The sequence below is a fragment of the Tautonia marina genome, from assembly GCF_009177065.1.
In the GTDB taxonomy this organism is placed as follows: domain Bacteria; phylum Planctomycetota; class Planctomycetia; order Isosphaerales; family Isosphaeraceae; genus Tautonia; species Tautonia marina.
In genome coordinates, this window is sequence record NZ_WEZF01000015.1 from 56724 (window position 1) to 172066 (window position 115343).

Genomic DNA, 115343 nt, shown 5'->3' on the forward strand with positions numbered 1-115343 from the left:
GCATCGCGATCACCGATGAGCGGGCAGAATACGCCTTGTCCGTGCAGTAAAGGAGGCGCCTGGGTGATCTCGGAGGGCTAGGGCGCAACTTGCGCTCACTCGGAGGCCGGGGAGCCATCGTATCCGCATTCCTGACGAGCCCGACCGGATCTCCATCGGAATCGGTGACTGCCCCTGCCGTTTTTCCCGATCATCTTAGCGTGGGGAATGGCCCTTCGACGTTTCCCGACCCGACCCATCGGATCGCCCCGGACCTCATCCGGCGCGATCGGCCGCTCCCCCCATTCTTTGACAATCCGGGAATGCCGGCACGCAGGCACGCATTTCGCATCGGGGCGACTGGGACCATCTTCTCTCAGCCCGATCGCCCGCCCGCATGACGCTGAACCCGATTCCCCCACCCACCGTCGCGCGAAACAAACCCATTTTCGCCCGCGTCCTTCGGCGCGAAACGAACCCATTGCCCGGCGCCCGATTCCCGAAACCAATCGGACGCCATTGGCGCAACTCCTTTCCCCATCAGCCCGATCACCCGATCCACCCCGTTGCATCGAGGCGCACCAGGGCCCTTTTTCCTCAGCGCACCGAGCCGCGCACGAGGCGACTCAATCCCCTCCCTCCCCCAACTCCCTTCCCCTCATCCGCGTTCCCTCCGTGTTCCCTCCGTGGCCACAGATCCCCGTACGAAACGAACCCAGCCGCCGGCCGGGCTCATTCCCGAAACGAACCGTGGCGAATCGGCACAACTCCTTGACAGGCAATCCTCAACGGCCCCTTCCCCCTGGCGCACCGGAGGCGCACCAAAGGGCGCAACCGAGCGCGCACCGAGGGGGGAAGCGGCTGGGTCAGTCGCCGTGCTTCTCGCGGAGGCGGCCGGAGAGGCGGAGGATCAGATGGGCTCGCTCGAACTGGTCGACCCATTCGGAGGTGACGCAGGCCAGCTCATCGTCGGGAGGAGGGACGAGGCCGGTCGGGCAGCTTGGGCCGAGCTGGTCGGTGGCGAGCTTGCGATAGCGTGACAGGGTCCGGTCGCCGAACCGGGCGACCTCGAAGAAGTCCTCGCTCAGGAAGACGACGGTGGGCACGCGGCGGCCGTCGTTGATCCGAAGCAGGTCGGAGACCTCGGGCAGGGCGTCGCGGTCGAGGTAGCGGATCTCGATCGCCGAGGGGTTGGCCGCGCCGATGTGGTCGAGGATCGGGCACTGATACACGCAGTCGCCGCACCAGGTTCCCGCCAGGCAGAGTACCGGCATCTTCCGGACGAACCCGCCGATCACGCCCTTCTGATCCTCGGTCAAGCCGACCCGGTCATGAATCGCCGCCCACTTCCCCCGTTCCGCCTCCGACCCGTACTTCGCCAGGAACTCCTGATACCCCAACGCCTCGCCGAACACCTTGCCCCAGTCGATCATCACCCTCGTTGTCCTTTCCTCGGTCGTTCATTGATGCCTTGACGCTCTTTGGAAACCCAGACACAACGCAGCAAACGCCGGGCCTCCCGTCGCCTCGGGGAACGGAGCGATGGTAGTCCTTCGGCCTCCCGCTGCCCAGCCCCCCGGCCTCCTGGAAACGCAACGAGACGCCCCCCTGGCGGGAGGATCTCCCGCCGGAGAGGCGTCTCGGTTCTCGACTCCAGGAGCAAGGGGATCAGCTCCCCTCGCCTCGGCTCACGACTGCGGCGAGGCGGCTTGCGGCGAGGCCGACCGGCCCGTCGGCGCGACCGCCTGGGCGCTCGGGGCGACGGTTTCAACCGGCACCATCACCGTCGTCGTCACCGGGATCTCCCGGGTCACCTGGCGCGGGACGCATCGGGTGACGGTCACCGGCACCTGTTCCGGGATCGTCACCGGGACCTGCCGCGTGATCGTCTCCTGCACGGGGACCATCTTGGTTGTGTAGGTCGTCACCGGCACCTGGACGGCCCGGGTCACGGGAACCTGCCGGGTGATCGTCTCGGTGACCATCCGGGTCCGAGTGGTCATGACGGTCACTTGCACCTGTTCCGGGATTGTCACCGGGACCTGTCGGGTGATCGTCTCGGTCACCTGCCGAGGCCGGAGGGTCGGGACGTGGTCGGTCCGGGTTTCCTGGGTCATGGTGACGCGGGTCGTCGGGACGGTCTCAACGATCTGCCGAGGGACCATCCGGGTCACCGGCACCTGAACGTCGCGGACCTCCACCCGAGGCACAGTGCGGGTCACCTGGACGGGGACCTGCTGATGGCGGACCTCCGGCACCTGCACGGTCGTCTGCACCGGAACCGTCTCGCAGCGCTGGCGGGTGACATAAGAGGTTTCCTGGATCTGATGTCGAACCGGATTGGGCACATACACCGACTTGGTCATGTAAGCCGGGGCACACGAACTCCCGCAGCCGCCGCCATGACCGAAGCCCATGCACGAGAGCCCCTTGCCATGATGACCGCCGACCGGAACCGTCACCGTCTGATAGCCCCCCTGGTCGACGCAGACCTCCCGAGTTCGGGTCACCGGCACCTGCTCGGCGACCGTCTGGGTGACGTAGCTCGTCCGGACCTGCGGGACCATCACCGTGTACGGCTGCGACTGCATGACCGTCTCGACCACCCGATCGAGGACCGTGTGCCGCTGCTGAATCGTCTGCTGGGTCGTCACCGGTTCGCAGACCGTTCGGGTCACCTGCTGCGGGACCGTCTCATACTTGGGGATGTTTACCACGTACTGCCGAGGCACCGTGACCGTCTCGTAGATCGTCCGCGTGACCGGGATCTGCTCGGTCTTGTACTCGGTCCGGTACTTCGTCTGGGTCGTCTGCACCGGCACCTGCTCGGTAATGCAGCGCTGGACGGGGACCTGCTGGGTGACGTACTCGGTTCGGTACTCGGTCCGGGTCGTCTGCACCGGCACCTTCTCGGCCACGTACCGCGTGACCGGGACCTGCTCGGTCCGGTACTCGGTGCGATACCTCGTCTGCATGATCGTCTCCGGGACGGTGTCGTAAACCGTCTCGGTGATCGTCTTCATGGTCGTCACGGTCTGGGGAACCATCGTCGGCCCGCAGGGCAGCCCGACCGGCTCGACCGACAGACACGCAAGACTCGGGCTCCCGATCCCGCATCGGAAACAGGCCGACGCCGAATCCGATCCCGCCAGGACCATTGCCGCGGTCGCCGCCAGCAGCAGACCGCCCCGCTTCATCCGCCTCATGACTTCACGCTCCCCAAAGGTGCTTCTCACTTGCCCCATCCCCCAGAGACGACCCGGCACACTCGCTCCCGGCCGCCCAGGCGGCTGTCCTTTCCTGATCGCTGCACCTTTCCGGTTTAGTCCAAATTTCGCGCCAGTTCAAGCGTTGAATTTGGAGTATTTGCGGATTTTGGGGTGATTGTGCGGTTGCTTTTTTCGGGCCAACGCAACTGGCATGAAGGGAACCACGTTCGAGGCTTGCGGTGGTGTCATTGCTGCGGGGCGCAAAAAAAAACGCCCGGTCCCCCCCGAGGGGACCGGGCATAGCCAGGGAGAACGACGCTTGCTCGTGACTTCGTCGGTCTGGATCGAACAGTGGGCCGAAACCCGATTGCCCGAAGGGACGCGGTCAGAGGCGAGCGATTGAGAACCAAAGCACCCAGGATGCCAGATGGGTTCGGCATTTTGGATTTGACGCGATCGAATGAGTTCTATCCGTTTGATGAGAAACAGGTTAAGGTTGATGAAAATTCTGCGGGCATGATCCGTGGATCAGGACCGGTGCCCGATTTGTTGGCGGTCCTGCTTGCCTGGTCGGCAGGGTCCAGGCAAGCGGCCCTCCGATCCGGGTCGATTGCACGGCGGGCGGTTGCTAGAATCGTTGGACAGTTCAGGTGAGGGGCGGAACGCAACAATCACGCAACCGAACGCGGTGAGGGTGGATACGGCCGATGACGACCAAGGTCTTCGTGCTCGGGCTCGACGGGGCGACCTGGGATATTCTCGGGCCGCTGGCCGAGGCCGGCGCGCTGCCGAACCTGGCAAGGTTGCGGCAGAAGGGGGCGTCGGGCACCTTGCGGTCGATCTTCCCCCCGCTCAGCCCGGTTGCCTGGACCGGCGTGATAACCGGCAAGAATCCGGGCAAGCACGGCGTCTTCGAGTTCCTTGAATTCGAGCACAACCCGCTCGGCGGTCGGGTGAACACGTCGCGGTCGATCCGGTCGGAGCTGCTCTGGGAGGTCGCCGGCCGCTTCGGCAAGCGAACGATCGCCGGGGCCGTGCCGATGAGCTACCCCCCCCGGCCCGCTCCCGACGGCTTCTTCCTGGGAGACTTCCTCAGCCCTCCCCAGGCCAAGGATTTTTCCACCGATCCCGCCCTGTTCGCCGAGCTGGAAACGGCCCTCGGCGAGTCGTATCGCCCCTGGGATACCTCGGTTCACGACGGCGGCAATGAGCCTCAGGCGCTCGCCTCGCTGACCGACTTTCTCGACCATCACCTCCGGGCCGTCCGGTTCCTGATGGACGCCCGACCCTGGGACCTGTTCATCTACGACCTGATGGCCACCGACCGCATCCAGCACGAACTCTGGCACGCCTGGGACCCCTCGCACCGCCTGGCCAAGGGGCGCGATCTGGCGAAGGTCCGCGAGGGTTTCATCGCCTTCTGGTTGAAGCTCGACGCGGGGATTGGCGAGATCGAGGCCGCCTTGCCCGAGGATGCGACGTTGGTCCTGATGAGCGACCACGGCTTCGGCCCGGTCGAGCACTTCGTCAACTTCAACGTCTGGCTTTTGGAGAAGGGGTTCATTCAACTGATCGACACCCCTTACGTGAAGCAGAAGCACTGGTGCTACAAGCGTGGGGTGACGCCGGAGTGGATCTATAACATCATGGCCCGCTTCGGCCAGGCGAAGCACCGGGTCAGCCGGTTCGGCGGGAGCCAGGACAACGGGCTCGACCGCCTGGCCGAGTCGGTCTTCCTCTCGCGTCGTCATATCGACTGGTCAAAGACAAAAGCTTACGCTCAGGGGAACTTCGGCCAGATCTTCCTCAATCGCCAGGGCCGCCAGCCGAACGGCTGCGTGGCTGAGGCCGACGTTCGCCCGATCCTCGACGACCTGAAGGCCGAACTGGCCGAGCTGACTCACCCCGAGACGGGCGTCCCCCTGGTCGAGCGCGTTTATGAGGCCGACGAACTCTACAACGGTCCCATGAGCCACCTCGCCCCCGACCTGACCGTCGTTCTGGGCGACTGGCGATACCGAACCATCGGCCTGCACGACTTCACGACCCACAAGGTCATCTCCCCCGCCTTCGGTCCGACCGGCGACCACCGCATGGAAGGGGTCTTCGTCGCCTCCGGCCCCGGCATCCAGCCCGGCGCCATGCTGGACGACTCCGCCACCCTGCTCGACATCGCCCCGACCGTCCTCCACCTGCTCGGCGTCCCGAGCCCCGACGATCTCGACGGCCGCCTCCTCTCCGAGGTTCTCGACCCCTCCTTCCAGCCCGACCGCGCCGCCCAGCTTGCCCCCGCGCCCTCCCCCTCCTCCTCCAACGGCGACGGCTCCCCGCCATCCGGTCTCGACGAGGAAGACGACGAGGCCGTCAAGCAACGCCTGGCCGACCTGGGGTATCTCTGAGCGGCCTCAACCGCCGATCGTTCCGATGGGCTGACAACCCTCACAGGTTCCGGGTACAATTTTTCTCCAATCGTCGCTCCTTTCAGGCAAAGGGGATCGCCCCTCGCGAGAGGAAGGGACGACACCCGCCTCGCTCACAACCCTTGCCTTGAGTGGTCCATCGCGCCCGGGAGCCCATGATTTGATGACGATTCGATCCCAGATGATCCGGTGGGTTTCGGGCCTGATGCTTGTCGGCTCCCTGGCCGTCAACCCGGCCCGGGGGGATGGCTTCGACCAGAACGTCAGGCCGCTCTTGCAGAAGCACTGCCTGAACTGCCACGGAGGAGAGAAACCCAGAGGGGGGATCGACCTGGCGCGGTTCGAGGAGGAGGAGACGCTTCGGGAGGACCCGGAGACCTGGCTCATGGTCGTCGATGCCTTGCTCGAACGCACGATGCCCCCTCCGGGACGCAGGGCTGGGCCGAATGAGGACGATCGGCAGCGGGCGGCGACCTCGATCAAGGCGGTCCTCGACGCCATCGAAGGGGTGGATGATCCCGGCCCAAGCGTCATCCAGCGCCTGACGAGACGCCAGTACAACAACACCATCCGCGACCTGCTCGGCGTCGATTCCGACCCCGCCCGCAACTTCCCGGCCGATGGCGGCGGCGGCGGTGGGTTCGACAACAACGCCTCGACCCTGTTCATCCCGCCGATCCTGATGGAGAAGTACCTCGCCGCGGCCGGTGAGGTGCTCGATCAGGCCGATCCCGATCGCTTCCTCGTCGTTCGGCCCGGAGCTGATCGGACGGCCGAGGAAGCCGCCCGAGCCTCGATCGCCGCCTTCGCGCGCCGGGCCTTCCGCAGGCCGGTCGAGGATCAGGAGGTCGATCGCCTGATGCGGCTCTATCGGCTGGCCGAGGATCGCGGCGACGACTTCGAAGGAGCCGTGCGGCTCGCCCTGCGGGCGGTGCTCGTCTCGCCGAATTTCCTGTATCTGATCGAGCAGGACCGGCCGGAGGCGGATGACCGCTCGTACCGGATCTCCGATCACGAGCTGGCCTGTCGACTCTCGTACTTCCTCTGGGCCTCGATGCCGGATGACGAGCTGTTTGCCCTGGCCAATGCCGGGACCTTGAGCGATCCGGACGTGCTCGATGCGCAGGTCCACCGGATGCTCGCCGACCCGAAGGCCCGAGCGATGGCCGAGGATTTCGCCGGTCAGTGGCTCCGCGTCGGCAACCTGGAGGACCTGGCCGACGTCGATCGCCGGCTGTTCCCCGAGTTCACGGACGAGCTGCGCGAGGCGATGGTCGAGGAGGCGATTGCCTACGTCCACGCCATCTTCCGAGATGATCGGTCGGTGCTGGAACTGATCGACTCCGACTACACCTATCTCAACGAGATGCTGGCCGAGCATTACGGCATCGAGGGGGTTGAAGGATCGGAGTTCCGCCGGGTCGCCCTGGAGGACCGGAACCGTGGAGGAGTGCTCGGCATGGCCTCGGTCCTGACCCTCACGTCGTACCCGAGACGCACCAGCCCGGTCTTGCGGGGCAAGTGGGTGCTGGAGGAACTGCTCGGCACGCCCCCCCCGCCGCCCCCGCCGATGGTCCGGGCCTTGCCGGCCGACGACCGGATTCGAGACGGCTTGACCTTCCGCCAGCGTTTGGAACAGCACCGCGAGGACCCGAACTGCGCCTCGTGTCACGCCAGGCTCGACCCGCTCGGGTTCGGACTGGAGAACTTCGACGTCCTCGGCCGATGGCGAGAGGAGATCAGCGAGGAGCCGGTCGACGCCTCGGGCGTCTTGACCACGGGCGAGGCGTTCACCGGCCCGGCGGCCCTCAAGGCCATCCTCGTCGAGACGAAGCGCGACCTGTTCGTGCGGAACCTCTCGGAGCGGATGCTCAGCTATGCCCTGCGTCGGGGGATTGAGTACTACGACACCCCCGCCGTCAACCGCGTGATCGAGGACCTGGAGGCCGAGGATTACCGAGGATCGGCGTTGATCACCGCGGTTGTCCGTAGCTTCCCCTTCCAGCATCGTCGGAACGAAACCCTGGAGGCCCAGCCATGAGCCGCAAGAACCACCCGATCAGCCGTCGAACCGTCCTTCGAGGGGTGGGAGCGATGGTCGGCCTGCCGTTGCTCGACGCCATGAGGCCCGCCGCTCGGGCCTTCGGCGCCGACGGGAACACCGACGACCGGCCTCCGGTCCGCATGGCCTGCCTGTTCTGGCCGAACGGCTGCAACCCTCACACCTGGACCCCCGAAGGCCACGGCCGAGACTTCACCCTCTCGCCCATCCTTCAGCCGATGGCGCGGCACAAGGACGAGATCCTTGTGCTGACCCACCTGAGCAACCAGGGGACCTTCACCGGCGACGGCCATTACGTGAAGGACGCCGCCTGGCTAACCGGCACGACCATCCATCGGACGACCGGCGCCGACCTGAACTCCGGCGGCATTTCGATTGACCAGCTCGCGGCGCAGCGGATCGGCCTCTTGACCCCCTTGCCGTCCCTGGAACTCGGCGTCGAGCCGGTGACGACCGGCGTCGATACGAACGTCGGCTACACCCGGCTCTACGGCTCGCACATCTCCTGGTCGACCCCCACCACTCCGGTCGCCCGAGAGATCAACCCGCGCCTCGCCTTCGACCGCCTTTTCCGATCCGAGGCCGGCAGCCGAGGGGGGCAGGACGACGACCGGAGCGTGCTGGACCTGGTGGCCGAAGATGCGAAGGCCCTCCGCGACCGGGTTGGCCACGAAGACCGCCGCAAGCTGGACGAGTACCTCGACTCGGTTCGGGCCGTCGAGACCCGGATCGCCTTCGAGGCCAGCGACCGCCGCGCCCGGTATCGCGACGATCCCGAAGCCAGGGCCGACATCGAGGCCCTCGGCGGTCGGGTCGATACCTACAGCCACGACCCCGGCCGCGTCCGAGAGCGGTCGATGGACCACTCCGAGCACGTCTCCTTGATGCTCGAAATCCTCTTGCTCGCCCTGCGGACCGATTCGACGCGGATCGCCACGTTCATGTTCGGCAACTCGGTGAGCAACAAGAACTTCTCGTTCCTCGACGGCGTTTCGGGGGGGCACCACCAACTCTCGCACCACGAGAACGACGAGGCGAAGCTGGCCGAGTACCAGCTCATCACCACCTGGCACATGGAGCAGTGTGCGCGGTTGCTCGACCGGATGCGGGAAATCCCCGAAGGCGAGGGGACCCTGCTCGACAACTCGATGGTCCTGATCGGCTCGGCTCTGCGAGACGGCAACCGCCACGACCCCCACAACCTGCCGACGGTCCTCGCCGGCCGCGCCGGCGGCACCCTGGCGCCCGGCCGTCACCTGATCTACAGCCCCGATACGCCCCTCTGCAACCTGTATGTTTCGATGCTCGACCGCGTCGGCGCTCCGGTCCCCCGGTTCGCCGACAGCACCGGGCCGCTCGAAGGGCTCGATAACCCCGAGTACGACGGGCGCCCCTACGAGGAGACGCAACGCCGAGGACGCCGCGAGCGTTCCTGATCGGCAAGCGATGCGGGGGCAATCGGGGGCATCTGACCAGCCCCCGACCGTCCCCGCTCACGACTCCCTCCGAGCGTTGATTGCCCTGCAGATTCCTTGCCATCTGTTTCAGCCGATTGACAACGGCGAGCAACAGGGTAAACTGGACGTTTTGCCGCATCGTGCCGATCCGGGATACGGTGAATCGTACGCCCGGGGTCCCGATGTGGAATATGGATCATCCCGAGGAGCACGCCCGAAGGGCCGATGTGTCTGTCGGCTTTGAAGGGATCGGGGACGCCCGAGGATCGCCAGGACGACCGAAGACCTATGCCCACGATCAATCAGCTCGTCCGCAAGCCGCGGAAGCAGCAGTACACCAAGACGAAGTCGCCGGTGCTGGACGCCAACCCGTTCAAGCGGGGGGTTTGCCTGCAGGTCAAGACGATGACGCCGAAGAAGCCGAACTCGGCCCTGCGGAAGGTCGCCCGTGTGCGGCTCTCCAACGGCAAGGAGATCACGGCCTACATCGGCGGCGAAGGCCACAACCTGCAAGAGCACTCGATCGTGCTCGTCCGCGGCGGCCGGGTCCGCGACCTGCCGGGCGTGCGGTATCACATCGTCCGCGGTGTGCTCGACTCGCTCGGCGTGGCCGACCGCAAGCAGGCCCGCTCGAAGTACGGCGCCAAGGCCAAGGCCGCTCCGGCTGCCAAGGGCGCCCGCAAGAAGTAATCGCCGGGCCTCGGGCTTCCATCGTTCTCCCATTGCCCTTCCCTGCCCTCCTTCGTGCCTGATCGGGGAGCCAGCCGGGAGACCCTGGAGATCGCCGAAGCCCAGGTCCAACCGACCGGGAGCGATCAGTCGGTCGCTACTGAGGGGTGCTGGCACGCCGGGACGGACCGATGCTCCTCACCGTGCCCGGCCTTGCCCGAGCCATCGCCGACAAGCGGTGAGGGGAAAACGTTTCCCCGATGGTCTCGGCGGCAACCCTCGACCTTCTCGGACCCGTGCCTCGCGGTCCGCTTCGCTCTCCCGGTTGTTTTGACGCGGCTCGACTCCACCCGGACTTTTCTGGCCCCTCGCATTACGGAACCGATCCGACCATGGCCCGCAAGTTCACCGCCAGCAAGGCGCAGCTCCGCCCCGACCCGAGGTTTGGCTCGAAGCTGGCCAGCAAGTTCATCAACTGCCTGATGTACGACGGTAAGAAGAGCGTTGCTCAGCGCGTCTTCTACGATGCCACCGACCTGATCCAGAAGCGCTTGCCGGATATCGATCCCCTGGAAGTCTTCGTCCGGGCGGTCGAGAACGTCATGCCGGTCATCGAGGTCCGCTCGAAGCGCGTCGGCGGTGCCACCTATCAGGTGCCGATGCAGGTCAAGAAGAACCGCCAGCAGACCCTGGCGATTCGCTGGATCCTCATGGCTGCCCGCGAAAAGAAGGGGCGACCGACCCACGTCAAGCTCGCCGACGAGCTGATTGCCGCCTTCAACCGTGAAGGGGCCGCCATGAGCCGTCGCGAAAACGTCCACCGTATGGCCGACGCCAACAAGGCGTTTGCCCACTTCGCCTGGTAATCCCGGGCACGTTCCGATGCGGGCTTCGGGACTCCCTCCTTCCGCCTTTGGTGGGGGAGTCCCTTTATCGGATCTTCGGATGACCGGTCGCCCTTCGAGGGGGTGTCGCGCCGTGACCCTCACGATCCGACCGTTCCATCTCGATGACGCCCCGGCCTTGCTCCGCCTCTTCCGCGACACGATTCGCCGGGTCAACTGCCGCGATTACGCGCCCGAGCAGGTTGAGGCGTGGGCTTCAGACGAGATCGACGAGGCTGCCTGGGCCTCGCGGTTCCTCGGCCGATTCGTGGTGGTTGCCGAGGCGGACGGACAGATCGCCGGCTTTGCGGAGCTGGAACCGAACGGTCATCTCGACCGCGTTTTCGTCTCGGCCGATCATCAAGGGCAAGGGATCGGTCACGCCTTGCTCGACGCGATCGAGGCGGAGGCCAGGCGAGTCGGCCTGCAACAGCTTGATGCCGACGTGAGCCTGACCGCCCTCCCCTTTTTTGAGCGGCGAGGCTTCACCACGCGCTCCCCTCAGGTGGTGACCCTCCGCGGGGTCGAGTTCCGCAATGTGCGGATGATCCGGGCGCTCGATGATTGAGTGTTCGATCCATCGAACCCGACCCGGCACGGCCCGTTTTCCGGGATCGCGAGCAGGGCCGGGCAGGACGCTGACGAATTCCAAGATCAGGAATCGCCGTCGCCTTGGGCGGGATCGTCGCTGAGGCTCGGGGCGTCGAGGCCAGGAGCCTCGTTGCGTTCCTCGCCTTCCTCGGTGTTGGAGTCGGCGTCCTCCGTCGTGGTCTGAACGGGGGTCTCGACCGGATCACTCACGGCGATGACCTGATCGCCGAACCGGATCTGTTCGGCGGCCATGGCCGGTTCACCGTTGAGCAGGGCCGGTCGCACGAGCAGGGAGATGGCGTCGCCTTCCTTCAGCTCCAGACCATTGAGCTTCGACTTCGGCCCAAGGATCACCTCGGTGCGGTTGCCGCCGCGCAGCTCGATCTGGCTGATCAGGTGGTCCTCGTCGTGGCCTCGGAAGGTCACGGTTCGGGTGCTAATGACCTCTCCTCGAACCCGCTTGATCATGCCGTCGTCGGGGCTCTGAACGTCGATCGAATCCTCCCCCTTCGACACGGATCGCGCCATCAAGATCGGTCGATCGTTAATCATGCCGCGATGGCCGATTACCGTGACCTCGTCCCCTTCCCCGATCTCCAGGGCGTGCAAGGCGTCGGCCGGGCCGAAATCGACCTTGGCCGTTCCTTGATCGGTGGCGACTCGGGCGATCCGATGCGGGCTGGCCACGCCCGAGAGTGGGAACTCCCGGATCTCCCGAACGGTGCCGGTCAGTTCGATCGCGTCGGACTGGGGGCGCTGATCGGCCTGCCGAGGGGCAATCATCCCCGTATCCCGGCCACCGTCGCCGATCCGCTGGCGCTGCCGGTTCGCGCTCGCCATGCGAGCTCGGCTCAGGTCGTCGATGTGGAGGGTTTCGACCGCGTCGAAGGTGCCGTCACCGTCCAGATCGACCGCAACGCGGACCCATCCGCTTGGGATCGCAACCCGGGCCGAGCCTGGGGCGGTCACGGTTTCCGAGCGAATTGATTCCGCAAGCTGACGGTCCTCTCGCTCCTGATCGGCGGGTGTCTCTGCGTCGATCGGCGGAGCCGGCTGACCCTCCTGGCCGGGAGCCGGGGCCGGGGGTACGGTGATGGGCCGGGGGGGCGGTGGATCGGGCTGCTGGGCGGTCGCGGTCGGGGGCATCAGCAGGGCAAGCAACGGCGATCCGCCGAGCACGACGGCCAAAAGCCTGGAGCGTCGCATCGTGGGGAGTCTCCTCTGGGGAACGAAAATGGGTGCGAAGCCCCCAGGCGGTTCAATCGCATGAGGACTCCGTTGATTTCAACAACACTGGAAGCGCTGGCTTCGGAGCAAATCCGAGTGGGTCCTGGCGACCGTGGCCGGATCGACGATCCCTCCCGCCCGTTTGCCTCGCGCGAAGGGGAACGGGTGAGGGGCGGGTCGTGGTCATTGGCCCGTCGGTCGATCACGACCGCTCACGGCTGCGGAGTGAGGCTGCCGGGCTCGCGAAGGGAACCGGGCGAGCCGGGCTCGATGGGCGTTGCCGGTCGGTCGAGGCCGCCGGGGGCGTCGAGCGCTTCGGGAGCTTGCTGAGAGGGAGGGAGATCGCCGGCCGCCTCGGGAGCGGGCGACGTGTCGTACCAATCATCGAACTCGGCCGAGTCGCTGTACCAGTCCGCGGTGTAGTACCCTCGGTAGCGCGGGCCGAGACCGTACGTCGGGCTCGGTAATGCCCCCTGTTCGACGAAGTTGTACCGGCCGAGACGGCTGAAAATGGCCGAGTCGCGGTCGATCCGACCGGAACGCGGAACGGTTCCCTGAGAGCCCGAAACGCTCAGCTCGCCGGTCGAGCGGCGCAGGTCAGGGTCGATGTCGGCGTTGGGTTCGGGATCGGTCTGGGGAACCCCCTCGGTGGTGCCGGGGCCGAACTCCTCGCCACTCGGGCCGAAGTCCATGCCGGCCGGTTCTCGATCGCGGGCAGGATAGCCGCCGTGCGTGGGATCGTAGAAGTCTCGCGAGCGGTCGCTGTAGCCCCAGCCGTAATACGGCGAGAAGCTTTGCTGGAAGTAAGGGGAACCGCCCAGCGCCGGCCGGGCTGGAGGGGCGGCGCGTCCGAGTTCTCCGGAGAAGCCGGGGCCCAGGGCTCGTCCACTCGGCGGCAGTTCGATCCCAAGCCCTCGCGGGTCGCCGGTAATTCCGCTTTGCAACGGATCGCGGGCCAGGCCGAGGGCGGTCCCGTCCATCTCCCCTTGCCGACCGATGCGGCTTCGCACGCCGTACCAGTCGCCGGGATCGTACCAGCGCTCGGCGAAGGTGTCGTAGGGGGAGTAATTGCCTCCGGTCGGCAGTCCGGTGACGATCTGGGCGGATGCCGGCACGCTTGCCGCGACGGCGAGGGCCAGCGTCACCCCGCCAACCAGGGCCGAGGTTGTGATGCTGCGTTTCATCGATGTCTCCTCGTGCGGTGATGGAGGCCAACCCATCGCGTTGGGATTGCCGCGGTCGAGATCGTTCGACCGACTCGGTTCCCAGCGCGAGTGGGTTGACTCAGCAGCGGCACCGCCTGCACTTCCCTCGTCGCCAGTCAGCGAGCGAGGAAAGGCAGGGCCGCCGTTCGCCTGCTCAATCGCTGCGAACCGCGCGCCGATCATCGCAGAAAATCGCGAGATTTTGCACGAATGTGGATGGAAGCTTCTGTTCGTGCGATCGCTTCCGAGAAAATCTCCGTGGTCAGATTCGACCGGACGCGGTAGGCTCATGCGCACCATGAATCCGAATTCGATGCCTCCTGCCGATGCTCCCGACGACGGCTCCGACCGGCCGCCTCGATCGCGCTCCGCGACGGACGTCGGCGCCCCGTTCGTCGTCACGGCCGATGCGTCGAACGTCGGCCCGGTGATCGTAGATTTCCCGCGTGCTCGCGGCGTGTCCGCCCCCTCGACGACTCCTCCCCCGCCGTCGAGCCCGCCGACCATCGACGCCCTGCCGCCCTTCGAGCTGCGGGCCTTGCGGATCACCGATGCCGGATGGGGGGCCGGATGGGAGCTGCGCCCGGCCCCTCCCCGTCGTTCCTGGATGGACGGGCATCCGCATGCCTACCACTGTTTGCCTCTGGTGGTGGCCAACCAGTGGGGATGGCAGATTCATTGTCCCGTGGATGTGAGAATCGTCTGGGACGGCTCGCCCGAGCTGGCGGGCCTGGTGGTCGAAGTCGACCCTGAGTACCAGGTGACCGTCAAGAGCCAGTTCGGCCAGGGAATCGTCACGTTTTCGCCTCCGTGGATGTTTCGGACCCCTCCCGGATGGGACCTTTGGGCCAAGGGGCCGGTCAACGCCTGGAAGGCGAATTGCGTGCCCCTGGAAGGGATCATCGAGACATGGTGGCTCCCTTACACGTTTACCTTCAACTGGAAGCTCGTCGAGCCCGGTGAGGTCACGTTTGCGAAGGGAGAAGCCATCGGCCAGATCCTTCCCGTGCCTCATCAGACCTTCGCCGAGGCTCGGGCGATCGAGGAACCACTCAGTGTCGAGCCCGAACTGATGGCGCAGATGGCCTCCTGGCGCGATGAGCGGCAGCGGCGAGCGGGGCAGCGGCATCAAAATCACTTGATGTACCGCAAGGCGCAGGATGTCGATGGCCACCTGGTCCGGGTTCCCGTACCTTCGGTCGGGCCACGACCTCGCCCCACCGCCTCCGACTCTCCCGACGATCCCCAGGCCGGGCGTTGAGGCCGGGCTACAGCCGTCGACCGATCCGGGCAGAGAATCGCTGGCGTTTTGACAGCCTCGGGTCGGCCGGTTAGTCTACTCCCGAAGCGTCTGAATCATGGACAGACGACGCGGGCATCCGTCCCTCGGAGCTGATCCCGGCGGATCGACGAGCTGGCCAGACCGACCAGGCTCTCTTGCGATCGGAGCCGAGGTCCGAGTCCCACGATGCTCGATGTGGTCATCGGGACCTTTTGATTTGCTGGGGCAGGGACTGGCCCGATTCCGACCGAGGGGCCAGAGCCAATGGCGACGACGACCAAAGTTCACGTGACGTGTCCCGGCTGTTCGCGGGTTCTCCGCGTCCATCGCGAACACCTCGGCCGACGGGCGCAATGCAAGTACTGCGACGCCTCCCTGGTGATCGTCGCGGACCCCCCGGCCCCCGACCGCTCCGAAGCGGCCTCGATGGACCCGATTCCCGACGCCGACCGCCTCGCGTCTCCGGCCATTGCATCCGAGACCGGCCCCGCCCCGGATGCCCTGATCGCCGAACGAGACGCCCTGATCGCTGAACGAGACGCCCTGATCGCCGATCGGGACGCCTTGCAGACGCGGCTCGACGCGGTCGAAGCCGACGCCACCACTCAGCGCAACGATCTGATCGCCCGGCACGAGCTTGCCCTTGCCGAGCTTCAATCGGGGATCGAGGCCGATCGGGAGCGGCTCGCCACCGATCATGAGACTCGTTTGCAGGAGGCCGACCGCGTTCGAGATGCCCTGCAAAGCGAGCGAGACGCCCTGCAAAGCGAGCGAGATGCCCTGATCGCCGAACGAGACGCCCTGGTCACCGAGCGAGACGCCTTTCGGAATGAACGGGACTCCCTCCGCAAGCATGCCGATCGTCTTCAGGCCGAATCGACCGAGCTTGCCGAAACCCTCGAGAGGCTTCGCGGTGAGGCCGAGGCCGAGCGGGCTCGCCTGACCGAGCTGCTTGCCGCGACCCGAGCCGAGGCCGAGGCCGAGCGGGCTCGCCTGGTTGCCGAGCATGACACCGCTCGGACCGAGGCCGAGCATCGGCGGACCGAGCTGTCGAAGCAACTCGCCTCCTCCCGCGCCGAGGCCGAGACGATCGGCCGTGACCGAGATGCCCTGCGGACGGAACTGGCAACGGTTGGCGAACAATTGCAGCAGACCGAATCGTCTGTCCAGGACCTGCGCCGTCAGCTTGCCGAAGCTCAGGAGCAGGCCAGGGCCGAGCAGAATCGCTTGACCCTTGAACGGGATGACGCCCTCCGCTCGGGAGCCTCCGCCACCGAGCGCGGCCACGCTCTGGCCAGGCAGCTTGCACAGCTTCAATCCGATCGTGAGGCTCTAGCCAAACGGTTCCAGACGCTTCAGGCCGACCGTGATGCGCTCGCCGAACAGTTCCAGGCGCTTCAGGCCGACCGGGACGCGGTGGCCGCCGATCGAGAAGCGACCCGCAACGAGCTGGCTCAGGCCCGCCGAGAGGCCGAGGAGGCCGCCGCCTCTCACGAGCGTGATCTGGCCGAGGCGACCCGCGCCCTCGAAGCCGAGAACAACCGATCGGAGTCTCTCCGCAGCGAGATTGCGGATCTCACCGAGGCCCGCAACACGCTCCGGGAGGAACTGACTTCGGCTCAGGGACGCATTAAGGCGCTCGACACCCAGCTTGCCGAGGCCCTGACCGCCAGTTTCCAGCTCCGGTCGTTGCTCCGCCGCACCGGCTTGCCGTTCTGATCGAACACCGAGTCGGGGGGTAACGAGACGAGGCTCTCCAGCCCCCCCAACCGGCGTTTCCCTCAGCCGACGATCACCCGGCCGGGGCCGTCGCCGTCGTCGGGTTCTTCGAGGAGGATCCGGCGATCGAGGAACGCGGCGATCGTCCGGATGTTGGTTCGCAGGTGCTCGGTGACTCGGGAGACGGTGTAGAGGCTCCGCCCTTCGGCCAGGGCGAGCGGCAGCAGGAGTTGATCGGCGCTGTGGAAATCGACCGCCCCCTGGCCGGGGGCGTGCAGGTGGTCGAGCAACTCGGCCACGGCCTCGGCGGCGACCTCCTCGGCCGGTTTTCCTCGGGCGCCGAGGCCGACAAACGTGCTCGGCGGCGTCTCGCTGTCGTGCTCGGCCACCAGTGCGATCGCGGCTCCCGGAGCCGGGCCGGACCAGTGGGCCAGGTCGATGGCGATCTCAGTGTCGAGCCCCGCCTCGTTGAGCAAGGCAACGGCGCGGTCTCTCATCCGGTCGGCCACCCGTCGAGCGTCCAGCTTGCAGGCCCCGGCCACCCCCGAGATCCGCACGAGTGCCCCGCGGCGATCGGCGATCAACGGCCGGGGCGTTCCCGGCTCGATCCAGGCGTCGAGCCTTCCGCCGCCTTGCGGGTAAAACCCGGCTTCGGGCATCGCCAGGGCCAGGTCGAGCCCCATCTGTTTGAGGTACGCCCGCCAGGTCCGGTCGAGGAAGGGGAAGGACGGAGCCTTCAGGTTGAACGTGCCGCCGGTCAACGACACCCGGACCCCGCGATCGGCCCGTAAGGCGATCGGCAAGGCCAGTGTTTGCAGGACCAGGCAGGTGGACCCCGCCGTGCCGATGTCGATGTCCAGGTCGGTCGGCTCGAACGGCCGGGGGCGGAAGGTCAGGGCATGCGAGCCGACGGTCGCCCCTTGCACCGTCGCTCCCGAGAGCTTCGCGGCGGCCATCACGGCCGATCGGTGCTGCGGACGCAGGCCGGGTCGGTCTCGATTGGCCCGGATTCGGGAGATCCGGAACGGTCGGCCGGTGAGCATCGCCAGGGTCAGGGCGGTTCGGAGAATCTGGCCCCCCCCTTCCCCATCGGCGCCGTCCAGCTCCACCAGACGGTTCGAGGAGGATCGGATCGGGAAGCTGCAGGCGGGTCCTGGCGATGGGGGCAATCCGTCGTCGTCGTCCATCGGGGCGAACCTCGGAAGCGGGGCCGGGGCCGGTCCGCTCCATCGGTTCGCCGTCAGGCGATGCGGTCCGAAGGAGGGGCCATGACCGGCGTGCGACCGCCAGCGCCGGGCCGGCCCGATCGCCGCGTCGTCATCCCCGGTCGGAGTCGGCGTCCATTCCATTCGATGCGCTCCCTGGTCATCCGGTTCGCAACCTGAGGACCGCGTCTCGGGGATTTCTGGAGGGCATCCCCGGACCGACCCGCTCCGACCCGACCGCTTGGCCGTCACTCCTGGCCAGTCGATCCGCCGGGAGTGACCGGCTCGACACCAAGCTCGCTCGGATCGACACGGCGGAGATTGTTGGGCGGGGTCACGGGCTCGACCCAGGGAATCTCGGTCGCGCCGGCCGAGGTGGCCCAGATGAAAACGACCGTCTGAAGCAGGCGATCGCTCTTGGGCTCGGTCTTGGTAAAGAGGAAGTGCCCCAGGCTCCCCGGCCGATCGGGCCAGCAGCCGAGGATCAAGACCTGCTCGGGCTCAAGTGTGAGCTTGGCCGTCAGGTCCCGAAAGCTTTCTTCGAGCTTCCCCTCGCGCATCACGAACTGCTCGGGCTCGAACGGGCCGAGGTTCTCGGCCGGGGCGTAGCGGAGCTGATCCGAGCCGTGGTGAATCTCGGGGACCACCCGCATCGCCATGCCGCCGTCGGCCTGCGAGGCCGAGACGCGCATCGCTCCCGTCGCCTGCTCGTAGTCTCGCCCGACCGCGCCGTTGCCGAGGCTCAGAAAGAGCGTTTTGTGCTCAACCGCCTGGTCAGGCCCGAGCATGATCGGCGTGGCGTGGCCATCGGGCACGGCCACGATGGTCGGGTCGATCCGCTGGCCGACGGGGGCCTCGGGGCTGAGCATCTCCTCGATCTCGGGAGGAAACACCGTATCGACCACGGCCACCCGCAAGCCGTTGGCTTCGAGCCGTTGCCGCTGCTCGGGGGGGATGATGTGCTCGTCGGCCGCCGTCCAGAGGATTTCGCGCAGTTCCGGGTCGTCGACCGGCCGGGTGGCGATCATCACCTTCAGGGCGATCCGCCGAGGGGCGAGCAGCTCGACCAGTTGCTCGTTGCCCATCCCCCCGGCGCTGACTCCCGATCGATCCGGATCGGCCGGAGGCTTGATCAGGGAACAGCCCACGGCCATCGTGACCGCGGCGACCGTCGAACAGGCCAGGGCCCACAGGTTGCGGTCCATCGGCGGAGTCCTTTCCGCTCGGTGTCTCTGGCAACGCGGATGGGTCGGCCCAATCCGCCACGCTCGGAACGCCCGGTCCGTCCCTGGCGTCTCATGATTGCGGACTCTAGGCAACCTGCCCTGCCCTGTCAATCGCGACCTTCGAGGACCGCCCCCTTCCTCACGGACCCTTCACCGAGGCCGACGGGCAGTAGGTCAGGCCGCCGCTCGGGAAAATCCGAACGCGAGGAGCCGCCGACCCCGACGATGGCATCAGGCGGGCGAGGCGATGCCGGAGTTCGTCCGGATCGGAGAACAGCCGAATTGGCCCAAGCCGGGGGCCGATCCGATCGCGCAAAGGGGGAGCATACACCAGCACGTCTCGATCGACCACCAGCTCCCGGGCCCATCGGACCATGAACGAGGCGGCACTGCCCGAGGCCGCCGTCACGCGATCGGCCATCGCCAGGCCGCGACGCATGACCACGCCACCCGGAGCCCCCGTGGCGGCAATCGCCCGCATGACCGGCATGGGAAAGGAACGGTCAATCTCCGTCGGATCGGTCCAGAACAGGCCGACCAGCGCCCCGCCGCTCCGGCAGGCGGATCGGTGATTGAGCAAGACCTTGAAGCTCTGCATCGGGTCGCCCGGCCACGGAGCGTTGCCGGCGATCACCACGTCGGCTGGTTCGGCGGCCGGGGATCGGTAGCGCCGGGCGGCCTCGGCGGCGAGGTGATCCTGCACGGCGTCGGGGTGCCCGCTCGCCACCCGAAAGACCTGGCCCGGCGGCCCGAGGATATGACTGATCGACACACAGGGGCCGAGCAAGCTCGCCGCCCTTCGGATCGCCCGCCGCATCGGGTTCGCCTCGGCGATCGAGCCGAGCAAGGCCCCGGCGTCTCCTCCCAGGCCGACCCGGTGAATCGCTCCCAGGGTTGAGCGATGGCTCGTTCCCGGGAAGATAAGCTTGTATCCTCCTCCGAACCCTGCCTGGAGATGCGGCAACACTGAACCGATCAAGATTCGGAGATCCGCCTGCGCCACGGGTCGAAAGACCCGGACCGGAATGCCGTCGGCCGTCGTCCCGAGATCCTCGTATTGAGCCAGGTCATCGACCGGAGGACTGAAACACGGGTACGACGCGGCCACCTCGTCGCCGACCCTGCGCCTCATGGCCTCGGCATCGACCGCGTGATGGCGACCGACACCGGCACTGATGCTGATGTCGGATTCGGAGACCCCGCTGGCCCTGAGCCGATCCAGGACGATCGGCAGGGCTTCCCGAACCGGGGTCCAGCGCGAGGGGTCGTCCACGACGATTGCGACGGTGGACCCTGGACCGACCAGGGCCTCGATGGGGTCCATGCCTCCCATCGGAGCATCGAGCGCGGTGGTCAAGGCCGCCTGGTAGTCCGCGATTGACCCGCCGAGCACGGGCTGAATCACCTCCGGCTCGGGCCAGGAGTCCGGGAGCTTCAGTTCCAGCGGCGGCTCGTCTCCCCAGGGAATCGCAACGGCGGACGGCATGGTAGATTGATCCTTCAAGCAATGGGAGGATTCGTGTCTGTTGAGTTCTGCATCTTTGAAGGAAAAGCCAAAGGGCCGTTTGGGTGTCCTGGCGAGGGGTCGAGGTGGTGCCGGAACCAGAGTTCGAGCATGAGCAAGGCCCAGAGGCGGTAGGCGTGGTCGCGTCGGCCGTCGGCGTGCTCGGCGATCATCCGCTCGATCGCCTCGGGGCGGAAAAGGTCGCGGCCGAGGCTGACCGGGTCGAGCAGGACGGCACGAAGTTCGTCGCGGAGGTCGCCGCGGAACCAGCGGTCGATCGGCACGCCGAAACCCATCTTCGAGCGGGTCCGGATCGGTGGGGGAATGAAATCGGCAAACGCTCGCTTGAGAATGACTTTCGATCGCCCTTTGCTGAGCCGGAGCTTGCGATCGAGCGGCAGGGCCAGGGCCAGCTCGACGACCCGGTGATCGAGGAACGGCCCGCGGCATTCGAGCCCGTGGGCCATGCTGGCAATGTCCACTTTTGTGAGCAAGTCCCCAGGCAAGTAGGTAAGAAGGTCGGCAACCATCGCCTGCGTGACCGGATCACGGTCTGAGGCCACGTTGAGCGCCCGGTCGAGGACGAGGGCCGGATCGGCCTCGTCGGGTTCACGATCGGCGGCCTGGGTCAGTTCCTCAAGGAACGGGTCGGCATAGAGGCCGGCCCGGGTCTCCTCATCGAAGCTGGTCATCCAGCGGAGGTATCGAGCCGTCGGGGAAAGGCCGACCGCTTCAAGCCACCGCTTCGCGGCCCGGAGCTTCGTCTTGGCACGGCTTGAGGCCGGGAGGGATCGGGCGACCGGGCCGCCGAGCCATCGGCCGATCCCGCCGGGCACTTTGGCCACGGCTTCGGCCAGGGCGATCCCCCGGTATCGGTCGTAGCCGCCGAACAGCTCGTCGCCGGCGTCTCCGGTCAGGGCGACGGTGACATGCTCGCGGGTCATCCGAGCGACGTGCCAGGTGGGAAGGGCCGAGCTGTCGGCGAACGGCTCGTCGAAGTGCCAGGCCAGGCCAGGGAGGGTTTCCCAGGCCTCGGGCTTGACGACGAAGGCATGATGCTCGGTCCCGAGAAACTCGGCGGCCATCCGGGCATACGAGGTTTCATCAAACGCCGGATCATCAAAGCCGATGGAAAATGTTTTGACGCGATGAGTCGCGTGCCGTTGCATCAGGCCGACGATGATCGTCGAGTCGATGCCACCAGAGAGAAACGCGCCGAGGGGCACATCGGCGGCCATTTGCTCGCGGACGGCGTCGGAAAGGGTGGCGCGGAGGTACTCGGCGTCTTGCTCGACCGGCCGATTGATTTCGAGATTCCAGTCGGGCTCCCAGTAACGGTGCAGCTCCACATGCCCGTCGTGCCAGACGAGGGTGTGGGCCGGGGGGAGCTTGTGAACATCCTGAAGGATCGTCCGAGGATGCGGGATGTATCCATAGGTCAGGTAGCGATCGAGTGAGAGCGGGTCGATCCGTCTTGGCAGATCTGATTCGGGCAGGGTGAGTAGCGCCTTCAATTCGCTGGCAAAGAGGATGCGGTCGGGTGCGACCCGGTAGACGAGGGGTTTCTGGCCGAGGCGGTCGCGGGTCAGGACGAGCCGCTTGCGAGGGGCGTCCCAGACGGCGATGGCGAACATGCCGCGGAGCAATCGGGGGAAGCCGGGGCCTTCGTCTTCATAGAGGTGGCTGATGACCTCGGTGTCACCGGCCGATCGGAGGGTGTGGCCTCGGGCTTCGAGGCGGTTTCGGAGTTCGGGAAAGTTGTAGATTTCTCCATTAAAGGCGACATGGATGGTGCCGTCCTCGTTGCTCATCGGCTGGTGGCCGCCGGGCAGGTCGAGGATGGAGAGGCGGCGGAACCCGAGGGCGGCGTGGGCGTCTCGGAAAAGGCCCAGGTCGTCCGGTCCTCGGTGTTCGAGGCGAGCGATCATCGCGCCGAGCTGCGCATCGGTCGGGCCGGCTCCCGAGGTGGTCCAGGCTGCCCCGCAAATGCCGCACATCGCGTTCACCGATCTTTGGGTAGAATGAACGGGGGTGATGGTTTGTCGCGGTCGCTCGTCGATCGAGGTCGAAACGGAGGATGCCTCATGCCTGGCCCGTTTCCTGGAATGGACCCCTACCTGGAAGAGAAGGCCCTCTGGCCGGGGGTCCATCAGGCGTTCATGACGTTTGTGTGGGGGACGCTCAACGAACTGCTGCCTGAGCGTTACGTGGCCAATCTGAACGAGCGGTTGTACATCGATGAGCCGAATCGGTCGATCATTCCCGATGCCGCGGTTTACGAACGATCATCACCGGGAGGGAGAGGCTGGGGCAACCCCGGGGCGTCGGCGTCGGCCGGGGTGGCGGTGCTGGATGAACCCTGGGTGCTGGAAACGCCGTTGGAGCCGATCCGGGAAGGGTTTGTCGAGATCCTGCCGGCGAGGGAGCCGGATCGGGTGGTGACGGTGATTGAGTTGCTGAGCCCCTCGAACAAGGCGTTGGGGACGACCGGCCGCGAGGCGTATCTGGCCAAGCAGGACGAAGTCCTCAAAAGCCCGGCCCACCTGATCGAGATCGACCTACTCCGGTCGGGAGAGCATACCGTGGCGGCCCCCCGGGATGCGCTGGCTCGCCGAGGGATTTACGACTACCTCGTGAGCCTGAACCGGGCGACGCGCCGGATTCGGTTCGAGGTCTGGGCCAGGACGATCCGAGATCGCCTGCCTCGGATCGCCGTTCCGTTGCTCGATGATGATCCCGACCTGGTGCTTGACCTGCAACCGCTGCTCGATCGCTGTTATGACCTCGGGGCCTATGCCCGCCGGATCGACTACGGGAATGACCCGGTTCCTCCCCTGACCAGGGCCGACGCCGAGTGGGTCGACCTCTTGCTCCGCGAGCGGGGCCTGCGGAAATGAGCGGCGTCCGAGGCCCCGAAGTTTGATCACGATGTCAGAGGGTTACGATGCTCGTGTCAGCCGCCCAGAGACCAGGCGGCGAGCTGGACGGTGCCCTTGATGGTTTTCATCGCTTCGGTGACGGCGCTGTGTTCGAATCCGGAGTGCATCTTGCAGTTCTGACAGCGGCGGTCCTGGCGGCTTTCCCAGTAGGCCCAGTCGGTGGTTTGCCAGAACTCGTTCCAGTCGTCGTAGTATCCCTCGCCTTCGATCAGGTAGCAGGGGGCCTTCCAGCCTTTCGGAGTGTAGTTGACGGTTGACCAGGGGGCACAGGGAAGCTCTCGAAGTCCGGCGGCGAATTCGAGGAAGGCTGGGGTGGCGCTGACCTTGTACTTCTTCGAGAAGGCACGGATGGCCTTGAATTTCTCGTGAATCTGCTCCTTGGTCAGGAAGACGTCGGCGTCGACGCTTTCATATTCGTATCCGGGTGAAATGAGAATGCCCTTGGCTTTGAGTTCATCGACCAGTTTGCACAGTTCCTCGACTTCGGCCACATCGGTTTGCTTGTAGACGGTGGTGTTTAAGTAAAGAGTATACCCCAGATCCTTGCCCTTGCGGATGGCCTCGATTGCGGTGTCGAAGACGCCGGCGCGCTTGGTGATGTAGTCATGAGTTTCGCGCATGCCGTCGAGGTGGATCATCAGGAACAGGTGATCGCTCGGCGGGATGATGCCGTAGAACTTGTCGTGCAGGCGGAGGGCATTGGTGCAGATGATGATGTATTTCTTGCGGGCGATCAGCTCGTCGATCAGCTCTTTGAGTTCGGGGTAGAGGGTCGGCTCGCCGCCGCAGATGTTGACGATCGGGGCGCCGCAGTCGTCGACGGCCTTGAGGCATTGCTCGACGGTCATGCGGTCCTTGAGCTTGCCGGTGTAGCGTTCGGTCGAGCAGCCGATGCAGGCGAGGTTGCAGGTATAAAGCGGTTCGAGCATCAGGACGGTCGGGTAGCGGTCGATCCCGGCGCGTTCCATGCGGTTGCGGTGCTTGGCCTGGGCCAGGGTGAATCCGAAGGGGTATCGCATGAGCCCGCTCGCCTCCTTGCTCGTCTCGTGGGAGTGGCCGGGCCGTGCCGGGGACACGGGAGGCCGGCGCTGTCCTTTAGGGTGCTTTGGTTGGGGTCGATCGGTCGAGGGTCGAGGATCAAGGGCGGCCGAGAGTCGATGGAGTGCCCCCACCTCGGAGTGTAACCCCGGCATCATTTCGCATTAGGCTCGGCAACGCAAGGCCAGCACGTGGTGATTTTTGGGTCGGATCGGCTGGCGAGTGAGCGATCAACGAAGCAGGCCCATGTTGAGGAACGAGGCGAGCATGATCAGGCCGAGCAAGGCGAGGATCAGGGCCAGGGTGGTTCCCATGCCCGAGCCGGGCAGCGTCAGGTCGCCTCGGGTGAGGGCTCGGTGGTAGCGTCGGTAGCGGAAGGTCGAGCCGATGAGAACGCCGATGCCCAGGGCGATCAGGGTGGTTCCCATCCAGAGCGAGGCGCGAGAGCCGTCGGGGTCGGGAGTGACTTCCCCCATCGCAGCCATCTCGCGGAGGAACCAGCCGAAGCGGGCCACCACGAAGCCAAACCCCATTAGCGCCAGGCCGGTCCTCGTCCACGAGAGCAAGGTCCGCTCGGCGGCCAGGAGCACGCGAGGGTCGACGTCTGAAGGGGGCTTCCGGGGGATGGGTTCCTCCATCGCGGGCGAGTCCTTGCGGGGTTGATCCGGGCTGAGAGGCGATGCGGAACTGTGGAACCGAATTATCGGGAGCGAGCCGAGCAGGGGTCAACCCTGAGCGGATCGAGCCGGTCTCAAGCCCTGGTGCGCTGGCCGAACCTCGGCCCGGTGCGCCTGCGAGGAGTGATGAATCTTCTGGGAGCGTCATGAGTTGCGGCGATTCTGACGGTTCGTTTCGGGAATCGCCCCGGCGACCGCCTGGGTTCGTTTCGCGCGGGAGCGTTGGTCGTTGGCCACGGAGGGAACTCGGAGGAGCGGAGGTCCATCGGGAGGGGGTGGAGCCACGCCCTGCGCGGCTCGGTGCGCCGGGGAATCGGGGCCTGGTGCGCTTAACAAGGACGGCATGGAATGGCTGATTTTCGTTTCGGCAAAAGGAGTTGCGTCAACGGTGTCCGGTTCGTTTCGGGAATCGGGCGCCGGGGCGATGGGTTCGTTTCGCGCGGGACGGTTCGGGCGAAATGGGTTTGTTTCGCGCCGAGCAGCGGGGGGCGATGGAGTTGGCGGCGCGCTCGCGGGCCGATCCTGCCAGGGGCGAGACGAGCCCAGGTCGTTCAGTGTAATTGCGTGCGTGCCGGTGTGCATGGAATTGTTCGGGGTGAGGTGATCGGTCGGGAGACTCGGAAGGGGCAGTTTCCACGCCAATATGATCGAAAAAATCGGGAGGGGCAGTCACTGAATCCGGGCAGTGGGACGAGAAGTGGCACCGAGGGGCATGGGGACGGACGTGCAGGCGCCTGGGTGCATCACGCAATGACGCGTGCTAGAATCGGCGAGGCAACGGGGGGAGAACGCCGAGGTCCACGAGCGGGAAACGTGATGGAAACCGAGCGAGCGCAGGCGTTGGCCGAGTTTGTCGGATGGGCCGGCACTCATCTTTCCGGGGATGAGAAGGGGGAGGCGCATTCGTTCCTCGACCGGATGTTCCGCGCCTTCGGTCACGCGGGGGTGCAGGAGGCCGGGGCGACGTTCGAGGCGCGCATTCCGAAGGCCGAGGGCCGGGGCAAGAAGTTCGCCGACCTGCTCTGGGAAGGGCGGGTCCTGATCGAGATGAAGAAGCGGGGGGAGGACCTGCGCAAGCACTTCCGCCAGGCGCTCGATTACTGGACCTGGATCACGCCGAAGCCGCCGTATGTCATCCTCTGCAACTTCGATGAGTTCTGGGTGTATGACTTCATCAACCAGATGGACAGCCCGATCGACACGGTCCGGCTGCCCGACCTGCCCGAGCGCTGGGGGCCGCTGGCGTTCCTGTTCCCGGAGCCCGAGAAGCCGACGTTCGGCAACGACCATATCGCCGTCACCCGCGCGGCGGCCGACCATCTGGTGAAGTGCTTCAACAAGCTCGTCGATCCGAAGCGGGCGTTCGGCCCGGTGCCGAGGGAGAAGGCCCAGCGGTTCATGCTGCAAACCCTGGTCGCGCTGTTCGCCGAGGACATCGGCTTGTTGCCGAAATATCTGGTGGCGCAACTGCTGGAGGATTGCACCTCGCGGCAAGCCAGCTTCGACCTGCTGGGCGGGCTGTTCACGGAGATGAACACGAAGGGCCGGACCGAGGGGGGCCGGTTTTCCGGGGTCGAGTTCTTCAACGGCGGCCTGTTCGCCGAGCCGGCGCGGATTGAGCTGAACCTGGACGAGGTGGACCATCTGCGGACGGCGTCGAAGGACGACTGGTCGAAGGTGCGGCCGGAGATCTTCGGCACCCTGTTCGAGCACTCGATGGACCAGGAGGAGCGGCACGCCTTCGGCGCCCACTTCACCACGCCGGCCGACATCATGAAGATCGTCCGGCCGACGATCGTCGAGCCCTGGCGCGAGCAGATCGAGGGGGCGAAGAATTTGAAGCAACTGGCCGACCTTCGTTACCGGATCTCGACCTACACCGTGCTCGACCCGGCCTGCGGCTCAGGGAACTTTCTCTATATCGCCTACCGCGAGTTGAAGCGGCTGGAGGCCCGGCTGTACGAGCGGATCGCCGAGCTTTCGGGCAAGGCCGACCCGACGCAGCGGATGCTCGGCCTGGTGACGGCGCAGCAGTTCTACGGGCTCGACATCAACCCCTTCGCCGTCGAGCTGGCCAAGGTGACGATGATGATCGCCCGCAAGCTGGCCATCGACGAGCTGCACATCACCGAGGACGCCCTGCCGCTCGATAACCTCGACGCCAACTTCAAGGCGATGGATGCGTTGATTGACCCGAACGGATTGCCCGCCGTTTGGCCGCAGACGGACGTGATTATCGGCAACCCGCCGTTCCTGGGGGCCAAGCGCCTGAAGCCCGAGCGCGGCCCCGACTACGTGAACGCCGTCCGCAAGGCGTATCCCGACGTGCCCGGCATGGCCTATTACTGCGTCTACTGGATTCGCAAGGCCCACGACACCCTGAAGCCCTGCACCCCCGACGACCCCCTGACCGGCCGCGCCGGGCTGGTCGGCACGCAGAACATCCGGAACAACCAATCACGGGTCGGCGGGCTGGATCACGTCGTCAAGGACGGGACAATTATCGAGGCGGTGGAGAATCAGCCGTGGTCGGGCGAGGCGAACGTGCATGTGTCGATTGCGAATTGGGTCAAATCACGCGCCCCACTGTTGTTACCGCCGGAAAGGCAAATTTGGTCCCAAGTTTCAATGAGCCAAAGATTGCCGAATAAGAAATTTGGAAATTCAAAAGCAAATTCTTCTTCAATCGATTATGGACTAAATCCTAGAGCTTGCGATCACATTAACTCGTCATTATCAGATCAAATTGATGTCGCGATCGCAAAAATTCTGAAATGCAATGTAGATCCACAACGATCATTTTCGGGTCAAGTTCCTGGCCACGAAGGATTTGTTCTCACACCCACCGAAGCTAGAGATCTACTGGCGGCCAGGAAGGAAAATCGAAAAGTCATTTGGCCCTTTCTCATAGGTCGCGACATGCTGACCGGCACAGGCCATCCTACCAAGTTTGTAATTGACTTTCAGGATATCGACGTTCTCTCGGCAAGCGCCTATGTGGAGCCATTTACCCATGTTCGCGAACACGTGTTGCCGACTCGGGAACAAAAGGCAGAACAGGGAAAGACCAGTTCTGGACAGCAGCGGTCTCATCACAAGCAATTTTTGAAGTACTGGTGGCGACATTCTTTTGATAGACCAGAAATGATTAGGCTGCTCAGCAGAATGCGGCGTTACATTGCCTGCTCCGATACTACAAAGCGTCCTGTATTCATTTTTGTATCTCCTTCTATTAGGCCAGATCACAAACTCCGAGTGTTTGCATTCGATGACGACTATTCTTTTGGGATCTTGCAGTCCGGAGCACATTGGCTTTGGTTTGTAACAAAGTGTTCCAAGCTCAAGTCAGATTATAATTATACTTCTAGCAGCGTGTATGATCCCTTTCCCTGGCCCCAATCGCCCACCCCCGCGCAGGTGGACGCCGTGGCCGAGGCGGGGCGGGAGGTGCGTCGGGTGCGGGAGGAGGCGTTGAAATCGATCACCGGGGGACTGCGGGCGGTGTACCGGACGCTGGAATTGCCGGGGAAGAACCCGCTGAAGGAGGCGCATGCGAGGCTCGATCGGGCGGTGCTGGACGCCTACGGGTTCGATCCGAAGGGGGATCTGCTGGCGCAGTTGCTCGCGTTGAACCTGGAGGTCGCCCGCCGCGAGCAGGACGGGGAGCCGGTGACAGCCCCCGGCGTGCCGCCCGGCTATCCCGAGCCCGATCGGCTGGTGACGGACGACTGCATCCGGGCGTCGTGAACGGCGTCCCGTCGATCCCTGGATCGGGTGGCCCCGGTTGCTCGCCAACCGGGGTCGCGAAGCGACGAGAGGTCACGGTGAAGGATTCCGACGCCTCTTGCGGCTGCGCCGCCCCGGTTGGCGCGCAACCGGGGCCACCCTTGAATGGAAATGACAGCCTTCGATCGCTCATGTCGGCACGATCCCGGCCACCCCATGACACCGCGTGATTGGCCCCGAACGGAACGCGACGATGGAAGCACTGGGAGCCCTGATCGTCTTCGTCTTCATGGGCCTCATCATGCTGGTCCTCGGCGGGGGATTCCTCTGGACGTTCTGGGTGCTGATCGACGCATTGTCGAAACGTTCGACAGGAGGTGCTTCGTTGGAAAAGAGCGCCGAATTCAAGAAGAACCGCGAGAAACGTGAAGCCCAACTGCGGGAGCTTCAGCAGATGGTCGACGACCTCCGCAAGGCCACCGATCAGATGGCCGAGCGGGTCGAGGCGGCTCGGCGGGCCAATCAGCAGGCCGAACGTCGCGACCGCGACGCCGTGTGCGAGTACGAGGCCGGCCGAGCCTTGCGTCAGGTCGTCTACGATTCCTCCGATTTGCTCGATCGGATTGATCGGGCGTTCGGGACGCTCGACGACATTGACCTTTCGTGAGCCGCACGAAAACGGTTTCCGTTCGATCGTGGAGTTCCGAGCGGGAGACGGAGCGGCCTGGGCAGCGCAGATGCGTTTGCGCGGACTGGACGCGAATCCCGGGGCAATCGTCGGGAGGGAGGGGCAGGCTCAGTTGACGGGGGAGGCCGGGTTGGCCTACGATCACGGCCCGATGCACCGGGAGGTGGCGGCGGAGGCAGGGAGGGGCGATGGCGGCCGAGTCGGCGTCGATGGCGATGGCGTGGGTCTACGACCTGAACAGTTGCCGGGGGCCGACCGGAGTGACCCGGCACGCGCTGGCCCAGTTGGAGCGGTTGATGGCTCGGCCGGAGATTGACTTGACGGTCGTTTCGGGACGAATCGGCGAGCCGGATGGGCTGGCGTTCTGGGAAACCCTGAGCGATCGGGAGCACCCGCCGAGGCGGAGGGAATTACCGATCGGCACGCGAAACGCCCTGCGAGTCTGGCGGTTCGTGCCCTGGCCGCCGCTGGAGGTCTGGACGGGGCGGCTCGACTGGATCTATTGTCCGGCCGAGTATTATGTGCCGACGCATCGGGCGAAGCGGGCGGTGACGAGCCATGATGTCTTGCAGGATGTGCGGTACGGCGGGAACAGTCGGCGCGACCTGCTGGGGCATGCGTTCGGGTCGGCCGATCGGGTCTTGTCGGTCTCGGTGTTCAATACGGAGCAGTTGCTGGAGCGGTTTCCGGAGTGCAAGGGGAAGGTCCGGATCGTGCCGAACGCGGCCGATGACCTGTTCTTTGCTGAGCCGACCGAAGGGGAGCGGGCCCGGGTGCGCGGCGAGGTGGGGTTGAGGCCCGATCAGCCGTTCCTGCTCTCGGTGGCCAACTTCCAGCCGAGGAAGAACCTGCCGAGGCTGGTGCGGGCGACCGGACGCTTGCCGGAGGTGGCGTCGGGGGACCTGGCGTTGGTGCTCGTGGGAGAGGGGGAGCCGGGCCCGGCCGAGGCGATCCGCAAGGAAGTGGCCGCGCTGGGCTCGAAGGCGAAGGTGGTCTTGCCGGGGTATTTGCAGGGAACGACGTTGCGAGCGCTTTATGCCGAGGCCAGGGCGCTGGCGTTCCCATCGACGTGTGAGAGCTTCGGCATTCCGGCGGTCGAGGCGATGGCGCAGGGGTGCCCGGTGGCCCTGGCCGATTCGACCGCCCTGCCCGAAATCGCCGGAGAGGCCGGTTGGTACTTCGATCCCGAGCAGGACGAGGCGATCACCGCCACCCTGCGCCGCGTGCTCGATGACGAGGCCGAGCGGTCGCGACGGGTGGCGATCGGCCGCTCGATTGCCGCCGGCTTCCGCTGGGATCAGGCGCACGAGGCGTTGATGACGGCGTTGCGGGAGGAGTGAGGGAGTTCCAGAGGCGGGAAGAGTCAATGCAGGAGAGCTTGAGCCACGGATAAAACACGGATGAAACACGGATCGGGACAGAGGAGAGAATGAGAAGGGGTGCCCGTGGCGGCGGGCGCTTAAGGGGGGGGCGAAACGGATCGCGCAGGGCGATTGGCGTGGACCGTCGAGGAATGGAGCACCGGGAGGACCGGAGCGAAGGGGGGAGCCTCCCGGTGGTGTCTCGGGCACGCTGCTCAGTCGTTCTTGACCTTCACGTGGAATCCGGCGGCGTTGAGGGCCTCGACGGCGGCGAGGGGGATGACCTTGCCGGAGAGGGTGACGGTGGTGGAGCGGGGCTCGGCCTTGATGGTCTCGATGCCTTCGACCTCGCCGAGGGCTTCCTGGACGGCGACGGCGCAGCCTCGGCAGCAGTTGTGCAGGCCGGTGAGGGTGAGGGTTTCGACCGGCTTGTCGGTGGCCCCGCTGTCGTCCTTGACGATGACGAGGTCGGAGTCGGGCGTGCCGTGGTAGCCGGCGGCGGTGATGGCGTCGAGGGTGCGCTGAAGGGCCTTCACGTCCTTTGAAACCATGACCACGGTGCCGAGGTCTTGATCGCAGGTGACGGTGACGCCCTCGATCGGCTTGGCCGCCTCGTCGACGGCGCGGACACAGGCGCCGCAGCAGAGGTGGACGCCTTCAAGGGTGATCGTCTTTTCCTCGGCCGGGCGGTCGGCGGTGGCCACGGCGGCCGCCGGGACGATGAGGGCGGCCGCGGCGAGCAGGGCGAGGGTGCGGAAGGGGTTCATGGGAGATTTGCCTTGGTTTTGATGAGTGAAGGTGTTGGGCGTTGCGAAGGCCGGGTGAAGGAGGACCCCCTCACCCGGCCTTCGGCCGCCCTCTCCCCGCTCGCGGGGAGAGGTTTGAGGATGCTCGGAATCGCGGCCGTTTCCGTCCCCCTCTCCCCGCTCGCGGGGAGAGGGCTGGGGTGAGGGTTCCGAGTCTGCCCGCGAGCTTGAGAGTCGGGGCTCGATCACGCGATTCCTCGGAGCCATTGTTCAACACACGGGCCGAGGGCTCAAGCCCCAGGAGCGGCCGCTCCCCCCTGCCCTTCGTCGTCGGCTGCCCCGGCAAACAGCTCGGCGACCGGGACGCGGAAGCCGGGGAGGACGAGGCCCTCGGCGGTTTGAGTCTCGGTGAAGGGACGTTCGACCCAGGAGTCTCCGTTGCGGATCAGGACGGTGATCCGGCGCTCGATGGGATCGACGATCCAGTACTCCTGAAGGCCGTAGGCGAGGTATTCCTCGCGCTTGGTGCGGTAATCCCGCTCGCGGGCCTCGGCGCCCGGGGAGACGACCTCGAAAGCGAGGGAGGCGGGTCGTCGGCCGTCGGCTCCCTTCGCGGTCCCCGAGATGACGACGGCGGCGTCGGGGTTGCGACCCGAGACCATCGTCGGCAGCCAGAGGCGGAACTCCGAGGCGCCGCCGTAACGGAGGATGCGGCCGGGGTGCTCCCGGCGGTAGGCCGAGAGGGCGTCGTAGATGTTGCAGACAATGTCGCCGTGATCATCGTTCGGCACCTCGACCACTTCGACGACTCCTCGCGCGAGTTCATAGCGATATCCGGGTGTTTCCTCCGCGTCGAGGAATTCTTCCAGCGTCAGGCGTCGGCCGTGGTCGAGCGGGCCGAGGCGGATCGTTTCGGTGGTCGAGGCCATCAGGGCGATCCTCCGGGGGAAGGGCCGTCGGGGGTGCGAGGACCGTTATTGTACGCGATTGCCGAGGCGCGATCCCAGGCCGAGCCGAAACGGTGGACGATGGGAGGCTGAGCCCGATGGCGAGCGAGGGAGGGAGTTTCGAGTCTTCGAAAAATGGATCAACCACGGGAGGTTCGTCTTCGATTACCCCGGGTGCCCCAGCGTTCGATCGACACACCCACTGAGACTGGAAGCGGTACTACAGGACCCCGTTAAGTCGTTGGAGAGCGGATCGTCGGTCGATCTGCCGCAGGATCAGGAGGCTGAGCACCATCGCGACGAGCCAGCCAGACAGTTCGAAGAGTTCAGACCCGGCGAGGTCCAGGAGCTTCTTGAGGATCGGGTGGGACACCATCAGCGTTGAGGTCCGCACCTGGGATGGATTGGGGAGGATTGCTGAGATGGCCTGGCATGTCCACGCCAGAACCAGCAATAGCCATGAGGCGATCGCAGCGCATTCGGTGACCCGATGCCCCGGTCGAGCCGGTCGGGGCCGGGCGAAGTCCCGGATCGCCGAGACAACGGCGAGGGCATAGAGTTGACCGACTGCCAGTCGGTCGAGGTGGAATCGGGCGGTCCAACCCCCGACCGTCCATCGGGCCCAGTCAGCCACGGCCGGCAAAGGTCCCCAAAGCACCGCGGCAAAGAACACCGCGACTAGCGGCGCTCGCAGATGCGATCGCCTGCGGCCTTCGGATCGTTGCAGGACGATCAGGCACGTGAGGCTGACCACCATGCCCACCGTCGCGGGCGAGAAGGCGGGGAGGATCGCGCCGGCCATCTCGACCCAGCCTCCCGTCACCCGGACCATGGCCCGGCCGACCGCGTCGCCGGCCCTGGCGTTGGCCTCGACTCCGGCGAAGACTGCCAGAGCCACCGCCAGCCACTCCACCCGGCTGGGAGGCGCTCCGCCTCGCAGGCCCCTCCCGATCACCACCAACCCGGCCATCGCTCCGACGAGCGCGAATCGTTCGGCTCGGTACGATGCCCACACGAGGATGTGCGACCATCGGACCGTCCAGGGGAAGCCGGGGAGGCTCGGGGGACCGACCAGCGGAATCTGGACCGCCAGGAGCACGGCGGCGAACAGGACCGCTCCCATGACTTCCGCAATGGAGAATCGGAACGATCGCAAGCGACCTTGATCCCGATCGGAGCCTGCCATCTGGACCGACCTCCTTCAATCGGAGGGAAGCGCTCTCGTGACTGCTCAGACGTGGCCTTTGTCGGGATGCTCAGTCTCTCACATGCTCCCCCACCAATCAACCGCCGAAGGAGCCTCAGTACTGACGACCGCAGGGTATCCTCCTCGTGCCCGTCGTCGGCCGGCAGGGCGAGCAGCTCCGCCGCGGCGACGCGGAAGCCGGGCAGGATGAGCCCCTCGGCGGTTTGGGTGTCTGAGTGTTGGAGGGTGCGTCCCCGAGAGGCACCGTCTTCGGTCCAAGGCGGTTGAAGCGTCCCGGGGGGACGCACCCTTCACGATTCCGAAGGCAGACGGAACGGAAACGGCCCGCCCGGCTCAACGAGAGGTTGAGCCGGGCGGGCCGTGTGGGGTTGGTCAGGGGGCCGGAGCCGGCTCGGTTAGTCGGCCGAGGGGGCGGGGGTCTCGTCGCGGTAGCGGGCGAAGCTGGGGCCTTTTTCGGCGAGGGCTTCGAGGGCCTCGGGGCGGATGCGGACCTCGGCCTCCTGGTGGGCCTTGAAGCCGGTGCCGGCGGGGACGAGGTGGCCGAGGATGACGTTCTCCTTCAGGCCGACGAGGTAGTCGACCTTGCCGGCCAGGGCGGCCTCGGTGAGGACCTTGGTCGTCTCCTGGAAGCTGGCGGCGGAGATGAAGCTCTCGGACTGCACGGCGGCCTTGGTGATGCCGAGGAGCTGGGTGCTGGCGGCGGCGGGCTTGGGGCGGACCCACTCGGCCTTGGTGCCGCCGTTCTCCTCGACGCGGTTGTTCTCGACCTCGAAGGTGTCGCGGGGGACGATGTCGCCGGAGCGGAAGTCGGTGTCGCCGGGGTCCTTGACCTTGACGCAGCCGAGCAGTTCCTGGTTGGTCCGGCGGAATTCGAACTTGTCGACGATTGAGCCAGGAAGAAGGTTCGTGTCGCCGACGGACTCGATCTTCACCTTGCGGAGCATCTGGGAGACGGTGATCTCCAGGTGCTTGTCGTCGATCTCGACGCGCTGGGCACGGTAGACGTTCTGAATCTCGCGGAGCAGGTAGCGCTGAACGGCTTCCTCGCCGGAAATCCGGAGGATGTCGTGCGGGACGAGCGGGCCTTCGACGAGCGGCTCACCGGCACGGACGCGGCTGCCGGTGTGGACCTTCATGTACTTCCCGTGCGGCACCTGGTGCTCGCGCTCGACGCCCGACTCGTTGCGGACGATGACGATGCGCTTGCCTCGGCGCTTCTCTTCGAGGATCTCGACCTTGCCGTCGACCTCGGCGATGACGGCCGGCTCCTTGGGCCGACGGGCCTCGAACAGCTCGGTGATCCGGGGGAGACCGCCGGTGATGTCCATCGTGCGGCGGGCTTCGCGGGGGGTCTTGGCCAGGACGGTGCCGGCCTTGATGAGCTGGCCTTCCTGGACCTCGATCCCGGCCCGCTCGGGGATGTAGTAGAAGTCGAGGATCTTGCCTTCGCCGTCTTCGAGGATGATCTGCGGGTGCAGGTCCCCCTTGTGCTCCATGATGGCCGAGCGGTTGTGGCCGGTGCGGGGGTCCTGCTCGATGCGGAGGGTTTCGCCCTCGATGATGTCCTCGAAGCGGACCTTACCGCCGACCTCGGCGAGGATGGGGATGTTGTGCGGGTCCCACTCGCAGAGGGTGGAGCCTCGGGTGACTTCCTGGCCGTCCTCGACCTTCATGATCGAGCCGTCGGGCACGTCGTACTTCTCGAGTTCGCGGCCCTTGGGGTCGAGGATCTGGATCTCGCCGTTGCGGGCCAGGGCGATCTGGTCCCCTTCGTCGTTGATGACGACGTTGATGCCGACGAGCTTGATGATGCCGTCGCGCTTGGCCTTGAGTTCCTTTTCCTCGATACCGGTGGTGGCGGTACCACCGATGTGGAAGGTCCGCATGGTGAGCTGGGTGCCCGGCTCGCCGATCGACTGGGCGGCGATGATGCCGACGGCCATCCCCTGCTCGACCAGTCGGCCGGTGGCCAGGTCCATGCCGTAGCAGTTCTGGCAGACGCCGAGGGGAGCCTCGCAGGTGAGCGGCGAGCGGACCTGGATCTTCTCGACCTGCATCTCTTCGAGCTTCTTGGCCGCCGCGACGGTGATCATCTCGTTTTCGCGGACGACGACCTCGTCGGTGATCGGGTTGACGATGTTCACCCGGCTGACGCGGCCGCGGACCATCTGGCTGATGGCGACTTCGACCTTCTCGGAGCTGCCCTTGTAGACGGTCCCCTTGGTGATGCCCTGGGTGGTGCCGCAGTCTCGCATGGTGATGACGACGTTCTGGGCGACGTCGGCGAGCTTTCGGGTGAGGTAGCCCGAGTCGGCGGTCTTCAGGGCGGTGTCGGCCAGACCCTTTCGGGCACCGTGGGTGGAGGAGAAGTACTCCAGCACCGACAAGCCTTCACGGAAGTTGGCCTTGATCGGGGTTTCGATGATCTTGCCGGAGGGTTTGGCCATGAGGCCTCGCATGCCGGCGAGCTGTCGAATCTGCTCGACGCCACCGCGGGCGCCGGAGTCGGCCATCAGGTAAATCGGGTTGAGGTAGACCTCGCCGCCTCGGACGTCGCTCTTGAGGTCGGCCATCATCTGCTGGGTGATGAGCTCTCGGGCGTGGGTCCAGGCGTCGAGCACCTTGTTGTAGCGTTCGAGCTCGGTGATGATGCCGCGCTGGTAGAGCTTGTTGTTCTTGACGACTTCCTTCTCGGCGTCGTCGAGAATCTTCTGCTTGTTGTCGGGGGTCTTCAGGTCGTCGGTGGCGAAGGAGAGGCCCGAGCGGGTGGACTCTCGGAAGCCGATGTCCTTCATGTTGTCGAGCAGGTGGATCGTCTCACGACGGCCGAGCAGCAGGTAGCAGTCGGCGATGATCATTTGCAGCTGCTTCTGCCCGAGTGCCATGTTGTAGTAAGGCATTCGGGGGGGAAGCGTGTCGTTGAAGATCACGCGGCCGACGGTGGTGTTGATCACCATGCCGGGGGTGAACTCTTTTTCGCCGTCGCCGCGGAGGGATTTGTGGGCGGGCAGGCGGAGTTTGATCATGGCGTGCTTGCCGACCTTCTTCTGGCTGAAGGCCTGGAAGACTTCCATGGGAGAGGCGAAGACGCCGAACTCGCGGCCGTCTTCCTTGCGGTACTCGCCGTGCTCGCCGGGGCGCTGCACGGTCAGGTAGTAGCAGCCCATGACGATGTCTTGCGACGGGCTGATGATCGGGCTGCCGTTGGCCGGGCTGAAGATGTTGTTGGTGGACATCATCAGGGTCATGGCCTCGACCTGCGCCTCGATCGAGAGGGGCAGGTGAACGGCCATCTGGTCGCCGTCGAAGTCGGCGTTGAAGCCTCGGCAGACGAGCGGGTGGATGCGGATGGCGTTGCCTTCCACAAGGACCGGCTCAAAGGCCTGGATCCCCATGCGGTGCAGGGTCGGGGCGCGATTGAGCAGGACCGGGTGGTTCTGGATCACCTCTTCGAGGATGTCCCAGACCTCCTCGGTGCGGCGTTCGAGCATCTTCTTGGCCGACTTGATGGTGTCGGCATGCCCGAGTTCCTTGAGGCGTCGGATGATGAACGGCTGGAACAGCTCCAGGGCGATCTTCTTCGGCAGGCCGCACTGGTGCAGCTTCAGCTCGGGGCCGACGACGATGACGGAGCGGGCCGAGTAGTCGACGCGCTTGCCGAGCAGGTTCTCGCGGAAGCGCCCTTGCTTGCCCTTGATCATGTCGGTGAGCGACTTGAGGGGGCGGTTCGACGAGCCGAGCACCGGGCGCTTGCAGCGGTTGTTGTCGAAGAGGGCGTCGACGGCCTGCTGGAGCATCCGCTTCTCGTTGCGGATGATGACCTCGGGCGCATTCAGGTCGACCAGCTTCTTGAGCCGGTTGTTGCGGTTGATGATGCGGCGGTAGAGGTCGTTCAGGTCGCTGGTGGCGAAGTTGCCGCTATCGAGCAAGACCAACGGGCGCAGGTCGGGCGGGATGACGGGGATGGCTTCGAGGACCATCCACTCGGCCCGGTTGTCGGAGTCTCGAAGGCTCTCGACGACCTTCAGGCGCTTGGTGATGTCCTTGATCTTCTGGCGGCTGTTGGTCTCGGTCAGTTCCTGCCGGAGTTGCTTCGAGAGTTCGACGAGGTCGAGCCGCAAGAGGAGCTTGCGGATGGCCTCGGCCCCCATGTCGGCCTCGAAGGTGTCGCCGTAGTCGGCGCGGTACTTCCGGAACTCCTCCTCGGTCAGGAGCTGGCGTTCCTTCAAGGGGGTGTCGCCGGGGTCGACGACGACGTAGTCCTGGAAGTAGATGATGCGTTCGAGGCTGGTGGTTCGCATGTCAAGGAGCGTGCCCAGACGGCTGGGCATGGCCTTGAAGAACCAGATGTGGACGACCGGCGCGGCCAGCTCGATGTGTCCCATGCGCTTGCGGCGGACGCGGGAGTGCGTGACCTTCACGCCGCAGCGGTCGCAGATCATCCCCTTGTACTTCATGCCCCGGTACTTGCCGCAGGCGCATTCCCAGTCCTTTTCGGGGCCGAAGATGCGCTCGCAGAAGAGGCCGTCTTTCTCGGGGCGGTAGGTCCGGTAGTTGATCGTTTCGGGCTTCTTGACCTCACCGAACGACCAGCTTCGGATGTCGTAGGGGGAGGCGAGGCCAATCTTGACGGCCCCATAGTCGTTGATACGATCGTAGGCACTCTCGCCCATGCTCACGGGAATCGCTCCTCTGCACGCCTGGCGGGTGCAATCGCGGGTGGGGTGTCACGCTGCGATCCGGGAAAGGTCGTCGCCTTCGGTTTGCGTGCCGCTGGGTTGGAAAACCGAGCGGCCATCGGCGTGCGCTTGGCCGGCCGATGCTCAACGGGCCGAGGGTGGTGGCGTTCCTTGTCCCGGTCGCGGTCGATCAGGTCAGGTCAACTGTGCTGTGTGTGGCCGAAGGTCGGCGGGGGCGGTGGACCGTCTCGCTCAACGGGGCATGGCAGGGAGCCCGAACAGCGGGACGGCACCGTGAGGCCGACCATGAGGGATTGGTTCGATCCGGTGTTCAAGGTCCGATCGGGTCAAGGGTGAGGCCGTCCATCGTGGGGTTCGGGAATGCCTCGGAGTCGGTTCGGGCTTGAGGACGGAGCCATCGGGCACGCTTGCAAACGACAACCAGGCCGTCATCCCGCTCTTTGGTTCAGGCCAAAGGGACGGGCGCGGCCTTGGGGCCGATATAGACCGCCGCACGGGCCTGGCATCCGCGCCGGGTGGGGAGGATCTTCGAAGGCGGTTGGGATCATCGGCGACGGATGATGGTGGCGTTGCTGCATCGGCGCGCAAGGGGCCGAGGCTCGTCGGCGGGCGACGTCCTCGGCACAATCGATCGGAAATCGTCTGGGCACTGGCGGCTCCGGCGGTCCTGCCCTTGGAGTCGGCATTCGGGTATTCTAGTCCAGCTCTTCAGAAATTCCAAGCGAAATTCTCTTGACAGCTCTGATTTCTTCGACGAGCAGCTTGCAGGGGGCATGCTTCGGACGTTCAGGTGGTTGTGAAGCCCTCGAACGTGTAGTGGAACAGGGAGATGTCCTTATGGTAGGCCTGGGCGACGATCTGTTTCATGTCCTCGGTGTAGACGTCTCGATAGTCGTGGGCTCGTGACGAGGGGTTCAAGTGGGCCAGCGGCTCGCCGGTGCCGATTCGGGCCCGGATGGTCTCGTAATCGTCGGCGATCGTCTCGAACCGGCCGATGAAGTCGACCCGGGGGGTATCGCCCTGGATCCGGAGGAAGCGGTACTGCGGGATCAGGTGCGTGTAACTGGATTCGAGGTCGACGCGGGGCAGCCACTCATGGACGAAGGTGGGGAAGTCGGCCACCCGGGCCAGGTGCTGTTCGGCCCACTGCCGATCGGCCTGGTTGCGTCCCCCGGCCTTGAGGTAGGAAAAGGCGCTGTAGAGCCGGTCCCAGGGATTGCGGACGAAGGTGAATTTGAAGGCGGCGTTCAGTTCCTCGGCGCTGTAGATCAGGCTGTATTGCCGCAAGGTCATGTGCCAGCCTCCCTCGCAGCCGAACAGGCTTTTGACAATGGAGGTTCCGGCGGCCTTGGGAATATGCACGAAGATGGCGTGATGGCGGTCGAGGGGTTCCAGGCCGACGCCGTTCTGGCCTTGCTGGCGAAGCGAGCATCGCTTGCGGTACTGGGTTGGTGACGAGAGTTTCGAGAGGGATCGTCGGAGGTCGTGCGGCAAGGCCCAGTAGGCGGAACTCAGGAGTTGGGTCATCGAGCGTTCTCGGCCGGAGGGAATCAAGCAGCCTGTCGAGGAGGAGAGGAGCGTGTCGTCGATGGCGAGGGAGCGCCGAGACGTATCGTACGGAGGCGATTACGGTTGGCGCGACCGGGTGTGACCGGGAAGGGGGAGCGGCTCAGCGAGGTTGGCCGCTCTGCGACCGTCGGCGCACCGATCGAGCCATGTCGGCCAGATCGCGGAGGACGGGGATGCGGTCGAAGAATTTTGCGGACGCGATGTCGCTGCGAGAGCTGCGCTGCACGCCGAGTTCGGGCACGGCGATCAGGGTGGTCACGTCGGGATTCTGGCGGCGGAAGGTGTTGAACCCGCCGTCGATCTGCATGGGGCCGCCTTCGGGGTGGCCGGGGGGCCGCTGCCGGATCTGATCGAGACACTCGGCGAGTCGAGCGATGGTCTCGCGATTGATCCCGTAGAAGTGGGTTTGATCGATCCGCCCGCGCCAGGGGATGAACGTGGCGCCCTCGGCGGGCTCGGGTTCGGTGGGGGATTCGAAGAGTTTGTGACCCAGGTAGACGAGTTCAAACGGGGTGGATCGGAACCGATCGACCACGAGCGATTGATCGCGGAGAAACCGCGAGGTGAACGACAGGTCGTCCTCGATCACGAGCAGGTTGGCGAGGCGATCGTCTCGGGCCTGGGAAAGCAGCGTGAGGTGGCTGAGGAAACAGCCTCGGGCCCCGATACTGGGGAAGCCGCCGGCGTCGTCGGGACGGATGGCGTCGAAGAATTCCACCCGACCCGGTTGCAGCGGCATTCCGGCGTGTTGGAGTTGCTTGACCATGTCTCGCCGTCGGTCCGTTCGAGACGGGAGACTGACGATGAGGATCCGTTCAAACAGGTCGGCAAGTGACATGGGGGCGGTTCGGCTCCTCGATGGGCGGGGCCGCGTCGAAAGGGTCCGACGGCAGGCACCGTCGGACCCTCGCAGGCGGGGGTCAGATCCGCTTCTTTTCGAGCTGCATGTTCAAGCCTAGGCCGCGGATCTCGTTGGTGAGCACGTCGAAGCTGGCGGGGGTGCCGGCTTCGAGGGTGTTCTCGCCCTTGACCATTGATTCGTAAATCTTGGTCCGGCCTTCGACGTCGTCGGACTTGACGGTCAAGAGCTCCTGGAGGATGTAGGCGGCGCCGTAGGCTTCCAGGGCCCAGACTTCCATCTCGCCGAAGCGCTGGCCGCCGAAGCGGGCCTTACCACCGAGCGGCTGCTGGGTGATGAGGCTGTAGGGGCCGGTGGCTCGGGCGTGGATCTTGTCGTCGACGAGGTGGTGGAGCTTGAGCATGTACAGATAGCCGACGGTGACGCGCTGGTCGAACGCCTCGCCGGTACGGCCGTCGTAGAGAATGGCCTTGCCGTTCTCGGGCAGGCCGGCATCGAGCAGGCACTGCCGGATGGTCGATTCGTCGGCGCCGTCGAAGACGGGGCAGACGGCCTGGAAACCGAGCTTGCTGGCGGCCCAGCCGAGGTGGGTTTCCAGAATCTGACCGACGTTCATACGGCTGGGAACGCCGAGCGGGTTGAGCAGGATGTCGACCGCCGTGCCGTCGGCCAGGAAGGGCATGTCCTCGACCGGGAGGATCTTGGCGATGACGCCCTTGTTGCCGTGACGGCCGGCCATCTTGTCGCCGACGGAGATGACCCGCTTGGTGGCGACGTAGACCTTGACCATCTGGAGGACGCCGGACGGCAGCTCGTCGCCGCGCTTCATGCTATTGAGCTTGCGTTCCTTTTCGTCGCGGAGGGCCTCGATCTTCGGCTGGTGGAGGCGGAAGATCTTGCGGACTTCGCGGGCGACGTCGGGGCTGCGGAGGTCGAGCTTCTCGATGTTCAGCCGCTGGCTTTCCTCATCGAGCTTGATGGGGTCTTTTTCGCGGCCGAGGGGTTTGCCGGTCTCGGGGTCGGGGATCGGGCCGCCGATGGCCTCTTCCATGGCCGAGATCATGGCCTTGTATTCGTCGGCGATCCGCTGACCCTCGATCGTCTCGACGTCTTTCAGCTCTTTCTCGAAGGCCTTGCGCTCGTCTTCGGAAAGGCTCATCCGGCGGCTGAACCGCTGGGTGCTGATGACAATGCCTTCGACGCCCGAGGGGACGTCGAGCGAGTCGTTCTTCACGTCTTCGCCGGCGCGGCCGAAGATGGCGTGGAGGAGTTTTTCCTCGGGGGTCAGTTCGCTCTTGGACTTCGGCGCGACCTTGCCGACGAGGATGTCGCCCGGCTTGACGTAGGTGCCGATCCGGACGATGCCGTTGTCGTCGAGGTTGCGGAGGGCCTTCTCGGAGACGTTCGGGATGTCTCGGGTGAACTCCTCGCGGCCGAGCTTCGTCTCGCGGATCTCGATCTCGAACTCCTCGATATGGATCGACGTGTAGACGTCGTCCTTCACGAGACGTTCGGAGATGATGATCGCGTCTTCGAAGTTGTAGCCATCCCAGGACATGAAGCCGACGAGGACGTTGCGGCCCAGGGCCAGCTCGCCGAGGTACGTGGCGGCGCCGTCGGCCAGAACGGTGCCGGGCTTGACCTTCTGGCCGACCTCGACGATCGGCTTCTGGTTCAGGCAGGTTCGTTCGTTGAGGCCGACGTACTTGCGGAGCTTGTAGACGTGGGTGTCGTCGATGACGACCTTGGTGGCGTCGACGAAGGTGACGGTCCCTTCCTGCTCGGCCTTGATGAGCATGCCAGAGTTCTGGGCGACGGCGTGTTCGAGGCCGGTGGCGACGATCGGCGGCTCGGCGACGAGCAAGGGGACGGCCTGCCGCTGCATGTTCGAGCCCATGAGGGCCCGGTTGGCATCGTCGTGTTCGAGGAACGGGATGAGGCCGGCCGAGACGCCGACCATCTGCTTCGGGCTGATGTCGACGTACTGGACCGTCTCGGGCTTGACCACGACGAAGTCGCCCTGGAAGCGAGAGATGACGTTGCCTTCGAGGCGGCCCTCGGCGTCGGTTCCGGCGTCGGACGGGGCGATGTAGACTTCCGACTCCTCGTCGGCCCGCATCAGGACGACGTCCTTGGTGCGTCGGCCGTCGTCGATCTTCAGGTAGGGGCTGACGAGGAAGCCGTACTCATCGACGCCGCCGAAGATGCCGAGCGAGCTGATCAGGCCGATGTTCGTGCCTTCAGGGGTCTCGATCGGGCAGATCCGGCCGTAGTGCGAGATGTGAACGTCTCGAACCTCGAAGCCGGCCCGCTTGCGGTTCAGGCCGCCGGGGCCGAGGGCCGAAAGGCGGCGTTCGTGGGTGAGCTGGGCCAGGGGGTTGGTCTGGTCGACGACCTGCGACAGCTCGCCCCGGCCGAAGAAGTACTCAATGGCCGCGCTGATCGACTTCGGGTTGATCAAGGAGCGAGGGGTCATGTCCTCAGCATCCTTGAGGTTCATGCGTTCCTGGACCGTGCGGCGGAGCTTGAGGAACCCCTTGCGCAGCTCGTCGGAGGCAAGTTCGTCGATGGTCCGAAGGCGGCGGTTGCCGAGGTGGTCGATGTCGTCGACGTGCCCCTTGCCCTTGCGGAGGTTGAGGATGTAGCGGATCGAGTTCAGGTAGTCGGCCGCGTCGAGGATCATCCGATCCTCGGGGACGTCCTGGTTGAACTTGCGGTTGATCCGGAAGCGGCCGACCTTGCCGAGGCGGTAGCGGTTGGTGTCGAAGAACTTCTCGTTGAACAGCTCTCGGGCCTTTTCGAGCTGCGGCGGGTTGCCCGGCCGGAGCCGCTGATAGATGCGCAGAAGGGCCGACTCGTGGTCGGTGGTCGGGTCTTCCTGGAGCGACTGGAGGATGAGCGGGTCGCGGGCGTCCTTGAGGACCTCAATGTCGCCAAGCTCGTTGTCGACGAGGATCTGGGCGAGAGCCTTGGAGATGGTCGAGCCGCTATCGGCGAGGACCTCACCGGTGGTCGGATCGACGATGTCACCGCAGGCGATCCGGCCTTCAAGGGCCTGGGCGGCGGTCTTGTCGGTGGTCGAGATCGTTTCGGATTCGTAGAAGGCCGAGAGGATGGCCTCGTCGGACGAGAAGCGGGGGTCCATGGCCCGCAGGAGGGTCATGGCCGAGAACTTGCCGGACTGGTCGATCCGGACGCCGAGGGTGTCTTTCTTGGTGACCTGAAGCTCGATCCAGCTCCCGCGCTCGGGGATGATGCGGCAGGCGTGCAGGCGCTTCTCGCTGGCCTCGATCTCGACGACGAAGTCGACGCCGGGAGAGCGGTGCAGCTGGCTGACCACGACGCGCTCGGCGCCGTTGATGATGAACTCGCCGCCGCCGATCATGATCGGCATGTCGCCGAGGTAGACCGACTCCTCGACGGCGGTTTCCCCCTTGTTCAGACGGAGCCAGACGTGCAGGGGGCGGCCGAAGGTCAGGCGGAGCTGTCGGCACTCGTCGGGGTCGTAGCGGGGCTTGCCGAGGTCGTAGCGGATGTATTCGAGCTTGAGCTGCTTGTCGTAGCTTTCGATGGGGAAGATTTCACGGAAGACGCCTTCGAGGCCCGAGTCGGTTCGCTTGTCGGCGGCAGTGTCGGCCTGGAGGAAGCGGGCGTAGCTGACCGTCTGGATCTGGGTCAGATCGGGGATGGGGTATTCGTCCTCGATCCGGCCGAAATTCTTGGGAGGCAGTGGGGTGATCCGCTGGGCACTGCTGGCGTAGGGCATCGGGTCGCGCTCCTCGAGGGGAGATGAAGGGCGGGCGCGGTCGCGGGCGACTCGGCGTCGGGTCGGCCGTTCCGGGCTCGGTCGGGGCCGCGGTCACGCAGAAGGCGTTGGCGAGCTCGGCGGGCCCTGGGTCCGGGCCTTTGGGGCGGGGACACGGGCGAGTTTCGGCTCGGGAAAAGGGGCCTGAGGGAGTCGACATCCTGGCGGCTCCGGAGCGAGGTCCCGGCGCGCCGGCCGGCCCCGGTCGGTCGGAGCGACGCCCGGAGTTGCCGGAAGGGCGTCGCCCGGTCGGACCGGGGCGGGTCAGGAGAGACAGAGGGTTTGAACCTGGGGTGGGCTTGCCGATCGGGCCTCGATGGGAAGGCGTTCGGGGCGACGATCGGCCGCCGAGGGAGGCGACGGGCCCCGGGGGTGCCGGGGCCGGCGTCGGCCGGGGTCACTTGATGCTGACGGTGCCGCCAGCGTCTTCGAGTTCCTTCTTGAGCTTCTCGGCGTCTTCCTTGGAGATGCCGGTCTTGATCGGCTTCGGGGCGCCGTCGACCAGTTCCTTGGCTTCCTTGAGGCCCAGGGCGGTGGCGGCGCGGACGACCTTGATGACCTGGATCTTCTGGGCGCCGGCGTTTTCCAGGACGACGTCGAACTCGGTCTTCTCGGCGGCGGCGGGGCCGGCCTCGGCGGCGGCGGCCGGGGCGGCGGCGACGGCCGCAGCGGCGGCCTTGATGCCGTGGACCTCTTCGAGGTAGTCACCCAGGGCCTTGGCTTCAAGGACGGTCAGCTTGACGATCTCTTCGCCGAGGTTCTTGATGTTGTCGGCGAATTCGCGGGCGGGGGCATCGGCAGTGGCCATCGTTCGGCGATCCTTTCGTTCGGAGCGATCCGGTTGGTGCCTGGCTCGGCGGGTCTCGTCGCCGGTCGGGCGGGATCGGTCGGAATTCAGATGAGATGAAGGAGGGTGGAGCTGGGCGGTCGGTTCGCCTGGCTCCGGTCAACGCAACGAATCAGGTCGGAAGCGACGGCGGGGGGCCGTCGAGGGGATGGATCGAGGTCAGCCTTCGGCAGGGGCTTCGGCGTCGGCCGGGGCATCGCCCGAACCTTCGGCGTCGGCGATGGCCTTGAGCTGTCCGGCGAGGCCGGCGGCCGGGGCATTGGCCAGGCTGACGACGCGCTGAACGGGGGCGAGGGCGAGGGCCACGGCCCGTCCGATCAGTTCTTCGCGGCTCGGCAGCTTGGTAATGTCGGCGACCTGGTCGGGCGAGATGATCACGCCGTCGACGGCACCGCCCTTGATCTTCGGCTTCTCGAGTTTCTTGACCTGGGCCGAGATCTCCTTGGCCAGTTCGGCGACCCCTTCCCCGCCCCAGGCGGCCACGCTGGGGCCGCTGAGGTACTGGCGAAGGCCGCCGAGGCCGAGCTCGTCGAAGATTCGACCGGCCAGGGTGTTCTTGAGCACCTTGATGCGGATCGACTTCTTGCGAAGGTCGTTCCGGAGCTGGGTTTCGCTGATGGCGTCCAGGCCGCCGAGGTCCAGCAGCAGGACCGATCGCGTCCCGTCAAGGTCGCGACGGAGCTGGTCCATCATCAGCTCTTTGACGTACTTGCTCATCGCTTTGGTCGTCGGCCGGGGGCCGCCTCCTGGTGGGTGCCGGCTCGGGTTATGCGACGACCCGGATACCCGGGCTCATCGTGGCCGAGATGGTGACCGACCGGATGTACTGGCCCTTGGCGGCGGCCGGTTTGAGAGTCTTCAGGTGGGTCAGGAACGCCTGGATGTTTTCGATCAGCCGCTGATCGTCGAAGCTCAGCTTGCCGACCGGAGCGGCCACGTTACCGCCCTTGTCGTTGCGAAACTCGATCTTCCCGGCCTTGAACTCGCGGACGGCCGAGGCAATGTCGGTCGTCACGGTGCCGGAGCGGGGCGAGGGCATCATGCCCCGGGGGCCGAGCACGCGGCCCAGCGGGCCGACGATTCCCATGACGTCGGGCGTGGCCAGAGCCACGTCGAAGTCCATGACCCCGTTCTTGATCTGCTGGGCCAGGTCGTCGGCTCCGACGATGTCGGCGCCGGCTTCCCGGGCTTTCTCGGCGTTGTCACCCTGGGCGAAAACGGCCACCCGCACGCTCTTGCCAATGCCGTGAGGCAAGGCGACCGAGCCGCGGACGTTCTGGTCGCTTTGGCGGGGGTCGATCCCCAGGTTGGTCGAGACCTCGACCGACTGGTCGAACTTCGTGGTGCCGAACGTCTTCAGCGCCTGGACGGCCTCTTCCAGCGAGATCGGCCCCGAGGGGGTTTGCTGCAAGAGGGCGCGGAAGCGCTTCGAATGCTTGGGCACTGTCGCTCTCCGTAAGGTTCGGAAAAGCTGCCGCCCCACGGTCGTCATCGGTCCGGTGGACGGACGACGCCGGGACACCCGTGGCCCTCCGAGGGCCGTCTCCGGCGGGCGGTCGCGCCGGAAGCGGGTGGGCCGAGCACTCCATCGGGCAAGTGGTCGGCCGGTGGTTCCTTCGCACGATCAGGCCGGCCTGGGGGCCGTTTGCCTTGAGGGCCGATGCCACGGGTTGCGGGACTCGGCGGCGGGAGGTTCCGTGTTCGAGGGAGGAGGATCGATCAGTCCTTGACCTCGACCCCCATGCTGCGGGCCGTGCCGGCAATGAGCCGCATGGCATGGTCGATGTCTCGGGCGTTCATGTCTTGGAACTTCGTCTCGGCGATCTTCCGGACCTGATCGGCAGAGACGCTGCCGACCTTGGTCTTGTGGGGCTCGGCCGAGCCGGAGGCGATGCCGGCAGCCTGCTTGAGCAGGACGGCGGCGGGTGGACTCTTGGTGATGAAGTCGAAGGATCGGTCGTTGTAAACGGTGATCTCGACGGGGATGGTGGTCCCCTTCATCTCCTTGGTGCGGTCGTTGAACTGGGTGACGAATTGCCCGATGTTCACGCCGTGCTGACCGAGGGCCGGGCCGACTGGGGGGGCCGGGGTGGCCTGCCCACCGGGGCATTGGAGCTTGATTTTCGCTGTGACTGTCTTCGCCATCGCTCTCTCCGGGGCAGTAGGCAGTAGACGGTAGGCGGTAGGCAGGGAAGAAAAGGGACGGGGGATCCCAGATCGGCGGCATAAGTCTTCACTGCCTACTGCCTACTGCCGGCTGCCTACTCCCAAACACTCAGACTCGTTCGACTTGCCAGTATTCCAGGTCCACGGGGGTGGGCCGGTTGAAGATGATGAGCATCACCTTGACCAGGCCGCGGGCCTCGATGACCTCCTCGACCGTTCCCTCGAAGTTTTCGAAGGGGCCCTCCTTGATCTTCACGCGGTCGCCGCGTTCGAGGTCGATCTTGGGAATGGCCTTGGTTTCGCCGGGTTCCTCGGGCTTGAGGATCTTGTCGATCTCGGTCTGGCTCATCGGCGTCGGGGTGCCGTGGGCGCCGACGAAGTCGCCGACGCCGGGAGTCTCCCGGACCACGAACCAGGTTTTCTCGTTGAGCTCCATGTGGACCATGATGTAGCCCGGGTAGCTCTTGCGCTCGACGGTGCGTTTCTTGTTGTTGCGGATCTCGGTGACTTTTTCCTTCGGAACGACGATCTGACCGAAGTAGTGTCCGAGGTCCTGAATCTTGACCCGGCGTTCGAGGGCATCACGGATCGTGTCTTCGCGGCCGCTCTGAACCTTCAGGACGTACCAGACCAGTTCGGGAGGCGGTTCGTCATCGTCGTCACCACCCTCGTACGGTGCCTCGTCCTCCACGGCATGGCTTTCAACCACAGCGGAGGCAGGTTGTTCGTCGGGCTGGTCCGCTTCGGCTTCAGGAAAGACCTCGTCGGTGGCCTCGGAAGCGTCGGACGGTTCGGGAGTCTCACCGGTCGGGGTGCCGCCGTCGGGCGCGGACTCCTCGACTTCGAAGAGGTTCGATGGGCCGACGACCGACCCGGACTCCGGATCGGTCGGCTCCGACGGCGGGCCTGACTCGGGCTCGAGAGGCGGCTCGTCGTATTCGTCGGGCGTCGTACTCATCCGGCAGTCGGGGGTGGGAGTTCGGTTCGGAGCGAGTGGAGCAAGCCATCAGGGCAAGAGGTCGAGCGGCGCGTCGGCCTCTCGGGGGACAACGTCAACCGGCCGAGCCGATCGCCTGGCCGGTTCCGGCCGAGACATCGAGCACGCCGATCTGGTTGAGCAAAATCATCCAGACGTTGTCGATCGCGAACAGGTAGAAGGAGATGACCAGCACCGTCACCAGGACGACGCCGGTGGCCCGCTTCAGATCGCTTCGGCTGATCCAGGAAACCTTGTTCATCTCCGCCTGGGTGGCGATGAGGAAGTCGGCGAACGGCGGGTAGTGGACCAACCGGAAGCTCAGCCAGGCAAACGCCGCGGCCAGGACGCCACAAATGCCGAACTGAACGTAGATCTCGGTGCCGTCGAGGGTCACAAATAGTCGCGTGACGCCAATGAGCAGGATGGCGGCCATGGCGATGCCGGTCCAGAGCCGGGCATGCCAGCCCTGCATCGGCTTGTAGAGCGCGGAACTCAACAGGGTGGCGACAAACTGGTTCTTGCCACTGCGACGGGCTGCCTTGTCCGCGGGCTTCGACGCGCGGGACTCGGTTGCATCATCCTTCACCTTGCCCATTCGCCCGACCCTCCCAAGGACGCCATCACGCCGCTCATGAATTGACTGCAGTCAGACCGATTCTGTGGTGTTCGCAACGGTGTACTTCTCCTCCGGCATGGTGACGGGCCTGTGACCCAATCCGGCCACCGACTCATCAACTCGCCCCATGAACCCCATCGGATGAGACTCCGAGAAGGTCCGGGCCTGTCCGGAGGAAAAGAACGATACGAAGCACGAGCGGAGGGAATCGAACCCCCAACCCCCGGTTTTGGAGACCGGTGCTCTACCAGTTGAGCTACGCTCGTACGAAACGCCGGGGCGAGGGGTCAGATCGTCCCGGGGAGGTCCTGGTCCAGCGGGGCAAACCCACTGTCCCTGATCCATCGGACATCCCGGCCGACGCGGATCGCCTGGAAGGGCGAGGCGTCGGCCGGGATGATGGAGTTCGTCAAGGGATCGCGGAACCCGAAGGTTCTGCGTTCGAAGGGCGTCACTCGATGATCTTGGTGACGACACCGGCACCGACGGTCTTGCCACCTTCGCGGATGGCGAAGCGGAGGTTTTCCTCCATGGCGATCGGTGCGATCAGCTCGACGGTCATCTTGATGTTGTCGCCCGGCATGCACATTTCGGCCTCGCTGCCGTCCTCGGACAGCAGGTTGACGATGGTGCCGGTGACGTCGGTGGTCCGGAAGTAGAACTGCGGCCGGTAGTTCTTGAAGAACGGGGTGTGACGGCCACCTTCGTCCTTCGAGAGCACGTAGACCTCAGCCTCGAACTTCGTGTGCGGGGTGATCGAGCCGGGCTTGCAGATGACCTGGCCGCGTTCGAGCTGTTCCTTCTCGATGCCTCGCACGAGCAAGCCGACGTTGTCGCCGGCCCGGCCTTCGTCGAGGGTCTTCTGGAACATCTCGACGCCGGTGACGGTCGTGTCCATGTTGGCGCCGAAGCCAATGATCTGGACCTTGTCACCGACCTTGACGATGCCGCGGTCGATCTTGCCGGTGCCGACGGTGCCACGTCCCTTGATGGAGAAGACGTCTTCGACGGGCATCAGGAACGGCTTGTCGACGTCTCGAACCGGCTCGGGGATGTAGCTGTCCATCGCCGCGACCAGCTCGAGGATCGGCTTGGCGGCGGTATCGTCGGACGGGTTGTCGTACGCCGGCTTGGCCGATCCGCGAATGATCGGGATCTCATCGCCGGGGAACTTGTAGTGGGTCAGAAGGTCGCGCAGCTCGAACTCGACGAGTTCCAGCAGTTCCTCGTCGTCGACCAGGTCGACCTTGTTGAGGAAGACGACCAGAGCGGGCACGCCGACCTGACGAGCGAGCAGGATGTGCTCACGGGTCTGAGGCATCGGGCCGTCGGCGGCGGAGACCACCAGAATCGCGCCGTCCATCTGGGCGGCACCGGTGATCATGTTCTTGATGTAGTCGGCGTGGCCCGGGCAGTCGATGTGGGCGTAGTGCCGGGTTTCGCTCTCGTACTCGACGTGAGAAACGGCAATGGTGACCGTCTTGCTGGCGTCGCGGACGGTGCCACCCTTGGCGATGTCGGCATAGGACTTAGACTGCGCACCACCACGGGCGCCGAGGACAGCCAAGAGGGCGGCCGTCAACGTGGTCTTGCCGTGGTCAATGTGCCCAATGGTGCCGACGTTGACGTGCGGCTTCGTGCGAACAAAGGTTTCCTTGGCCATCGGTGCTTCCCGTCGTCTCCTGGTTCTGGAAAGCGAGGTGGGGGGTATCAGCCCGTCGCCCCGCGAGGTCCGGCGGTGGTCGGCCGCGTCCCGAACCGGGGTCGGGTTCCGCCGGGCGTCGGACGGCGCGGTCCTAAAAGGATCGATTCGCCGACCAAACGGACGGGAACCGATCCGGGTCATCACGCTTCGTACAGGGAAAGCTGCCGGTGGGATTCGAACCCACGACCTCGTCCTTACCAAGGACGCGCTCTACCGACTGAGCCACGGCAGCAAGAAGGTGTCTTGACGGGAGTCCTCTCGCGTCAAGGCGTTCGGAGTGAGTGTCTCGTGAGCAAACCTCGTCTTCGATCGGTTCGATCGTGGTTCGGGGTCAAGGACCAAGGGGGAAGTCTTCGCCACCGTTCTCGCAGAATCAATGGTCGATTCGAAGGGGTGGGTCAGCGTCTCGGGGGCTGATTCCACTCGGGCTGAGGCTCTGGCGGTGGCTGGCAAATTGGGAGAGCGGGTGATGGGAATCGAACCCACACCGCCTGCTTGGAAGGCAGGGGCTCTACCATTGAGCTACACCCGCATTGGTGCCAGGAGGCGCTGGAGCGTCAGCAAATCGAATCGAGCAGGCAACTGCGGTGGTGGGGCGAATCCTCCTTCGATCAATCCTGTTCGGCAATTCGTCCGAGGGTTGAAACTCTGGCCACGCAGGCGGGCTTGATTGAGCCTCAAACGTCGGAGTGGGTGGTGCAGGATTCGAACCTGCGAAGGCTGTGCCACCAGATTTACAGTCTGGCCCCTTTGACCGCTAGGGTAACCACCCGTGTCTTCCTGTCACCCTCTGCACACGGTGCGAGTGTTCCAGGGTTTCAACCGTCACCGAATCGCCGCGACGTGATCCGACAGAGCTGGCGGTGAGACTCGAACTCACAACCTACGGTTTACAAGACCGTTGCTCTGCCAGTTGAGCTACGCCAGCGAAATTCCGGGCAGCGGAAAAGTCAGAATTTACCGTGACTTCAGGTCGATTGCAAGCGGTTTTCTCCGTCAAATCGTTGGAATCGTTCGGCGGAGCGGCGAAACGCCCTTGGAATCACGATGAACGTCATGGTAACGCGCTCGAGCCGGGGGGGGCAAGGGGACCGCACGTTCTTTTGCGGTCGAGCCTGGGTGAGGGGTCAGACACGGGACCTCACCCGGGAGTTCGGAGTCTTCGGAGTCGCTTTTCTGGCTACCTTTCCCCAACGAACACCGCCGGAAACGAGCGAGCGTTTCCGGCGGGTGGAGGGGGCCAGTTGGACGCGAGGGGGATGGGTCAGAACATGGGCAGTTCCATGCGCTCCTCGACGGCGATCCGGCGGAGCTTTTCCTGGGCCCTCGACTCGATCTGGCGGACGCGCTCCTTGGTGATCCCCAGCTCCTTGCCGAGCTGTTCGAGGGTCATCTCACGGGAGCCGTCGAGGCCGTAGCGGGAGATCATGATCCGCCGTTCGCGGTCGTCGAGGCGGCCGAGCATCCCCTGGACGGCCTCGACGTTGCGGCGGTGGGCGACCTCATACTCGTGCTCGTCGATCCGGCCGTCGGCGGCCGATTCGAACATCTCCTCGTGGCCGGTGACGAAGCGGTCGCGGCGGTAGTTCTCCTCGGGAATCGTGCGGGCGAAGTTCTTCATGATCGCCCAGCTCGCGTAGGTGGAGAACTTGTTGCCGCGGGCGTAGTCGAACTTCTCGACGGCGCGGATCAGGGACATGTTGCCGTCGGAGACTAGCTCGAAGAAGTTGTTGCTGGGGCCGACGTGCCGCTTGGCGATCGAGACGACCAGGCGGAGGTTGGCCCGGATGATCTGGTTCTTGACGGCCAGGGCCTCGTCTTGCAGGCGGTCGATCTCGTCAAGCTCGGCGGTCTTGGCCTTGTGCGGGTCGAGCTTCTCGCGGCGCAGGTACGCCTTGTACTTCAGGAAGTTCATCTTCCGGAAGAGGTGGGCTTCCTGTTCGCGAGAGAGCAAGGGAACCTCGTAGAGGCTGGCCAGGTATGGTGGCAAGCCCTTGGGGGCCTTGACCTTGCGAGGGGCCTTGCCGTCGGCCGGCACGGGCATCTCGGCGAGGATCTCGGCGGCGGCCTTCGGGTCGTCGAAGCTCTCGTTGTGCATGTACTCGAGCTTCGTTTCGAGCAGGCGTTCGGCACGCAGCTCGTTGAGGACCCGATAGATGCTCGACCGGGTCCGGCCGTATTGCTTGGCCAGGACCTCGACGGAGGTTCCGGTGCGGAACTTCCGGTAGATCTGGGCCCGGGCTTCGGGATCGAGCGGGCCGGTCGAGCCGGGGAAGATCGCTCGGTCCGGATGCTCCCGATCGTAGGTCTTCAACGTCATGCGAATGGTCTCAGGAGAGCGGGACATCTTACGGGCAATCCTCCGGGCGATCTCGGCAAGGCTGGCCTGCCGGACCGCAGCCATGCGGCGGGCGCGTCGAATGATCTCGTCGCGCTCCGCGTCGGACAACTGGCTAAAACGAGTCCCGCGATCGACCTGTTCGCGGTGCTCCGACACGAATCGATCCAAGCTGGATTCCAGGAAACCGACTTTGATTCGACCGTCGACCCGGAAGTGCCGGGCCACGAGACCCTGGCGTCGCCAGCGATTGACGGTCCGGGTCGAAACCTGATAGCGCCGGCTTACGTCTTCGACCGTCAAGACCGGCTCAGTGGCCTCGTCGACCGGCTGGCCGACGGTGCGCGACAGGTCTTCGACGTATAGCCGAAGATCATGTCGGACATCACGACCGCTGATCGTCAGCAACGAGGAAGAATCGGCCCGGTAGCCGGTGATTCGGTAGCAGAGAAATTCGAAGGGATAGACTTTGCCGCCTTCGATTTCGGCCAGAAGTCGCTCGGCGCGGTCCAGTTGTTCCAGCCGACGCTCTCGGGTGGCCGAGCGCGTTTGCTGTTCCATCAACTGTCGCAGTGCTGGGTGGCGATAGGACTGGCTCATCCCTGCTTCGCTCCCGGGCTCAAAAGCGATCCCGGCTGAGGACTGATCTCACCTTGATGCAGACGACTGTAATAGCTCGGACGCTTTCGGCCGTGACGAAGGTTCCGTCTGTTCATCTTTTCGTCGAAACCCGTCATTGAGTTCGGCCCTTCAACTCGGATTCTTCCCAAAGAACCCTACGTTCTGTCTCTCTCAAGAGAGCGTTGGGAGGAGCGAAGTTCGCCCGAGAACCTTCGTGTCAAGGCTGAATTCACCACAACCAACGCCCCGCAAACGATGTACCCCTCGCGGAGAGGGAACGGTTGTTGTTGAGGGTGTATGGCTTAAGTTCTGATTTTTCATGGGTTTGTGTCGTTGGTTTTGCTCGTGTCGAGTGCTGCGCGGGCAACTTCGCGGAGCAGCAGGACACAAAGGGGATGTCGATTTGACATCTTCCGCCGCGCGTTTCTCAGACGCATCATGCTTCGAGGACTAGAAGCGCCCGGCACATACCTATTCGTGGCTCATGCGGGTTTGCGGCAAAAATCCGGAAAATTTTCGGGAAACGACGGTCGCACGGTCGAAATTCGAAGACAGGAGGGAACGTCGATCAGTTTCGGCGCGACGGGTGCACCGTTTTCGGACAGTTTCTGGTGGGATGGGTATTCGGGGGACGGAATTCCCTCCATCGGTTCTGGAGCGGGGGCTTCGAGTCCCGACCGGCACCTTTGGAAGCGGGAGGAGTGTGATCGGGATGCGAAGCAGGCTCCGACTCGGTGGGATCTCGGTGGTCGTTCTGGCGCTGGTGACGTTCTGGCCCGTTGCGGTTCAGGCGGCCGAGGATCAGCCGGGGCCGGTCGCGCTGGTCGAGCGCCTGAACCCGGGGGATCGGCTCCGCGTGCGGGCCTCGCTGGAAGCTGAGGGACGCTACTTGCCCGGAGAGGCAACCGAGGACACCCCCGTTGCCCCGATCGAGCTGACGGTTTCGACCCGGATCGAGTCCGTCGATCAGGTGCTTGCGGTCGATACCGAGGGACAGCCGACGCGCCTTTGGCGGCAGGCCGAGCAGGCAAGCGTGGCCATTGGTGGGCCGGAGCCGATCCGACCGCAAACGATCACTTTGCGGCCCGAGGTTTCCTCGTTGATCGTCGAGCGACCGACCGAACCGGACGGCCGGGTGGTCGTCGCCAGTCCACAGGGACCGTTGACGCGGGCCGAGCTGGATCTGGTGCAGATGCCGGCCGATCCGATCGACGTGCTCGCCCTGCTGCCCGAAGATGGGGCCGAGGTGGCTCCCGGGGCTCGCTGGGCCGTGCCCGACGGGGTCGCTCGGTCGATCAGTGGCTACGATGCCCTGGCGTCGAACACGGTCGAGGCGACGCTCCGATCGGTGGATGAGGAGTCGGCCGAGGTCGATCTGGCCGGATCGATTGCCGGGGCAGTCCTGGGAGGAGAGGGAGAGATGACGATCACCGGCTCGCTGCGCTTCGATCGCCGGGCCGGTCGGATTGCCCTGGTGACGATCGAACGGGACGAACGCCGCAAGCCGGGGCCGGTCGAGGCGGGCCTGGAGTTCCGCAGCACGATTCGGATCGAGCGGAGCAAGGCGGCCGATGAGGCGAGCGAAACCCCCGCGCCGAAGGTCCCCGATCGGCTGCCCGACGACTGGCTTTTGCTCACGTACTCGGCCCCCGATGGGCGTTATACGCTTCAGCACGACCGAGCCTGGCATGTGTTCTCGGAGGACGAGCAGCAGGTCGTCTTGCGGCGGGTCGAGGCGGGCACGGTGGTCGTGCAGGCGAATCTTGTGGCCGGGCCGACCGTCGAGCCGGGAGCGCAACCCAAGGCCGAGCGGTTTCGGGACGACGTGAAGAAGGCGCTCGGCGATCGGTTCGACCGGATGATCGACGCGGGAGCCGTGGCCGCTCCCGAAGGAGAGTTTCGCTATCGGCTGGCGCTGGCCGGTCGGCAGGGAGAGGAGCCGATCGTCTGGTATTATTACCTGGTGTCCGACTCAAAGGGTCGTCAGGTCGTGGCAATCTTCACGCTTCGGGCCTCGCAGGTCGAGCGATTCGGCCGACGCGATCAACGGATGATCGGCTCGTTGCGCTGGTTGCCGGAGGTTCGTTGATGAAGGGGCCGAGCGGTGGAGCCTTGTCGGGACCGATCGGTCGAATCCGCCATTGGTTTCCGATCTGCAGATGGCCTCTGCTCAATTTTGATCATAAATGGTTGGCACGCGTGTTTCACGAATCTGGCCCTTGGTCGGTAAGATGGTGTTCGTCGGGGGATTGAAAAGGCGGATTGGATGGCGAGGGGCGTTGGCTCATCGCCCGCCTTGATCCAGCCTTTTGCGTCGATCCCGGATCGTCGGGGGTCGCCAGATCGGGAACCGGCTCGGACCCGGACCGGAGGAGAGCGGACATGAGGAGCAGGACGACCATGCCGGCGCGAGGCCGACGAACCGGACAACTGTTTGGGATCCTGGGCCTGGCCCTGGCCTTCGGGCTGTCGCCGGCGATGGCGATGGCCTGGCAAGAAGGAGCGTCGCGCCCGGCGCCTCCGATCGGGGCGACACGACCCGCTCCGGGCCTCGACAGCGGTCAACCGGCGTCTTCTCCGCCCGGCTTTGAGACTCGCCCGGCTCCCGGAGTGGGCGAACCTGGCCGAGACACCGGACGGCGCTATCGGTTCATCGAAGCCTACGCCCCGCCCGATGCCAACGACAGCGGGATCGGCCCCTATCAGGTCGCCTTCGTCGAGAACCTCGATCGGTCGTTCGAGCAGCCGGGGCAGGCTCCCGAACGCACGCAACTGGTTTCTCGGGTCATTGTGGTCGAACGGCCGGCGCAGGTCGGAGGCATTGAAAATCGCACCGTCTCGGCCCTGGTTCGCTCGTACCAGACGGTGCAGTTGACGCGAGACGGCGTGCCCGACACGTCAACCACGGGGCCGGTGGGGCTGGCCGGTCAGACCTTCTGGCTCCAGGATGAGGGCCGGCCGGTGCCGACGATCCTGACCTTGCCGGGCTCGTCGCGGTTGAATCAGGAGCAGTTTGGCTTCGCGGCCTACCAGCAGATCGACATGCCGAAGCTGGCGGGCCTGCTCTCGACCCTTCACCAGGGGGTCGGGGATCGCTGGAACGTTCCCCGAGATGCCGCCGAGGCCCTGCTGGGCGACACCATCATCGACGGCTCGCTGGAGGCGACGTTTGAGGAGCTGATCCCCCCGACCGCAACCGACCAGAACACTCGGGCCGTGATCCGGGTCAGTGGCCGGGTGCAACTGGTCAGCGCCATGACCGCCGTGAATGCCCAGCTCGAATTTGCCTTCATCGACCCGGAAACCACCCTGGATGCACCGCAAGGGGGCCAGCAGCTCAATACGCTCGAACCTCGGATGCTGGATGTTCAAGGGTCGATCAATCGGCTCTTGCTCGCGCAACGGGACGTGGTCGAATTCCCGGACGAGACCGGACGCATCGGCATGCGGGCGACCCAGCTTCGCGAGCTGAACCTGGAACGTCGGCGCACCGTGCCGGCCGAGCTGATCCCCCCGCTTCCGAACCCGGCTCCCGAACCGACCCGGCAGAATTCCTGGGTCGTCTTCCGAGACCCCGAGAACCGATTCCAGTTCGAGCATCCGCAGGATTACCGTCCTGCCCCGGCCGACCAGGAAGCGGGCGAGGACGTTGTCTTGCAGCGCGTGCGGATTGACGGGGTGCCGGATCACATGACGTTCGTGTTTCACCCCCGAGGCGAGGTGCCCCCCGAGCTTCGCCCCGATCCGTTCGTGCAACGGATGATCGAGGGCTGGCGATCGGTTCCCCCGCCCGGTGTGACCGTCGGCCAGGGGTCCGAGGGCTGGCTGCCCGAACCGGAGTGGGGAGGCAAACGGGTTTACCGGCTGGAACTGCCGCTGACCTATGTGCCTGAAGCCTTTGCCGTGCAGGACGCCGGCCGAGCCTACTCCTCGGCCTATCTGGTGCAATTGCCCAACGGTGCGGCCCTGGAACTGATGAGCCTGACCGAAGGGGTTCCCGCCGAGTTCCGCGAACAGGTTGAGGAGGTCCTCCGGTCGTTCCAGGTCGATCCCCCTGCCCCACGGGCGTCCGCTCCGGCTCCAAGACCGAGCCCAACCCCAATTCCGGCCCCGGCCCCGGCTCCAGCTTCGGCTCCCGAAACGGAGGTGCCCCCGGTTGAGTCGGAGCCCGACGTCCCCGCAGTCGAGCCCAGTGAGACGCCGTCGCCGGCTCCGGCCCCCGAGTCTGATGCCTCGCGCCCGCCTCCGCCGCCGATCGATTGATCCGATCGGGCCGACGAAACGCCATGCAATCACCAATCGTGGGCCTGAAGCCGGACCGGAGTTCAACCGGCTCCGGCTTCGGGACCGTTGGGAGCGATCCGGGCCAACTCGACCGCCACCCGAGCCGCAAGCGAGGCGTTGGCCACAATCAGAGCGGCGTTGGCCGATTGGCTCATGCCACCGGTTCCTTCATGAATGCGAGCAAGGAGAAACGGGGTAAGCCGCTTGCCGCTGATGCCAAGACGATCAGCCTGGTTCAGGGCGTCGTCGAGCGCGGCATTCATCAATGCTTCGTCCGGGGCTTCTGATTCGGGAACCTGTTGGGTAAGAACCACCGCGCAGGGCAGGCCGAACTGCCGGTGTACGGCGACGAGCCGGGCCGCCTCGACCGGATCGTTGACCCGATGCTCCAGGGGCAGGCCGGTGGTTCGGCTTGTGAAAGCGGGCAACGCGTCGGTCTGATAGCCGATGATCGGCACCCCTCGGGTTTCCAGAGCTTCGAGGGTGGCGGGCAGATCGAGGACCGTCTTGGCCCCGGAGCAGACGACCAGCGAACCATCAGCCCGAGCCAGTTCGTCGAGATCCATCGACACGTCGAAACTTTCGGCCGCGTTCCGGTGTACTCCTCCAAGGCCCCCCGTCGCGAACACGCCGATGCCCGCCGATCGGGCGATCCAGAGCGTGGCCGAGACGGTGGTTGCCGCGCTCTGGCCCCGGGCAAGGACCGGGCTCAGGTCGCGTCGGCCAGCCTTCAGCACGTCGTTCGCCTGGGCCAGGTGTGTCAGTTCGGTGTCACTCAGCCCGATCCGGACCCTCCCGTTCAGTACGGCGATCGTCGCCGGAACGGCTCCGGCCTCTCGAACGGCCTGCTCCGATCGTCTGGCGGTTTCCAGGTTCGTCGGCCAGGGAAGGCCGTGAGCAATCAGGGTCGATTCCAGCGCCACCACGGGCTGGCCGCGCTGCAAGGCGTGGGCGATGTCGAGGGCGATCGCCTCTGTGAATGCATTCATTGGTTGGCTCGCATAACTTCATGCAGTCATTGGAAATCGGAGGTTTTCGCGAAAAAACTTCCAGGCGATTTTGGGGGTGATTCCGTAGGATAGAAGACAGTTCCTCTCGGCGAGATGGGGTTGAGTCGAGGCAGCTTTCCGAGAGACGAACCCCTTTTTGTTGGTGTGGAATGGATTCTGCATCATGGACTCATCCGAATCATGAGTGGAACGGACCAGACGCGTGAGTGCAGTACCCCGAACCATGCCGGAGCGATCCACCAGTTTCCGAGTGGTGCTTGAGATCGTCGAGGGGCCCCGAGCGGGCCGGTCGTTCGTGGTCGAGCGCGCCGAACCGTTCGTGGTGGGCCGTTCACTTCTGGTTGACGGTTCGGTCCCTGAAGATAGTTCGCTCTCGCGCGATCACTTCGAGTTGCGAGTGACCAGCGGAGGCGACCTGACGCTCCGCGACCTGCGCAGCACCAACGGCACGTTTGTCAACGATCGGCCGGTGGAGCGGTCGCGCCTGGTTCATGGCGACCGGATCATGGCCGGAGAAACGGTCTTTCGGGTCCAGATTGAGGCCTCGGGCGGCATGCCGGGCCTGCTTCGGCCCGACGAGGTGGGCACGGCCGAGCACGATCGGCCTCCGGTCTCGTTCGCCCCGATCGTCTGCGGCGGTTGTGGGATTTCGGCCCCTCAGGGCACCCTTGTTGCTCAGGATGAACAAGAGGGACGCGGGCCGGAGTCGGTCTACTGGCTTTGCGACAACTGCCGGGCCGAGATGGCGATGACCCCCCAGCCCGTGCCGCACTACAAGACCCTCCGCGAGCTGGGACGGGGGGCGATGGGGGTCGTCTATCTCGCCCAGCACTCCCGGACCGGGCGCAAGGTCGCCCTGAAGCTGATCGTGCCCGAGTCGGCCGCTGCCCGATCGGCCATCGACCGCTTCCTCCGCGAAATGACGGTCATCAGCAAGCTGAAGCATCCGAACATCGTCGAGTGGCTCGAACAGGGAACTTCCGGCGGTCGCTTCTGGTTCGCCATGGAGTATGTTGACGGCAGCAATCTTGAGGCCGTTGCCCGAGCCGCCCAGGGCCAGTACCCGATCGACCAGGGCTGCCGGATGGCCGCTCAGATTCTCAAGGGACTCGATCACGCCCATCGCCAAGGCTTCGTCCATCGGGACATCAAGCCGGAAAACATTCTCATCGGTCGCACACCAAGCGGCTTGCTCTCGGTCAAGATTTCCGATTTCGGCCTGGCCAAAAGTTACCGGAGCATCGGCCTGTCGGGCCTGACCTTCTCCGGAGAAATGCGTGGGACGATTCCCTTCATGCCCCCCGAGCAGATGCTCGACTTCAAGACCGTCAAGCCGTCGGGCGACATCTACGCCACGACCGCGACGCTCTATTTCCTGCTCACCGGCCAGTTTATCCATGATCATGTGGGCGAAGGGATCGACGTGGTGCAACTGGTCCTGGAACAGGCCCCCATCCCCATCCGCGAGCGACGCCCCGAGATTCCTCCTCAGCTCGCCGCCGTGATCGACCGCGGCCTGTCCCGAGACCCCGCCGACCGCTTCCCCAGCGCCTCGGCCCTTCGCCAGGCGCTTCGGCCCTTCTGCTGAGCCTGCTCGACGCTGGGGGACGGCGGAGAGATTCCCTCCGTTAGCGGGTTCCCGCCGACGCCTCGTCAAGGACAAGTTGGATGTCGGCTACGACCGATTCGGGATCGAGGAACTGAAGATTGTAAATTTCTCGTTGCCGACCGTTGGGATCGACCAGAAAGATCCGCGACGGATGGTCGAGCGTGCCGCTCGGGCCGATCCGAGCCCACATATCCCAGGCGGCGATCACCTCGGCCACTGGCTTCGGGTCGCCCGTCAGGAAATGCCATCCTGAAGGATCGGCGCCGAAAATCTCGGCGTATCGGCTGAGAATCTCCGGCCGATCCGTTTTCGGATCGAGCGAGATGGACACCAGGGCGACACGGTCGCCCCAGAGCCCGCGGCGCTTCAGTTCCTCCTGCACGCGGTACATCGTATGCGTGGTGGCCGGGCACGACCCGTTGCAGGTCGTGTAGACAAAGCTCACCAGGGCGGCCTTGCCCTGCGATTGCAGGTCGGCCAGGCGAAACGGTTGCTCGGTGCGCGCATCGACCAGCACCGTCTCCGGCGCCGGACCGATGTCCGCCAGCCGGGAATCGTCTTCGATCGCCGCCAAGGCGCCGAACCAGGCGACCCAGGAGCCCATCGCGAGCCAGATGCCATGAAGAATCATTTGTGGTTGCTCCTCGTGCGGTCGATGTCGCGCGTGGTGATTGAGTCGGTGTTCGACGTGGGGTGATATGGGATCAGTTGATCAGCATGTCGTGACCACGGGCCGCGCCCGTCGGGAATTTGGTCAGATCAACATCGAAGAACGGATCGACCTTCATGCCGTCCGGTCCGATCCGGACGAGCCGGATGCAGAAGTTTTCCGAGCGGTCGAGGGTTGAGAGCAAGGAGTTGGTCACATACATGCGCTTGCCGTCGCCGGTCAGGTGCATCATGTTCGGCTGCACGCAGGGAACCACTGTGCTGGTCAGCACGAGGTTTTCGGGATCCGACACGTCCCACTGCTGGATCTCGTCGCCGCCGAAGCATGAGACGTAGAGGAAGCGATCGTCGGGGCTCTGCCTCAGGTCGGCGGGTAAAGCGGCCGTGTCGGCCACTTTCTTCGTCTCGTAGGTGCCGTCGCCACGCCCCTTGAACAGATAGATCGAGTTATCGAGCGCACAGTTCGTGAACCCATAATCATTTTCAGGTTTGAGCGACCAGCGGACCTCCAGCGGAGCAAGCCCGGCCTCCATGACCTGAAGCGGTTTCCGCTCCTTGAAGTCCCAGACAATCAACTCGTTGCCGAAGTCGTTCAGGCTCATCTCGGGGAACGGCTTCCCATAATTGCGCAACGGCGTGAAGGCGCTCGAAACCATGCGGTTAAACTCGGTTTTGACGGCCACATCGTAGCCGTACGGCGATTCCTCGGGCTGGTCGATTCGGCGGATAAAGCGGCCGTCGTTGGTGAATTCGGCCATCCCGGCCGGAAGTCCGCCATCGGCCGCGCCGAGGAAGGTCAAGAGCATCCGGCCCGGAAGGGCGTAATAGGTATGCGGCCCCGACAGCCCCGTCTGTTCCGTGACGTCCTCCAGGACGGTTTCGATCCGAGGGGCGGCCGGGTCGGTCGCCACGTCGATGATCCAGATCCGGCTCGAAAAGAGCCCCCCGGCCCAGATGCGCGTCCGGTCGTCGGTGAACCCCCAGTGGTGCGTCTCGTTCCCCTTCGAGCCGAGATCAAGCTGATGGATGATCGTGCCGTAACTCGGGCTGGCTGGGTTGACATCCACGGTGATGACAAAATCATTGTCCTTTGCATCGGCATCGACGCAGAAGACATACAGGTATGCTTCCGGCCGATCGAGTCGCGTCACGTAGGGAGACAGGCACGTCTCGGCGCAGGCGACCGAGGCGATCAGCACGATCGCCAGCGTTCGGACCACCTGCACGCAGGGGAGAGGGAGACGAGATCGCATGAGCGCAATCCTCCTTGGCAAGACCGTGATGAAACGGCCATTGCGGTTCGAGATGGGTCAGGATTTCGGGCCGACTTGCTCGGACGGGACAATGGCGATCGAATCGAGCCATCGGCGGAAGGACTCGGCCTCTCCGCCGCGCAGGATGGTCGCTTTTTCGGTACTGAAAAAGATCTCAACGTCAATGCCCGTATCACGAACTTCTGTGACCATCTCCAGATTCAAATAACTTCCGCCGATTTTGACCAGAGTCATCGCAGTCTCTCCGATCGAAGTTCACGACTGCTCCCCGACTCGATTCCGGCGCGGCCCGTCCGGTCGGAGGGTCGAGGGAGCAACCTCTCACGTTACCAGAATCACCCGATCAAAGGGATCGCCCTGGCCCCGTCGGCGGCCTGGCAAACATGAACCTCGGCGATCGTACCGGTGCGTCGGGCGTAGGCCTCGCGCACCGAGGCGGCGAAGGCGTCGGCCTGGTCAGACCGAACCAGATTGACCGTGCAACCGGCCCAGCCCGCCCCGCAGAGCTTACCGCCCAGGAATCCGGGCGCAGCCTCGGCCAATTCGATCAACGTGTTCAAAGCAGGCGAGCTGTTTTCGAAGTCGTCTCGGCTTGATGCGTGCGAGGCCGACATCAGGCGGCCCAACGTCGTCAGATCGCCACGCCGCAGGGCCTCGGCCCCTTGCCGCACTCGGTCGTTCTCGGTCAAGACGTGCCGCGCGCGACGGTAGCCGACCGGGTCGAGCCGATCACGATAGGCGTTCAAATCCGCAAGGGTGATGTCCCGAAGCGACGCGACCGGCGGAGGCTCCTGAGGGGGATCGGAGCGTGAGGATGCCGGCGGATGTTCGCGGAAGTACCGGACAATCCGATCACATTCCTCCCGGCGCTGGTTGTACATCCCGTCGGCCAGACGTCGTGAGGTCTTCGTGTCGCAAACGACGATCGCAGGCGAGGGATCGCCGAGCGAAAGCCGCTCGAACTCAAGCGAGAAACAATCGAGCATCAAGGCATGATCGCGCTTGCCCAGCAGGGTGCAAACGAAGTCGAGCAGGCCCGAGGCGACCCCAACGGTCTGGTTCTCGGCCTCGCGGAGGGTCTGGGCCAGAGCCATCCGAGCCTGGTCGTCGAGCGCGTCGGCGGTCCCCCCCTGCCCCTCGGGAAACACTCCGGCGTCGAGCAAAAACAGGGCGAACGCTCCCTCCAGGCTTGCCGAACTGGAGAGGCCCGCGCCGAGCGGAACATCGCCGGCAATGGTGGCCTCGAAGGCCGATTGCAGCGGCCCGATTCGATCGGTGAACGCCTTGACGACCCCTCGCAGGTACCGTCCCCAGGCCCCTGGCGGGTCATTCACCTCCTCATGGAGCGGCAGACCATACAAATCATCGAATGCCTCGGAGTAAATCCAGGATTCTTCTCCCCGGGTCGGCCGGCCGGTCACGACGGTCGAGCGGTCGATCGCCGCGGCCAAAACCAGGCCGTTGTTGTGGTCGGTGTGATTGCCCAGCAGTTCGACGCGTCCCGGAGCCATGCCGAGGTGTGTCGGCTCGGCGCCGAAGCGCTCTCGGAAGGCGGCCCGAGCACGATCGATCGAAGTAGATGCGGTCATCATCGGGAGTCCTCCGGGGAATCGCGTGAGTCAATCGTCATCCGTCGGGAACAGCTCGGTCACGGTCACGGAGAAGCCCGTCACGACCTCGCCGCCGTCGAGGGTTTCCGTTTCACTCAGCAAAACGGATTGCTCGGCGGTCGGCCCGGGATGGACCCGGACGGTTCGGCGGGTCGGATCGACCATCCAGACCAGGCGAACCCCAGCTTCAAAGTATTCGCGGATCTTGCGCTCCATCTCAGCTCGGGATTTGTCCTTGCTCAGGACCTCGACCGCCAGGTTGGGCACGAGGCTCGGGATCGGCTCGTCCGGAAGCTTGCCGCCGGGAAATCGGTTGCGAGCGACAAACGCCACGTCCGGAATCCGCACGAGTTGGGGCATGAGCCTCATGATTCCATCCGCCCCCGAGACGTAGCCCAGGCGGTGAGCCAGCACATGGTTGTTCAGGAGCGTGAGGATCAGCCCTGCGATCAGCGATTCCCGGTAGCCCCTCGCCTTCTCCACCAGCACGCCCTCGATCAGCTCACACGCCAGGTTCTCGCGATCGAGGAGGCGGAGCAGGTCTTCCTCCGTGGCCGATCCCGGCAAAGGGCGGAAGCGGACGCGGGAGGCCGGAATGTCTCCCAGGAGGTGGAGTAGCTCGGCAATGGTCGCCGGAGGATCGGTGGCGATGGTGGAGGGGGCGGTCGATGTGGCCACGAGCGAGGCTCCCTCGGGAACGGGGGACCGATCATCGTCTTGTTCTGATTGTACGATGACCTCATCGGCGTTGCCCAGCGCCTCCGGTTTGGTCGCCCAGGCTGGTGCCGGTCTTCCGACGTTCGGATCTCGGACCCCGCGTTGCCGGGACTCCGATCCTGACGCGCTGCAACCGCGCCTGGTACAATAAGCCGTCCTAATTCATCGACGGAAAAGCGGATCTTGAAATTGGTGCGCGGTCGAGACACGATCTGATCCGACCGCCACGAACGCACGAAGGAGCGCGCTACGATGGCGACCTCAGGAAACCCGATCCGGCGGATTGCGATCTCGACTGGAGGAGGCGACGCACCGGGCCTGAACGCGGTGATTCGAGCGGCGGTCGTTTCGGCCTTGAATCGCGGGTGGGAGTGTGTCGGGATTCGGGACGGGTACGACGGCGTCTTGACCCCCGAGCGGTTCCCTGAAGGTGGCCTCATTCCGTTGACGGCCGATCGAGTGCGCGGCATCACCCACCTCGGCGGCACGATTCTGGGGACCACGAACAAGAATAGCCCTCTGGCGTTCCCGACTCCGCAACCCGATGGATCGGTCGTCCCGGTTGATCGCACCGCCGAGCTGGCCGAGCGGATCGGCGAGAATGTCGATGCGCTCATCGCCATCGGTGGTGACGGCTCGATGGAGATTGCCCACGCCCTGAGCCGGCACGGTCTTCGCGTGGTCGGCGTGCCGAAGACGATCGACAACGACCTCGATGGCACGGTCCTGACGTTCGGCTTTTTGACCGCCGTGGCCTTTGCCACCGAATGCCTGGACCGCCTGCACTCGACGGCCGAGGCCCACGATCGGGTCATGGTGGTCGAGGTGATGGGCCGTTACGCGGGATGGATTGCCATGAGCGCGGGCATCGCCGCCACCGCCGACGCGATCTTGATTCCCGAGATTCCTTTCGACCTGACGTCGGTGGCTCGGAAAATCGCCGAACGCGATCGAATCGGCCGGCGCTTCTCGATCGTGGTGGTGGCCGAAGGAGCCTATCCGAAGGGAGGCGAGCACTCACTCGTCCCCGGTGAACCCGGTCGGATTGAGCGGCTGGGAGGGATCGGCGAGAAGGTGGCCGAAGGACTACGAGCCACGACCGGCAAGGACGTCCGGACCGTCGTCCTCGGCCACCTGCTCCGCGGCGGCACTCCGGTCCCCATGGACCGCCTGCTGGCGCTCCGCTTCGGCGCGGCGGCTGTCCGAACCCTGGCGGAGAACCATTGCGGCGTGATGGTCGCCCTCGACCCACCGGAGGTCAAGTACGTTCCGCTCGATGTCGCCACCCGCCGGATGAAGGCGGTTCCCCTGGACTGCGACACGATCCAGACTGGCCGCGACATGGGCATCAGCTTCGGCGACTGACCCGACTCAACCCCTTGTGCCTTGCGTCACGCCTCGCGCAAGGGGTTCGTTCCGCGTCAGAATTTTGATCGGCACCGGCCCCGGCGAGAGCCCTCTGGGTCAAGGGCTCTCGCCGGTTACCGGACTGCGCTACCGAGGCTGCAAAGCGAAGCAAACTCACAGATGCTCGACACTCATGCATTCTCGCACACGGTACGGCGTGACTCGCGACAACCATCGTTCGCGAGCCTCTCGCATTGTGTCAGGTGGCTGTCGGTGTCGTCAACATGAAAGACCTCAACACATCGAATTTTCATTATGCTTAATCGGGCGAGGTGATTCGAAGCTTGCCATGTCTGGCGGGAATGATTCGGGTGTGATTGGGTGTGTGCTTGATTGTCATCTGTGGGCGGGCGGGCAGGTGATGGCCGGTCAGGAGGGGGACGGAACGAGCCGCCCCCGCGTCCTCGATCGATGGAGCGAGGGAAGACGCGGGGGCGTTGAGCGAGCGGATGATGCTGAGCCCAGAGGCCGGGTCAGGCGACGGCGGAGGCCGTGGCGGCCTGTTTCAGGGCTGCGGCCTTGTCGGTCTTTTCCCAGGTGAACTCGGGCTCGGAGCGGCCGAAGTGGCCACCGGCGGCGGTCTTGCGGAAGATCGGCCGACGCAGTTCGAGGTGGGCGATGATGCCCGACGGGGTCAGCGGGAAGTGCTCTCGGATCAGGGCCTCGATCTGATCGTGCGGGATCGTTCCGGTGCCGAACGTATCGACGTGGATGCTTACCGGGGCGCTCACGCCGATCGCGTAGGCGAGCTGGACCTCGCATTTCTTGGCCAGCCCGGCGGCCACCACATTTTTCGCGGCGTAGCGGGCCATGTAGGCGGCCGAGCGGTCCACCTTGGTCGAGTCCTTGCCGCTGAACGCCCCGCCGCCGTGTCGGCCGGCGCCGCCGTAGGTATCGACGATGATCTTCCGGCCGGTCAGGCCGGCGTCGCCGTGCGGGCCGCCGACGATGAACTGGCCGGTCGGGTTGATGTGGTAGGTGATCTCTCCCTTGACCATGTCCTTCGGCAGGACCGGCTCGATGATCTCCTTGATGACCGTCTCGCGGATCTGCTGCTGGGTGACGCCGGGGTCGTGCTGGGTGGAGACGACCACGGTGTCGATCCGGACCGGGCGGCCGTCGTCGTATTCGACCGTGACCTGGCTCTTGTTGTCGGGCCGAAGCCAGGGGATCGTGCCGTTCTGCCGCAGCTCGGTCAGGCGGTTGAGAATGCGGTGGGCCAGGGCGATCGGCAGGGGCATCAGCTCGGGGGTCTCGTCGCAGGCGTAGCCGAACATCAAGCCCTGGTCGCCGGCGCCGATCTCCTTGCCTTTGGCGGAATCTTCGTTGACCCCCATGGCGATGTCGGGCGACTGCTTGCCCAGGGCGACCATCACGCCGCAGGTGTCGGCGTCGAAGCCCATGGCGCTGGAGGTGTAGCCGATCTCTCGGACGACCTGCCGGACGACCCCGGGGTAGTCCACGACGGCCGTGGTCGTGATCTCGCCGGCCAGGACGACCAGGCCGGTCGTCACCAGGGTCTCGCAGGCGACCCGGGCGTTGGGGTCTTGCTCGAGGATCGCGTCGAGGATGCCGTCGGAAATCTGGTCGGCCATCTTGTCGGGATGGCCCATCGAGACAGATTCGCTGGTAAACAGGTAGCGATTATTTTGGGACACGGGCAGACCTCTCCTGCGGTCGAGTGACGGGGCCGGGGGACCGGATCACACCTCCAACGGGGCCATCAGGCAAGCGTCCCCCCTTCGGGAGCTGGAAACTCCGTTTCGAGGGGCGAGTCTATCAAGGCCCCCGCCGCGCTGTAAAGCCAAGCCAGCCTTGAGCGTCGGCCCAGTGCCACGAAACCGGGCAAGATTCTGGTCGATTTTCTCTGGACATTCTCGGTACGTCCGTTCATACTTCGGCCGTCTTCTTCTGTTCGTGTGTCCAGTATAGGCCGCGAAGGGGAGGACCACGGTCGAAACCTAACGAGCGGAGGACCAGCCTGTGCGACAAAAGACGCGAAGCCTTCCCTTCCTGGCGGTATGGGTGGTGGTGGTGGTTCCGGCGTTCGCACACGCTCAGGAGGACTTTGAAGCCATGCTTCCTCAACCGACGGCTGAACATCGACACTTGATCGGGGAGGTCGGCACCTGGGACGCGACGATTACCTCGTTCATGAACGGTCCCGGCCAGCCTCCGACGGTGTCCAAGGGGGTCGAGACGAACCGGATGATGGGCGACTTCTGGCTCCTTAGCGAGTTCGAAGGGGACTTCGGCGGCATGCCCTTCCGGGGGCACAGCCAGATCGGCTTCGATCCGAAGGCCGGCCACTACGTCATGAGCTGGGTCGACACGATGAACCCGAAGCTCTCGACCCAGACCGGCACTTACGACCCGGATTCGAAGACTTACACCTTCGAGGGCAAGGCCTTCGACCCGATGCTCGACAAGGAGGTGGATCAGAAGACCGTCAGCGTCTTGACCGACGCCGACCACAAGGTCTTCACCCTCTTCATGAAGGCCCCCGAATACGGCGACGACTGGGTCGAGTTCATGAAAATCGAGTACACCCGACGCAAGAACTGACCGGGGCCAAGAACCGGGGCACCAAGCCCGAGCCGGTTGGGATCGCTCTGCGGAAGCCGGGCGATCCTCTTCGATCGAGGGTCGATCACGGTTCGATGCGAATTGCCAAAGAACGGAGGAACCTGGACGGCGGAGGCTTCGAAGCTTCGGCTCACCCGGTGCCGGGGGAGGCATCGCGCTGGCGGTCGCGGCGATACCAGGTCCAGAGCAGGCGGAGGGTGGTGGCGTCGAGCATGGCCTGGGAGGTCGGATAGGTACTCGGCTCAGCCTCTGGGGAGGGTCGGCCGAGCAGGGCGAGGGTCGAGTCGGTGATGGTGGCGGTGTCGGCCCGGGCGACCAGCTCGGCGAGGAAGATCGGGAAGTTCTCGACGGCGGAGGGGAGCAGGCGGTCGCCGAGGTCGCTGTAATTCATCTGGTCGGCGACGATTCGGAAGGCGATTTGGGGGTCGGTGCGGACCAGGTGCAGCTCGGTGACGGGGTCGCGGGGGACTCGCTTCGAACGCCGGGTGCGGGGGGGCTTCGGGCCTCGGAGGATCATGGCGTTGAGGCCCGAGGCGACGGCGTTGGCCCAGCCGATTCCCTGGGGGTCGCGGAACTCGTCGTCGGCGGCGATCCGACCACCGTGGACCAGCTCCAGCTTCGACCAGGGGACGTAGTGGGCCGGCTCTCCTCGAAGTCCGCTGATGCTCAGCCCTTCGGGTTGAATGGCCGCGCGGTGGACCGATCGGGCGGGGACGAGCTTGGGCACGGTGTCGACGCGGCGGGCCTCGGCGGCGATCCCCTGGTCGTACAGGGCGTCGAGCAGTTCGCGGACCTCTCCTTCGGCCAGGGGCCAGGGGAGGATGCCGGGGGCGCGCTTGACCCACTGCATCGCCTCGGTCGGGTGCAGGCCCATGACCCCCCGGAATAGGTCGCGCAGGGCGTCCGGGTTCTCAGGAGCGTCGAAGAGGATCAGGCGGTAATCGGTTTCAGGCATGAGTGTTCGATCGCCTGGGCGATCCCCCGATCAGCGTGCGGGTCGATATGGAATTGAGCTTACGTCCTCGATGGTCCGACGGCCAGTGGTCACGGCTCCGCGAGGCGGTGGGCCAGCACCTCGACGCGAGGAGTCTGAGGGGGTAAAGTCCCGAATCAAGGACGGCTCGCGTGGAAGGGGCCATCGAGACGAGACGATCTGCCAGGACGGTACGCGGCGAGCTGGGGCGAAACCAGAGCAGAAGGCTGGGCAACTCATGGTGATGGCGATCTCTGCTTGGATCAAGCGAATCCTGGGCTCGCTGGGGCCGGGGCTGATTATTGCGTCGGTCTGTCTCGGTCCGGGCAGCGTGACGACGGCCTCGAAGATCGGGGCCGAATATGGGTATGCCTTGATCTGGGTGGTCGTGCTGGCGGCGGCGGCCATGATGATGTACACGGTCATGGGGGCCCGCTTCGGGGCGACGCAGGTTCGGTCGTTCTTGCAGGCGGTGGCCGATCGCTACGGGCGATGGTTCGCAGTCCTGATCGGCCTGGCGGCCTTCCTGATGTCGGCCAGCTTCCAGTTCGGCAACAACCTCGGGGTGACGACCGCGACGGCCAGCGTGACGGACAACTGGGCCTCGCGGAACCTCTCGGCCTTGCTCGGCCGGTCGGTGGCCGAGGAGCAGGTCTGGCCGTTCGTCTTCACCGGCACAGCGATCCTGATGGTCGCCTTCACGAAGAACCTCTATCGGCTGATTGAGCGGGTGATGATCGTGCTGGTGCTGATCATGATCGTCGCCTTCTTCACGAACCTGGTGGTGGCCCGGCCGAACCTGGCCGAGGCGGCCGCGGGGCTCGTCCCCCAGTTGCCGAAGGGAGACGGCACGATCACGGTGATGGCGGCGATGGTGGGGACGACGTTTGTCTTGCATGCCTGCCTCTATCAGTCGTACCTGGTGCAGTCGAAGGGGTGGCGGTTGCCGGACGTTCGCAAGAGCCTGATCGACTCGGTGGTGGGGATTGGCTTGCTGTCGACGATCAGCATCCTGATCATCCTGACCTCGGCGGCGGCCTTGCGGCCTCGGGGAATCGTGATCCAGGACGCGGCCGAGATGGCCCTGCAACTGGAGGCGACCTTCGGGCCGATGGCGAAGTTCATCTTCTGCCTCGGGTTCTGGGCGGCGGCCTTCTCGTCGATTCCGGTCAACGCCCTGGTGGGCGGGGGCCTGCTGGCCGACGGCCTGGGCCTCGGCTCTCGGATGGACCAGCCGTGGCCGAGGCGGTTCGCGCTGGGGATCATGGTCATCGGCATGCTCATCGCCACGATGCCGCAGGAGAACCGGGCCAATGCCCTGGTGATCGCCCAGGCGGCGACGATGCTGGCAGTGCCGGCGGTCGGGATCGGCATGTTCCTGATTCTCAACGATCGGTCGATCATGGGGCGGTTTGCGAACTCGTGGCGTCAGAACATTTTGGCGGGCTTCGGCTTGCTGCTGGTGCTGGTCCTCTCGGTGGCGACCTACGGGCGGTTGATCGATCAGATCGGCAAGGTTCGGGAGCAGTGGCGAACGGAGCCGGCGGCGGTCGAAGCGCCGGTCGAGGTCGAACCGGCCAAGGAATCGGACTAGGCGCGGGGGCCGGTTCCTGGCAGCATCCGCCGATCCCCTCTGGAGGAGGCGGCGTTCGACCGCCCGACGCTTCGTCGATGTCCGTTGAAGTCTGAAATCACCGACCCTCGCCGATCGAGGCGGGTCGTTGGGGGGCGAGTCTCCATGCAGCGGTGCCCGATCCGTCTTGGCGTGGCGGTCGTCTGCCTTGTGCTGGCCACGAGTGCCTCGGGGTGCAACGCCCTCGGTCTCGGCAAGAACAAGGATGGCCAAGCCGACCAGCCGACATTCTACGACGAGTTCTTCAGCGGTCAGGACGAGGCCGACGCGATCGCCTCCTCCAAGGAGCCCGACCCGGCGGCCCCGGCTCGGATGCACCGGCGGAACCGCTTGCCCGGCGGCCTGAGTTCCGAGGCTCGGGAGATCGAGCGAGGGTCGTTCAACATCTACTGAGCCGGGGTGGTGGGACTCCGGAGCGTGCGGTCGAGGGGCCTTCGGGAGCGTGCCGGGATGTTCCGACTTCGCCTCCCGAGGTGGCTCCGGAGTGGCCGGGAAACCGACCGGCCCTGGAACCAGTGGTTCGGCGACCGGGGGGAGCGGGCCGCGTCGAGGTACTTGCGCCGCAAGGGGATGCGGATTCTCTGCCGGAGCTACCGGACTCCGCGGGGCGAGATTGATCTGGTGGCCCGCGAGGGAGACACGCTCGTCTTCGTCGAGGTGAAGACCCGTCGCCAAGGGCAACCCGCCGAGGCCGTGACGCTGGAGAAGCAGCGCCGGATCACCCGAGCCTCGCTCCAGTTCCTCAAGTGGCATGGCCTGCTCGATGCGGCGAGGCCGGTCCCGTGCCGGTTCGACATCGTGGCGATCGTCTGGCCCGACGGCCTTGGCCGACCGACCATCGAGCACTTCCCCGACGCCTTCGACGCCGCCGGGCCGAAGGGGCAGTTCTTCGTGTAGTGCGCCCGTGCCTGCGCTCTTGGTGCGCCTGAAGTGAATGGCGAAATTACTTGCTCAGTCATGGTTTGCGTCGTTTCTTGTGATTCGTTTCGGGAGTTCGTCGGGCGCGACTGGTGAGGCGGTCTGCAAAGGGGTGGCGAACCGTTCGAGGCGGGGCAACGAGACGAGATGCGGGGCTCGGTGCGCTGGGCGATGCGCGGTTGGTGCGCTTGGTGGCTTTGGTGTAACATCTTGTCAAAGAAATGGTTCGGGCGTTATTGGGTGTTCGTTTCGGGAAACGCGATGGTTGCGAGTGGTCGATGTCTCTGGGAGCTTGCGGACGGATTGGACGGAGGAGGAAGGGGTGGAGTTCGTCGGGTTCGGGGGACACTGACACTATCGGGGAACAGGGGCGGTTCAGTCACTTTTGACGGGGGCGAATTTGGGAATGGGAGGCAGGGTCGCTGGTTTCTGGTTCGGGGGGGCGGAGGGACGTACAATCGGCCTCGGTCGGTCGATCGGTCAACGCGGATCGGGGCACGAGAAGGCCCGGATCGGACGGCCGAGCGATCGAAGTGAAGTGGGGCGGGTCTGACTGAGGATCGGCCCCGAGGAGCTTTCCCTGCGATGACGCAACGTCACGCAACACACGGTCGGGAGACGACAATGATGCGCAACTCGATGATTCGTCCGGTGCTGGCCGCCCTCGCCGGGGCCCTGGTGATGGCCGCAGTCCTGTCAGTGACCGGGCAATCGGAGGCCGAGCCGGTCGCCGCGGTCGCCGCCGCGCCGCTGGCCCACATGGTCTTTTTCACGTTGGCGAACAAGTCGGAGGCGAACGCCCAGAAGCTGGTCGATGCCTGCCATCAGTACCTCGACGGCCACGAGGGGACCGTCTATTTCTCCGCCGGCACCCGCGCCGAGGAGTTCGATCGGGAGGTGAACGTCACCGATTTTGACGTGGCCCTGCACCTGGTCTTCGAAGACAAGGCCGCGCACGACACCTACCAGGATCACCCGCGCCACCTGGAATTCATCGAGAAGAACAAGGACCTGTGGTCGACCGTCCGGGTGTTTGACTCGTACGTGGCCGGATCGTCGGGCCGCTGAGCGTTGATGCCGGATCAGGCAAGCAAGGGGCGGTCGCGGCGGGGTACGCCGGGCCGCTCATTGATTTGATGATGTGTGTGGATGTGATTGTGTTTTGCGAGGATGGGGGGTGGATGCCCTGCCTGGTGCGGTGCTTGCGCGGAATGGGAGGGTCGGCCTCTCGGCTAAATCGGGGGCCGGGGCCCCCTCACCCAGCCTTCGGCCACCCGCTCCCCCGCGTGGCGGGAGAGCGGGTGTTGGAGGTGGGCCGTCGGCGAGCCGAGCTTTGCACAAGGGACGAGGACGTTACAGGTTCAGGTGCCCGGATCGAGCGAACAAAAGATCGACGCCGAGGGGGCTGGGGCCGCCGGCGCGCCGGGCGGCGAGGGAGGTGCCAGGGGCGGGAAGGGTGATGAGCTGGGTGAAGTTCGTCCCCGCGAAGCCGCTGCCGGCGAGGAAGGCGGAGGGGATGCCGGGTCCGGGCCGTGATTGCAGGCCCCCAGGAGCGCGGCCGACCAGCGTGAGCAGGAGGGATTGGCCGGGAGCGACCGGGGCGCTTGGGGTGATCGAGAGCATCCGGGCCACCTCGTCATAGGAGACGGAGGCGATCGGGATAGGAGCGGCGCCGGTGGTGGTGGGCACGAGGGAGAAGTTGGCCAGGTTGAGGGTCCGGGCGGCATCGCGGCTGAGGTAGCCGTTGATCCGAACGTCGATCCGGGTCAAGGCGCCCGTGGTGGGATTGATGATGGGTGTGACCCGTTCGACGAATGGGCCGGAGGCGATGGACCGGGTGCGGGTCTGGGCGGTGAGGTTGCCTCGGATGTCGTTGGTGGGGGTGATCGTGTTCGCGCCCTCGACCACCTGATTGAGGAACAGGCCCGAGCCGAGGCCGTTCGGGTCGGCGAAGCCGTTGCCGACGGTGCCGATCGCGCCGTTGATGTCGGGGCCGATTCGGTTCCCGGTCACAAGGTTGTTGATGGCATTGAATGCGGTGATGTTCAGACCGACCTGGGAATTCCCGCTAATCAGGTTGTCGGCAATGGTGTTGCCGGGGGCGTCGCTGAGGAAGATGCCCTGGAAATTCGGCAGGCGGGCGGTGCCGGCGGCGTTGGTTCCCACGCGGTTGCCGGCCACGATGTTGCCCGTGCTGACCGAGCCGACGGCCGGAGGGTAAGGGACGATCTGCGGGCCGGTGGGGGTGACGACGGTGACGGCGTTGACCGTGTCGGCGTTGAGGATCTGGAGGCCGACCTCGCGGTTGCCCGAGAGCAGGTTCCCGCCTCCGTTCGGGTCGGAGAACGAGCCGAGGCCGATCTGGTTGCCGGAGGCGCCGTAGAGGAAGATTCCCTGGCGGTTGCCGATCGCAGTGGTGCCGGTGGCGTCGGTGCCGATGAAGTTCCCGGCGACGAGGTTGCCGGAGGTCGGGGCGCGGGGCTCGTCGAAGGCGATGCTCGTGAGGCGGAGGCCGACTTCGAGGTTGCCGGAGATCAGGTTGCGTGCCGCCGGGCCGGTGCCGCCGATGATGTTGTTCGAGGTGTTCATGAGGATGACGCCGTCGCTGTTGGGCACGGCGGCCGATCCATCGCGGTTGGTGCCGATCCGGTTCCCTTGCAGCACGTTGCCGGCGGCCTGGCCTCGGATGTAGACGCCGATCCGGTTGCCGGAGATGACGTTCCCCTGGCCGACTCCGGTGCCGCCGATGGTGGTGTTCGAGGCGCCGTCGGCAATGACGATGCCGTCGTTGCGGGGGTCGAACGTCAGGCGGTCGCTCGCGCCGGGGGTGCCGTCGTCGGGGGTGGTGGGCAGCCCCGTTTGCACGTTGCCGGCGCGGGGGTCGAGCGATCGGGAGCCGGTGCGGTCGGTGCCGATGAAGCTGCCGGAGACGCGGTTGCCGGAGCTGCCGGGGCCGTCGATCCGGAGGTTCCCCCGGCCATCGACCACGCCGTTGGCGGCAATCACGGAGTTGAGCACCGTGTTGCCGGGAGCGTTCAGGAGCAAGACGCCGACCAGACGATTGCCGAGCGCGGCCTCTCCACCGGCGTTGGTGCCGATGAAGCTGTCGGCAATCACGTTGCCGGTGCCACCGACCAGGGCGACCCCGAAGCCGCGGTTGCCGGAGACGACGTTGCCTTGCAGGGCCATGTTCGACGGGCCGGCGACGATCACACCGCTGCCCTGGTTGGAGAGGGCGGCCGAGCCGTCGCGGTTGGTGCCGATGAAGTTGCCGATCAGGACCGTGTTCGACCCCTGGGAAATGGCCATCACCCCGTTGCCGAGATTGCCTGAGATGACGTTTCGTTCCAGGCGGTTCGACGCGGCATTGTCGAGGAAGACGCCGTCGCGCTGGTTGGCGATGGCGAACTGACCGGTGCGGTCGGTGCCGATGAGGTTGTCGATCAGGGTGTTGCCGTCGGAGCCGTCGCGCAGTTCGACGCCGAACAGGCGGTTCCCGGACAGCACGTTGGCCGACAGGGTATTGTTCCGGGCGCTGAGGACCATCACGCCGTGGAGGTTGTTCGGCCGGGCGGCGGTGCCCTGGCGGTTGGTGCCGATGAGGTTGCTTGTCAAGAAGTTCCCGGAGGTTCCGGCGAGGGCGACGCCGAAGCCGCGGTTGCCGCTGATGGCGTTGGAGTCGAGCGAGGTGGTGTTGGCGTTGACGATGAGGACGCCGCTGAGGTTCGGCCGGGCAAGGGAGCCGGTCGGGCCGGCGAGACCGATGAGGTTCCCGGACAGGGTGTTCCCATTCGCGCCGTTGAGGACGACGACGCCGTCGTTGCGATTGCCGGAGATGACGTTGCCGGCCAGAACGTTGTCGGGGGCGGCGTCGAGCAAGACGCCTCGGGTGTTGCCGAGGCCGTCGAGGCCGGTTTCATCGGTGCCGATGAGGTTGCCGTCGATCAGGTTCCCCGAAGCGGCGGCGCCGATGACCTGGAGGCCGTCTCCGGAGTGCCCGGCGATGAGGTTTCCGTCCTCGACCCGGTTGTTCGGGGCGTTGAGGATCACCAGGCCGACCTGCTGTGTGCCGAGGCCAGCCGTGCCGGCGAGGTTGGTGCCGATGAGATTACCGGAGACGACGTTTTCCGAGGCCGAGCCGCCGGCGATTGTCAGGCCGAAGACGCCGTTGCCGGAGATCAGGTTCGACCGGCCGCCGATGGTGTTGCGGGGCGAGTCGGAAATGCGAACGCCGGTCCCGGCATTGCCTCGCGCCGCCGTACCGCCGACATTGGCGCCGATGACATTGCCCGAGACGAGGTTCTCGAACGCTCCGGCGGCCAGAACGACCCCGTCTCCTCGGTTGCCGGAAATCAGGTTGCCGGAGCCAGTCACGTCTCCGCCGACGCGGTTGGCCGAGGCGCCGTTGAGGATCGTCACGCCGTTGGCGGCATTGCCGAGGGGGGCGTCTCCGGTGGCGTCGAGGCCAATGACGTTACCGGCGATCTGGTTGTTCGAGGCCCCCGAGCCTTGCAGCAGGATGCCCGACCCGCCGTTGCCGGAGATGATGTTGCCGTCGGCCGGTTGCACCCCACCGATGGCGTTGTTGCCGGCGTTGACCAGCAGGATGCCGTGGCCGGCGTTGCCTCGGTTGTTCAGTCCGAGGTCGTCGGTGCCGATCCGGCTCAACTGGATCACGTTGTTCGAGGCACCGGGACCGATCAGGGCGATGCCGGAGCCGCCGTTGCTGGAGACGACGTTGCTGGCCAGGGTGTTGGCCGAGGCCCCCTCGACCCGGACCCCGTCGCCAGCGTTGGGCACGGAGGTCGCCCCGACGGGGCCGAGGCCGATGAAGTTGCCGGTCACGAGAGTGTCGGTGGTGCCGTTGCCGGTCAGGTGAACGCCGTGGCCGAGGTTGCCGGAAATCACGTTCCCCGCGCCGATGGTGTTGCCTGGCGCGTTGCTCAGGAGCACCCCAACGGCGTTGCCGATCGGCGAGAGGCCGGAGACGTTGGTGCCGATGAAGTTGCCGAGGGCGGTGTTCTCCGAAACCGCCTCGCCCTGGAGCAAGAGGCCCGGCCCGGTGTTGCCGGAGAGGAGATTGCCGCGTCTCAGCCCGGCGGTCGTGGCGTTGGCCCCGCCGATGGTGTTGCCGGTGATGAGGCCGGCGGAATCGGAGTCGCCAATCAGGGCGATGCCCGCCCCGCCGTTGCCGATGGGCAGCGATCCCGAGGGGTTCGTGCCGACGAAGTTCCCGGAGATGACGTTCGAGGCACTGGCGGCGTTGTTGCCACCGGGTTCGTTGAGCAGCGTTGTCAGGCGGATGCCGTCGCCGCCGTTGCCCGAAACGAGATTGCCCGAGCGGAGCGTTCCGGGACTGATGCTGACGTTTTCACCGCCGATGGTGTTGTTCGACGCCCCTTCGAGCAGGATGCCGTGCCTCGTGTTGCCGATCGGGCTCGATCCGTTGGCGTTCGTGCCGATGAAGTTGCCGAGGATCGCGTTGTTCGAGGTTGGCCCGCCGTAGAGCAGGATGCCATTGTGGCCGTTGCCGGAGATGAGGTTCCCCGCGGTGCGGACCCCACTCGCCGCATTCACGCCGCCGATCGTGTTGGAGACAGCGCCAAGAAACTGAGGGGTTCCGCCGACATTGACCAGCCCGGCATTGAGCCGAACGCCGTTCTCGGTGTTCGGCACGGCGGATGAGCCGTTGGCGTTGGTGCCGATCAGGTTCCCCTGGACGACGTTCCCGGAGGAGGCACGCTCCAGTTCGATGCCGTCGCTACCGTTGCCGGAAATCAGGTTGCCGGCCCCGGCCGCCGCGCCGCCGATCGTGTTGTTGAGGCCGCCGTTGACCTCGATGCCGTCTTCCTGGTTCGGAATCGCGGCCGTGCCCAGGGCGTTGGTGCCGATCCGGTTCCCCTGGATGGTGTTGTTCGCCGCGCCGGCGTTGGCGAGCAAGATGCCGTCTCCCCGGTTGCCGGAGATGAGGTTCCCCAGGCCGGGGCCGGTGCCGCCGATGGTGTTGAAGGTGGCGTTGTTGATTTCGATGCCGGTATCGATGTTCTCCAGCGCGATCGTGCCGGTGACATCGACGCCGACGAAGTTTCCGGCGACGAGGTTGCCGGTGGTGCCCGGTCCCTGAATGCGGATGCCGTCGCCGCCGTTGTGGGCGATCAGGTTGCCGGCCGAGAGGACAAAGGGGGTGGTGTTCGCGCCGCCGATGGTGTTGTTGACCGAAGCCTGGTGGAGCCGGACGCCGAGGAACTCGTTGCGTAAGGGGTTGACGCCGTCGACGGCCGTGCCGATGCGGTTGGCGGCGATCAGGTTGGCATTGCCCGAGCGGACCTCGACGCCGTTGATGCCGTTGCCGGAGATCAGGTTGCCGAGGTTCGCCGTCAGGCCACCGAGGGTGTGGCCCGAGCCGCCGACAATCTGGACGCCGTGGCCATCGACCCCGAGGTTTTCGTCGCGCATGGCGACCAGGCCCGAGCGGTCGGTGCCGATGAAATTCCCTTGCACGACGACGTTCTGGACCGCGTCGAGCAGAATGTTGTCGGTGTCGTTGCCGGCAATGACGTTGCCGATGGTGCCAAGCACGAAGGGAGCCGAGAGCGGGCCGCCGATTCGGGCATTGCTCGCGCCGTTGGTCACGGCGACGCCGCCGCCGAGGTTCGGTTCGGCCGTGGTTCCGGAGGCATCGACGCCGATGTGGTTCCCCTGAAGGATCGCCCCCGACGCGGCCGCGCCGGTGATCAGGACGCCCGGGCCTCGGCTGCCGACGATCGCAAAGGACTGGATCGTGACATTCGGGCCGGTGATTCGGATCGTGTTGTTGGCCACGCGGTCGCCGTCGATGGTGAGCACCGGCACGTCGGAGAAGCCGTCGCCCGTGGTGCCGTCGAGGACCACGGGCACGGTCAGATCGGGCAAGCTGCCGACCAGCGTGATCGACCCACTCAGGCCGTTGAAGACAATCCGGTCGTCGTCGCCAAAGAGACCGGTGGTGTTGGCGAGGATGTCGGGGTTGGCCGTGCCCCCGGCGTTGATGGCCTCGATGGCCGATCGCAAGGTGACCTCGCCGGGGATGGGGGCGAGCGCATCGGTCAAGGTCGTGACCTGGATCGTCGCCAGCAGGGCGCGCCGCTCCATCGGCTCGACGGCCAACGGCATTCCCCGTGCTCCCCGACGACGGAACGATGCCCGAACCACTCGACGACCCTGTCGACTCATCGCTGTTTCCTCAATCGTTGCAACCGTTCCGTTCGCCGGAGTCCCCCCTGTCGTTGGCGTGCCGAGGACAGGGCTCTGCCCTCGATCGGCCGGCCTTCGGGGATCGGTGTCGCTCCACGCTAGCAGGCAAGCACGCACGAACGCAAGAAGCATCGTCTCGTGCCCCGGTGTTGGAGGCGCGGGCGACAGTCTCTCACGTCCGAATCACTTTCGCAAGTGCCCCAGGTTACCGGAAGAAGGGCGAATCAGGGGGGCTGGTTCAGATGGAGGATTGGGGAGGGAGTGAGGAGATGGCGTTGCGCCAGACGGCCGGGACGGCGTCCCAGGCACGTGCGTAGGTGGGATCGAGAGGAACGGGGACGTAGATGGCATCGGAGAGGAACAGGGGCATTTCGGGCAAGGGGCGACCGACTGCGACGGGTTCGAGGAAGACCTCGCCGACGGGTCCGCCGATGTACGAGACGCAGGCGAGGGGCTCGTCGGCGGTCAGGGGGAAGTCGCCTGGGCTGCCTTCCTCCCAGATCACCTGATGGATGCCGTGCGGGTCGCGGGGGCCGGGTGGGAAGAGATCGACGATGAGGAGGTGAATGCCCGCGTGGAGCGCGTCTCGGACCTTGCGGACGAAGGCGTCGATGGCGTATCGGCTACTCTTGTTCCCCGGCGAGACCAGCTCGACCATGGCCACGACGCGATGATCGCTCGAATGGCGGACGACCACCGCCTTGGCTTTCCGGGCGAGGAGGTCATCTTCTCGACCGGCATGGAAGCGGACCCGAGGCGGCCGGGTGGCCAGGGCCAATCCCCCTTCCTGGCCCGGCTCAGGGAGCGGAGCCCGAGGAGCGGGACGTTCCAGCGTGAGGACGTCGGGACCCATGCCCCCGGCGATCTGCTCGGCCATGGCGTAGTAGCCGTCGGGCAGGAGCCCGTCATTCAAGGCTCGCTTGATCGTCGAGATCCACTCGTGGTGGAAGTCGTGGAAGGTCCCCGCCGGGACGCGGGTCCAGTCGTGGATCGGCATGGCGGAAGGGTCCTGAATCGGGAAGGGAGGGTGAGGCGCGATCACCCCCCCTGAGGATACCCGATCGATCAGCGATCAGTCATCGCTGTCATCTTCCTCGTCGTCGTCGTCGTCGTCGTCGTCGTCGTCGTCGTCATCCTCGAACTCGACGTGGATGAGCTTGCGGCCCTTCAGGCCGGTGCCGTGAGCGCCGGCGAGGTGGGCGGGATAGGGGGTGTCGGCCCCCTTGGCGTAGTGCCAGAGGATGCGGTTAAGGGTGTCCTCGTCGGCGCGGTCGAAGATGGAGAAGTCCTGGGCGAGACTGGCCTCGGCCCAGACGCGCTGTCCGGGAGGGAGCTGGCTGACGGGCTTGTTCAGCTCGTCGAGCGGGATGGTGACCGGAAGCGCGGTGAACGGGGTGAGGTCGGGTTCATCGGTGAAGCACTCGGTCATCAGGGGGGACATGGCGTCCATCTGATTCATGGGAGGCAGGCCGAGGATGCGCTCCATGGTGTGCAGGACGGAGGTCTGGTTGTAGAACTCGCTGACGACGGCCCCTCGCTTCGTGTAGGGGGAGGCGACGAGGCAGATCGAGCGGTGGCCGTCGATGTGATCGAAGCCGTTTTGCGGGTCGTCTTCGATGACGAAAACGCAGGTCTTCGGCCAGAATCGGCTGGTACTGAGCCCCTCGACGATCCGGCCGAGCGCCAGGTCGTTGTCGGCCATGTGGGCGTTCGGGGTGGGCATGCCGGGAGAGGTACCCGAGCCGTGATCCTGGGGCAAGAAGATCATCACGAAGTTGGGGAAGTCGCCGGTTTCCTCGAATTCGGCCAGCTCCTTGAGGAACCGGTCGGCGCGGAGGACCTCGGGGATCTTCATGTTCCAGCCGGGGAAGTCGGGGCTGGAGTAGCGGCGGAGGGTGTCGATGCCGATGTTCTGGGTGAACGAGATCTCATTCGTGCCGTTGAGGAAGTCTTCATAAATCTGCACGAAGGAGGCATCGGCCGGGACGGGCTCGGCGTAGTCCATCTCTCCGTAGTTGCGGAAGGTGAGGCCGTGCAGCAGGACGTTATCCCAGATGAACCCGGTGGAGGCGTAGGTCAGGGGGTCGTCGCCGAAGGTGTAGCTGCGGGTGAAGCCGCCGAAGGCTTTTTCGAGGTGGTCGGTCACGTACCCCTCGGTCGACCAGGAGTGGCCGTCGGCCGAGAGGACGCCGTTGCAGTAGAAGTTGTCGAGCAGGACGAACTGTTCGGCCAGGGCGTGGTGATTGGGCGTGACCTCGCGGCCGAAGATGCAGAGGTTCGGGTCTCCCTCGCCCTGGGGCAAGTCTCCGAAGACCTGATCATACGTGCGATTTTCCTTGATGATGTAGACGACGTGCTCGAAGACCGAGGGCTCTCCCAGGCGTTCGGGGACCGGACGGGGGGCGATGTCGGCCCGGACCTGCTCGCGTTCCCAGGAGCGGAGGACCTGAGGAACCCGGGCGTCTTCGAGGACCTGGGCGGTCCACTCGGCCAGGGTGTCGGCGTCGACCGGTTCGACCTTCTGCACGGTGCCGAGGTAGGCGTAGACCGATCGGCCCTTGGCCGGGTCTTCCGGCTCGCTTCGGGAGCCGAGCCCCTTGATGTTGGCAATGAACAGGTCGCCCTCGGGGCCGACGGCCAGGCCGCCGGGATACCAGGCCGCCGGAATGAAGCCGAGGACCTCGCCGTCCGTCCGATCGTCGTTCAGGGAAACGACGGCCACGGCGTTGTTGCCGCCGTTGGCGACGTAGAGCGTCTGGCCGTCGTTCGAGAGGGCCAGGGCATTCGAGGCGCTGCCGAAGGGCAAGGTGGGGTCGGGACGGACGAGGATCTCGACCACCTCGGAGAAGTCGCCGTTGCTGATGTTGAGAACGCCGACGGTGTCGGAGTTGGCGTTGGCGACGTAGAGGCGGCCGGCCCGAGGGTCGAGGACCAGGTCGCTCGGGTGCAGGCCGGTGGCGACCTCGACGGTCATGGCTCCTTGCTCCAGATCGACCTTGCCCACGGTCCCGCTCTTGGCAACGCCGCGATCGTCGACGAGGACGGGGGTGCCGGCCGACGGGGCGGTCTGCTCGCCGTCGAGGGGGCGACGGCCTCCCCAGTTGGAGACATAAAGAACCGTACCGTTCGGATCAAGTTCCACGCCGAACGGCGCGACTCCGACGGGAATTTCGCGGACAAGCTCGCCGGTGGTCAGATCGACCTGGCCGATCGTGTTGTTGCGCGAGAGGGCGACGTAGGCGATGGTTTCGTCGGCGTTCAGGGCGATCCCGCAGGCGTGCGAAGGGCCTTCTCCATTGGGACCGGGCAGGTCGTAGGTCCGCGTCCAGGCGAAGGAGCCGTCGTCGGCCAGGGTGGCTTCGTACAGATGGCTTTGGGCCGAGGTGGCCCAGAAGCGTCGGCCGTCCTGGGAAACGACGATGCCGTGCATCGACCCGCCACCGTCGGGGAAGGCAAGGCGCTGGGTGATCTCCCAGGTCTGTGCGTCGATGACGAGGATGCCGCGGTTGTCCTTGGCCACGACGCGAGCGCCGTCGGGCGAAACGGCCAGATCGACCGGCCGACCGGGATACTCGACCGAGGCTCCGACGGGCCGAATCCGCTGCTGGGTCGTCACCACGGTTGCGCCGGAGGCGTCGTTTTGCCCAACTCTCGGGATCGCTTCCTGAGCGTTTGACCAGGAGGGGGGAAGAAGACAGGCTGCCAGGAAGACCAGGCCAATCGGTGGACGTGGACGCGACACGAGCAATCCTCTCGGAGGGAAGACGTTGAGGTCGAGGCGGGCGACTTCGAACCCGCCCCGAGTGCGTCCCCAGACCATTGGACCACGGGTTGAGGGGACGCCGGGGCTCATTGTGCCATGCAAGGAAGCGAATTGCTCTGGAATTCTTCCCGGGTCATGACGCTGGCGCGGGGAGCCGATCCGCGCCCGTCTCGCTCGGTTCCCGATGCGGGAAGGTCGGCCCTGGGCGTCTGACCGACGCAATCGTCACGCGTTGGGCCGCTCGAAGCGAACCGAAGCGAGCGCCGGGTGCTACGCTTGCAGCGGAAACATCGGGGCGAGTTGGTCCCCGCAGTCCGATTCGATGGGCCTTGCCGTGTGAGGAGGGACGGCGAGCACCGCTCAACGCAGCCGATTTGGTTGGGGAGCCTCTTGAAATGATGCGACGATCCCCCCTGCTCCGCCGGGCGATTGGGTTGGCCGGGATGGTGGTGCTGCTGTCGACGGCCGGAGCCTTCGGGCAATCGTCGCCCAGCGCGCGGTTCCGCGACGGATTTTTTGGGCCGTTTGACGGCTACGGGGCGATCTGGGCCTATCCGTCCGATTTCAGCAACGGCCCGTCACCCTATTACTCGCCGATCTTTAACTCGATGGCCGCCAGCCGTCCGTCGCCGACCCTGGAACCGAGCCCGTATTACCGATCGCCGTTGGATCTGCTTCGGTTCAATCGTCCTGAATCGCCCAGGTTGCTTGGTCGGATCTTCCGCAAGCGGTGATCGGCCAGGATAGGCTGGAATCGCTCGTCCAGAGGGGGGCCGTTGACCGATCGAGAGGGAGGACGTACTGTTCTGCGTCGGTCTGTGAGGGCCTGGGCGATCGCGCCGCGCCCGGACCGAGGGCTCGTAGGAGGATTGCCCGCACCATGGCCACGATGATCGACCATGCCCCGTTGCGCAACGGAACGCTTGGTTCCTATCACTTCCGGGACCGAGAGTTAACCGTGACCCGAGGGGAGCCCCTGCCCCTGGGGGCTCACCGCACGCAGGGCGGTGTCAATTTTGTGTTGATTTGCCGGCATGCGTCCTCGGTTAACCTGGTGCTTTGCGAGATCTGCAACGGCGCGATTGTGGCGGAAATTCCGCTCGACCCGAGGCTGAATCGGACGGGAGATCACTGGCACGTTCGGGTTGAGGGGCTCGACGGCGACTTTTGCTACGGCTACCGGGTCGATGGTCCCAAGGGGGGCCCGCACCGCTACGACCCGTCGAAGATCCTGATCGACCCGGCCTGCCGGGCGCTTTCGTGCGGCACTCCCTGGGGCCAGACCGGCACGATGCCGAGGCTGAGCCTGACGATGCCGACGGACTACGACCGGATCAACGACCTGCACCCGCGGGTTCCGCTCGAAGACTCAATCCTGTACGAGCTGCACGTGCGAGGATTCACGGCGAACCCGAATTCGGGGGTCCGCCACCCCGGCACCTTCGCCGGCCTGGTCGAGAAGATCGACTATCTGAAAGACCTGGGGATCACGGGCATCGAACTGTTGCCGATCGACGAGTTTGACGAGAACGATTGCCCCTTCGTCAATCCGTACACCGGCAAGCGGAACCGGAATTTCTGGGGCTACAACCCCATTGCCTATGCCGCGCCGAAGGCGGCGTATTCCAGCAACCCCGAGCGGACCGCCCCCTGGGAAGAATTCCGCCGGATGGTCCGCTCGTTTCACGACGCGGGGCTTGAGGTGGTGCTCGACGTGGTCTTCAACCACACGGCCGAGGGGGGCGAAGGGGGCCCGACGTACAGTTTCCGCGGCCTGGATAACGAGCTGTACTATCTGGTCGATGAGCATGGGCGTTATCTGAACTTCACGGGTTGCGGCAACACGGTCAACAGTAATCATCCGGTGGTGCGCAACCTGATTCTCGCCTGCCTGCGGAATCTGGTGGCCGAGTCGCACGTGGACGGCTTCCGGTTCGACCTGGCGTCGGTCCTCGGGCGGGACAAGAAGGGGCATGTGCTGGTCGAGCCTCCGGTGGTGGAGATGATCAGCGAGGACCCGTTGCTCCGCGACTCGAAGCTGATCGCCGAGCCGTGGGACGCGGCCGGTCTGTATCAGGTCGGCAGCTTCCCGGGAGGGGCTCGGTGGTCTGAGTGGAACGGCCACTATCGAGACGATGTGCGGCGGTTCTGGAAAGGGGACTGCGGCCAGGTCAATCTGCTTGCGACCCGGCTCTGCGGCAGTCAGGACCTGTACGCCGATCGAGGCCCCTTGCACTCGATCAACCTGATTACCTGCCACGACGGATTCACGCTGCACGACCTCGTCTCGTACAACCAGAAGCACAACCTGGCCAACGGCGAGGACAACCGCGACGGCCACAACGACAACGCCTCATGGAACTGCGGTGCCGAGGGGCCGACGGAGGACCCGGCCGTCTTGTCGCTCCGGGCCCGCCAGGCCCGCAACCTAATTGCTACTCTGATGGTCAGTCAGGGGGTTCCGATGATCCTGGGAGGGGATGAAATGCTCCGCACCCAGGGGGGGAACAACAATGCCTGGTGCCAGGACAACGAGACAAGCTGGGTCGACTGGTCGTTGCTGGAGGAACACGCCGACTTCCATCGGTTCGTCAAGCAGATGATTGCCTTGCGGAAGCGGCACCCGGCGTTGCGGCGTCGGACGTTTTTGAAGCGGGCGGCCGGGTTCCCGCCCGATATCGTCTGGCACGGCGTCCGGCCTGGCGAGCCGGATTTCGGCTACGACAGTCACACGCTTGCCCTGGCCCTCGACGGCCGTCGCTGCGATCGACCGGGCGTGATCGACCGCGATATTTATATCGCCTTCAACGCCTACTGGCAGCCGTTGTCGTTTACGATTCCGGCGTCTCCCTCGGGGCGGCCCTGGCGGCGCACGGTGGATACCTCGCTCCCCTCGCCGGATGACGCGGTCGGCCTGGATGAAGGGCCGATCGTGCCGATCATGAAGCCGTACCGCGTGACGGGTCGGTCGATGCTGATCCTCGTCTCGGAGGAGTGAGCGGTCCGGAGGGCTCCGGACACCATGTTTTGCCGGAGCGGTCCCCGCGTGCCTGGCGGGTCCCGCTCCTCCCCGTTCGTCTCCCCGGTCCCGTACGGGGGAGAGGAATCCCTCGATTTTGGTTGCACGCGGTCATCATTCCGGGCCGACGTCCTGCCCCAGGTCCTCGGGCGCAGAGACTGCGAGAACCTGGGGCCGAACCACGGCCCCGAGTTGGCCGAGATGGACCCTTTGCAACCGTTCGAGGGTATCCCGCCTCCCGAATCCATGTCGGTGCCCCTGCCTGATTTGTGGTGAGTGCCTGGCCGCAGGCCGGCTGGGGGGACTCTCCGTGAGGACTCACCGTACCTTGCTCGGGGGACGCGTCAGGGGAGTGCGGCAATTACTCAGCGAGCGATGCGTGAAGCGACAGGATTCTTTTCGTAATCACTTGACACTCGATATCTGATCGCTTATCCCGGATGAGGGGTAGAGTCTCGAAATCAGGAAATGCAATTCCCAAATCCTGATACGGGACGGGCCGACGAGTGGCCAACGCAATCGCGGATGGGGTTTCCCATGGCCTGGAGGAGAATCGCGTGAACGGCGGCGCCTCGGCCCTCTCAGGGAGGGGGCATCAGGGTCGTTGCGTTTTTCCTCCGACTTGTTGGTGCTTCTGGTGAAGCAGGGCCCTTCTTTTTCTCATCCTGCTGTTCTCTTGGAGGCACGTTCGTTATGAGAGCAAAAGCTCGCGGTTTCACGCTGATCGAATTGCTGGTTGTGATCGCCATCATCGGTGTCCTGATCGCCTTGCTGCTGCCGGCCGTGCAGGCGGCTCGCGAGGCCGCTCGTCGGGCGCAGTGCACGAACAACCTGAAGCAGATGGGTCTGTCGATCCACAATTATCATTCGGTGAACAACTCAATGCCGCCGCTGTTCGGCAACTTCGGGACTGCCCCGAATGGCCCGAGCGAGCCGGGCGGCCCCTGGCCGCTGGGCTGGGCCGTGGCGATTCTGCCCTTCATGGAGCAGCAGGCGCTGTTCAATGCGGCCAACCACTCCTTCGGCGCCTTCGGCGTGGCGAACGTCGGGACGCTGTCGGCTGTTCGCGTCGACACGTACGTCTGCCCGTCGGAGAGCCTTCGGAACGGCCCCTGGATCGCGAATACCTTTATGAGCTACCACGCCAACATCGGCGGCCCCTCCGCGATGTCGGCCTGGGCCGGCGCGGTCGTGCCGTTCCGCAGCAATCCGGGGGATTTTCCCGGCTACACCAACGCCGTGCAGACGGCGAACCTGAGCGTCTTCGGGTTCGAGGGGGTCACCGACGGCACCAGCAACACCGCGGCCTTCAGTGAGAAGCTGATCGGCCTGGCCGGATACGTCGGTGGTGCCGTGCCGGGCTCGGCCAACGCCAAGCGGGTGTCGTACCAGACCAGCGTGAGCCAGGGCTGGGACGCGACCGACGGCGTTGCGCAAGCCCAGGCGTTCTTCAACGCGTGCCGGAGCATTCCGTCAACGACGGCCCCCACCAACCCGACCCAGTGGTCCGGGGCGACCTGGGCCGGCAGCCACGCCGGGACGTTGCACTTCAACGCCTACAACCACGTGATGCCGCCGAACGGCCTGTCGTGCGTCGCCTCCAACTCGTGGGGAGGCCCTCCCGGCGGGTTCAACGACGCGATCACGGCCACGAGCAACCACTCCGGCGGGGTCAACGTCTGCATGATGGACGGCTCGGTCCGGTTCGTGAAGGACACCGTCAGCACGCCGGTCTGGTGGGCCATCGGCACCCGGAACCAGGGCGAGATCATCAGCTCCGACCAGTTCTGAGCTGAGCGGCCTCCGGCGCCGCAAGGCTCCGAGAGATCATCGTGCCGGGGTGCCCGGATGGACCGGGCACCCCGGCGCTTCCGAACCCTGATCGCTTCACATCGTCACAAAGATTGGGAGATCGTTGCATGTTCCGTTTGCGCCACGTTTTCGCCGCCGCCTTTGTGGGAGCTTGCCTGGTTGGTTGCGGCCAAGATCAGCCGAACGAACCCACCGCGGCTGAAGATATCGACGAAGAATTCATCCAGAACTCGGCGGAAATGATGCAGAAGGCCAACACCGGCATGGACCCCAAGGCCGCACGCTAAGGGTGGTCAGATCGGGGCCGGCCTTCGAAGGCCCCGGGTCGAGCCGCCTGGGAACCTGGAGCGCCGGCCCGCCTTGCGACGAGGTGCGTTGATGAGCGGACGGTTCGTCCAACTCTTCTGGCTCGTCTTGCTGGGCGTGCTGGCCTTCGGAGTTTTCTGGCACATCTCGGAATGGCGGCATGCCCGGGGCCTTCAGCGCGTCCGGGAACAGATGGCCGTCTACCGCTTCGCCGAGGCTCGGGAGTGGCTTGCCGACCTGCCTTCCTGGCGATCGGGGAGGCCCGAGGAGGCATACCGGCTGGGCGTCTGCGAGCACGCGGGGGGTGACATTCCCGCGGCGCTGGCGGCCTGGTCCCGTATTGAGCCCGACTCGGAATGGGGGATCCAGGCCGGCCTGGCACGGGCCCGGACCCTTGTCGGCGACCTCGGCCGGTTCAGCGACGCTGAGGAAATCTTCGTCGAGCTGATGGACGCCCTGCCGTCGGGCCCCAGTCCGCAGCGCGACGAGGTGCGGGCCTCGCTCGCCGAACTCTGGTTCTGGCAAGGTCGCCGTGACGAGGTCAGCCGCCTGCTCGAGTCGACCTGGAAGGCCACCACCGACCCGATCGGCGTGCTGCGGGACCGCTGGCGGGCCGAAACCGCGACGACCATGGTGGAGATGATCCGCGCCGACGTCGAGCAGGCGGCGCGCAAGGCCCCCGACGACGACCGGGTCTGGCTCGCCCAGGCCAGCCTGGCCTTCCAGGCTGCCCGTTACGACGAGGCCCGCCAGTGGCTCGACCGCTGCCTTGAGCGACGTCCCGAGGACCCGGCGGTCTGGATGGCCCGGCTGGCGCTGGCTCGCGAGATCGAGGACCTCGACGAGGTCCAACGCGCCATGGAGGCCCTGCCCGCCGACCGCCTGACAGCCGCCGAGCGGCTCTCGCTGTTCGCCTGGCTGGCCCGTCGCCGGGGCGACACCGCCGCCGAGCAGGACGCCCTGGAGCGGCTGCTCACCCTCCCCCCAGCCGACCCGAGGACGCTCGATCGCCTGGCAACGCTCGCCTCGGAGGCCGGCGACCTGGACGCCGCCGCCGAGTATCGCCGCCGCAAGGCCGAGCTCGACGTGGCCAAGGACCGCTACCGCTTCCTGATGGACGAAGAGATCGTCCCGGATCGCTACACCGAACTGGCCGAACTGGCCGATCTCCTCGGCCGCCGGTTCGAGGCCATCGCCTGGTGGACGCTCCGTTTCTCCTCCATGCCGACCGACGACACAGCCCGGGCCGCCCTGAACCGGCTCCGGGCGCTCCCCGAGCCCGACCCGCCCGCCCCCGGCGTGACGCTTGCCGCGGCCCTGGCCGAGGATCAATCCCTGTCCGATGCGCCGGCAATCGCTTCCCAGGCTGCTCGGCCCGGCGAACCCGTCGTGCCGTCGTTCCAGGACATCGCCGCCGAGTCCGGGCTGACGTTCGTCTTCGACAACGGCCGCTCGCCCGAGCGCCAGATGCCCGAGACGACCGCCGGCGGTATCGGCTTGCTCGACTACGACGGCGACGGCTGGATGGATGTCTATGTCGTGCAAGGTGGCCCCTTCCCGCCGGACCCGACACGCCCCTCGGAGGAGAGCGACCGGCTGTTCCGCAATCGCGGCGACGGCACGTTCGAGGATGTCTCCGAGGCCTCCGGCATCACCCAATTGACCCCCGACTATGGGCACGGGGTGACCGTCGGCGACATCGACAACGACGGCCACCCTGACCTGTTCCTGACCCGCTGGCGTGCGTATCAGTTGCTGCGGAACAAGGGCGACGGCACGTTCGAGGATGTCACCGCCGCCTGGGGCCTGGACGGCGACCGCGATTGGCCCACCTCGGCCGCCTTCGCCGACCTGGACAACGACGGCCGCCTCGACCTCTACGTCTGCCATTACCTGGTGTGGGACGTCGAGGACCCGAAGCTGTGCCGGCGGGTGACGGTCTCCGATGCCTCGGAGCTGAGCGACCCGGACCAGTTGTACAACTACTGCTCGCCCCGGCTCTTCCCTGCCCTGCAAGACCACGTGTTTCGCAACGATGGCGAGCGATTTGTCGACGTGACCGAGCAGGCCGGCATCGTCGATCCCGAGGGCCGCGGTCTGGGAGTGGTCGCCGCCGATGTCGACGGCGACGGCCTGGTCGATCTGTACGTGGCCAACGACACCACCGCCGATTACCTCTGGCGCAACCTCGGCGATTTCCGGTTCGAGGACGTGGCCTTCGCCAGCGGCGTCGCCTGCAACGCCGACGGCGCCTTCCAGGCCGGCATGGGGACCGCGTGCGGCGATGTCGACGGCGACGGCCTTCCCGATTTGCTGGTCACGAACTTCTACGGCGAGGGCACGACCTTCTTCAAGAACCTCGGCGGCGGCATGTTCGGCGACACCAGCGCGTCGATCGGCCTGACGGCCGCGAGCCGCTACCTGCTCGGGTTCGGGATCGCCCTGCTCGACGCCAACAACGACGGCGCCATCGACATCGCCACGGCCAACGGCCACGTCAACGACGACCGGCCCGACTATCCGTACGACATGCCCGCCACGCTCTTGCTCGGCAATGCCCAGGGACGTTTGGTCGACGTGACGCAGGAGGTTGGTCCGTCCTGGGCCAAGCCCCGCGTCTCCCGGGGCCTTGCCGCTGGCGACCTCGACAATGATGGCCGGGTTGACGCCGTGCTGCTCCCCCAGATGAGCCCGATGGCCTACCTGCACAATCGCACTGAGGCCGGCGGCCACTTCGTGACCTTCCAGCTCGTCGGCACGCAATCGAACCGCGACGGCATCGGGGCGGTCGTCACCGTCGAGGCGGGAGGGAAGCGCCAGCGGGCCTGGCGCGTGGGGGGCGGCAGCTTCCAGTCATCCTCTGACCCTCGGCTCCGCTTCGGTCTGGGCGAGTGGACGCAACTGGAGCGCGTCGAAGTCCGCTGGCCTTCGGGCCAGATTGATCGGTTTACATCCGTGGCCGCTGACCAGGCCTATCAGCTCCGCGAAGGAGCAGCCGAACTGACCCCCCTCGATGCGGGATGGTCCCAGCACAACGAACCCATGACAGGGACCGGAACCGGGATTGACCATGACCATGACAACGCCGCCGAATGATCCGCACTCCCCCACCCCTTCCGAGACTCCTGGCTCCGGTGCGCCCCCGTCGGCGCCGGATTCCGGGGACCGTCGCGCCGGAGGCGGCCCCGCCCTCCTGCCGCTCTGGGCGTTGCTCGCCGCCCTGGCCGCCGGGGCCGCGTCCTGGGCGCTGGGCGAGACGAAGCTCGTCCAGGTCCCGGCCAGGGAGGTCCCCATGGAGACGATGGGGGTCGAGCATATGGGGACGACGGCCCAGACCGAACAGCGGGCCGTGCTTGAGACCGCGATGCGTGCCTACGGCGTGACCGGCGCCCTGCTCGGCCTGATGCTCGGGCTGGCCGGGGGCCTTGCCCGCGCGTCTCGCCACGATGTCCTGCGGTCGGCGATCGTCGGCCTGGTCGTCGGAGCCGTGGCAGGAGCCCTGGCCTCGCTGGCCGCGGTCCCTGCCTTCTTTCATTTCCGAGATTCCATCACGATCGATGATTTGCTGCTTTCCTGGATGATGCATGGCCTGATCTGGGGTGCCATCGGCAGCGCCGGCGGGTTGGCACTGGCGATCGGCTCGGGAGGAGGGGGGCCTCGGATCGCCCGGGGCGTGGCGGGCGGGCTGATGGGCGCGTTGATTGGTGCCCTCATCCTGGAATTTGTCGGCGCCGTTTTGTTCGCGAATGATGAGACGGGCGAACCCCTGGCGGCAAGTGCGCAAGCACGCCTGATGCTGCTGCTTTTCGGTGTGAGCATCACCGCGCTGGTTGCGGCCGTAAGAATCCAGGCCACCGGAGCAGCAACGCGGAAGCCAGCAGCCCACTGAATCGGCCCAGGATCCTGTTCATGAGTGCATCGACTGCCACTGGGAACGGCCCAGGACCAGACGACAGTGCGAGGCACACCGAGGCAGATTCCGCGTGCATTCGCCCGCCAGGCGCCTCCCTCCGCCCGCAGCCGACCGGATGCGGGCGGGATGAGCCTGTGAAGGGGCTGGCAATTCCCTGCGTGGATTGCATGGACATCCCTCCTGGCTCCTGCTAAGGTGAAGTTCTGCCAAAGTTGAGCGATGGTTGAACAAGTTCGAGGCTCCATCGACTCAAGCAAGAGGGGTGATTTGTGTTGAGCTCGCATGATTCTGGACTGCGATTCCCTGCGCCTTGCTCGGGACCGAACCGACGAGAGGCGTTGCGTGCGGGGGCGTTGACGCTGGGGGGGCTGTCGCTCCCGGCATTGTTCCAGGCCCGATCGGCGTCGGCCACGGCGGCGGCATCGCCCGTGCGGACGACCTCGGGGCGGGCGAAGGCGTGCATCCTGGTCTTCGCCTGGGGAGGCCCAAGCCAGCTCGAGACGCTGGATCTGAAGCCCGACGCTCCCGACGAAATCCGGGGCGAGTTCCGACCGATCGCCACCTCGGTGCCGGGCATCCAGATCAGCGAGCACTTCCCGATGCTCGCCGAGCGGATGGACAAACTGGCGATCATCCGCTCGATGACGCACGACGACCCGGCGCACCTGTCGAGCGTGCATCACCAGCAGACCGGGCACCTGGCCCCCCGGCCGAAGTCGGACGCCGATGGCCCGTCGCCGGGCGACTGGCCGCATCTGGGATCGCTGGTCGCCCGGGTGCAGCCGAGGGCGGGGGCCTTGCCGGCGTCGGTCATCATGCCCTGGACGGTTGCGCATCCGGCGGCTCCGGGCGGCAAGGCCCCCGGCCAGCACGGCGGCTGGCTCGGCAAGGCATATGATCCGTTCCTCCTGCCCGGCGACCCGAATGCCGAGGGGTTCCGCGTCGAGGGGCTCGATCTGCCTGAGGGACTGGCGCCGGATCGCGTTCGGTCGCGACGGGACCTGCTTTCGAGCATCGATCGAGGGGCCGTCGAGCCTCCCTCGTGGACCAAAACGCAGGCCAGGGCGTTCGACGCTCTGCTCTCGGCCGAGGCCCGGGGCGCCTTCCAGATCGACCGCGAAGACCCGATCACCCGAGACCGCTACGGCCGGCACATTCACGGCCAGTGCCTGTTGATGGCCCGTCGGCTGGTCGAGGCCGGTGTCCCCCTGGTGACGGTCAACTGGCACGACGACCGGCAAAACTACTGGGATACGCACGTCGACAACTTCAACCACCTGAAGAACCGCCTGATGCCCCCGACCGATCGCGGCCTGTCGGCCCTGCTCGATGATCTGGCCGCGCGGGGGTTGCTCGACGAAACCCTGGTGGTCTGGGTCGGCGAGTTCGGCCGCAACCCCCGGATCACCCGGACCAACGCCGGCCGAGAGCACTGGCCCCGCTGCTATTCCGCCCTTTTGGCCGGTGGCGGCGTGAACGGCGGGATGGTGCACGGCTCGTCCGACCGCTGGGCCGCCTATCCCGCCTCCGACCCGGTCAGCCCCACCGACCTCGCCGCGACGATCCTCCATGCCCTCGGCATCGACCCGAGCACCGAGGTGATCGACCCCGTCGGCCGCCCCCTGGCCATCAATCGAGGAACTCCTGTGACGGACATCCTGGCATGAGATGATTTGGTTGAGGCCGATTGCCGCCAGGTGTTGGGTTCTGGCATGGGGTTTGCCCTGGTTTGTTCCCTCGTAAGGCGATGCGATTCACTCGTGAGCGGGTGAAGCATCTTGAAACGAGGTACAAACTTCGATATCGACGAGGGCATTCTGCCATGACTCTGCTCAAGTGGGCCCTGGTGGCGCTGGTTGTCGCCGTGATCGCCGGAATTTTTGGCTTCACTGGGGTGGCCGAAGGGGCCGCGACTGTCGCTAAAGTTCTGGTAGGGATCTTCCTGGTTCTTGCATTGATTCTGGGAGTCCTGGGCGTCACGGTGTACAAAAAAGTGACCTGACCTGAGCGGGCACCGGCCCGGCGAGTGATCGAATCGAACTGACGCGGGCCTGGATTCCGGCGCGAACTGATGGGGCCGGAATCGAGGTCCGATTCACACCTGGGGGGTTCCCGACCATGCGACCGCGACGACCTCGACCGTGCTCCAGAGGATCATCGGTGGCGAGCGGAGTGGACCGTCGGGCCTTCCTGGCGGCTTCGGCGGCGGGTGCAACCCTGATCGGCGGGAGTGCCGGTCCCATGGCGTCTGGGGCGTTGGCGTCGGGCCCTGGGCCGAAGATCTTGGCCGACGGGCACCGCTTCCCCGGGGCCTATCCAGGGCGGGTCGTGGAGGTGAAGAACCCGGCCGCGGTGATCGACGGCGAACCGGTGCTCGACGCCGTTCGGGTGATGATGGCCAAAGGCATGACCGGCCTGACGGGCATTGAGGAGCCGGTGGAAGCCTGGCGGTCGATGTTCGAGCCGGGCGACGTGGTCGGCATCAAGGTCAACCCGGTGGGCCAGCCGCACGCGATCAGCAATCACGCGACAGTGCACGCGATCGTCGAAGGCTTGGAATCGGCCGGCATCCCCCGGCGCGACATCGTGATCTTCGACCGCTACAAGGATCAGTTCATCCAGGCCGGCTACCTGGAGAACCTGCCCGACGGCTGCCAGTGGGACTGGGCCGTCGACTCGTACGACGAGGCGCAGCTCGACATCGCTCGATACGACCCGGACGTCTTCGCCACGCTCGACATCGTGCACGCCCAGCCCGGCATTCACGATCCGAAGGATGATCGCACGCGACGATCGCATGTGTCCAAGGTTGTGTCGAGAAAAATCAACAAGCTGATTTGCATTCCGGTGCTGAAAGATCACGGCTCGGGGGGCGTGACGCTGGCGCTCAAGAACATGAGCCACGGCCTGGTGAACAACGTCTCCCGGAGCCACGGCACCCACGACACGAACACCTGTAACCTGTTCATCCCGGCGATCTGCTCGTTGCCGGTGATTCAGGAAAAGAGTGTCTTGCAGATTCTGGACGGTTTGAACGCCGTCTATCACCGAGGTCCAGGCGCCGTCAAGCGTTACGTCTGGTCGTATGGTGCCCTGTTCTTCGCGACCGATCCGGTGGCGATGGACCGGGTCTGCTGGGAAATTGTCGACGCCAAGCGCGTGGCCGAGGGGATGCCCCCGGTCGCCGAGACGGGCCGGGCGGGTAAGGATCCGACCGGCACCGAGGCGTTCGACTATCGCCAGCCGCAGCACATTGCCGGGGCCGGCGCGCTGGGGCTGGGCGTTTTTGCACGGGACGCCATTGACCACCGTGCCTATAATCTCGTTGGATCATGAGAAGAATCGACCATTTGGTTGCTTCTCAACTGGAGGAAGTGTTCGTGCGAAGCTTGAGGATGTTCCTGACTGCTCTGGTCCTTGCGGGGGCTTCCCTCGCGTCGGGTGTTGGTTGCTCCGGCGGAGGAACGCAGATTCCTCTGGCCGACGTGCCGCCCACCCCGCCCCCGGCGGACCCCACCCAGGTCCCGGCGAATGCTCCGCCTCCGGGGGCACGCAGCCCGGATGTCTTGCCTGATTAACGTCCCTACCGGGTCGCGCTGACGTTGACCATCTCTGGACACGGGCAACGTGACCTGCTGATTGAATCACCGCCTTGCTGACACTGCCTTGCGGACCCGCCCCCGGCATCCCTTCCGCCGGGCCGACTCTGGGATTCGTCTCCGAGTCGGCGTTTCCGCAGTCCTGAATTGCTTCCGCCCGGGTCGTGCACGGGTGTTTTCAACGAGGTTCTCGGGTCACCTTGCGCCCAGGATCCCCGTACAGAAAACCCCCGAGGGTTCATCGTCCCTTCTTTTCGGCTTTATTCTCGAAACTCGAGGACTCCGCATGATTTCTGCTTCGAACCGACCGCTGAGCCATCGGCTTCGCGGTTTCACGCTGATCGAACTGCTGGTCGTTATCGCCATTATCGGTGTTCTGATCGCCTTGCTGCTCCCGGCCGTTCAGGCGGCCCGCGAAGCGGCTCGTCGGGCTCAGTGCTCGAACAACATGAAGCAGATCGGTCTGGCGCTTCATAACTATCACAGCACGCACAACGTCTTCCCGATGGGAAGCGCTCAGACCACCGTTCCCGGTGGTGCGTTGGGTGCCCGCAACGGCTGGGGCAACTGGAGCGCCCAGTCGATGCTGCTGGCCTTCCTGGAACAGCAGCCGGTGTACAACTCCATCAACTTCGGCATCCCCAACGCCAGCAATACGGGCGAGGGGCAGGAGATGAACACCACGGCTGTGACCACGCAGATCAGCGCCTTCCAGTGCCCGTCGGCGCCCCGATACCCGGGCACCTGGCACGGCCGTCCGTCGGCCCACACCAACTACTTCGCCTCGCTCGGCGCGAGCATGAACATGATGGCCTACAACAACAACTCGCGGCCGAACGGCCTGTTCGAGGTGGGTGGTACGGCCTACGGCGAGCGCGACATCCTCGACGGCACCTCCAACACGGTGGCCTTCGGTGAGTGGCGGACCGGCGACGGCAACGCCACGAAGTTCTCGGTTCCGCAGGACATCGTTGTCTACAACACCTTCCCGGCGGGTGCCGCGAACTGGAACGATCCTCGCCTGAACATGCCGTTCGGCGGTGGCTCGTTGAACCAGTGGCTCACCGGATGCGCGGGCGTGGCTCAGGCCTCGTTGCCGAACCCGCCGGCCGATCACCGCAGCTTCCTCGGTCAGATGTGGGCCCAGGGCCTCATCTCGCGGACGCTCGGCAACATGCTCGTGCCGCCCAACTCGAACTTCCCCAACTGCGCCCACGTGCTCTGGGGTGGTGACAGCGACGGCACCTACGGCAACTTCAGCGCCCACAGCTACCATCCGGGTGGTGCGAACATGCTGTTTGGCGACGGTTCGGTCCGCTTCATCAAGGACACGACCAACCAGATCGTGATCTGGAGCATCGGCACCCGAGACGGTGGCGAGGTCGTTTCGGCCGACCAGCTCTGATCGCCCCGCTCGGCTCAATCGGTAGACGTTCGGCACGGTTGCGTGATCGTTGGTCTGCCGGTTCCTGAGCGTTTAAGCATCCTTTGAACCGAGGCCAGTCCTGGCGACACATCGCGTAGGACCGGCCTCGGTTTATTTTGCGCCGCGTGTGATCGTTGCGTCAGGGTTGCGGTCGATCGAGGAGCCTGAGCGCAACGATTCCGACAAGACAGCCGCTCAGCTCGGCGGCGAGCAAGCCGAAGAAGAGGGCGTCCGAAACGCCATCGACGACGATGCCGAAGATTCGGCCAAACGCTGCGCCGCCGAGCGCCGTCGCCTGGACAAACAGCCCTGGCCCGAACCATTGCGGTCGCGAGGCTGACACGGCGAAGAAGAGGGCCATGCCCAGTTCCAAGCCTCCGTAAAAGGCCCGGATCTCGGCACGCGCGACCGGGCGGGTCAGCTCGACGCCGAGCCCCGTGATCCCCTCGGGCTGGAGCAGGAGCCAGAGGCCGAAGCCGCCGAAGGCGATCGCGGTCAGCACGAGCGAGATCCGAGCGAGCTGCATTTGGGAATGCCCTCCTGTCGTATCGGGGCCGCTTTGCGGGCCACTTCGAATCCGAAGGTCTGCATAGCGGAACCTGCGCGTGCTTCCAGCCTCACGTGATGCGTCGTCCTGTGTCCTGGGTGTGTCCTGGGTGGCCCCGATTGCTCGTCAATCGGGGGCGCGGAGCGATGAGAGACCTCGGTGCGGCCTCCCGTGGCCTCGTGCGGCTGCGCCGCCCCGGTTGGCGAGCAACCGGAGCTACCCCAAACGCATCATTCCGTGGCGGAACGCGGACGACGAAACGGCTCCCAGGCATCGAGACGAGGGCTCCCGATCGCCCACTACGGATCGGCACGATCCCGGCCAACCGGGGCAAGGTGCTCGCCAGGAAGACGGCCTCAGCTCGTGATCCCCTTGGTCAGGTGCATGAAGGCGGTTTCGAGGTTGATCTCGTCTTCGCGGAAGAGGGTCAGCTCGAAGCCGTTCTCAATCAGGCGCTGGGCGAGGAAGCCGTAGGTGATGACCTCGGGTTTCATCTTCACGACGAGGAAGGTGTGGTCGTTCAGGTCGGTCTTCTGATCGACCGACTCGATTTCGGGCTGCTTTTCGAGGAAGTCGGCGGCGTCGATCATGCGGTCCGTCACGGTGATGTTCAGCACGATGTCGGTGCGGACCTGCTTCATCACGTCGGAAACGGCGCCGTTGACGAGCAACTGCCCCTGCTCGATGATGCCGATCTTGTTGCAGATGTCGGCCAGCTCGGGAAGGATGTGGCTGGAGACGAGGATCGTCTTGCCCATCGCCCGCAGTTCCTTGAGCAGGGCCCGAATCTCGATCCGGGCGCGGGGGTCGAGCCCTGAGGCGGGCTCGTCGAGCAGGAGCACCTGCGGGTCGTGCAGCAGGACGCGGGCTAGGCCGAGGCGCTGAGTCATGCCTCGGGAGAGGCTGGTGACGAGGGCGTCGCGCTTGTACGTCAGGTCGACCAGTTCGAGCACCTCCTCGCAGATCTTCTTGCGGGCCGGGCCGGAGATCCGGTAGGCGGCGGCGAAGAATTCGAGGTACTCGATGACCTTCATGTCGTCGTAAACGCCGAAGAAGTCGGGCATGTAGCCGATGGCGCGGCGGATCTCCTTGGCGCCGTTGTAAATCGAATGGCCGCAGACGTACGCCTCGCCCCAGGTCGGGTTGAGCAACGTGGCGAGGATGCGCATGGTCGTGGTCTTGCCCGCGCCGTTCGGGCCGATGAACCCGTAAACATCCCCCTGGTTAAGGGTCAGGTTCAGGCGATTCAGGGCGTAGAGGTCGCCGTACATCTTGGTCAGGTCGCGGGTTTCGATCATCGGCGGGGCCTCTCAGACGAGGTGGGGCGTTGAATTGAGGGCGTCTTAGAAGAATCAAAAGGGTGATGAGACCGAGGGCGGAGGTGTCTGGGGCCGAGTGCGGAGCCTTGGCGACTGCGGACAGGATGACCCAGTCACCTCTTCCCATCAACTGCGGCGGACCATTAGTCGGCCATTGGGGTTGGTAGCAGGACGCGGAGGACGGTCGAGCGTTCCTGGGTGGTTGTGGTCGGTTGTTCGCCGTCGAGCAACAGCGCCGAGGAGGGGCCTTCGAGTTCGGCCAGCAGGATGGGGCGGCGGAGGTCGAGCTGGGCCGACAGGTCGAGTTGGCCGAGCACCAGGTTCGATTTCTGCCCGCGCTGGCGACGGCCGGATCGGGCGAAGCTAAGCGACCGGATCAGGTCGCCCCGGGACACCGAGACCGTGGCGTTGGGGTCGTAGGTATAAATCTGGTTGAAGCTTCGGGCGATCTGGTCGAGGTATCCGGTCAGGTTCCGGTTGCTGGCCGAGGCGATCCGGACGGTCTCGCCGGGGGCGATCGGCTGGTCGAACAGGTAGACGTCGCCGGCGTAGGCGATGAGCACCTGATTCATCGTCCGGCCGAGGCGGTTGGTGATCGTGCCGTCGAGGCGATTCCCCCCCAGGTCGGTCAGCTCGGCGTCGAGGGCCGGGGGCATGTCGTCGAACCAGGTGCCCATGAGGGCGCGGGTTGTCCAGATGGGCACGCGGACCCCGGTGAGCGTTGACGGCGGGGTGCTGGACCTCGGGTCGTTCGGTGACTGGTAGGCATACCCCGCGCTGGTCAGGGCCATGCCGCCGTTGTTGCCCATGCCGCCGAAGCTGCGTTCGGCGGTGCCGAACCAGGTGGTAATGACCTCATCGACCTGGCTGGGGGGCAAGGGTTCGGCCGCTTCGGGAGCGTCGGTGTCGAGTGGCAGGGGGAGGACGGTCACATCGTAATCACGGTTTTGCGGGCTGAAGATGGTGGCGAAGCTGGTCCCTCGGGCAAGGTAGCGATCACCATCGCCGAAGCCCTGGTCAATGTCGACCACATCGACCCGGTTGATCCGCAGGTCGGTCCCCTTGACCGCGTAGGCCGTGGCGTAGGCAATCAGGCTGACGACGACCACGATGGCCGGGAAGGTGATCCAGGTCAGCTCCATCCGCTTTAACACACGTTTCAGGAAGAAGTAATCGCCAGGTCCGATGAGCAGGATGTACAGGAAGACGAACCCCGCGACCCAGCCGAACGGGACAAGCCGGACCCCCTGGAACTGTTCGAGCGAGCGGTGCAGGTAGCTCGACAGGTCGCGGACCTCGCCCGTGTAGAAGGCGCTTGAGGTGCTGGTGTCGCTCGTCGTTGCCTCTCGGCCGCCGAGGTCGAGGACGCGAGACCAGAAGGCGTTGCGGTCTCGCCAATCGGCAAAGGGGCGTTCGTCGACACTCAGCCCGATGACGGTCACGCGTCCCAGGCCATAGGGGCCTCGGACGATGACCGGGCCGCCGACGGATCGATCGACCAGGAGAACGCGAGCCCCTCGGCCGGGCACCGGCTCGAACGAGGTGACCGAGACGAGGTTGCCGGGCGTGGTGATCGGTGAGATCGAGCCGACGAAGGATTCGATCGTGCCCAGGTCGCCCGTTTCGGTCCGCTCGGCGGGCAAGGCGGGCAGTACGTCAGCGAGGACGCTGTCGGGATCGGACACGAGTTGCCACTGGGCGAACCCACCGGCCAGGACCAGATGGCCGCCGTTGCGGACCCACTGCAAGAGGGGCTGGCTGCGGAAATCTTGCAGGTTTTCGAGTGTGCCGGGATCGTTGAGGTCGAGAATCAGGGCCTCGACCGCGTCGTAGCCGTACCAGCGGTCGGGAATGCCCTCGGGGACTCGGAGTCGAGAGACGACCAGCCGAGCGTCCTGCAAGGGGTCGGTCGAGCGGAACTCGGACATGCTCGGCAGCAGATCAACGCCGCCCGGATTGCCGATTACGGCCAGGACGATTTGCTCGGGGTCGAGCCAGGAAACGTTGTCTTCAGTCTCAAGGGCGCGAAGTCGCCCCGACTCATCGAAGACCTCGACCCGGAACGTGGTGGCGGTATCGCCGGGGCGAACGTAGGTGGAGAATGAAGCGAGCGATCGGGCCGGAACGTCGACCCGACGACGGACGATCGTGGGCACGCCGCCGTCGTCGGGCACGATGACCCGAAGCTCTCCGGCGAACCGCTCCGGGCCACCTTGAAGATCGACCCGAACGGGGGTCCAGGTGCCGATCTTGTACGACTGATCGGCCCGATCTTCGGCCAGACCGACGCGAATGTTCTCGATCGTGACGACCGGCTCGGACTGCCGAGCGACGGCCAACCCGCCCCCTCGTTCCAGCCCGGCAACTGCGATGAGCGCAAGCATGGCCGCCAGGATCGGGCGGTGGACTCGGAACGATGACCTCATGGTGCCTCTCCGCGATCGCTGCATGTCACCTGGGGCGGGTTCGGGCGGATCTGGTGATGGGAGGAGATGGGATGCCGTTCGGCCGATGCTCGCTCGCATCGCGTTGACGCCGATCGATCGCGGCCCCATCGCGTGAGGGAACCGGGCCGGGCTCGCAGAGGCATCGTCGAGGATAGAGAGCATTCCGGACGCCGAGATGAACCAGATCGGATCGAAGAATTTTCGAACGGGGCGAATTCCCCAGGGGCGATTCGAGGCGATGCGATGCAAGTCAGGACGGCGGCTCAGGGCTTTTCCGACGGGTCGCAGCGGCAAGGGTCGTCGCCGCATCCGGGGCAGCCCTGGCCGTATTTCCGTCGAACCGCCGCGTCGAGGTCGATCCCTCGAAGATTGGCCAGGGTCGCCAGCCAGGCGAGCACGTCGGCCATCTCCAAAGCGAGATCGTCGTCGCTGCCGCTACGAAGCGCCTCGGCCAGCTCGCCAAACTCGGCGGTCAGCCAGAGGAAGGTCGCGGCGTCACCGCGCGCGGCGTCCTTGGCTCCGTAGAGCGAGGCGATCCGACGCTGCAACGCGCCGAGCGTCATCCCTCCGGCGGAAGATTCGCTCATCACAGCACAATGTTAAAGGGCGAGTCCGAGAATTGCCAGTCCCGGGCCGACCTTTGCCAAGGTCGGCCCGGGGGAGCGCTGTCCCGTCGGAGATCAAGGGATCTCATTGCCGACGACCAGGAAGCGGTCGGCCGGGAACGGGTTCTCGACCGAGAATCGGCTGGTGCCGACAAAATCACCCAGGTCGAGGAAGGGCGCGGCCAGGGTCCGGTTGATCCGGAAGATGCTGCCGACATCGACCAGCACGCCGCCGTCGATTCGGGCCCCCTGCCCTCCCAGGCCGGTGCCCGAGGCCGGCTGCGCGATCAGGCCGAGGTCGCGACCGATCTGGACGCTCGCGCCGTCGGTCATCGTCAGATAGCCGCCGACGTTCAGGACGTTCAGATCGAGGCCGGTGCGGATGCCGGTGTCCGGCCCCGCCAGGTGGGCGCTGCGAAGAATTTCGAGCTGGTTCAAGGTGCCAGCGACGTTGATCGCCGCGCCCGGCTCCATTTCGGCCAGGGCGATCCGATCGACGGTCGCATCGCCGCGCACGATCATCGGGCCGCTGAGCTTGGCCGTGTTGTAGCCGAAGATGCCGTTGATCGGGCCGTAGACGTCGAGCAGGCCGACGTTCAACATCCCATCGCCAAACGCCTTGAACGGCCCGAAGGTGTGGGCTCCCCGAGGCACCCGGACCCGCGTCAGGGGAACGATGTCGAGTTGGCTCAGCGTGTTGGTGCCACGCACGACCAGACCGATCCGGCCGTCGGGCAACGAGGTCGAGGTGATGGCCCCCTCGCCGGTTAGCTGAACGCGGTAGCGCTCGCCGTCGGTGTCAGTGACGGTCACCGCGCTGCCGGCGGCGGTCACGAACCGCTGAACATTGCCGCGGGTGCCGATGCCCAGTTGCTGCGCGAGCAAGGCCCGCTGTTGCAGAAAGCGGGCGCCCGGGGTCAGGGTGGACATGAGTTGTCGTGATTCAAGGGCATCGCCGATGGCCGGTCGGTAAGACCGTCGAGCCGGCCGACCCGTCCTGTCTCGCTTGCTCATCATCCCGATTCCTCCGTGAAATGGTCGGGTGCGTGCTCGCAGCCTCCGGCCTGGCTCGTCGATGAGGATGACGCGCCGACTCCGAAGGTCCACACGTCCTCCAAGATCGGCACGCCCTGGCCGGCCGATCGGGCCGGATCGGCACGGGTTTGGCCCGGCGATCGGCCTGTGATGGTCTTGCCGGTCCTGGTGTCGGACGGGCAGTCGCTGGGGGCGGGACGTGGCTCGCAGATCGGATCGATTGGAATGAAGCAAGGGCCTGTGTCGATAGAAGGGGTGTTCCGGTGTGGGTGGCGGGTGTTTGCCATCGAAGAGAAGGGGTTGAGGCATGCTTCGATGGCGATTCAGGCTGATGGCGAAAAGGATGGCCCTGGGGATCATTTTGATCGTTCCCAGAGGACCGGGCATTCGGGCGGCTCAGGATGGGCTTCCGCTTGCCGAGCCGCAGTCGATCGGTTCGCCGGTTGCACCGTCGAGTCAGGCGTCGCTGGGATCGTCGGGCAACGAACCCCCCCCTGCCTCGCCACCCGAGGTCGAGGCGATTCTTGATCGTCGCGCCGCCCGACAACAGGCGTGCGAGCATGCCGATTGGCCCCGATGGTGCCGCTACTGTGCCCAGGCCAGGGCGGGACTGGAGCTTGCCCCGAAGACGCTCCGGCCGTTCTCGACCGAGCTTGGCCTCTTCGCCCTGGGGCAGCCGTACCAGTACGTGCCTCCGCAGTATCCGTGGACGCTCGTCGTGCCTCCCTTTCCCAAGGGGCGGAAGCCCGGAGCGCCCCCAGCCCCGGTGAGTCCCTGGGGGATGCCCCACTACAACGATAACTTTCGCCATCTCGACGATCCCGAGAACCGGCTCGTCGATCCGTTCGACGTCTTCAAACGGATTCCCGCCGCGGATGGGGCAATCGTTTCGGACTTCGGTGGCGAGTTCCGCTGGCAGGGACGGATCGAGGACAACCGCCGCCTGATCGGCGAGCAAAACAACCACAGCCTCTTTCGAGAGCGGCTTTATCTCGACACCTGGTACTGGAACCGCTTTCGGACCTTCGTGGAGGTGTTCTGGGCCGACTCGACCCCTCAGTCGGTGCAACCGGTCTTCCTTGACCTGAATCACGGCGACCTGCTCAACGCCTTCGGTGAGTTTCGGTTTTACGATCAGGACCAGCGGACATTCTCCGCGCGGTTCGGCGATCGTCAGCAACTGCTGTTCGGCAATCAGCGGCTTGTCTCGCCGCTCGACTGGGCCAACTCACCCCGAACGTTCAAAAACGTGGCCAACGGCCTCTGGCGCAGTCCGAACTGGAATCTCGACCTGTTCTGGTCTCGGCCGAACATCATTCTTGCCAATCAGTTCGACGAGCCGAACAACGCGCAGCAATTCTTTGGAACCTACCTGACCTACAAGGGCCGCGAGAATCGCCTGTACGATTTCTATTACCTTGGGTTCCTTCAAGAGAACCAACCTGGTGTCGTCTTCAATGGCGAGCGCGGCAACCTGGCGATTCACACGCTCGGCACGCGCTGGCAAGGGGAATGGGAGGACTGGCTCTGGGAGGGGGAGGCCTCGTATCAGTTCGGCTTCCATCAGGGCTTGCCCCGTAATGCCGGGGCGGTGTCGGCCGGATTCGGGCGGAAGTTCCCCCGCTTGCCGTTCAATCCGCTGTTCATGGCTTATTTTGATTATGCCTCGGGCAATCGCCGGCCGGGGGCGGGGAACTTCGCCACGTTCAACCAGCTCTTCCCGTTTGGGCACAAGTACCTGGGCCTGATGGACATTGTGGGTCGGCAGAACCTGATTGCCCCTCACGCCTACCTGCGGCTCAATTTCGGATCACGGACCAATCTGGTCTTCTGGTACAACAACTTTCACCTGGCCTCGGCCCGAGCGCCCCTGTTCAACGCGGCAGGCGCGCCGATTCGGTTCGACCCATCGGGCGCGGCCGGTCGCTTCGTGGGCAATGAACTGGACATTGTGTTGACGACGTATCTGAACCCGCACGCCGATTTTCAGTTCGGCGTTTCCAAGTTCTTCTCCGGAACGTTCATCGAGCGGACGGACCCTGACCCGGCCGCCCGCGGCGACGGCTTCTTCTTCTACACCCAGTTCACCTACCGGTTCTGAGTGGTGGAGTGAGCGTCAGGCCAGATCGCCCGACGCTCACAGAACGCCGCCTGGGCCGGCTTACTTCGGTTCCGCGACGGTCGCCCCCGCAGGCTCGCCGCCGTTTTCGGCGGCCTCAGCTTCGGGGCCGTTGCCTGCCGCCGCAAGTGCCTGTTCGCGCTTGGCCTTCAGGGCGTCGGGGTCTTTGGGTTCGAGACCGAGCGCGACCTCGAACTCGCGGGCGGCCTCGGCATGGCGGCCGAGCCCGGTGTAGGCATCGCCCAGAACCGAGTGCGCGGTCACGTCGTTGACATCAATGTAAAGGCATTCCTCGGCCCATCGAACGGCCTGCTCGAAGTCCTCGCGGGCCAGGTGGCGCTCGGCCAAAACCTTCCGGACGGACAGATCGTCCGGGTCGTTTTCGGCCAGGCGGGCGAGGTCGCCGAGGAAGGCGTCCACATCTCCCTGGCGCAGATGCACGCGGGCCAGACCTGCGAGCCACTTCGAGTTCAAGGGGTCGTCGCGGCGCGCCAGCTCGTAAAGCCGGGCGGCTTCCTCAAGATCGCCGTCCTTCATGGTCAGTTCGGCCAGCAGGTCCACCACGCGCTCGTTCGGCCGGTCCTCATCGACGGCGGGGCGGAGCAGTTCGAGGGCCTTCGCCTCGTCGCCGATGAGCATCATCACGCGGGCCATGACGTAAGAGGCGAGCGGCTGATGCGGTTCGAGTTCGAGCGCCTTCTCGGCAAAGGGGCGGGCGCTCTTGTAGTCTCGGCGGGCGAAGTATTCGTAGGCAACCTTGGCGTTCAGCTCGGCGTTGTCGGGTTCCTTGCGGGTGTCGAGCAGGAGGCGGGAGAAGGAGACCGATTCCTCGTCCTCAACCCGGGTCCGGATGGTTTCAACCACGGCGTCGAGGTGGGCAAGATACCCTTCCTCGAACTCCTCGACCGGCACGCCGAAGGTCGATTCGACGGCCTCCTGCGTCGTCATGCCACGGCGGTAGGCTTCCAGCAGGTCAGCCAGCGCGCCCTCTCCGAAGCGTTCCACCATGTACCGGGCGTAAAGCTGGGCCTGGCAGTAGGCCAGTTGCCGCTCGTCGGGCTCTTTCGGTCGGATGAAGCCGAGGTTGATCGTCTCCAGATTCAACAGGTTCCGCTTCGGCACGCGATCGACGAGTAGCTTGTTCCAGGCCTGCGGCCGAGGCCCCCCCTCGCTTTCGACGGCCAGGGCCTCGGTGTACCAGTGGGGGATATTGAAGTTCGTTTGTTGCAAGGTGATCACGTGAGCGACTTCATGCGTGAGCACCCGAGCCCAGTTGAACGCCTGCCGCGTGGCCGCCGGACTGGCCAGCGCGACCACCTTACCGGTGCAGGCACCAACGGTCGGAATGAACGGCAAGGCGGTGGTGCGGCCGCTGAACTTCTCGTGATCCTTCATGATCTGGATTGAGGTCTTCCCCGGCGGTTCGAAGCCGAAGCGCTCGACCAGTTCGGGGTGCACCTTCTCCAGGTAATCGGCCATGTAGCGACCAAGCAGCAGATCCTGCGTCGGGTCCACCAGCACGATGTAATGGTCGGTCTCGATCGCCTCGTACGAGGCCATGTGATCGAGCACTTTCATCATGTTGTCGGCCCGGATATTGAACGGATCGGCGTCGAAGGCCACGTCGAACAGGGCCCGGGCCTCGGGTTCGCGGCCGATCTGCATGTAGAGCATTCCCAGGCCGACCTTCGGACCGGCGGCTTCGGGATCGGCGTTGATCGCTTCGAGAAAGGCCCGTTCGGCCGGATGATACTTGCGACGGTCGGCCAGGCGATCTCCCAGGGCTTCGTAGAAGACCACCGGCCGGGGGGTATCGCGCAACGCCGCGGCCTCGGCCGCCGCCGCGCCGATCGGCTGCACGAGCAACTGATACGACGCCGCGAGGCGGGCCAATGCGTCCTGATCGCGAGGGTTCAGGGCCACCGCCTTCTTCGACGCCTCCAGCGCGTCGGTGAACCGCTCGTCCGACAGATTCAGGTCGGCCAGCAAGACCAGGGCGGGAGCATACGACGGGTTGATCTCCAGCGCGGCCTCGGCCTTCGATCGGCCGTCGCTCAGGGCATAATTGTCGAGGTCGATCCGGCCAAGCGTCACCAAAACCTCGGCGGCGCTGGGGTTGATCAGCAGGGCGCGGTTCAGCTCTCGGCGGGCGTTGCCTTGCTGGTAGCCGTCGAAGAACAGTTCCCCTTGCAACCAGGCGGCCTGCCAGGCGCGGGGATCAACTCTCAGCGCGCCTTCATACAGTTCGTTGATCACATCGTTGAGCGATTGCGCCAGGTCTTCGCCTCGGGCTGTGGCCCGATAGTAGCGCTGGGCGGCCTGGCCGATCAGGATGAGCGCGTCGGGATCGCGGCGGGCTTCCTTGTTGCGGGCGTTGAAGTCTCGAATGAACCAGCGATAGGCTTCGATCGCTTCCTTTGATTCTCCCCGGGCATCGTGCAAGAGGGCCGCGACCCATCGGGCGCGTCGGCAGAGGGTGTCGGCCTCGAGCGCCTGGGCGACGAGGTCGTCGGCGGTGTCCCACTGACCCCTTGAGAACTGCAGATCGGCGAGCAGGCCGAGAAGTTCGGGATCGGGTTCGTCGGCTCCGGCCAGTGCGTCGAGGGTTGCGATCGCCTCGTCGATGCGTCCCATGCTGCGAAGGCATTCGGCCTTCTGTCGGGCGATTCGGGCGACCTCGCTCGGGTCGGCCGGTTCGAGGGCTTCGAGCCGCTCCAGGGCACGCGCATAGCGGCCGGTTTGCCAGTCGCGCCGGGCTTCTTCCAACTCGTCGGCCCGAATGGAGGTCCCGCCGAGGAAGATCCCGCTACCCACTCCGATGATGAGGAACACGAAGATCCGAAGCCGCATGGTCGCCCTCTCCGTGGGTGCTCGTCCGCGATGTGATACGTTCCGCGTCGGCCAGGGTCGCAGTACCGGCCGCGCATCTCGACCTTTCCACCTTACCACCGTCGGCTCGGTTCGTACCAGGGGCTCTGCATTGGGAACGCTGGGCCGCCGGAGTGCTCAGGAGCGTGGCACACCGTGCGAGCGGCCAGTACGACGGGCGAGGTAGTCGAGCAAGATTCGCTCGGGGGCCTCAGTGGTCGGGGCGTGCTGGTAGTCGGCCCCCATGCCGAGCAGACGCTCGCGGAGCAACCGGCAGTGCGTCTGAAACCGCTCCAGGTAGGTCGCCCGCAGGGCCGACGGGTCGACCCGCATGGCCCGGCCGCTCGCTTCCAGGTCCTGGAATCGGACGGGGCCGGCGAAGTCGAACGATTCTTCCTCCGGCGCGAGGATGTGAAAGAACAAGACCTCGTGATGCCGGTGCCGGAGATGCCGGAGCGACTGGCAGAGCGCATCAAGGTCATCCAGCCCATCGGAGAAGATCACGATGAGCCCTCGCCGTCGAATCCGCTCGGCCAAGGCGTGCAAGACGCGGTGCAACGGGGCTTCTCCGCCTGGCCTGGCCTGCTCCATCGCCCGGCAAAGGACCGAGAAGTGACCGGGAGCCGACCGCGCCGGAATCATCGACCGCACCTCGCCATCGAACGTCACCAGCCCCACCGCATCGCGCTGGCGAATCATCAAGTAGGCAAGCGACGCCGCCAGCCGTCTCGCGTGTTCCAGTTTCGAGATCGTGCGTCCGGCGAAGGCCATGCTTCCCGAGGTATCGAGAACAAGATACGCCTTGAGATTTGTTTCTTCTTCATATTCACGGACGTAGTAGCGATCTGTCTTCCCGAATGCCCGCCAGTCGATGTGCCGGATCTCATCGCCGGGACCATACGGCCGATGCTCGGCGAACTCGACCGAAAACCCCTTGAACGGGCTCCGGTGCAAGCCGCTCACGACCCCCTCAACGACTAGCTTTGCCAGCAGTTCCAGCCGTCCGAACCGCGCCAGCGCTTCGGGGTCGAGGTCGGCCGTCGGGTCGGGAGGCGTGTTCGGAGGCATGGGGTGATCCGTTGGAGGCTGAAACAGGAACCAGAGTCGCAAGTACGATCATCGCGATCCCGCCAGCCGATCGGCCGCGGTGGCGACGGGGTTGGGCACGTCGTCGAGAAGCTGGGCGATGACGCGGTCGGAGTCGATTCCTTCGGCCTCGGCGTGGAAGGTGGTGACGATCCGGTGTCGCAGCACCGGGCGAGCGACGGCGTTCACATCGTCAATCCCGGCGGCGAACCGACCATGCAGGACGGCTCGGGCCTTGGCACAGAGGATGAGCGCCTGCCCGGCCCGGGGACCGGCTCCCCATGACACATTCGTGCGAACAAAGGCCGTGGCCTCGGGCTGGTCGGGCCGGCTCGCGCGGACGAGGTCGCGGGCGTAGCGGAAGACGTGATCGGGCACGGGTACCCGTCGCACCAGGCGCTGAAGGGTCAGAATGGTGTCGGCCGTGAGGAAGGCTTCGGGGGCGGGGCTGGGCTCTCCGGTCGTGCGGCGGAGAATTTCCAGCTCCTCGTCGGGCGTCGGATACGGCACGCGGACGTTGAGCATGAAGCGGTCGAGCTGGGCTTCGGGCAAGGGATACGTCCCCTCCTGCTCGATCGGGTTCTGCGTGGCGAGGACGAAGAACGGATCAGGCAGGTCGAACGTCTGCCCCCCGGCCGAAACGTGGCGTTCCTGCATCGCTTCGAGCAAGGCGGCCTGCGTTTTCGGAGGCGTACGGTTGACCTCGTCGGCCAGGACGACATTGGCGAACAGCGGGCCCTGAATGAACACGAAGCGGCGGCGGCCGGTCTCGGGATCATCCTGAAGAATGTCCGTTCCGGTGATGTCCGAGGGCATCATGTCCGGCGTGAACTGAATCCGACGGAAGCTCAGGTGAAGGATCTGCGCCACTGTCCCCACGAGCAGCGTTTTGGCCAGGCCCGGCACGCCGACGAGCAACACATGCCCCCGGGCGAACAGGCTGATGAGCAACTGCTCGACCACCTCATCCTGGCCGATGATCACCTTGGCAATCTCGGATCGCATGGTCCGATACGACTCGGCCAGGTCGGCCAGCGCGGCCAGGTCGTCGGGCTTTGCGGGAGAAGGGGCGGGCTCGGGCTCGGTCATCACGGTCGGGTCCTTCGTTCGGATCGCCGCTCGGGCGGCACTTCGGCTGAGCCTGGCGGGAGAATCGCACCAGCGTCCCAGCCCCCGGCGTACGCGTCAAGGCAGGGCTCTACCCCGGCCTCCCCATGAACTCGCCTTCCCGGCAATGCGGTGTCAGGCGGTTGCCGAAACAGCCGAACGTTCCAGCAGGTGCAGGAACAGGACATCGGCTGGCAGGCTCGATTGGGCCAGCTCGACCAGATGCTCATGGTGCGTGAAGAACAGGATCTGAGTCCGACGCGACAGCTCGGCCAGGGCGCGCAGGGCGGCGGCCGATCGCTCGTCATCGAAATTCAAAAGAATGTCGTCGGCAATCAGGGGGATCGGCTCGTGGCGGTCGAGCCAGCCTTCCAGGCTCGCCAGGCGAAGGGCCAGATAAAGCTGATCGCAACTGCCGTCGCTCATCGCTTCGACCCCGACGCGCTGACCGTTCCGCACGCCGAGCAACACGGGGCGTCCGTGGTCGTCCTCGTCGAAGTCGAGCCCCTGGAACGAGCCGGAGGTCAGCTCGGCGAACAGCTCGCCGGCGCGGCGGATGACCGGCCCCTGGTGCTCCTCGCGGAACTGTTCGATGCCGCGGTGGAGCAGTTCGGTGGCGATCCTGAGCGCGGCGTAATCCTCGACCTTCGACCGCAACTCGGCCAGCAGCGACTGCGTCCGCTCGGCGGCCAGGGCCGCGTCGTCTCCCCCCTGTTGCGATCGGAGCCACTCCCGCTCGCCGCCGATCGTCTGGTCGAGGCGTGATCGTTCTTGCTCAATCTCATCAATTTCCGTGTCGAGTTCCTGAAGAAGCAGGTCGATTTCATCGGCATCGACGGATTTTGCCTCGGCGATGAACTCCTCCAGCGAGGCCCCCGCGCTGAGGTCGCGGATCTGGTCCTCCACGCGCCTCAGTTCGCTTTCGACCCTCGACCGATCGGCGGCCCTGGCCTCGGCCTCGGGCAGCTCGTCGGCCGAGTCGCAGCGGGCTTCCTGGCAGAGGGTGTCGAGCCTCGCCTGCTCCTGGAGAATCGTTTGCTCGGCCGCTCGGAGCTTCGCAACGGCCGATTCGCAGTTCTGCCGGGTCGTCTCTCGATGCTTGCGGAGGTCCCGCGCCTCGCCGAGCCGGCGATACAGCTCGGCCACGGCCGTCTCGACCGGCCGCTCGACCAGATCAGGGGCGATGGCTCGGCAAACCTCGGCGACATCGTGGGCGAATTCCCTCGCGTCGCGGTCGATGCCGTCGATTCGAGCCTTGAACCCTCGGGCCTTGTCCAGGTGGGCGAACAGCTTGTCGATCCGATCGAGAAACTGATCGGCCTGCGCCGGGGTGTCCTCGGGTTCGAGGCCGATCCGGGCCATCAACGGCTCCCATCGAGCGTGCCACTGCTCGCGATGGCGGGTCGATTCGAGGAGCCTTCGCTCGGCCTCGTCGCGCTCGCGGCGGGCGTGCTGAAGATTCTTCCTCGTCTCCTCGCGGCGGGTCCGGCGTTCCTCAACCTCGGCGATTACGGCCTCGGCCCGCTCCAGCCGATCGGCGAGCGATTCGGTGGCGATCCCCTTCGATTCCGAGCCGTCCGGTAAGGCCGAGGCGATCGCGTCTCGGGACTCGGCGATGGTGCGTTGAAGCGATTCGATCTGCTCGTCCTGAAGCCGAAGCGCCTCAACCGCCTCCACAATCGCCTCGCGGCGGCGGAGCCAGGCTCGCAGTTCCTCCGGACCAAGTCGATCCGGAAGCCCGAGCGTGCGGAGCCGATCGGCCCAAGAGTGCCGGAGCTGCTCCACGGCGTCGGCCACCTGTTGCTTCGCGTGCTGGAGATCGGCCCGGCGGCTGTTGAGCTTCTCGCGGTGGGCGAGGTGATTGGCGAGCGTTGCGGCTCGATCGGCCTCGCGGCGGAGGCGGTCGGCCTGTTCATCGGCGCGCAACAGGCTGCGCTCGAAGGCTCCGTCGAGCGATCCCCCCGGCGCGAACTCGGCGATAAAAGCGACGGTCTCGTCTGTCGGCGCGGCCTGGTCGAGCCACGAGCGCCGGACAAGCTGCCAGCCCTCATCGCGTCGAGTTCGGGAGGCGGCCAGATCGGCCTCGGTCGGCATGTCATGTTCGAGCGTCAAGGTGCGAATCTGAACCTCGACCGCGTCGAGATCCGCCGTCACGGTCGCCAGGTCCCGTTCAAGCTGGTTCATGCGTTGCGTGTGATCGGTGACCGCCTGCGATGCCTCGGCAATCGTTTCGTCGAGCGGAGGCCGGAGCTGGACCAGTTCCTCAAGCGAGCCATCCCAGTGCGGCAGTCCTTGACGCGCCCGCTGCAAGGCTCGTTGTTCCTGCTCGCGAGCCGATTGAAAGGTCCGCAACTCCTCCTCGGGATCACCGAGCTTCCGGCAACGCTGAACCACCCGTCGCAGGGGTTTGATGTCCGGCTCGGGACCGATCGCGTCGAGTTCTTCGGTCAGTTCCTCCAGGCGGGCCACCTGCGCCTCGAACGCCTGGCGGTGACGGTCGAGACTGGTTTCGATCGACGCGTGCTCGCGTCCGAGCCCCCGGATCAGATCGGGCTCGTCTCCCCGGAGTCGAAGGGCCGCGGCCTGCTCTAAATCCCGAGGCTTGCCTAGCTCGACCAGCAGGTTGCGGGCGTAATGCTCGTCGCTGGTTTGCTGGGCTCGGATCCCTGGTCGATGCTCCTGAGCGAGCAGATGGGCTCCGAGCCGCTGGTAGAGCGACTCGATGCACTCGCCTTGCGCGAGCAATTCGTCGGGCACGGCGATCGTTTCGAGCGCGGCGGCCAGCGCGTCGCGATCCATCTTGGCCTGTTCGGCCAGGGCGAGAGCCCGGGTCAGGGATTCGCGGGCCGATCGGTGGCGATCGGCGAAGTCTTCGGGAAGCGGGACGACGTCGGCCAGCTCCTCGAACCGGGTCAGGAATTCGTCTCGTTCGGCGATCGGCTTCTTGGCGCTCTGAATGCGCAGCAGGCGGTTGCGGGCTCGGGAGCGATCCTGGCGGGTGAGGTCGAATTCCTCTTTCGCGTGCAAGGCGTCGCGGAGCGCCTCATGATGACGGGTCCACTCGTCGCTCGGAAGCTGAGACTCCTGAACCTGCTTGCGCAAGGCCGCCAGTTCCGAGAGCAACCGGTTGATCTCAGGATTCTGACCTCGGGGCTTGAACAGATCATCCAGTTCTTTTTGAAGGGTGCCGGTCGCCGCTTTCAGACCGGTCAGGCCCGATCCGGCGGCGAACAAGAGCTGGCCGACCTGGCCCTTCCCTTCCAGAATCGCCTTGCCCCCCTCGACGAGCCGATGGTGGTCGATCCCGAAGAGCGCCCGGAAGGTGTCCTCATCGACCCCGCCGAGGAACCGATCGAGCGTTTCGGGCTCGATCGGCGTGGCAGAGTCATCCAGAGCGGTCAACGCATTCTTGTTCTTTTTCCGCCGCTGGAAGGCGAGCACGTTGCCGGCCCGATTTTCAATCTCGGCCCCAAGGCACATCTGATTGTGCTCATGAAGGAAGTTGTCGTTTGATCGGAGCGGGATGCCATAAAAGAGGTTGTGGATGGCACGCAGGGTCGAGCTTTTCCCGGCCTCGTTCGGTCCGTGAATCAGGTGCAAGCCGAACGACCCAGCCGAGAGGTCGAGCGACAGATCGGTGAACGGCCCGAAGGCCAGCAGGTCGAGGCGTCGAAGTCTCATGAGCGCGGTTCGCTTGCGGATCGGAGCCGATGCAGGAGAAGAGGGCCGGCGCGGTCGAGCATCTCCCGGAGCCAGTCGGGGTCATCGAGGCTCAAGGGGTCGTCGCCGGTCGTGAATTCCGAAGGGAGTTTGCGGCGCAGGTCCGCCAGCCGATCGCCGAGGTCGCGGAGCTTCTGCTCGTCGGTGCGGTACGAATCGACCAGGCTCATCAACGCGTCGATCGGGCCGTCGCCGTCCCGTTCCGAAGCCCGCAGCCGGGGCCGGGTCGAAAGCTTGACCCGCTCGATCCAGAGCCGATCGCCGTCGATCGAGAGCCCCTCGGCCCGAATCTCGTTGATCCATCGGGCGCTGTCGGCCACGAACGCTTCGTGCCATCGCGTCGCCCCCAGCACCCGGACCCGCACGGCCAGCAGGCGGTCGGGATCGTCTTCCTCGTCGAGCAGGCGGCGCAGCCCCTGATCGACCAGACCGATCAAATCGCTCGGCCGTTCCAGGTTCGAGGCGTCGAGGTCGCAGACCTCCCAGCGCATTACGTCGAGCCGGTGAAACGTCGATCGCGGTTCCTGGCCCGGTTCGAGATCGACGATCAGGCATC

General features: G+C 65.6%; 81 protein-coding genes and 5 tRNA genes (2 of these 86 cut by a window edge). 34 read left to right on the top strand and 52 right to left on the bottom strand.

The genetic code is table 11. From position 1 onward, the window contains the following. Positions 1–50 carry the end of a hypothetical protein gene (locus GA615_RS18005; protein ID WP_152052707.1) on the top strand. Its footprint begins 1219 nt before the window's first position, so 50 of the gene's 1269 nt are visible here — the last part of the coding sequence; the start codon falls outside the window, past its left edge; its stop codon occupies positions 48–50. Between the two features lie 795 nt (positions 51–845). Here the strand turns inward: GA615_RS18005 and GA615_RS18010 are convergent. Further along, the gene (locus GA615_RS18010; RefSeq protein ID WP_235905539.1) at positions 846–1412 is read right to left on the bottom strand and encodes a thioredoxin family protein; all 567 of its coding nucleotides are present in this window, start codon (positions 1410–1412) and stop codon (positions 846–848) included. A 255-nt stretch (positions 1413–1667) separates the two neighbouring features. Then, positions 1668–3185, bottom strand: a complete 1518-nt coding sequence (locus GA615_RS18015; RefSeq protein ID WP_152052708.1) for a hypothetical protein — start codon at positions 3183–3185, stop codon at positions 1668–1670. 214 nt (positions 3186–3399) lie between these two features. Here GA615_RS18015 and GA615_RS27565 point away from each other — a divergent pair, with 214 nt between their 5' ends. The 7 genes from GA615_RS27565 to GA615_RS18045 all read left to right on the top strand — a co-directional run bounded on the left by GA615_RS27565 (position 3400) and on the right by GA615_RS18045 (position 11248). After that, positions 3400–3591 carry a hypothetical protein gene (locus tag GA615_RS27565; protein ID WP_161602408.1) on the top strand — a complete coding sequence of 64 codons (192 nt, stop codon included), beginning with the start codon at positions 3400–3402 and terminating at the stop codon, positions 3589–3591. 304 nt (positions 3592–3895) lie between these two features. Beyond that, entirely contained in the window at positions 3896–5587 is a 1692-nt protein-coding gene (locus GA615_RS18020; protein ID WP_152052709.1) for an alkaline phosphatase family protein, read from the top strand. Between the two features lie 184 nt (positions 5588–5771). Continuing rightward, positions 5772–7649, top strand: a complete 1878-nt coding sequence (locus tag GA615_RS18025; RefSeq protein WP_152052710.1) for a DUF1592 domain-containing protein — start codon at positions 5772–5774, stop codon at positions 7647–7649. Next, positions 7646–9106 (top strand): DUF1552 domain-containing protein, encoded by a 1461-nt coding sequence (locus GA615_RS18030; protein WP_152052711.1) that lies wholly within the window; start codon positions 7646–7648, stop codon positions 9104–9106. Before GA615_RS18025 ends, GA615_RS18030 begins: the two co-directional genes overlap by 4 nt. 309 nt (positions 9107–9415) lie before the next feature. Then, positions 9416–9817 carry a 30S ribosomal protein S12 gene (gene rpsL / locus GA615_RS18035; RefSeq protein ID WP_152052712.1) on the top strand — a complete coding sequence of 134 codons (402 nt, stop codon included), beginning with the start codon at positions 9416–9418 and terminating at the stop codon, positions 9815–9817. Between the two features lie 371 nt (positions 9818–10188). After that, the gene (gene rpsG / locus GA615_RS18040; protein ID WP_152052713.1) at positions 10189–10662 is read left to right on the top strand and encodes a 30S ribosomal protein S7; all 474 of its coding nucleotides are present in this window, start codon (positions 10189–10191) and stop codon (positions 10660–10662) included. Between the two features lie 112 nt (positions 10663–10774). Continuing rightward, on the top strand, positions 10775–11248 hold the full coding sequence (locus GA615_RS18045) for a GNAT family N-acetyltransferase (protein ID WP_201750229.1): 474 nt from the start codon (positions 10775–10777) through the stop codon (positions 11246–11248). An 86-nt stretch (positions 11249–11334) separates the two neighbouring features. Here the strand turns inward: GA615_RS18045 and GA615_RS18050 are convergent, their stop codons facing one another. Next, on the bottom strand, positions 11335–12477 hold the full coding sequence (locus tag GA615_RS18050; RefSeq protein ID WP_152052715.1) for a hypothetical protein: 1143 nt from the start codon (positions 12475–12477) through the stop codon (positions 11335–11337). A gap of 233 nt (positions 12478–12710) precedes the next feature. Beyond that, a complete protein-coding gene (locus GA615_RS18055) occupies positions 12711–13682 on the bottom strand; it encodes a hypothetical protein (RefSeq protein WP_152052716.1) in 972 nt (323 codons plus the stop codon). Between the two features lie 310 nt (positions 13683–13992). On the opposite strand from GA615_RS18055, the gene GA615_RS18060 reads away from it, so the two are divergent. Beyond that, complete coding sequence (locus tag GA615_RS18060) at positions 13993–14964, top strand: DUF6065 family protein (protein ID WP_152052717.1); 972 nt, start codon at positions 13993–13995, stop codon at positions 14962–14964. Positions 14965–15249: 285 nt separating this feature from the next. Continuing rightward, positions 15250–16704 carry a hypothetical protein gene (locus tag GA615_RS18065; RefSeq protein WP_152052718.1) on the top strand — a complete coding sequence of 485 codons (1455 nt, stop codon included), beginning with the start codon at positions 15250–15252 and terminating at the stop codon, positions 16702–16704. A 62-nt stretch (positions 16705–16766) separates the two neighbouring features. On the opposite strand, the gene rtcA is transcribed toward GA615_RS18065, so the two are convergent. The 4 genes from rtcA to asnB form a co-directional block, all read right to left on the bottom strand. Further along, the gene (gene rtcA, locus GA615_RS18070) at positions 16767–18053 is read right to left on the bottom strand and encodes an RNA 3'-terminal phosphate cyclase (RefSeq protein WP_152052719.1); all 1287 of its coding nucleotides are present in this window, start codon (positions 18051–18053) and stop codon (positions 16767–16769) included. A 104-nt stretch (positions 18054–18157) separates the two neighbouring features. Continuing rightward, positions 18158–19114 carry a hypothetical protein gene (locus GA615_RS18075; protein ID WP_152052720.1) on the bottom strand — a complete coding sequence of 319 codons (957 nt, stop codon included), beginning with the start codon at positions 19112–19114 and terminating at the stop codon, positions 18158–18160. Positions 19115–19274: 160 nt separating this feature from the next. Continuing rightward, positions 19275–20621, bottom strand: coding sequence for a lactate racemase domain-containing protein (locus GA615_RS18080; RefSeq protein ID WP_152052721.1), 1347 nt, complete (start codon positions 20619–20621; stop codon positions 19275–19277). 14 nt (positions 20622–20635) lie between these two features. Further along, the gene (gene asnB, locus GA615_RS18085; protein WP_152052722.1) at positions 20636–22636 is read right to left on the bottom strand and encodes an asparagine synthase (glutamine-hydrolyzing); all 2001 of its coding nucleotides are present in this window, start codon (positions 22634–22636) and stop codon (positions 20636–20638) included. An 87-nt stretch (positions 22637–22723) separates the two neighbouring features. Here asnB and GA615_RS18090 point away from each other — a divergent pair, with 87 nt between their 5' ends. Then, positions 22724–23536 (top strand): DUF4058 family protein, encoded by an 813-nt coding sequence (locus GA615_RS18090; RefSeq protein ID WP_152052723.1) that lies wholly within the window; start codon positions 22724–22726, stop codon positions 23534–23536. 56 nt (positions 23537–23592) lie between these two features. Here GA615_RS18090 and hpnH read toward each other — a convergent pair whose 3' ends face one another. Together hpnH and GA615_RS18100 are read right to left on the bottom strand one after the other, a co-directional pair. Continuing rightward, on the bottom strand, positions 23593–24597 hold the full coding sequence (gene hpnH / locus GA615_RS18095; protein WP_152052724.1) for an adenosyl-hopene transferase HpnH: 1005 nt from the start codon (positions 24595–24597) through the stop codon (positions 23593–23595). A gap of 249 nt (positions 24598–24846) precedes the next feature. Beyond that, complete coding sequence (locus GA615_RS18100) at positions 24847–25254, bottom strand: YidH family protein (protein ID WP_152052725.1); 408 nt, start codon at positions 25252–25254, stop codon at positions 24847–24849. An 855-nt stretch (positions 25255–26109) separates the two neighbouring features. Here GA615_RS18100 and GA615_RS18105 point away from each other — a divergent pair. The 3 genes from GA615_RS18105 to GA615_RS18115 all read left to right on the top strand — a co-directional run bounded on the left by GA615_RS18105 (position 26110) and on the right by GA615_RS18115 (position 31047). Continuing rightward, positions 26110–29040 carry a DNA methyltransferase gene (locus GA615_RS18105; protein ID WP_152052799.1) on the top strand — a complete coding sequence of 977 codons (2931 nt, stop codon included), beginning with the start codon at positions 26110–26112 and terminating at the stop codon, positions 29038–29040. Between the two features lie 232 nt (positions 29041–29272). Beyond that, entirely contained in the window at positions 29273–29686 is a 414-nt protein-coding gene (locus GA615_RS18110) for a hypothetical protein (RefSeq protein WP_152052726.1), read from the top strand. Between the two features lie 209 nt (positions 29687–29895). Further along, on the top strand, positions 29896–31047 hold the full coding sequence (locus GA615_RS18115) for a glycosyltransferase family 4 protein (RefSeq protein WP_152052727.1): 1152 nt from the start codon (positions 29896–29898) through the stop codon (positions 31045–31047). 236 nt (positions 31048–31283) lie between these two features. Here GA615_RS18115 and GA615_RS18120 read toward each other — a convergent pair whose 3' ends face one another. From GA615_RS18120 to GA615_RS18215, 21 genes are all read right to left on the bottom strand, one after another. Beyond that, the gene (locus GA615_RS18120; protein ID WP_161602409.1) at positions 31284–31835 is read right to left on the bottom strand and encodes a heavy-metal-associated domain-containing protein; all 552 of its coding nucleotides are present in this window, start codon (positions 31833–31835) and stop codon (positions 31284–31286) included. 269 nt (positions 31836–32104) lie between these two features. Continuing rightward, the gene (locus tag GA615_RS18125; RefSeq protein ID WP_152052729.1) at positions 32105–32743 is read right to left on the bottom strand and encodes a Uma2 family endonuclease; all 639 of its coding nucleotides are present in this window, start codon (positions 32741–32743) and stop codon (positions 32105–32107) included. 238 nt (positions 32744–32981) lie between these two features. Further along, positions 32982–33947 carry a hypothetical protein gene (locus GA615_RS18130; protein WP_152052730.1) on the bottom strand — a complete coding sequence of 322 codons (966 nt, stop codon included), beginning with the start codon at positions 33945–33947 and terminating at the stop codon, positions 32982–32984. A gap of 416 nt (positions 33948–34363) precedes the next feature. Further along, positions 34364–38647, bottom strand: coding sequence for a DNA-directed RNA polymerase subunit beta' (rpoC, locus tag GA615_RS18135; protein ID WP_152052731.1), 4284 nt, complete (start codon positions 38645–38647; stop codon positions 34364–34366). 807 nt (positions 38648–39454) lie between these two features. Beyond that, positions 39455–40195, bottom strand: coding sequence for a sulfotransferase family 2 domain-containing protein (locus tag GA615_RS18140; RefSeq protein ID WP_152052732.1), 741 nt, complete (start codon positions 40193–40195; stop codon positions 39455–39457). A 142-nt stretch (positions 40196–40337) separates the two neighbouring features. Further along, a complete protein-coding gene (locus tag GA615_RS18145; RefSeq protein WP_152052733.1) occupies positions 40338–41075 on the bottom strand; it encodes a glycosyltransferase family 25 protein in 738 nt (245 codons plus the stop codon). A gap of 82 nt (positions 41076–41157) precedes the next feature. Further along, positions 41158–44862, bottom strand: a complete 3705-nt coding sequence (gene rpoB, locus GA615_RS18150) for a DNA-directed RNA polymerase subunit beta (protein WP_152052734.1) — start codon at positions 44860–44862, stop codon at positions 41158–41160. Between the two features lie 436 nt (positions 44863–45298). After that, positions 45299–45709, bottom strand: coding sequence for a 50S ribosomal protein L7/L12 (gene rplL, locus GA615_RS18155; protein WP_152052735.1), 411 nt, complete (start codon positions 45707–45709; stop codon positions 45299–45301). Positions 45710–45907: 198 nt separating this feature from the next. Next, positions 45908–46465 (bottom strand): 50S ribosomal protein L10, encoded by a 558-nt coding sequence (gene rplJ, locus GA615_RS18160; protein WP_152052736.1) that lies wholly within the window; start codon positions 46463–46465, stop codon positions 45908–45910. Positions 46466–46514: 49 nt separating this feature from the next. Then, positions 46515–47192 (bottom strand): 50S ribosomal protein L1, encoded by a 678-nt coding sequence (rplA, locus tag GA615_RS18165; protein WP_152052737.1) that lies wholly within the window; start codon positions 47190–47192, stop codon positions 46515–46517. 275 nt (positions 47193–47467) lie between these two features. After that, positions 47468–47893 (bottom strand): 50S ribosomal protein L11, encoded by a 426-nt coding sequence (gene rplK / locus GA615_RS18170; RefSeq protein ID WP_152052738.1) that lies wholly within the window; start codon positions 47891–47893, stop codon positions 47468–47470. A gap of 130 nt (positions 47894–48023) precedes the next feature. Next, entirely contained in the window at positions 48024–48872 is an 849-nt protein-coding gene (nusG, locus tag GA615_RS18175) for a transcription termination/antitermination protein NusG (RefSeq protein ID WP_152052739.1), read from the bottom strand. 94 nt (positions 48873–48966) lie between these two features. After that, positions 48967–49488 carry a preprotein translocase subunit SecE gene (gene secE / locus GA615_RS18180; RefSeq protein ID WP_152052740.1) on the bottom strand — a complete coding sequence of 174 codons (522 nt, stop codon included), beginning with the start codon at positions 49486–49488 and terminating at the stop codon, positions 48967–48969. Positions 49489–49702: 214 nt separating this feature from the next. Then, a tRNA-Trp gene (locus GA615_RS18185) sits at positions 49703–49775 on the bottom strand. 21 nt (positions 49776–49796) lie between these two features. Beyond that, entirely contained in the window at positions 49797–49964 is a 168-nt protein-coding gene (locus GA615_RS27570) for a hypothetical protein (RefSeq protein ID WP_161602410.1), read from the bottom strand. Continuing rightward, entirely contained in the window at positions 49961–51172 is a 1212-nt protein-coding gene (gene tuf, locus GA615_RS18190) for an elongation factor Tu (RefSeq protein ID WP_152052741.1), read from the bottom strand. Before tuf ends, GA615_RS27570 begins: the two co-directional genes overlap by 4 nt. A gap of 201 nt (positions 51173–51373) precedes the next feature. Next, a tRNA-Thr gene (locus GA615_RS18195) sits at positions 51374–51446 on the bottom strand. 229 nt (positions 51447–51675) lie between these two features. Beyond that, positions 51676–51746 (bottom strand) — tRNA-Gly (locus tag GA615_RS18200). 158 nt (positions 51747–51904) lie between these two features. Beyond that, positions 51905–51986: transfer RNA gene (locus tag GA615_RS18205), tRNA-Tyr, on the bottom strand. Positions 51987–52069: 83 nt separating this feature from the next. Further along, positions 52070–52142: transfer RNA gene (locus GA615_RS18210), tRNA-Thr, on the bottom strand. 336 nt (positions 52143–52478) lie between these two features. Further along, positions 52479–54152, bottom strand: a complete 1674-nt coding sequence (locus GA615_RS18215) for a sigma-70 family RNA polymerase sigma factor (protein ID WP_152052742.1) — start codon at positions 54150–54152, stop codon at positions 52479–52481. A 733-nt stretch (positions 54153–54885) separates the two neighbouring features. On the opposite strand from GA615_RS18215, the gene GA615_RS18220 reads away from it, so the two are divergent. Beyond that, positions 54886–56262, top strand: a complete 1377-nt coding sequence (locus GA615_RS18220; RefSeq protein ID WP_152052743.1) for a hypothetical protein — start codon at positions 54886–54888, stop codon at positions 56260–56262. Between the two features lie 293 nt (positions 56263–56555). Continuing rightward, a complete protein-coding gene (locus GA615_RS18225; RefSeq protein WP_152052744.1) occupies positions 56556–58436 on the top strand; it encodes a hypothetical protein in 1881 nt (626 codons plus the stop codon). Between the two features lie 62 nt (positions 58437–58498). Here GA615_RS18225 and GA615_RS18230 read toward each other — a convergent pair whose 3' ends face one another. Then, a complete protein-coding gene (locus tag GA615_RS18230) occupies positions 58499–59446 on the bottom strand; it encodes a pseudouridine-5'-phosphate glycosidase (protein ID WP_152052745.1) in 948 nt (315 codons plus the stop codon). Positions 59447–59669: 223 nt separating this feature from the next. Between GA615_RS18230 and GA615_RS18235 the strand changes: the two genes are divergently transcribed. After that, on the top strand, positions 59670–61055 hold the full coding sequence (locus GA615_RS18235) for a protein kinase domain-containing protein (RefSeq protein WP_235905530.1): 1386 nt from the start codon (positions 59670–59672) through the stop codon (positions 61053–61055). A gap of 40 nt (positions 61056–61095) precedes the next feature. On the opposite strand, the gene GA615_RS18240 is transcribed toward GA615_RS18235, so the two are convergent. The 5 genes from GA615_RS18240 to GA615_RS18260 form a co-directional block, all read right to left on the bottom strand. Continuing rightward, entirely contained in the window at positions 61096–61707 is a 612-nt protein-coding gene (locus GA615_RS18240) for an SCO family protein (protein ID WP_152052746.1), read from the bottom strand. A gap of 73 nt (positions 61708–61780) precedes the next feature. After that, entirely contained in the window at positions 61781–62998 is a 1218-nt protein-coding gene (locus GA615_RS18245; RefSeq protein ID WP_152052747.1) for a selenium-binding protein SBP56-related protein, read from the bottom strand. A gap of 57 nt (positions 62999–63055) precedes the next feature. Next, positions 63056–63253 carry a hypothetical protein gene (locus GA615_RS18250; RefSeq protein WP_152052748.1) on the bottom strand — a complete coding sequence of 66 codons (198 nt, stop codon included), beginning with the start codon at positions 63251–63253 and terminating at the stop codon, positions 63056–63058. A 101-nt stretch (positions 63254–63354) separates the two neighbouring features. Continuing rightward, entirely contained in the window at positions 63355–64611 is a 1257-nt protein-coding gene (gene galK, locus GA615_RS18255) for a galactokinase (RefSeq protein WP_235905531.1), read from the bottom strand. 27 nt (positions 64612–64638) lie between these two features. Next, a complete protein-coding gene (locus GA615_RS18260) occupies positions 64639–65307 on the bottom strand; it encodes a Uma2 family endonuclease (protein WP_235905532.1) in 669 nt (222 codons plus the stop codon). A 291-nt stretch (positions 65308–65598) separates the two neighbouring features. Between GA615_RS18260 and GA615_RS18265 the strand changes: the two genes are divergently transcribed. Then, positions 65599–66711, top strand: a complete 1113-nt coding sequence (locus GA615_RS18265) for a 6-phosphofructokinase (protein ID WP_152052749.1) — start codon at positions 65599–65601, stop codon at positions 66709–66711. 515 nt (positions 66712–67226) lie between these two features. On the opposite strand, the gene metK is transcribed toward GA615_RS18265, so the two are convergent. Next, positions 67227–68366 (bottom strand): methionine adenosyltransferase, encoded by a 1140-nt coding sequence (metK, locus tag GA615_RS18270; RefSeq protein ID WP_235905540.1) that lies wholly within the window; start codon positions 68364–68366, stop codon positions 67227–67229. 370 nt (positions 68367–68736) lie between these two features. Here metK and GA615_RS18275 point away from each other — a divergent pair, with 370 nt between their 5' ends. Then, entirely contained in the window at positions 68737–69318 is a 582-nt protein-coding gene (locus GA615_RS18275) for a DUF1579 domain-containing protein (RefSeq protein WP_152052751.1), read from the top strand. 151 nt (positions 69319–69469) lie between these two features. On the opposite strand, the gene GA615_RS18280 is transcribed toward GA615_RS18275, so the two are convergent. Next, complete coding sequence (locus tag GA615_RS18280; RefSeq protein WP_152052752.1) at positions 69470–70294, bottom strand: hypothetical protein; 825 nt, start codon at positions 70292–70294, stop codon at positions 69470–69472. Positions 70295–70556: 262 nt separating this feature from the next. Here GA615_RS18280 and GA615_RS18285 point away from each other — a divergent pair, with 262 nt between their 5' ends. The 4 genes from GA615_RS18285 (at position 70557) to GA615_RS18300 (ending at position 73931) form a co-directional block, all read left to right on the top strand. Beyond that, the gene (locus tag GA615_RS18285; protein ID WP_161602411.1) at positions 70557–71906 is read left to right on the top strand and encodes an Nramp family divalent metal transporter; all 1350 of its coding nucleotides are present in this window, start codon (positions 70557–70559) and stop codon (positions 71904–71906) included. 144 nt (positions 71907–72050) lie between these two features. Beyond that, complete coding sequence (locus tag GA615_RS18290; protein ID WP_152052754.1) at positions 72051–72338, top strand: hypothetical protein; 288 nt, start codon at positions 72051–72053, stop codon at positions 72336–72338. 57 nt (positions 72339–72395) lie between these two features. Beyond that, positions 72396–72842: a YraN family protein gene (locus GA615_RS18295; protein WP_152052755.1), complete on the top strand. Its 447-nt coding sequence runs from the start codon at positions 72396–72398 to the stop codon at positions 72840–72842. Between the two features lie 645 nt (positions 72843–73487). Continuing rightward, complete coding sequence (locus GA615_RS18300) at positions 73488–73931, top strand: Dabb family protein (protein ID WP_235905533.1); 444 nt, start codon at positions 73488–73490, stop codon at positions 73929–73931. A gap of 285 nt (positions 73932–74216) precedes the next feature. Here the strand turns inward: GA615_RS18300 and GA615_RS18305 are convergent, their stop codons facing one another. The 3 genes from GA615_RS18305 to GA615_RS18315 all read right to left on the bottom strand — a co-directional run bounded on the left by GA615_RS18305 (position 74217) and on the right by GA615_RS18315 (position 83838). Next, positions 74217–80015 (bottom strand): beta strand repeat-containing protein, encoded by a 5799-nt coding sequence (locus GA615_RS18305; RefSeq protein ID WP_161602412.1) that lies wholly within the window; start codon positions 80013–80015, stop codon positions 74217–74219. A 319-nt stretch (positions 80016–80334) separates the two neighbouring features. After that, entirely contained in the window at positions 80335–81093 is a 759-nt protein-coding gene (locus GA615_RS18310) for a DUF4058 family protein (protein WP_152052757.1), read from the bottom strand. A 75-nt stretch (positions 81094–81168) separates the two neighbouring features. Further along, a complete protein-coding gene (locus GA615_RS18315) occupies positions 81169–83838 on the bottom strand; it encodes a bifunctional YncE family protein/alkaline phosphatase family protein (RefSeq protein ID WP_235905534.1) in 2670 nt (889 codons plus the stop codon). Between the two features lie 416 nt (positions 83839–84254). Here GA615_RS18315 and GA615_RS18320 point away from each other — a divergent pair, with 416 nt between their 5' ends. The 10 genes from GA615_RS18320 to GA615_RS18365 all read left to right on the top strand — a co-directional run bounded on the left by GA615_RS18320 (position 84255) and on the right by GA615_RS18365 (position 97913). After that, complete coding sequence (locus GA615_RS18320; protein WP_152052759.1) at positions 84255–84593, top strand: hypothetical protein; 339 nt, start codon at positions 84255–84257, stop codon at positions 84591–84593. Between the two features lie 146 nt (positions 84594–84739). Next, entirely contained in the window at positions 84740–86857 is a 2118-nt protein-coding gene (locus tag GA615_RS18325) for a glycogen debranching protein (RefSeq protein WP_235905535.1), read from the top strand. 714 nt (positions 86858–87571) lie between these two features. After that, the gene (locus tag GA615_RS18330; protein WP_152052760.1) at positions 87572–88669 is read left to right on the top strand and encodes a DUF1559 family PulG-like putative transporter; all 1098 of its coding nucleotides are present in this window, start codon (positions 87572–87574) and stop codon (positions 88667–88669) included. A gap of 128 nt (positions 88670–88797) precedes the next feature. Then, positions 88798–88977: a hypothetical protein gene (locus tag GA615_RS18335; RefSeq protein WP_152052761.1), complete on the top strand. Its 180-nt coding sequence runs from the start codon at positions 88798–88800 to the stop codon at positions 88975–88977. 91 nt (positions 88978–89068) lie between these two features. Beyond that, the gene (locus GA615_RS18340; protein WP_152052762.1) at positions 89069–92092 is read left to right on the top strand and encodes an FG-GAP-like repeat-containing protein; all 3024 of its coding nucleotides are present in this window, start codon (positions 89069–89071) and stop codon (positions 92090–92092) included. Then, a complete protein-coding gene (locus GA615_RS18345; RefSeq protein ID WP_152052763.1) occupies positions 92067–92885 on the top strand; it encodes a hypothetical protein in 819 nt (272 codons plus the stop codon). The genes GA615_RS18340 and GA615_RS18345 overlap by 26 nt, the downstream gene beginning before the upstream one ends. Before the next feature lie 362 nt (positions 92886–93247). Further along, entirely contained in the window at positions 93248–94576 is a 1329-nt protein-coding gene (locus tag GA615_RS18350) for a DUF1501 domain-containing protein (RefSeq protein ID WP_235905536.1), read from the top strand. A 161-nt stretch (positions 94577–94737) separates the two neighbouring features. Beyond that, a complete protein-coding gene (locus GA615_RS18355; RefSeq protein ID WP_201750236.1) occupies positions 94738–94911 on the top strand; it encodes a DUF1328 domain-containing protein in 174 nt (57 codons plus the stop codon). A 158-nt stretch (positions 94912–95069) separates the two neighbouring features. Next, positions 95070–96245 (top strand): DUF362 domain-containing protein, encoded by a 1176-nt coding sequence (locus GA615_RS18360; RefSeq protein WP_152052766.1) that lies wholly within the window; start codon positions 95070–95072, stop codon positions 96243–96245. A 549-nt stretch (positions 96246–96794) separates the two neighbouring features. Beyond that, a complete protein-coding gene (locus GA615_RS18365; RefSeq protein WP_152052767.1) occupies positions 96795–97913 on the top strand; it encodes a DUF1559 domain-containing protein in 1119 nt (372 codons plus the stop codon). A gap of 160 nt (positions 97914–98073) precedes the next feature. Here GA615_RS18365 and GA615_RS18370 read toward each other — a convergent pair whose 3' ends face one another. The 5 genes from GA615_RS18370 to GA615_RS18390 form a co-directional block, all read right to left on the bottom strand. After that, positions 98074–98460 (bottom strand): DUF4345 domain-containing protein, encoded by a 387-nt coding sequence (locus GA615_RS18370; RefSeq protein WP_152052768.1) that lies wholly within the window; start codon positions 98458–98460, stop codon positions 98074–98076. A gap of 377 nt (positions 98461–98837) precedes the next feature. Next, positions 98838–99779, bottom strand: a complete 942-nt coding sequence (locus GA615_RS18375) for an ABC transporter ATP-binding protein (RefSeq protein ID WP_152052769.1) — start codon at positions 99777–99779, stop codon at positions 98838–98840. A gap of 164 nt (positions 99780–99943) precedes the next feature. Continuing rightward, positions 99944–102226 (bottom strand): hypothetical protein, encoded by a 2283-nt coding sequence (locus GA615_RS18380; protein ID WP_152052770.1) that lies wholly within the window; start codon positions 102224–102226, stop codon positions 99944–99946. A 284-nt stretch (positions 102227–102510) separates the two neighbouring features. Further along, on the bottom strand, positions 102511–102834 hold the full coding sequence (locus GA615_RS18385) for a MazG nucleotide pyrophosphohydrolase domain-containing protein (protein WP_152052771.1): 324 nt from the start codon (positions 102832–102834) through the stop codon (positions 102511–102513). A 93-nt stretch (positions 102835–102927) separates the two neighbouring features. Then, complete coding sequence (locus GA615_RS18390) at positions 102928–103869, bottom strand: hypothetical protein (protein WP_152052772.1); 942 nt, start codon at positions 103867–103869, stop codon at positions 102928–102930. Positions 103870–104218: 349 nt separating this feature from the next. Here GA615_RS18390 and GA615_RS18395 point away from each other — a divergent pair, with 349 nt between their 5' ends. After that, positions 104219–105988 carry an alginate export family protein gene (locus tag GA615_RS18395; protein WP_161602413.1) on the top strand — a complete coding sequence of 590 codons (1770 nt, stop codon included), beginning with the start codon at positions 104219–104221 and terminating at the stop codon, positions 105986–105988. A 60-nt stretch (positions 105989–106048) separates the two neighbouring features. Here the strand turns inward: GA615_RS18395 and GA615_RS18400 are convergent, their stop codons facing one another. The 5 genes from GA615_RS18400 to GA615_RS18420 form a co-directional block, all read right to left on the bottom strand. After that, the gene (locus GA615_RS18400) at positions 106049–108856 is read right to left on the bottom strand and encodes a tetratricopeptide repeat protein (protein ID WP_152052774.1); all 2808 of its coding nucleotides are present in this window, start codon (positions 108854–108856) and stop codon (positions 106049–106051) included. Between the two features lie 156 nt (positions 108857–109012). Then, positions 109013–109942: a DUF58 domain-containing protein gene (locus GA615_RS18405; RefSeq protein ID WP_152052775.1), complete on the bottom strand. Its 930-nt coding sequence runs from the start codon at positions 109940–109942 to the stop codon at positions 109013–109015. Positions 109943–109990: 48 nt separating this feature from the next. Beyond that, a complete protein-coding gene (locus GA615_RS18410) occupies positions 109991–111049 on the bottom strand; it encodes an AAA family ATPase (protein ID WP_152052776.1) in 1059 nt (352 codons plus the stop codon). A 153-nt stretch (positions 111050–111202) separates the two neighbouring features. Continuing rightward, positions 111203–114748, bottom strand: a complete 3546-nt coding sequence (locus tag GA615_RS18415) for an ATP-binding protein (protein WP_152052777.1) — start codon at positions 114746–114748, stop codon at positions 111203–111205. Beyond that, on the bottom strand, positions 114745–115343 hold the 3' portion of the coding sequence (locus GA615_RS18420; protein WP_152052778.1) for a metallophosphoesterase family protein. The gene runs 673 nt beyond the window's last position; the window shows 599 of its 1272 coding nt (coding positions 674–1272); its start codon lies off the right edge, out of view; the stop codon is at positions 114745–114747. The genes GA615_RS18415 and GA615_RS18420 overlap by 4 nt, the downstream gene beginning before the upstream one ends.

Coding starts and splice junctions, on each gene's coding strand:
- GA615_RS18010 (WP_235905539.1), bottom strand. CDS start 1,412: ATGATCGACTGGGGCAAGGTGTTCGGCGAGGCGTTGGGGTATCAGGAG.
- GA615_RS18015 (WP_152052708.1), bottom strand. CDS start 3,185: ATGAGGCGGATGAAGCGGGGCGGTCTGCTGCTGGCGGCGACCGCGGCA.
- GA615_RS27565 (WP_161602408.1), top strand. CDS start 3,400: ATGAAGGGAACCACGTTCGAGGCTTGCGGTGGTGTCATTGCTGCGGGG.
- GA615_RS18020 (WP_152052709.1), top strand. CDS start 3,896: ATGACGACCAAGGTCTTCGTGCTCGGGCTCGACGGGGCGACCTGGGAT.
- GA615_RS18025 (WP_152052710.1), top strand. CDS start 5,772: ATGACGATTCGATCCCAGATGATCCGGTGGGTTTCGGGCCTGATGCTT.
- GA615_RS18030 (WP_152052711.1), top strand. CDS start 7,646: ATGAGCCGCAAGAACCACCCGATCAGCCGTCGAACCGTCCTTCGAGGG.
- rpsL (WP_152052712.1), top strand. CDS start 9,416: ATGCCCACGATCAATCAGCTCGTCCGCAAGCCGCGGAAGCAGCAGTAC.
- rpsG (WP_152052713.1), top strand. CDS start 10,189: ATGGCCCGCAAGTTCACCGCCAGCAAGGCGCAGCTCCGCCCCGACCCG.
- GA615_RS18050 (WP_152052715.1), bottom strand. CDS start 12,477: ATGCGACGCTCCAGGCTTTTGGCCGTCGTGCTCGGCGGATCGCCGTTG.
- GA615_RS18055 (WP_152052716.1), bottom strand. CDS start 13,682: ATGAAACGCAGCATCACAACCTCGGCCCTGGTTGGCGGGGTGACGCTG.
- GA615_RS18060 (WP_152052717.1), top strand. CDS start 13,993: ATGCGCACCATGAATCCGAATTCGATGCCTCCTGCCGATGCTCCCGAC.
- GA615_RS18065 (WP_152052718.1), top strand. CDS start 15,250: ATGGCGACGACGACCAAAGTTCACGTGACGTGTCCCGGCTGTTCGCGG.
- rtcA (WP_152052719.1), bottom strand. CDS start 18,053: ATGGAATGGACGCCGACTCCGACCGGGGATGACGACGCGGCGATCGGG.
- GA615_RS18075 (WP_152052720.1), bottom strand. CDS start 19,114: ATGGACCGCAACCTGTGGGCCCTGGCCTGTTCGACGGTCGCCGCGGTC.
- GA615_RS18080 (WP_152052721.1), bottom strand. CDS start 20,621: ATGCCGTCCGCCGTTGCGATTCCCTGGGGAGACGAGCCGCCGCTGGAA.
- asnB (WP_152052722.1), bottom strand. CDS start 22,636: ATGTGCGGCATTTGCGGGGCAGCCTGGACCACCTCGGGAGCCGGCCCG.
- GA615_RS18090 (WP_152052723.1), top strand. CDS start 22,724: ATGCCTGGCCCGTTTCCTGGAATGGACCCCTACCTGGAAGAGAAGGCC.
- hpnH (WP_152052724.1), bottom strand. CDS start 24,597: ATGCGATACCCCTTCGGATTCACCCTGGCCCAGGCCAAGCACCGCAAC.
- GA615_RS18100 (WP_152052725.1), bottom strand. CDS start 25,254: ATGGAGGAACCCATCCCCCGGAAGCCCCCTTCAGACGTCGACCCTCGC.
- GA615_RS18105 (WP_152052799.1), top strand. CDS start 26,110: ATGGAAACCGAGCGAGCGCAGGCGTTGGCCGAGTTTGTCGGATGGGCC.
- GA615_RS18110 (WP_152052726.1), top strand. CDS start 29,273: ATGGAAGCACTGGGAGCCCTGATCGTCTTCGTCTTCATGGGCCTCATC.
- GA615_RS18115 (WP_152052727.1), top strand. CDS start 29,896: ATGGCGGCCGAGTCGGCGTCGATGGCGATGGCGTGGGTCTACGACCTG.
- GA615_RS18120 (WP_161602409.1), bottom strand. CDS start 31,835: ATGAACCCCTTCCGCACCCTCGCCCTGCTCGCCGCGGCCGCCCTCATC.
- GA615_RS18125 (WP_152052729.1), bottom strand. CDS start 32,743: ATGGCCTCGACCACCGAAACGATCCGCCTCGGCCCGCTCGACCACGGC.
- GA615_RS18130 (WP_152052730.1), bottom strand. CDS start 33,947: ATGGCAGGCTCCGATCGGGATCAAGGTCGCTTGCGATCGTTCCGATTC.
- GA615_RS18140 (WP_152052732.1), bottom strand. CDS start 40,195: ATGACCCAACTCCTGAGTTCCGCCTACTGGGCCTTGCCGCACGACCTC.
- GA615_RS18145 (WP_152052733.1), bottom strand. CDS start 41,075: ATGTCACTTGCCGACCTGTTTGAACGGATCCTCATCGTCAGTCTCCCG.
- rpoB (WP_152052734.1), bottom strand. CDS start 44,862: ATGCCCTACGCCAGCAGTGCCCAGCGGATCACCCCACTGCCTCCCAAG.
- rplL (WP_152052735.1), bottom strand. CDS start 45,709: ATGGCCACTGCCGATGCCCCCGCCCGCGAATTCGCCGACAACATCAAG.
- rplJ (WP_152052736.1), bottom strand. CDS start 46,465: ATGAGCAAGTACGTCAAAGAGCTGATGATGGACCAGCTCCGTCGCGAC.
- rplK (WP_152052738.1), bottom strand. CDS start 47,893: ATGGCGAAGACAGTCACAGCGAAAATCAAGCTCCAATGCCCCGGTGGG.
- nusG (WP_152052739.1), bottom strand. CDS start 48,872: ATGAGTACGACGCCCGACGAATACGACGAGCCGCCTCTCGAGCCCGAG.
- secE (WP_152052740.1), bottom strand. CDS start 49,488: ATGGGCAAGGTGAAGGATGATGCAACCGAGTCCCGCGCGTCGAAGCCC.
- tuf (WP_152052741.1), bottom strand. CDS start 51,172: ATGGCCAAGGAAACCTTTGTTCGCACGAAGCCGCACGTCAACGTCGGC.
- GA615_RS18215 (WP_152052742.1), bottom strand. CDS start 54,152: ATGAGCCAGTCCTATCGCCACCCAGCACTGCGACAGTTGATGGAACAG.
- GA615_RS18220 (WP_152052743.1), top strand. CDS start 54,886: ATGCGAAGCAGGCTCCGACTCGGTGGGATCTCGGTGGTCGTTCTGGCG.
- GA615_RS18225 (WP_152052744.1), top strand. CDS start 56,556: ATGAGGAGCAGGACGACCATGCCGGCGCGAGGCCGACGAACCGGACAA.
- GA615_RS18230 (WP_152052745.1), bottom strand. CDS start 59,446: ATGAATGCATTCACAGAGGCGATCGCCCTCGACATCGCCCACGCCTTG.
- GA615_RS18240 (WP_152052746.1), bottom strand. CDS start 61,707: ATGATTCTTCATGGCATCTGGCTCGCGATGGGCTCCTGGGTCGCCTGG.
- GA615_RS18245 (WP_152052747.1), bottom strand. CDS start 62,998: ATGCGATCTCGTCTCCCTCTCCCCTGCGTGCAGGTGGTCCGAACGCTG.
- GA615_RS18250 (WP_152052748.1), bottom strand. CDS start 63,253: ATGACTCTGGTCAAAATCGGCGGAAGTTATTTGAATCTGGAGATGGTC.
- galK (WP_235905531.1), bottom strand. CDS start 64,611: ATGATGACCGCATCTACTTCGATCGATCGTGCTCGGGCCGCCTTCCGA.
- GA615_RS18265 (WP_152052749.1), top strand. CDS start 65,599: ATGGCGACCTCAGGAAACCCGATCCGGCGGATTGCGATCTCGACTGGA.
- metK (WP_235905540.1), bottom strand. CDS start 68,366: ATGGGCCATCCCGACAAGATGGCCGACCAGATTTCCGACGGCATCCTC.
- GA615_RS18280 (WP_152052752.1), bottom strand. CDS start 70,294: ATGCCTGAAACCGATTACCGCCTGATCCTCTTCGACGCTCCTGAGAAC.
- GA615_RS18285 (WP_161602411.1), top strand. CDS start 70,557: ATGGCGATCTCTGCTTGGATCAAGCGAATCCTGGGCTCGCTGGGGCCG.
- GA615_RS18290 (WP_152052754.1), top strand. CDS start 72,051: ATGCAGCGGTGCCCGATCCGTCTTGGCGTGGCGGTCGTCTGCCTTGTG.
- GA615_RS18295 (WP_152052755.1), top strand. CDS start 72,396: ATGTTCCGACTTCGCCTCCCGAGGTGGCTCCGGAGTGGCCGGGAAACC.
- GA615_RS18300 (WP_235905533.1), top strand. CDS start 73,488: ATGATGCGCAACTCGATGATTCGTCCGGTGCTGGCCGCCCTCGCCGGG.
- GA615_RS18305 (WP_161602412.1), bottom strand. CDS start 80,015: ATGCCGTTGGCCGTCGAGCCGATGGAGCGGCGCGCCCTGCTGGCGACG.
- GA615_RS18310 (WP_152052757.1), bottom strand. CDS start 81,093: ATGCCGATCCACGACTGGACCCGCGTCCCGGCGGGGACCTTCCACGAC.
- GA615_RS18320 (WP_152052759.1), top strand. CDS start 84,255: ATGATGCGACGATCCCCCCTGCTCCGCCGGGCGATTGGGTTGGCCGGG.
- GA615_RS18325 (WP_235905535.1), top strand. CDS start 84,740: ATGGCCACGATGATCGACCATGCCCCGTTGCGCAACGGAACGCTTGGT.
- GA615_RS18330 (WP_152052760.1), top strand. CDS start 87,572: ATGAGAGCAAAAGCTCGCGGTTTCACGCTGATCGAATTGCTGGTTGTG.
- GA615_RS18335 (WP_152052761.1), top strand. CDS start 88,798: ATGTTCCGTTTGCGCCACGTTTTCGCCGCCGCCTTTGTGGGAGCTTGC.
- GA615_RS18340 (WP_152052762.1), top strand. CDS start 89,069: ATGAGCGGACGGTTCGTCCAACTCTTCTGGCTCGTCTTGCTGGGCGTG.
- GA615_RS18345 (WP_152052763.1), top strand. CDS start 92,067: ATGACCATGACAACGCCGCCGAATGATCCGCACTCCCCCACCCCTTCC.
- GA615_RS18365 (WP_152052767.1), top strand. CDS start 96,795: ATGATTTCTGCTTCGAACCGACCGCTGAGCCATCGGCTTCGCGGTTTC.
- GA615_RS18370 (WP_152052768.1), bottom strand. CDS start 98,460: ATGCAGCTCGCTCGGATCTCGCTCGTGCTGACCGCGATCGCCTTCGGC.
- GA615_RS18375 (WP_152052769.1), bottom strand. CDS start 99,779: ATGATCGAAACCCGCGACCTGACCAAGATGTACGGCGACCTCTACGCC.
- GA615_RS18380 (WP_152052770.1), bottom strand. CDS start 102,226: ATGAGGTCATCGTTCCGAGTCCACCGCCCGATCCTGGCGGCCATGCTT.
- GA615_RS18385 (WP_152052771.1), bottom strand. CDS start 102,834: ATGAGCGAATCTTCCGCCGGAGGGATGACGCTCGGCGCGTTGCAGCGT.
- GA615_RS18390 (WP_152052772.1), bottom strand. CDS start 103,869: ATGATGAGCAAGCGAGACAGGACGGGTCGGCCGGCTCGACGGTCTTAC.
- GA615_RS18395 (WP_161602413.1), top strand. CDS start 104,219: ATGGCGAAAAGGATGGCCCTGGGGATCATTTTGATCGTTCCCAGAGGA.
- GA615_RS18400 (WP_152052774.1), bottom strand. CDS start 108,856: ATGCGGCTTCGGATCTTCGTGTTCCTCATCATCGGAGTGGGTAGCGGG.
- GA615_RS18405 (WP_152052775.1), bottom strand. CDS start 109,942: ATGCCTCCGAACACGCCTCCCGACCCGACGGCCGACCTCGACCCCGAA.
- GA615_RS18410 (WP_152052776.1), bottom strand. CDS start 111,049: ATGACCGAGCCCGAGCCCGCCCCTTCTCCCGCAAAGCCCGACGACCTG.
- GA615_RS18415 (WP_152052777.1), bottom strand. CDS start 114,748: ATGAGACTTCGACGCCTCGACCTGCTGGCCTTCGGGCCGTTCACCGAT.